The organism is Variovorax sp. YR750 (genome assembly GCF_900109805.1).
GTDB lineage: Bacteria > Pseudomonadota > Gammaproteobacteria > Burkholderiales > Burkholderiaceae_C > Variovorax > Variovorax gossypii.
Window position 1 is genome coordinate 113944 of sequence record NZ_FOBJ01000017.1, and the last position, 109390, is coordinate 223333.

Sequence of the window (109390 nt, forward strand, 5' to 3'; positions counted from 1 at the left end):
TGATGTCCTGGAACTGCTGGGAGTTGATGAACGCCTGGTCGTCGTCGGCGAATTCGATATCGGTGGACATGGGCTCAACCTTCGTGTGAACTCTTCCAGAGGCCGGTGACCTGCGACATGAGCGCAACCCAGCGTGGATCCTTGGCCGGGGGTTGGCCCGTGGCAGACATGTATTCCTGGTGCAGGCTGCGGGCGAGTCCCGTCACGGCCTGCGAATAGGGGTCGCTGCGCGCGGTGCGCACCAGCATTTCTCCGCGGCTGGCGGCGGCGAGCAGTTGCGCGCTGCGCGCCGGCAGCACGTGCCGCAGCGGCAACTCGAGCCGCTCGGCGATGTCCTTGGCCGACAGGCCGACGTGGCTGTCGAACTTGTTCACCACCAGCGACAGGCGCTCGGTCTCGACGCCGCGCGCGCGCAGTTCCTTGAGCATGTTGGCCGTGGAGACGATGCCGCCGATGCTCTGGTCGCACACCACCCACGCCTGCTGGGCCTCGCGCACGGTCTGGGCCATGAAGTCGATGGTCGAGAAACCGCCGAGGTCCGCGATCTGGAAGTCGAAGAAGTCGGCCAGGCGCTTGATGAGCGAGACCGAGTCGGCATGCGAGATTTCGCGCACCTGCGCAAGGCTCGCGGGCAGCGGCAGGATGGCCACGCCGCTGGTGTGATGCGCGAGCGCGGTGTGCAGCAGCGTCTGGTCGAGCCGGCGCAGGTTGCGCACGCCGTCGACGAAGCTGAAGCCGCTTTGCGTGTCGAGATAGAGCAGACCGTCGCGCGCTGGCAGGCCCAGGTCGAGCAACGCAACGCCGTGGCGCGAGCTGCGGCCCGGCGGGCGTTGGGGCGCCTGCGTGAGCTGGTCGTTCAGCGACAGCGAGAGGCTGGTGGCCAGCGTGGTCACGCCGAGGCCGGCGCGCGCGCCCAGCAGCGCCAGCGTGCTGCCGCGCGTGCCGCCCTGCAGTGTGCTGCGCCGCTCGAGCAATGTGCGCAGCGTGACCACCGCGTCGGTGGGCGGCGCGGCCATGTCGATGAAGTCGTCGACGCCAGCGCGCAGGGCCGAGAGCATGGCGACCGGCTCTGCCGACACGCCGGTGGCCAGCACCGGCAGCGTGGGCCAGTCGCGCTTGAGGCGTTGATGGAGCTGGCTCGCGGTGGCGCCCTGGTCGGGCGAGAAGTCGATGAAGACCGCCACCGGCCCCAGCAGGGCGATGCGTTCGTCGATCGACTTCGTGTCCGGCGGCAGGACCACCACGGAGCCGAGGGTGCCGAGCGCATCGGTCAGCCACGTGATGTGGCCGCCGTTGCTCGACGCGAAGAGATAGGTCTCGCTGCCTGTTTCGGGAATGCTGTCGCGTGGTGCGTTCATGGTGCCAGCCTGCGATGCATGGTCCGGGTCATTGGTTGCTGTCGTCAGCGGGAGAAGCCTGGAACCGGCGTGTCGATCGCGCCGCCCAGGAAATAGGAGCGCCACACCGCGCCGTCGCGCTGTTCGGCGGTGCCGGGAAGGTAGGGCGTGAGATCGGTGCCGCGCGCAATGGGCTTGACCAGGTGCGGCGTGACCAGGATCACCAGCTCCTTCTCCTTCATCTGGTAGTTGTTCTTGCTGAAGAAGGTGCCCAGGATCGGCAGGTCGCCCAGCAGCGGCACCTTGTCCGCGTTCGAGGTGGTGGTGCGGCTCACGAGGCCGCCGATGATGAAGCTCTCGCCGTCGCCGAGCTCCACGGTGGTGTCGGCGCGGCGCGTGGAGATCGAGGGCACCGCGACGCCATTGAGGCTCAGCGCGTTGGTGTAGTCGAGGTCGCTTGCTTCGGGCGCCACCTTGAGCACGATGCGTTCGTTCGACAGCACGGTGGGCGTGAGCGTGAGGCCGATGCCGAAGGGCTTGTATTCGATGCTCGTGGTGCCCAGGCCCTGCGGCACGGGAATCGGAAGCTCGCCGCCGGCCAGGAAGCTCGCGCTCTGGCCCGACAGTGCCACCAGCGTGGGCTCGGCGAGCACCCGGGCCATGCCGTTGCCTTCGAGGAAGCCCACGTTCAGGCCGATGCCAGCCTTGCCGAAGTTGAAGAGAAGATCGAAAGCCTGCGATACCGGGTTGCTGTATTCGCCGCTGATGCTTCCATCGCTGGAGAAGGTGGTCTTGCCTAGCGACGAAGGCGTGAAGACGCCGAAGCTGAATCCGCTCGAGTTGGCTCGCGTGCTGAAGATGTTGAGCCCCGCCTGCTTGAGCACGCTGCGGTTGAACTCGACCACCTTCACCTCGACCTGCACGGTGCTGCTGCGCACGTTCACGGTCGAGCGGTCGATGAGGTCGGTCTTCTCGGCTCCGGGCGGCAGGCTGGCCAGTGCCGCGGTCCGCTGGGCCTGGTGCGCTGCCATGTTGTCCATGGTGCCGGTGACGTTGGCGGTGGCGCGCCGCACTTCGATCGCGTAGGTGGTCGCGGCGGTGTTGCCCTTTTCCCAGACCATCAGCGTGGTGTGTCCGACGGCCTTGCCCGTCACGATCAGCCGCGCGGCCGGCGAATTCGGTGTCTGCCGGGTGATGGTGACGGCAGCGATGGCCTCGTCGCCGATGGCCATGCGGTCGATGCCCTTGCCGACCAGCAGTTCCCGCTGCGTGCCGACGGGAAGAGCCATCGGGCGCTGCGGCTGGAACTGCGGCCGTGTTCCCGTTCCCTGCGCGTCGGCGGCGGTCGCGGCCAGCGGCCAGGCGGCCTGCGACATCGCGAGTGCGGCGATCAGCGACGAGCGCAGCAGTCTCGGCGCGGCATCCTTCACGTCTCTTGAACTGCGAGCGGCACGGGTCGACGACTCGCGGGGCATGTGATGCATTTGATTTTCCTGGGTGACCTGTGTCTGGTGGCGGCTGGCCGGCATGGGCTCAGTAGTTCACGGTTTCGCTGCGGTTGCCGCGAATGACTTCGACCTGGAGCCCGCCGCTGCGCGCGGGCTTTGCGGCGCGGGCGGGGCCGGAAACTGCGCGGACCTCCGTGGCCATCGGACGGACGGAGGGGCCCTTGCCGCCGGTGACGAGATCGGCGGTGGTCAGTCCGGCCTGGGCGAGATCCAGTCCTTCCAGCGGGCCGCGGCGCGCCTCGCCGGCCTTGGCCTGGGCGGGCTGCAGGGCCGTCGGCAGTTCGGCGAAGAGCTTGGGATCGGGCTCCGACTTGTCCGCCGGGTTGCGCAGCGCGAGCATCAGGCGGCCGCTGGCGTCGCCGATGGTCAGGCGGTTCACTTCGTCGATGGGCACGGCCAGCACTGCGGTGCGGGCCTGGTCGTTGCGCTGGGCTTGCTGGGCCGCCTTGTCCGGGGCCTTCGACGGAAGGCCGTCGACCGAGGCGTTGCCGAAGGCCAGTACCCGCTTGCGCGAGAGCAGCAGGCGCGCCTGGCTGCGGTCCACGTCCTTGCCGTCGGACTTGAGGGTGATGAACACGTCGACGAAATCGCCGGGCTGGATCTTGTTGCCCACGCCCATCACTTCGTCCGCCTTGATCGCGACGGCGCGCTCGCCTTCGTCGATGCGCGTGGCAAGGCCCGACACCAGCTGGTTTTCCATCACGGGAGTGCCTTCGGCAAGGTCCAGCACCGGCACGCGGCCCACGGCGACGTTCACGTCCTGGAAGGCACCGACCGGGTTGATCGTGAGGCGCTCCACGCGCAGCGCATCGGCAGGAATCGCCTCGCCCGCGGGCAGGGATTTGGCCGCCACCACCACCGGATAGACCAGCACCTCGCGCACCTTGGTTGGCGCGGTGGCCGGGTTCGCGGCCGCCGCGGCCGGAGCGGGGGCCTGCCGGCTCAGCATCCATGCATAGCCTCCCAGCGCGATGGCCAGGAGCACGAGGACTGCGGCGATGATTTTCGTGATGTTGATCATGGGCGGCGGATGAAAGAGTGGGGGCAAGCGATCGTGTGGATTGAGAGATGGATGACCCGCAGTGACAGAGGCAGTGAACTGCTAGCCCTGTCGCCCCCAGACCATCCAGACCGCAGTGGCCATGGCGAGATAAGCCGCGTAGGGAACGATGCGCCTGCGCTTCGGCGCGGCGCCGCCATCGGTTTCGACAGCGGAGAAAGAGGGGGTGCCTGAAGAGGCGCGGCCTTGCAGCATCAGTGCAAGCCGGGGGAGAACGGGCCAGCGTTGCAGCACGAGCCAGAGCGCGCTGTGAAGCCCGGCCAGCAGGCTGGCGCCGACCCAGATCGGCAACAGCGCGGGCAGGCCGACCCAGAGCCCGAGCGCACCTGCGAATTTCACGTCGGCTGCTCCCATCAGGCCGATCGCGTAGATGACCAGCAGGCAGCCGAAGCCGACGGCTGCGCCCGTGAGTGCCGTGGTCCAGTCGAGGCCGAAGGGCTGCATCCCGAGGGCAAGTGCCGCCAGCGCGACTGCGGCGCCGGCAAGCACGAGCCAGTTGGGGACGCGGCGTTGACGGAAGTCATACACGGCAACGAACAGCAACCACAGCAAACACGCCGATCGCATCACTGGTTCGGATGCTCAGGTCGTCGGAACGGTCAGCTTGCCGGCGATGTAGGTGAAGATACCGGAGAGCTTCTTGCCGAGACCGGTGTCGCCCGAGAGCACGCCCACGATGGCGATGGAGATCAGCCCCGCGATGATTCCGTACTCGATGGCGGTGGCGCCTTCTTCGTCGCGAAGGAAACGGGTGATGGAGTTAAGCATGATGCGGCCTTTCAGGGATGAAAACTAAAGACTTGAAAACGGGATTTCGAAAATCAACGGAAAACCGTGGGAACGGAGTCGTCGGCTAGGGGGTGCTGATGGACGCCAACTTGGTCGTGATCGTGGAAAAAACGGTCGAAAGCTTGCCGCCCAAACCAGTATCTCCAGAAAGAACCCCGACGATTGCGATCGAAATAAGGCCCGCAATAATTCCATATTCAATTGCGGTCGCGCCTTCCTCATCGTGCAAAAAACGCTTTATTGAGCTATGCATGATTTCCCCTTTCAGGAAGTGTTAACAAAGGCTTGCGAGGTGGATGTTATACAGCGTAACTCCGTGTATCAACAAGGCAAACCCGCAAGACTTTCGTCAGGGTGTGCTAGCCAAAAGGGGTAAAGCAGGATAGCGGCCAGCCTCTTGCCAGCCGGAACCGGGGAAACCCTGGACAGCTGGTTAACAGTTTGGAAACGAATTTTTCCCTCTGTGGGCCACATGGCGCCTCCCATGAAGGGGGGATGTGACGTTACGCCGCGGGGAACGCGCGGGGCGGGGCTGTTACGGGAACAAACGCGTTACGTGTTACGTAGCACAGCCCCCGGAGGGGCAGATGTAACACTCAAGAAAGGCCAAACTCGTGAGCAAAAAGTCACGAGTTGGAGGGGGTGACCCCGTTGGTGGGAGGGCTTCGACCGGGCCTCAGCCCAGGATTTCTTCGTGGAAGAGCTTCCACTCGGTACCCTGGCGTAACCAGTACTGGCGCCGGGAACGTCCGCTCTTCTCGCCTTCGAACACTTCGCCGAAGGTAACGACCATGGTGTCGTCGCCGTCCCGCCAGTGCAGGTACGACATGTCCTTGAACTGCACGCGCTTGCCTTGCGCGAATTTCACTTCGTCGTCGACAACCGAAATTCCCTCGGTTGTTTTTTTGCTGCTGATGCGCTGGAAATCGGGCAAATAGAATTTCTTCAATTGCGCTTCATTTCCGCTGGCGCGTGCATCTTTCCAACTGGTGATAGCACTTGTAATTGACTGTGCTTCTTTTTCTGCCTGCGGTTGCGAAATCCATTGCAGGCTGCGCGCGGTCACCACCGGGGTGGCGCCGATTTGCACTTTTCGCAAAAGCTGCTTCAGGTCGGGGTTTGCCATGACCACGCAGCCGTCGCTGGCCAGCGGTGCCCGGGCGAACTGCTGCGGCGGGGTGCCGTGCAGCCAGATGCCGCCGCCGGTCTTGCCGCGCCGCACGTCGTACGGGTTGGGGTAATTGATGGGCAGGGCGCCGGCGCCGTAGAAGTCCTTCAGCGACTTCGGGTCGAGACTGCTGGTGATGTAGTAAACGCCCAGCGGCGTGCGCGCATCGCCTTCGGTGACCTTGTCGGTGCCCGACTTGCCCACGGAGATGTAGTAGTCGGCCGTCAGCTTCAGGCCCTTGTCCGAGTTCTCGAACAGGTACAGCCGCGAGCGCGAGGCGTCGACGGCGATCGCGTAGCGGCTGCGGGTGGACAGTGCGAGGAACTGCGACGGCACGGTGTTGGCCGGCGGGCGTTCGCGCAGCGCCTGCAGGCGGCGCTTCGATTCCTCGTGCAGCTCGGCCATGGCCGGGTTGCCGCGCATCTTCGCGATGCTGGCGGTGTCGGGCAGCGAGTTCGACGGCGGCACCTGTGCCGCGAGCAGGTCGCCGTAGACGAGCTGCGCGAGCTGGAAGTTCGGATAGTCGCGCACCAGGTCGCGCGCCTTGGCCAGCGCGGGGCGGGTCTGGCCGCGGCCGAAGAGCTCATACACCGCGATCAGGCGGGCTTCCGCGTTGCTGGCTTCCTGGATGGCGCCTGCCGATGCGGGCTTGCGCGTAGCTCTTGCCGCCGTTGCAGCGGTCGCCGAAGTGGCTGCCGCCGCGGCGACTGCCGTCCGGGCTTCGGCCACGCCCTTCTTGCCTCGGGCACCGCGGGATTCCCTGGCTTCCCTGACGGAAGAAGCGCGGCCGGTCGCGCCGGCTCTTGCCGTGGCGCGTGCGTTGCCTGCGGAGGCTTTCGCCTTGGCCTTTTCCTTGTGGGCGCTGCCGCCCGCCTTGGTGGTGCCCGGCTTGCCGGGGCCGTTCGATGCGAGCGCGGCGCCGGGCGCCGCGAGCATCAGCGCCGACGCGGTCATCAGTGCCGCAATCAGCTGTTGCCCGCCACGCAGACGGAACGGGGGAGTCTGGAGCCGGCCCTGCCGGACGATGTCTGCCACTAGCCGCCGACGCTTTCCTTGCGAATGTGCCATTGATTGCCGGAGCGCTGCATCTCCAGCGTCTTGCGGCTCGAAACGTTGAGGTTGTCCGCGCGGTAGATCTGGCGGAACCGGGCCGTCGCGTTCTGTCCGTCGACCTTGATCGCGAGGTTCTCGATGTTCACGCTGATGCTCGACTTGCCGACGATGCGCGCGCGACGGTCTTCTTCCCAGCTCTTGCGGCTCTGGCCGCCGGCCGGAGCGAAGTCGGAGCCGTAGGCAGCGAGATAGCGGTCCATGTCCTGGCTGGCCCAGGCGGAGGCCCAGGCGCGCACGGCCGATTCGACCTCGGCGTTGGCGGCCGTGCTGGCTGCCGGAGCCGGTGCGGGTGCGGGAGCAGGCACTGCTTCCGGCGTCTTGGGCGCGGCGGCCACGGGAGCCGGTGCGGCCGCGACCTTGGCGGGCGGCGGCGGTGCGGCAGGTGCGGGAGCCGGTGCCGGGGTCGCCTTCGCGGCCGGAGCGGGCGCGGGAGCCGCGGCGGCGATCAGCGCCGTCGGCTTGCCGCCCGGCGGCGTCGGCGTGAAGAGCGTACGGATCACGGCCAGCTTGGGCTGCACCGCCGTGTTGTTCTGGTCGAGCTGCAGCGCCTTGCTGTAGGCCTGGCTCGCGAGCCGCGCGTACACGTCGCCGAGGTTCTCCTGGGCGGTGGCGTAGCTGGGATTGGTGCGGATCGCGCTTTCGAGCGCGGCGCGGGCCTTGTCGAACTGGTTCTGGCTCGCGTAGATCACCGCGAGGTTGTTGTAGGGCTCGGGCAGCTCGGGCGCATCGAGCGTGAGCTGCGTGAAGGCGGCGATGGCTTCGTTGCGCTTGCCGGTGTCGAGCTGGATCACGCCCTTGAGGAAGCGCATCTGCGGATCGCGCGGCTTGTCCTTGAGGAAAGCGTCGGCCTTCGTCATCGCCTCGTCGAGCTTGCCGGCCTGCATGAGCTTGTCGACTTCCTCGTGCTCGATGGCAGCCAGCGCGGGAAGCGCGACGCCACAGGTGGCCGCGGCCAGGAGCAGGGCGCGCACGGTGGGGGAGAAGCTGAAACGGGCGCGTGGCCTGGGGCTCTTGGGCATTGCGGACAAGACCTCGTAGGGGTGGGTGATGCGGCAGGGATTGTAAGTGGGGCGGGTAACCCCCCGATACAGGGATGACGGGCCTTTCGCGCCCTTTAGGCTTGCCCGCAACGCCGCCCGAAGCCCCGCGCCGGGCGGCCCCGCAGTACAGTGCCGCCGTGGACCGCCTCCAAAGTATTGAAACTTTCGTTCGCGTAGCGCAGACCCAGAGCTTCGCCGAGGCCGCGCGGCAGCTGCGCGTGGCCAATTCGGTCGTCACCACGCGGGTCAAGCAGCTCGAGGAGTTCCTCGGCGCGCCGCTCTTCCACCGCAGCACGCGCGTGGTGCGGCTCAGCGACATGGGCCAGGCCTTCCTGCGCGACTGCACTGAGCTGGTGGCGCGCGCCGACAGCATCGTCGACCAGATGCGCGAGGCGCGCGGCACGCCCTCGGGTACCCTGCGCGTGCATGCGCTGACGGGCATGGTGCTGGGCCGTTTCGCCACGCTGCTGCGCGAGTTTCAGACCACCTACCCCGACATCCACCTCGAGCTGATCGTGAGCGACGCGGTGGCCGATCCGGTGAAGGCCGGCGTCGACTGCGCGCTGCAGATCTTCCCCGCGGCCTCGCAGGAGCTGGTGTCGAGGCCGCTCTTTCCGGTGCGGCGCGTGCTCTGCGCCACGCCGGCCTACCTGAAGGCGCACGGCGAACCGGTCACGCCGCGCGAGCTGCACCGGCACAAGCTGGGCCTCTACTCGGGCTACCCCACGCGCGACCGATGGACCTTTCACCATCAGGGCGAGCAGATCACCATCTACCTGGCGGCCGCCCTGCTGACCAACAGCGTGCACCTGCTGCGCGAATACGCGCTGGAGCACGCGGGCGTCGTCTGCCTGCCCACGCTGGTGGCGGGCGACGCCATCGCGCGCGGCGACCTGCGCGTGGTGCTGTCCGACCACCAGCTGTCGTCGTTCTCGCTGAGTGCCGTGTACGCGGGCACCTCGCGCAATGCGCTGAAGCTGCGCCTTTTCATCGAGCACATCGCCACCCGCTTCACGCGCGTGCCGCCGTGGGATGCGACGCTGATCGAGCGGGGCCTGATCCCGGCCGAACTCATCGAGTTCAGCCGCTCGAGCGGGTGAAATGAATACTCCCCCAGGCTTCGCGCACTTCGTGTCGCTTCGCCAACCCCCTCGCCGGGGGCGACGCCTGCGGCCCGGCGGAGCCGGTTCCGCGGCGTCTCGCGAACAAGCTCGATGGCGTGCTCGTGGTGAGCAGGTCGAACAGGGGTAAACCCCAGCGATTATTCGGAAGCTCCGAATAATCCTCTTCCAAACTGGTCCCTACCGGCGTCGGCGCCTGCCTCCTAGAGTTCGCTCATCCAAGGAGACAAGCCATGCCAGCCACCACTTCGGCCACCCCGGCCGCCTACAAGACCCGCTTCGGTTCCCTCAAGCACTTCGAGAAGGGCCACGTCGAGCCCATCGACGACGACGTGCGCCACTACGCGTTCTCCAACTGCTTCGAGATCGCGAGCATCAGCAAGCCCTACGAGAAGGTCGTGTTCGGCCAGAACCAGATCTACGTGCTGGAAACGCTGCGCGCCGAAGGCACCTCGCCCTGGTACACCTGCGCGCACGACGAGTTCGCGCTCGTGATGGACGGCGACGTCGAGGTGCACCTCGTGCAGCTCGACGAGAGCCAGACGGTGGCCGACAAGGACAAGAACGGCGCCGTGCTCGTGAAGGGCGAGCCCAAGGGCAGGAAGATGGGCTGGATGAAGCTCTCGCGCGGCCACCAGGGCCTGCTGCCGAAGAACACCGCCTACCAGTTCCGCAATGCCGGCGAGCCGGGCGTGATCGTGCTGCAGAGCTGCAAGGGCGAGCTCTCGGTAGAGAAGTGGGCCGACATCTGCCAGTCCCGCTGATCGCACCAAACACCCAGGAGCCACACACCATGAACGCACCCGCAGAACTCGCCAAGGTGATCGCGTCGCAGCCCGACGCCACGCTCGGCTATAAGGACTTCTCGCTCGGCAGCTTCAGCTTCCATCGCGACGAATACTTCGTGCATATCGGCTGGAAGACCCGCGACGGCCGCCCCATGAGCCACACCATGGACGCCGGCAGCTACCTGCGCGCACTGATGCGCGACGTGGCCTGGGGCTTCTTCTACGGCTGGGTCAACTTCGACGACGTGTTCGGCACCGTCAACCACTACGAGTCGGTCGACCTGTACGCCGGCAGCTTCAACGGCACCATGAAGGACGCCGGCATCGACCTGCTCGAGAACTTTCCGACCGCCCAGATCCGCGCCACCTTCGAGGCCATGCTCGACGACTGGACCAACGAGAGCTTCGACCCCTTCGCCGCGCCGCAGGAAACCGGCTCGCCCTACGGCCGCAAGAACGGCAACAACACCGCCAAGATCACGAGGGCGCGCGAACTCGCCAAGCGCTGCGTGGGCCTGAAGGGAGATCTCGACCTGCGCAGCGACGAGCGCGGCGCGCCCGTCAACCGCGCTTTTGCCGACGTGCCGCAGGGCCAGCCCGAGCTGCACCCCGAGCCCGGCTTCGAGAACGATGTGCACGCCTTCAATCTCTTCGGCTTCCTGAGCCGCTCGCAGGTCACCTGGAACCCGAGCTTCACCTCGGTGGTGAAGCACAGCTACATGTGCCCGACAACCGAGGAGCACATCCTGCCAATCATCCACGGCAACGACCGCGTCGAGTGGTTCTTCCAGATGACCGACGAGATCCACTGGGACTGCGGCGACAAGAACACCGGCAGGCCGATGGCCCGCGTGATCATGAAGGCCGGCGACATGGCCGCCATGCCCGCCTACTGCCGCCACCAGGGCTTCAGCCCCAAGCGCTCGATGCTGCTGGTGTGGGAGAACGGCTCGCCGAGCCTGGTGTACGAGATCCAGAAGGGCGAGTCGCCGGAGATTCCGGTCCAGTTCTGAATGGCCCCCTCTCCCGCGAGCGGGAGAGGGCTGGGGTGAGGGTGGTGTTCTTGCCGCCGCTGCCCCCTCACCCCAACCCTCTCCCCAAGGGGAGAGGGAGGAATGCAAAGACATGAAGCCCATTGACATTGCCGCCTCGGCAGGCCCGCGCACGCCCATCCGCCACCAGCTCTTCATCGACGGCCGCTTCGTCGACGCCGAATCCGGCGAGACCCTCGCCACGCTGAACCCGCACGACAACACGCCCATCGTCGACGTGGCGCTCGCGGGCAAGGCCGACGTCGACAAGGCCGTGGCCGCGGCGAAGCGCGCCTTTCCCAAGTGGAGCCGCATGGCCGCGGCCGACCGAGGCCGCATCCTGCTGAAGCTCGCCGACCTCATCGAGGCCAATGCGGAAGAACTCGCACGCCTCGAATCGCTCGACACCGGCCACCCGATCCGCGACTCGCGTCGCCTCGACGTGCCGCGCACCGCCGCGTGCTTCCGCTACTTCGGCGGCATGGCCGACAAGTTCCAGGGCGAGACCATTCCGGTGGAAGAGGGCTTTCTCAACTACACGTTGCGCGAGCCCGTCGGCATCGTCGGCCAGGTGGTGCCGTGGAACTTCCCGCTGATGTTCACCAGCTGGAAGATGGCGCCCGCGCTCGCGGCCGGCAACTGCATCGTGATGAAGCCGGCGGAGATCACGCCGCTGAGTTCGCTTCGCATCGCCGAACTGATGGCCGAGGCCGGCCTGCCGCCCGGCGTGGTCAACATGCTGCCGGGCCTGGGCAGCGTTGCGGGACAGTACATCGCGGAGCACCCCGAGATCGCGAAGATCGCCTTCACCGGCAGCACCGCCACCGGGCGGCGCATCGTGCAGGCCAGCGCGGGCAACCTGAAGAAGGTGCAGCTCGAGCTCGGCGGCAAGGGGCCGAACATCGTGTTCGAAGACGCGAACCTGCAGGCCGCCGTCAACGGCAGTGCATGGGCCATCTTCCACAACCAGGGGCAGGCCTGCATCGCGGGTTCGCGATTGATGCTGCACGAGAAGATCGCCGACGAATTCCTCGACCAATTCATTCCGCTCGCCAAGTCGATCCGCCTCGGCAACCCGCTCGACGATGCGACGGAGATGGGCCCGCTCACCAGCGCGCAGCATCGTGAGCGCGTGCTGGGCTACGTCGGTGTGGCGCAGGGCGAGGGCGGCGAACTGCTCGCGGGCGGCAAGTCGCCCGGCGGCGACCTGGCCAGGGGCTGCTATGTCGAGCCAACGGTGATGCGCGCGAAGTCGTACAAGGACCGCGTCGCCCAGGAAGAGGTGTTCGGCCCCTTCACCACCGTGCTCACCTTCAAGTCCGACGAGGAGGCGATGCAGATCGCCAACGGCACCGACTACGGCCTGGGCAGCGGCCTGTGGACCCGCGACCTGCAGCGCGCCCACAAGGTCGCACGCGACCTGCACGCCGGCATGGTGTGGATCAACAGCTACAAGCGCGTGAACCCTGGCTCGCCCTTCGGCGGCGTCGGCCAGAGCGGCTACGGCCGCGAGATGGGGTTCGACGCGATGCGCGAGTACACGCAGGTCAAGAGCGTGTGGGTGAACGTCGACGCGCAGATACCGCCGCACTTCGCGCGCTGACCCTCGATCAGGCGGCATCAAGAACACAAGAGACGGAGACAACCATGACCTTCAATCGCAGACAGTTCACGCAGGCCACGGCCGCGCTGGTGGCATCGGGCGCGGCACCGCTGGTGTTCGCGGCCGACACGCTGAAGATCGGCTACGTGTCGCCGCAGACCGGGCCGCTCGCGCCCTTCGGCGAGGCCGACAAGTGGGTCATCGACCAGATGAAGGCCGCCTTCAAGGATGGCATCAGCGTGGGCGGAAAGAAGTACGCCGTGCAGATCGTGCTGAAGGACAGCCAGTCGAACCCCAACCGTGCGGGCGAGGTGGCGAACGACCTGATCCTGAAGGACAAGGTGGCGCTGGTGCTCACGGCGGGAACGCCCGAGACCGCCAACCCGGTGGGCGACGCCTGCGAACTCAACGAGGTGCCGTGCGTCTCCAGCGTGGTGCCGTGGCAGCCGTGGTTCTTCGGGCGCAAGGGCGATCCGGCCAAGGGCTTCAACTGGACGTACCACATGTTCTGGGGGCTGGAGGACGTCATCGCCAACTTCACCAACGGCTGGAAGACGCTGGCCACCAACAAGAAGGTGGGCGGGCTGTTCCCGAACGACGGCGATGGCAACGCCTGGGGCGACAAGGAGCTGGGCTTTCCGAAGCCGCTTGCGCAGATGGGCTTCACGCTCACCGACCCGGGCCGCTTCCAGAACGGCACGCAGGACTTCAGCGCGCAAATCGCGGCCTTCAAGAAGGAGGGCGTCGAGATCGTCACCGGCGTGGTGATTCCTCCCGATGCCAAGACCTTCCTCACGCAGGCGCGGCAGCAGGGCTTCAAGCCCAAGGTCATCACGCTGGGCAAGGCGCTGCTGTTCCCCGGCGCCATCGAGGCGCTGGGCGACCTGGGCGACGGCCTCTCGACGGAGGTGTGGTGGAGCCCCTCGCATCCCTTCACCTCGAGCCTGACGCAGCAGAGCGCGAAGGCGCTGGCCGAGGCTTACGAGGCCGGCACGAAGAAGCAGTGGACGCAGCCTATCGGTTTCGCGCATGCGCTGTTCGAGGTGGCGGCGAACGCGCTCGGGCGGGCGAAGTCGCTCAAGGCATCGGACGTGCGCGATGCGGTGGCTGCGACCTCGATCAACTCGGTGGTCGGTCCGGTGAAGTGGGGCGGCCAGGGCCCGTTCAAGAACGTCAGCAAGACGCCGCTGGTGCTCGGCCAATGGGGCAAGGGCCAGAAGTACAAGGTGGAGCTGACCATCGTGAACAACGAGGCGGCCACGAACATTCCCACCGGCGGCAAGCTGCGGCTGCTCTGAGTCCGGGAACACCATGACCCTGCTGGCACTGCATGCCGTGAGCAAGTCCTACGGCGCGCTCAAGGTCACCGACGACATCACGCTCGCGGTGACCGAAGGCGAGACGCTGGGCATCCTCGGGCCGAACGGCGCGGGAAAGACCACGCTGTTCAACCTGATCTCCGGCGACGTGCGCGTCGACGCCGGGCGCGTCGAATACGCCGGCCGCGACATGACGCGGCTGAAGCCGCATCAGCGCTGCCACGCCGGCATCGGCCGCAGCTACCAGGTACCGCAGCCCTTCGGCAACATGAGCGTGTTCGAGAACCTGGTGACCGCCGCCTGCTTCGGCGGGCAGCAGACCGAGCGCGAGGCATGGCGCACCGCGCACGAGGTGCTGGAGCAGACGGGCCTGATGGTGCATGCCAACAAGCCGGCGGGCGGGCTGACCCTGCTCGATCGCAAGCGACTGGAGCTGGCGCGCGCGCTCGCGACACGGCCGCAGCTGCTGCTGCTCGACGAGATCGCGGGCGGGCTCACGGAGCCCGAGGCCGCGGTGCTGGTCGGCGAACTCAAGCGCATCAAGGCGCGCGGTGTGACGATGATCTGGATCGAGCACGTCGTGCATGCGCTGCTGTCTTTGGCGGACCGGCTCTTCGTCATCAACTTCGGGCAGAAGCTCGCGGAAGGCCTGCCGCGCGCGGTGATGAACGACCCCGAGGTGCGGCGCGTGTACATGGGGATGGAGGCATGACCGCGCTGCTCGACACCCGCGCGCTGAAGGCTTTCTACGGCGACGCGCAGGCTCTCTTCGGCATCGACTTCTCGCTCGAGCGGGGCGAGTTGGTGGCCATCATCGGCGCCAACGGCGCGGGCAAGTCGACCTTTCTCAAGAGCCTGACGGGGCTGGTGCGCGCGCCGATCGATGCGATCCGCTTCAGGGGCGACCCCATCGGCGGCCTGCCGCCCGGTGACATCGTGCGCCGCGGGCTCGCCATGGTTCCCGAGGGCCGCAGGCTGTTTGCCAGCCTCAGCGTGGAGGAGAACCTGCTCATGGGCGCCACGCCGGCGCGCAAGGGGCCATGGAATCTGCAGCGGCTGTACGCGCTCTTTCCGATCCTCGCCGAGAAGCGCAACCAGCCGGGCACTTCGCTCTCCGGCGGGCAGCAGCAGATGGTCGCGCTCGGCCGTGCGCTGATGAGCAATCCCGAGGTGCTGCTTTGCGACGAACTCTCGCTCGGCCTTGCGCCCATCGTCATCCGCGAGATCTATGCCGCCATGCCGGCGATCACCGCGGAGGGCATGACGGTGGTTATCGTCGAGCAGGACGTGACGATGGCGCGGCAGGTTTCGCGGCGCATCTACTGCTTCCAGGAAGGCCGCGTGTCGCTCGAAGGTCATTCCGCCGACCTCACGCGCGAGCAGATCTCGCAGGCCTACTTCGGTATCGCGGAGGCGGCCCATGCTTGAGATCATTGTCCAGGGCGTGCTGCTCGGCGGGCTCTACACGCTCTTCGCGCTGGGCCAGTCGCTGATGTTCGGCGTGATGCGGCTCACCAACACGGCGCAGGGCGACTTCATCATCCTCGGCGCTTTCGCGGTCATCGCGGGCGTTTCGTTGACGGGCGATGCAGCACCGTGGCTCGTGGCGCTCGCCGTGCTGCCGGTGGCCTTCGGTTTCGGCTACGCGCTGCAGCGCTACGTGCTCAACGGCACGCTCGGGAAAGATCCGCTGCCTTCGCTGGTCGTCACCTTCGGCCTGTCGATCGTCATCCAGAACCTGCTGCTCGAAGTGTTCTCGGCCGACCCGCGAGCGATCGAGACCGGTGGGCTCAGCACGCAGGGCATTGCGCTGGGCGATGCGATGTCGGTGGGTGTGCTGCCGCTCGTGGTGCTGGCGATCGCGATCGCAGCCACGGGCGCTTTGCAGTGGCTCTTCGCGCACACCGCGCTGGGGCGGTCGTTCCGCGCGGTGTCGGACGACCGCGAGATCGCCGAGCTCATGGGGCTGAACGCGAAGAAGGTCTACGCGTTCGCCACGGCCATCGCCTTCGTGCTGATCGCCGTCGCGGGCGCGCTGCAGGGCATGCGCACGACGGTGTCTCCTTCGGACGGGCCGCTGCTGCTGCTCTTCGCCTTCGAGGCCGTGATCATCGGCGGCATGGGCTCCTTCTGGGGCACGCTGGCCGGCGCGATGATCCTCGGCATCACGCAGCAGATCGGCTTCAGGCTCGACCCGGGCTGGGGCATCTGGTTCGGGCACATCGTGTTCCTGGTGGTGCTGGTGTTGCGGCCGCAGGGACTCTTTCCAAAAACACGCGGATAAGCCCGATGACGAACATGCCTCCTTCCATCGTCGCGGTCGAACGCGCGACAGCCGCGAGCCGCGCGGCACTCGTTGCCGGCGTTGCCATCGTGCTCGTTGCCGCCAGCCTTCCGTTCTGGGGCGAGTCGAGCTGGATGCGCGAGTTCGTCGAGATCGCCTGCTACTTCATCTTCGCGATGATGTGGAACCTGCTCGCCGGCTACGGCGGCATGGTGAGCATCGGGCAGCAGGCCTTTTTCGGCTTCGGCGGCTACGTGATGCTGATGCTCGGCAACTTCGCGGGCGTCAATCCGTTCATCGCGATACCGCTGGGGGCGCTGGCGGCGGGGCTTGTAGCGATACCCGTGTCCTTCGTCGCGTTCCGGCTCTCGGGCGGCTACTTCGCGATCGGCACCTGGGTCATCGCGGAAGTGTTCAGGCTGAGCTTCGCCAACGTGTCGGCGGTGGGCGGCGGCTCGGGCACCACGCTCACCGCGCTGCGCGGCATCGACAAGGCGACGCGCGAGAGCACCACCTACTGGATGGCGCTGGCCTGCGTGGTCGCGGCGGTCGCGCTGGTGTACCTGTTCCTGCGCAGCAAGCGCGGTCTCGCGCTGCTGGCGATACGCGACAACGAAGTGGCGGCTGAGTCGCAGGGCATTCCGGTCGCGCGCATGAAGCTCGCGGTGTACGTGGTCGCGGCCTTCGGCGCGGGGCTCGCGGGTGCGCTTTATTTCGTGGGCAACCTGCGCATCAGTCCCGACGCGGCATTCAGCGTCAACTGGACGGCCTTCGCCATCTTCATGGTGGTCATCGGCGGCATCGGGCGCATCGAGGGGCCGCTGGTGGGCGCGCTCATCTTCTGGGCGCTCAACAAGTTCCTGAGCGACTACGGCACCTGGTACCTGCTGGGGCTCGGGTTGCTCGCGATCCTCGTCACGCTGTTCTTCAAGCAGGGGCTGTGGGGCCATGCGCAGCAGCGATGGGGCTGGTCGCTGTTTCCCACGCAGAGAAAACTGCTCGATATATCGCCTTCCGGTAGTACTTTCCTACGCGAGAGACCCTGACGGGAAGCCACTTCGGACTTGCGAAAAGCATCTTCGTCATGTAACGTCTTGTAAACACAATGTAAGCACTTTCCCCAGTTTTTCTCACTCTCCTGGAGTCATCTTGACGATCACCAAACGCCGCCTGCTCGAAGGCGGCGCGGCAGCCATTGCCGCTTCGCTGCTTGCGAAGACTTCGTGGGCCCAGCAACGCAACGGCAGCACCGGCGACGCCACGTGGCCGACCAAGCCGGTCCACATCCTCGTCGGCTTTCCCGCAGGCGCATCGCCCGATCTCGCGGCCCGAGCCATCGCGGAGCCTTTGTCGAAGATCCTGCGCCAGCCGGTGATCGTCGAGAACAAGCCCGGTGCCAGCGGCAACACCGTTGCCGACCAGGTGGCGAAGGCCACCGACGATCACACTGTCGGCGCGCTGATCAACGGCAACCTGACCATCGCCAAGCTGCTCAACCCCGCGCTGCCCTTCGATCCCGAGAAGGACTTCGCGCCTGTCGGCCTCATCGGCACTGCGCCGCTGGTGCTGGCGGTGTCGGGCAGCGCCACGGGCAAGACCTCGGCCGAGCAGCTGCTGTGGGTGCGCAACCTCGGCAGCGGCGGCAAGTACGGCACGCCGGGCGTGGGCACGGTGGGCCACCTGGGCATGGAACTCATCAAGAGCCGCGCCGCCATCACGGCGCAGCACAAGCCCTACACCGGCAACCCGCAGGTCATCGCGGGCCTGCTGGCCAACGAGATCCAGTTGGCGCTGTTGCCGCCGGGCCTCGCGATGCCGCACATCAAGTCGGGAAAGATCAAGGCCATCGGCGTGACCTCGCCGGAGCGCAGTCCGCTGGCGAGCGAGCTGCCCACGATTCGCGACGCGGACGTGCGCGGCGCCGATCTCGAGATCTGGACCGCGCTGGCCGCGCCCGCCGGCATGAAGCCCGCGGCCGTCGCCAGGCTCAACGCGGCGCTGGTCGAAGTCATCAGCTCGCCCGACGTGAGCCAGGCGCTGCTGAAGACCGGCTGGCAGGCCCAGCCCGGTTCGCCCGACACGCTGGCCAAGCGCATGCGCGCCGACACCACGCGCCTGGGCGGCGTGATCATCATGAAGGGCATCCACTCGGAAGGCTGACCGCGGGCGCGGCCAGCCCGCCGCGCGGCAGTCTTCTTCAGCTCTTGCGCTTGAACAGCGGCTGGTCGAAGCGGATGGTGATGACTTCCGTGTCGTCCGGCTTGCCCTGCACCCGGCCGTCTTCGGTCGGGAAGTTGGTGTCGATCGCGACGGCCAGCGTGTTGTCGTCCACCACCTCGACGCTCTCCACCGAATCGAATGGCATGGTGAACTTGCCGGCCGCAACGCCGGCCAGCGGGCCGCCGATGCCCGTCGGGTCGGAGATGTTCAGCAGGTCGACCAGCAGCGTCTTCTTCAGTACGCCGTCGGCATCCTTCACGTCGAGGTCGACCATGTACAGGCGCTTGACCACAGCCTTCGCACCGTAGAGGCTGTCGCGCTCGATCAGCACGAACTTGTTGCCGCCGATGTTGGTCATGTCGCCGATGACGATCTGGTTGTCCTTGACCGGGCCGTCCTTCCTGTAGACCGGGTTCTTGCCGGTGTAGAGCATCGAGGCGGGATCGAATTCGAAGAAGTTCAGATAGCGCTCGTCGTCGGCCACGGGGCGCAGCGCGGCGAGCGAGGGCGCTGCCTCGGGCACTGCGTAGAGGCGGGTCTTGTCGCCGTTGAAGGCCAGGCTCTCGAAGCCGCGGCTCGAAAGCGAGGTCACGGTGGCGCCCTGGGTCATCACGAGCGGGTTGGATGGGCTGCGCAGGAACGGATGCGGCACCGGGTCGCCCATCAGCGTGCCGTTCTTGTCGAAGTGCAGGATGTAGGGGCCGAACTCCTCGCCCACGAAATATGTACCGTCCTTCGCGCGGGCGATCGACTCCACGTCGAGGTCGAAGCCCGTCAGCAGCCGGCCGCTGACGATGCCCGGATCCACGGGCGTGCCGGTGTCGACGAGGTTGTTGCCATCGACCTTCTGGTAGTTGGCGAAGTCGGCGGTGATCTTCAGGTCGACGCCCTTGCCGTCCTTGAGGAAGCCGTTGGCGTCGTTGAAGGCGACATGGCTGTTCACCTTCACGGTGCCGGGCACCGTCGTGCCGTTGGCCACCGTGCGGAAGTCGATGCTGACGTTGTAGAAGCCGACCACGAAGTCGCCGGAGTTGCTCTTGCTGCCGTAGCCGTTGTCGGGCATGGCGGTCCAGGTGCCGTCGTCGTTCTTCAGCAGTGCCGAGAAGCCCGGGAGCGGCTGGCCGCCGACGAAGGGCGGCGTCACGCCGAGCGCGGCGGTGATGAACTGGCCCGTGGTCGGGCCGGGCTGGCGGAACGTGGCGGGCAGCGAGGCCCAGCCGGTCAGCTTGTGGGGCAGTCCCGCAGAGGGGTCCTGCTGCGGTGCAGGAGCGGGCGCGGGCGCCGGGGCAGGCGCGGGAGCCGGCGTGCCCGCCACGGGCGGAAAGACGATGCCGTTTCCGTTGCCACCGCCGCCGCAAGCGGCGAGGACGGCAGATGCAACGGCCGCGATCGCGAGATGGCGCGGCAATGCGGACGAGATGAAGCGACTGGACATGATTGGACCCTCCGGTGTTGTAGTGAGGGGCGCAATCTAGAAAACCGATGTGACCTGTCCATGAATGCCCATTCGGTTGCGAGGCCGCAGGATCGATCAGAGCATTCGCGAGATCCTGTCCGCCGCTTCGCGCAGCGCGGGCAGCATGGTCTCCTGCATCGCCTTCGCGCTGGTGCGGTTCGCCTGTCCGCTGATGTTGAGTGCGGCCACCATGCGCCCCTGGCGGTTGACGATGGGCGCGGCCACCGAGATCAGGCCCTCCTCGAGTTCCTGGTTGACGAGACACCACTGCTGCTTGCGTGCCTGCGCGACCTTGGCCATGAGCGCGTCGATGTCGGTCAGCGTGTGCTTGGTCAGCGCCTCGATGCTGGAGGCCTCCAGCCGCGCGCGCACTTCGTCGTCGTCGAGGTCCGCCAGCAGCAGCCGGCCCAGCGATGTGCAGTAGGCCGGCAGGCGCGAGCCCACGCCGAGGTTGATGTGCATGATCTTCTTCGTCGGCACGCGCAGCACGTAGACGATGTCGGTCGCATCGAGCACGGCGGCCGAGCACGACTCCTGCACCTGCTGCACCAGCGCCTCCATCACCGGCTCGGCGCGGTTCCAGATCGGCATCGACGAGAGGTACGCGAACCCGAGGTCGAGGATGCGCGGCGTGAGCGTGAAGAGCTTGCCGTCGGTCACAACGTAGCCCAGCGTCTGCAGCGTGAGCAGGATGCGGCGCGCGCCCGCGCGTGTCAGCCCGCTGCCGGCCGCCACCTCGCTGAGCGTCTGGTGCGGCGCGCTGGCGCTGAACGAGCGGATCACCTGCAGGCCCCGCGCGAAGGACTGCACGTAGCTGTCGCCGGGCGCGGGTGTTTCGGGTTGTACGGGGTGGGTTGCCATGGTGCTCGATCCTCTCTAGAATTCATTATACGAACAAATGTTCTTTAGACGAACAAATCGGCGGTTCGCAGAATCGGTCGGCGTGTTCAGGATCGGTTCGTTTCTTCGCACTCTTTCCTCACTCCCGGAGACAGGCTTCATGATCAACAAGATCGCGCGCTCGGTCGCCGATGCCCTGGCAGGCATCCAGGACGGCGCCACGGTTCTCATCGGCGGCTTCGGCACCGCCGGCATTCCCAACGAACTCATCGAGGGCCTCGTCGAGCAGGGCGCCAAGGACCTCACTGTCGTCAACAACAACGCGGGCAACGGCGAGACCGGCCTCGCGGCGCTGCTCAAGGCCGGCCGCGTGCGCAAGATCATCTGCAGCTTCCCGCGCCAGGCCGACAGCCAGGTGTTCGACGGGCTCTACCGCAGCGGCAAGATCGAGCTCGAGCTCGTGCCCCAGGGCAACCTCGCCGAGCGCATCCGCGCCGCGGGCGCCGGCATCGGCGCCTTCTTCTGCCCCACGGGCTACGGCACGCAGCTCGCGGGCAACCGCGAGACCCGCGAGATCGACGGCGTGCAGTACGTGCTCGAGTACCCCATCCACGGCGACGTGGCGCTCATCAAAGCCGAGCGCGGCGACCGCTGGGGCAACCTGGTCTACCGCAAGGCGGCTCGCAACTTCGGTCCGGTGATGGCCATGGCCGCGAAGAAGACCATCGCCACCGTGCACGACATCGCCGAGCTCGGCACCCTCGACCCCGAGACCATCGTCACCCCGGGCATCTTCGTGCACCAGGTGGTGCGCATCGAACGCGTGGCCACGCAGGCCGGCGGCTTCAAGAAGGCAGCATGACCATGAGCACCACGTACACACGCCGCACCAAGGACCAACTCGCAGCCCGCGTCGCACAGGACATCTTCGACGGCGCCGTCGTCAACCTCGGCATCGGCCAGCCCACGCTGGTGGCCAACCACCTGCCCAAGGGCCGCGAAGTCATCCTGCAGAGCGAGAACGGCATCCTCGGCATGGGCCCGGCGCCCGAGGCCGGCGAAGAAGACTACGACCTCATCAACGCCGGCAAGCAGCCCGTCACGCTGCTGCCGGGCGGCTCGTTCTTCCATCACTCCGACAGCTTCGCGATGATGCGCGGCGGTCACCTCGACATCTGCGTGCTCGGCGCCTTCCAGGTATCGGCTACCGGCGACCTCGCCAACTGGCACACCGGCGAGAAGGACGCCATTCCCGCCGTCGGCGGCGCGATGGACCTCGCCATCGGCGCCAAGCAGACCTGGGTCATGATGGACCTGCTCACCAAGCAGGGCGTGAGCAAGCTGGTGAAGGAATGCACCTATCCGCTGACCGGCATCGGCTGCGTCAAGCGCGTGTACTCCGACCTCGCCACGCTCGAATGCACGCCGCAGGGCCTGAAGCTCGTCGACCTGGTCGACGGCCTGAGCCGCGAAGAACTCGAGAAGCTCGTCGGACTCCCGATCGCAGCCTGACCCCTTCAAGCAATCCAAGAGAGACAGACATGACCAACCAAGCCTTCATCTGCGACGCCGTTCGCACTCCCTTCGGCCGCTACGGTGGTTCGCTCAGCAGCGTGCGCACCGACGACCTCGGCGCCGTGCCGCTCAAGGCGCTGATGGAACGCAACAAGAACGTCGACTGGCAGGCGGTGAGCGATGTGCTCTACGGCTGCGCCAACCAGGCCGGCGAGGACAACCGCAACGTCGCGCGCATGTCGGCGCTGCTGGCTGGCCTGCCCATCGAACTCGGCGGCGCCACCATCAACCGCCTGTGCGGCTCGGGCCTCGATGCAGTGGGCACGGCGGCACGTGCCATCCGCGCCGGTGAGGCCGGCCTGATGATCGCCGGCGGCGTCGAGAGCATGAGCCGCGCGCCTTTCGTCATGCCCAAGGCCGAGAGCGCCTTCAGCCGCAACAACGCGGTGTACGACACCACCATCGGCTGGCGCTTCGTCAACAAGCTCATGAAGGCGCAGTACGGCGTCGACTCCATGCCCGAGACGGCCGAGAACGTGGCCACCGACTACAAGATCGAGCGCGAGGCGCAGGACCTGATGGCGCTGAACTCGCAGCTGCGCGCCGTGGCCTCGCAGAAGTCGGGCTTCTTCGACGCCGAGATCGTGCCCGTGACCGTGCCGCAGAAGAAGGGCGACGCGATCATCGTCAGCAAGGACGAGCATCCGCGCGAAACCAGCCTCGAATCGCTCGCCAAGCTCAAGGGCGTGGTGCGTCCCGACGGCACCGTCACCGCCGGCAATGCCAGCGGCGTGAACGACGGCGCCTGCGCGCTGCTGCTGGCTGACGAAGCCAGCGCCGCGAAGCACGGCCTCACGCCGCGCGCACGCGTGGTCGGCATGGCCACCGCCGGCGTCGCGCCGCGCGTGATGGGCATCGGCCCCGCGCCCGCCACCCAGAAGGTGCTGGCGCTCACCGGCCTGAAGCTCGACCAGATCGACGTCATCGAACTCAACGAAGCCTTCGCCGCGCAAGGCCTCGCCGTGCTGCGCCTGCTGGGCCTGAAGGACGACGACGCGCGCGTGAACATCAATGGCGGCGCCATCGCGCTGGGCCACCCGCTGGGGGCCAGCGGTGCGCGCCTGGCCACCACTGCAGTCAACCAGCTGCACAAGGGCGGCGGCCGCTATGCGCTGTGCACCATGTGCATCGGCGTGGGTCAGGGCATCGCGGTGATCCTCGAGCGCGTCTGACGACGGCACGCGCCGCGGGCGACGCAAGACGACCGAACCGAAAACAACCAGAGAAGCAAGAAGACAAGGCCATCGGCAGCCGCGGCAACAGCGGCCCGATGGCATTTTTTCAACCCAAGAGGACAGAGAGAAAGAAGGATCAGAGGATGAACCACACGTCGAAGAAGACAACGCGCCGCGGCGCCGGCATTGCCGCGCTCGCACTGGCCGCCGCAGCCCTGTTGCCTGCGGCCGCGCCCGCGCAGCAGGCCTTTCCCACCAAGCCCGTGCGCATCATCACGCCGTTCCCCGTGGGCGGCGGCCCCGACGGCGTGGCCCGCCTGGTGGCCGACAAGCTCTCGCGCGCCTGGGGCCAGCCCGTGGTGGTCGAGAACCGCCCCGGCGGCAACGGCTTCATCGCCATCGACGCCTTCAAGCGCGGCGCGAAGGACGGCCACGACATCATCGTGCTCGACAACGTGCACCTCGCTGCGTACCCGGCGCTCTTCAAGAAGCTGCCCTACGACACGGGCAAGGACTTCGACGCGCTGCTGCCGCTGTTCAAGACCTACTTCTTCTTCACCGTCGCCACCAACAGCAAGTACAAGACCGTCGGCGACCTGATCGCCGACGCCAAGGCCAACCCCGGCAAGCTGGACTACGGCTCATGGTCGGTCGGCAACCCGGTGCACCTCGGCTCCGAGCTCTTCGAGTCGGCCACCGGCACGCAGATGGAGCACGTGATCTACAAGGAAACCACGCAGCTCTACACCTCGGTCGCCACCGGCGAACTGGCCTTCGCGCTGGGCAGCAGCGCCACCGCCGGCCCGCTGCAGCGCGCGAACAAGCTGCGCTTCCTGGCCGCTGCCGCGCCGCAGCGAGTGGCAGCCTTCCCCGACGTGCCGACGGTCGCCGAATCGGGCGGCCCGAAGGGCTTCGAGGTCATCGGCTGGAACGCCATCGCCGTGCCCAAGGGCCTGCCCGCATCGGTCACCGAGAAGATCAAGCGTGACATCGAGAAGGGCCTGGCCGAGCCCGACGTGCTGGAGAAGTTCAAGAGCTTCGGCTACGAGCCCTTCCCGACCACGCGCCCTCAGTTCGACGAGTTCGTGGCGAGCGAGACCAAGCGGTTCACCGACGTGATCCGCAAGGCGAACGTTTCGCTGGACTGACGCGACAGGCGCAAGCGCGTCATCGCGCTGCCGCGCGCAGCGTGTGTACCTTGGCGGTGGGCCGTTGTCCGGAAAGCGGCCCGCCCCAGCCCTTCGGCAGCTCGTGCAGCACGGCCTTCGCATCGAGCGAGCGGATCGCCACCGAGTTGTCGGCCGGAATGCGCCCCTGCGCGAGCAGCGCTTCGTAGCGCAGGGCGCTCACCCGCAGGAACGACGCGAAGTTGCCGACTTCGCCGCGCGCGGCTACCAGCTCGTCGTAGAGCCGCTCGATGAGCTGCACCACGACCATGCCGTCGCGTTGCGCGATTTCCTCCAGCACTTGCCAGAACAGGTTCTCCAGCCGGATGCTGGTAACCACGCCGTGCAGCCGCACCGAGCGCGTGCGCGCGTCGTAGCTCTGCGGATCGGCGCTGATGAAGACTTCGCACATGGTGGGCTGTCTCCTATGCGGGGAGGAAGATGGAGGGCGACGCGCGCACTGTAGCGCCGCCCGCCCGGATTTCAATGCTCGATGCGCGTGCCCAGCACCGCCAGGAACTGCGAGAGCCACGCCGGATGCGCGGGCCACGCGGGCGCGGTGACCAGGTTGCGGTCGGTCACGGCCTGGTCGACCGGAATGCCCATGTACTCGGCACCCGCCAGTTCCACCTCGACCTGGCAAGCGGGGTAGGCCGACACCTTGCGACCCTTCAGCAGGCCGGTGGCCGCGAGCAGCTGCGCGCCGTGGCACACCGCGGCGAGCGGCTTGTCGGCGGCCAGGAAGTGCCGCGCGATCTCGACCACGCGGCTGTTCATGCGCAGGTATTCGGGCGCGCGGCCGCCGGGAATGACCAGCGCGTCGTAGGCCTCGGGGCGCACGTCGGCGAAGTTGGCGTTCAGCGTGAAGCGGTGGCCCGGCTTCTCGCTGTAGGTCTGCGCGCCCTCGAAGTCGTGGATGGCGGTGTGCACCCAGTCGCCGGCCTTCTTGTCGGGCGCCACGGCGTGGACCGTGTGGCCCACGGCCAGCAGTGCCTGGAAGGGCACCATGGTTTCGTAGTCTTCGGCGTAGTCGCCGCAGAGCATCAGGATCTTGCGCGCCATGTCTCTTGTCTCCTTCGAACGAGGTTGGAATGCGGACCGGCCCGTAGGGGCGCGGGCCGTCGCCGCATTATTCGAAGGGGCAGGGCGCAGCGGGTAGCAGCCGGCTGTGACTTCGGCCTTGCACGATGCAGTGGCCTCAGATGATCGTTGCGCTCACGCCGCGCGCCACCGCGGGTGCGATGCCGGCGTAGAAGAAGCCCAGGTCGTCTTCGGGGCCGTTGGTGGCTCGTCCGCGCACCTTGCCCATCACGCACACGCCGACCTGCGAATCGCCCTGGCCGATGACGAGCACGAAGGGGTTGTCCTCGTCGCCGCGCAGGTAGCGCCCGCCGAACTCGCGGCGCGCGACCTCGAAGACGTAGGCCGATGCAAGGAAGTGGAGATCGTCCGGCAGGGGCGCCTGCTGCTTGAAGAAGTCGTCGAGTACGCGGTCGACCAGCGGCAGCGAGGCCGACGTGTAGTCCAGCCGCGAGCCGTCGATGGGCGCGCCGGGTTGCGAGAAGGCTCCGACGAAGTCTTCGGCCTGCGAGGCCATGCCCTCTTCGAGCGTTGCGGGCATGGCGGGTTTCTTCTTCAGGAAGTCGAACAGTCCCATGGTTGCGGTTTTCCCCTCGTTCGTCGGATGTTTCGTTGGGTGCGATCGGGCCGAAGCCGGGCGACTGTCTCAGAACCCGGGTCCTGTGCGCAAGCGCGAAGCGCTTCGGCGGGGCAAGTGACGCCGTTCTGGTTAACAGAAGTTCGCAGAGGTTGCATGGCGCGGCGAAGAGCCGGGCCGCGCCGCGGGGGCGTCATTGACCTGCCTTTTGCCCTGAATAGCCTCGTTCAGGGTTTTCCCGCATCCCCGTGGAAGCCTCATCCGGACCGACAACTCACAGAAAAGACCCGAATCATGAAGACCTCCCGACTCGCCCTTGCCGCGGCACTCGCCGTGCTCTCCCTCGCTTCCGCCCACGCCCAGCAACGCACCCGCGAAGCCGTCGAAGCCGAAGCCATCGCCGCCGCTCACGCCAAGGACCAGAACGTCACGCGCGGTTCGCGCGGCGCCGATCCGTTCACGTCCACGGCCGATTCCGAAGCCATGTACAAGCAGGCCGTCGAGACGGCCCACGCACCCAACCAGAACGTGACGCGCGGCTCGCGTGGCGCCGACCCGTTCACCTCCAGCCGCGACCCGGCGCAGGTCTACCAGGAAGCCATGGCCACCGCCGCGGCGCCCGATCAAAACGTGACCAGCGGCTCGCGCGTCAACAGCAAGGTCATCTCGACCATGCAGAACCCGGTGCTGCAGTCGGCACAGGGCAAGTAAGCCGGCGGATCTTCCTGAGCCTGGCCTAAAAGCGCCGCCGCTACGCGCCCTGCGTGCGGCGTGCTGGCTCGGCCTGGTGCAGGTAGCCGGTGAAGGTGTCGGGCGGCGACGAGCCCGTGAGGCGGGTCATGATCCGTCCGACCTCTCCCCGGTGATAGCCCGCGTGCGCCACCACGTGGCCCAGCATTTCCTCGCGCGACATCCGTCCTGGCGCCCCGTCGGTGAAGGTGAATTCGATGCTTTCCTCGAGCTCTTGCGGGCTCAGCCGCGAGACGTAGTCGAGATACCAGCGATCGGTTTCCCGCACCGCATCGGCCAGCGCTTCCAGCGGCGGCGGCTCGGGTGCGCCGGTGGCTGTGAAGGCGTGCGCCGTGCGCTGCACGTTCGCCACGAAGATGCGGTCGACGATGGCCGCATGGTTGAAGACGCGCAGTGCCGTGCGGTAGTCGTCGGGCGGGGCTTTCCCGGCAAGATCGGCCAGGCCTGCCAGCAATCCTTCGTCGGCCCAGGCCTTGTAGCGGAACAGCGAGGCCAGAAGCGTCTGCGTACTCATCACAATCTCCCCCTTGAACGATGAAACGGGCACTGCGCGTGCGTGCGGTCCGGTCCTATTCTTGAGTGGAGCTCCGATCTTGGGTACTCGCATTCCCCCACAGCGCAGGACCATGCGCAAGGCGCCCAGCCAGCGGCGTTCGCGCGTCACGGTGGACGTGATCATCGAGGCCGCAACTCGCGTTCTGGCGCGTCGGGGATGGGCACGTTTCACCACCAACGAGATCGCGGCGGTCGCCGGCGTCAGCGTCGGTTCGCTCTACCAGTACTTCCCGGACAAGCTCGCCATTGCCGAGGCCATCAGGGAGCGCCATCTCGCCGAGGTGCTCGTGGCGCTGTCCGACCCGGAGGAGGAAGCAGAAGACGGCGACGAAGCTGTCTCGCTCGACCGGCGGGTGGAGCGCTTCGTCGACGGCGTCATCGCCGCCCACTCGGTCGACCAGGCCTTGCACCGCGTGCTGGTCGACGAAGTGCCGCTTGTCGCTCGCTCCAGCTATCCGGAGTTCGAGGCGGAATACCAGCGGCGCTATCGGGCGCTGGTCGCATCGAGCTCGCACGCGGGCCGGGCCGGCCGTGACGGCGACGACAGCAGCAGCGAAGACGAGACGGTTGCTCGCATGCTCTCCTCCGCAGTCGAAGGGGTCGTCCATGCGGCGGCGCGTCGTGGCGACCTGGGCTTGCCCGTGCTCAGGAGCGAGCTCGTCAGGCTGATCGTGGCCTATCTGCGCGATCGCCGGCACGCAGGCTGAGGGCGCTCCGGAGTGGACAGCACGCCCTGTCCCTGACCACAATGCCCGCCGAGTTTCTTCACTCGTCCTGAAAGGTCATCGCAATGAAAAAAATGCTCGTGCCGGTCGGTCTGGCCCTGGCTCAGATGATGGTCGTGTCGGTGGCATCCGCGCAGTCTTCGGGCGAAGCGGACCCGGCTCAAGGAAAGGCGCGGCCCACGGCGCCCACCACCAGGGCGGAGCGCGCGGAGGCGCGCAAGGAGCGCCGCGTGGACGGCGCCGCGGCGGCACGCGGGCCGCAGATGCAGGAAGGTGAAGTCCGCGCGACCACAGCGCCAAAGATGTCGAGGGAAGAACGCCGCGCCGCCGCGGCCAAGCGCCGTGCGGCGAACCGCGAGGCGATGAAGGCGGGCCAGCTGCCGCGCGGCGGCAGCAACGACGCGCCGGAAAAGCAGAAGAAGCCCTGAAGAACGCCCGGCCTGCCGGGTTCTCAGGCGTAGGCCTTGGCCGAGCGAAGCTGCAGCAGGGCCAGCATCCTCGCCTCCTCCGCGTCGCGCAGGCTCTTGGCGGCGCGGCTGGCGGCGTACGTCACGTAGAGCGTGTCGACGGCCTTCTGCCAACACTGGATCGTCTGATACGCGCTGTTGGCATCCCCCGGCCTGGCCGGCACGGTGTATCCGGCCTTGCGCAGGATGTTGGCTTTGTGTTCGGTACTGAGCATGTTGTGACCCCCCGAGTCGATGGTGTCAGGTGCCACGGTACGCTCGTTGCGTCCTGTGCGCTATTAGCTACACGACGTATCCAGATGTAGGAAAACCCTACCCTGGAGGGGTGAAAACTAGGCCATAAGGATTAGCCGATGTCGCTTGACTGCCACACCAGCGTGGCGGCGGTGAGGTCTTCGAGGGCGCTGCCGACGGCCTTGAAAACCGTGCGTCCGGCCTCGTTCGGACGGCCGGGCTGCTCTGAACGGCACAGCGTGGCGAGCGTGCCCCGGACATCCTCGGCGCGCAGCGTGCCGGCCGCCATCGCGTCGAGCAGGTCGCCGGATTTCTGCAATGCCTCTTCGGTGTCGATGCAGACATGCGCGCCCGCGAAGCATTGCACGTCCGCCTCGCGCATTGCGGGCGTGAAGCTGCCGATCAGGTCCAGGTGCGAGCCCGGCGCCAGCCATGCGCCGCGCACCAGTGGCGCGGTGGCCAATGTGGCGCAGCTCACGATGTCGGCTTCTCGCACGGCGGCTTCCAGGTCGGTGGCGGCCCGGGCGTTCCAGCCCTCGGCGCGCCACTGCGCCGCCAAGGCCTCGGCGCCTTCAGGCCGATGGTTCCACACCCACAGCTCGTCGATGGGCCGCACGCTCGCATGCGCGGCCGGCAGCATGCGCGCGATGCGGCCGGTGCCCAGCACCAGCAGCCGGCGCGAATCCTGCCGCGCCAGGAAGGATGCGCCCAGCGCCGATGCCGCGGCCGTGCGGCGCGCGGTGATCTCGTTGCCGTCCATCATCGCCAGCGGCACGCCGGTGCGGGCGTCGTACAGCACGTAGGTCGCATGCAGGCCGGGCAGGCCCTGCGCGCTGTTGCCGGGGAAGATGTTGATGGTCTTGATGCCGAGGAAGCCCGCGTCGCTCCACGCCGGCATGATGAGCACGGTGCCCTTGCTCCCGGCGGCTTCGATGGCGTGCACGTGGCGCGGCGGCACCCGGGCTTCGGCCGCGAAGGCCGCGCGCAATGCGGGCACCAGCCGATCGAAACCGAGCGGTGCGCGGGTGGCGGCTTCGTCGAAATGGTTCATGGCTGTGGTCGTCACTGCTGCATCGGATGCTGTGCCGACTCGAAGAACTCGGTCAGCGCCTTGCGGTAGGCGGCGCCGTAGCGCAGGGCCGTCATCGGCTCGAGGTGGCCGGCGCCCGGCACTTCGATCAACCGCCTGGGCTCGCGCGCCTCGGCCAGTAGGCGCTTCGAATGCGCGAGCGGAATCACCTGGTCGGCCGTGCCGTGGATCAGCAGCAGCGGAATGGGCGCCACGGCAGCCACGTACTTCGACGCCGCGTACTCGTCACTCACCAGCAGGCCGGCGCCCTTGAGCTTGTCGTTCGCGATCGACGAATAGGAATAGAAGGTCGACTCGATGGCCGCCGCCTTCACGCCCGCGCGGTTGCCCGCGCCAACCACCGCGATGGCGTTGGTGCCGCCCAGGCTCTGCCCGAAGACGAACAGCCGCTCGGGGTCGACGTCGCCGCGCGAGCGCACGTAGTTCAGCGCGGCGTTGGAGTCCTCGAACACGCCCTTGGGCTCCGGCTTTCCTTCGGACTGGCCGTAGCCGCGGTAGTCGAACACGAACACGTTGTAGTCGCGCTTCGGAAGCCAGGCCACGAAGCGCCAGTGCGTGCTCATGTTCTGCGCGTTGCCGTGGAAGTGCACCACCGTGCCCTTGGCCTCCTTCGGGTTCTGGCGGTTCTCCGCGGGCAGGAACCAGCCGCTGAGGCGCGTGCCGTCGGCGCTCGCGAACTGCACGCTCTCGTAGCGCATGCCCAGCGCGTCGGGCGTTTCGTAGCGCACGTTGTCGGGGTAATAGAACATCGACTGCACGCAGCCGCCCAGCATGAGCGGCAAGGCGCACATCGCCAGTCTTCCGAACCAACGAGGCACCGCGCCGCCCTTCATGCGGGCTTTCCGCCGGCAGATGCCGCGCGGTTTTCCGCGAGCATGTTGCAAAAGAGCGCGCCCTGTTCGATGGCATCGTCGAGCGCCAGGTGCGTGTGCGGCAGCCCGGCATCGAACCAGCGACGGGGCATGGCGCGCTTGGTGCTGTCGCGGTAGTCGAGCTTCAGCATCGCCATCGCGAACGACTTCACGTCGAGCGCCGAGTGGCTGAACGGGCTCTCGCCCGCGAAGCGCATCAGGTACCAGTAGACGAAGAGAAAGTCGAAGCCCGCCGGGTACGCGACGAACACCGGCCGCGCATTCAGGCCCTTGAGCCAGCTCACGTAGTTCTTCATGGCGTGGGCCGGCTCCTGCAGGTCGGTGCGGCAGGCGGCCCAGGCCTCGGGCTGGGTCTTCCACCATGCGGCGGTCTTGGGGTCGGCCTCCGCGCCGGGCAGCGTGTGCAGGTTGGCGCTGAAGGTGGAGACGAGCTGCTTGTCGGCCGTGTAGGCGGCCGAGCCGAAGCTGAGCATCGAGTTCGGGCCCGGGATGGGGCCGTCGGACTCGACGTCGGTGCTTATGTAGATTTCTGACATGGGTTCAATCGATTTCGAGGATGGACCCGACCGAGCGTTGGAGTTCTTCTATCAGTTCCGGGTCCATGTATTTGTATTCGTCGGGAATGTCGAGCACGTGGACCGGCTTGTGCGCCAGCATCCGCGAGAACTCGGCCATCAGCCTCGACTTGTGCTTCTCTTCCATCACGAGGATCACGTCGGCCCATTCGATGTCGTCAATGGAGACCCTGTGCCGCGCATTCGGGCTGGTGCCGGCCGAGCGCGCGGAGACCAGCGGATGCCGGCGCCAGAGCTGTTCCGCCGTCGGGCTGCGCCATTGGTTGCGACTGCAGATGAAGAGGACATTGCGCATGGGTCGTTCGGGGGCTCGGGGCAGCTGGAAGACATGCATGTCACGCCAGTTGCCCGATGAGTTCTCCATCAGCGTGACTTCCGTGCATGCCGCGCGCACGGCGCCCGATGCGATCAGGCGCGACTGGAGCTCGATGGCAGCCGCATCCGCGTCGGCCGCACTGCCGTGCGCCACCGAAAGATGCGGAACGACGCTGTCGTGCTCACCGCCATACGGCGGAAATTCGGGAAACGCTTCCGCCAGCGCCAGGGTCATCTCGATGAAGGGTGCGGCCGGCTCCGGCGCAAGGTAGGCGGTTTCGGGAAAGCGTCCGACCTCGCGCAGGGCGAAGTCGAACGCCGGCGTCCGGCTCAGTGCCTGCTGCGCGCGTTGCAGCACTTCGGCGCCGATCAGCGCCGGGTCCATGAAGGGAACGAGCACTGTGATGTGAGCCGGCACTCCCTGCACTGCCGTCGCGTCGTAGCGATGGCGCAGGTCTGCGACCAGGTGCTCGGCTGCGGGGACTTTCACTGCGAATGCGGAAATGGCCATCGCGGCGGAGGATAGCTCAGGCGTCCGCTATCCGGCCCCATTCCAGGCCGTGCTTGACGAGGTACTTGCGCAGCCGGTCGGCGTCGTTCACCACGCTGCGCTGCGCGCGCGAAGCCTGGAAGAGCTGGCGGCCGGCGTCGGACAGGCTGCGCGACTGCCGGCAGACGCGCACCACCGCCTCGAGCTGCAGGCGGTCGAACAGGTCGAGGGCCGATGCGCGCTCCTCGCCGAGCAGTGCGTCGAGGTCGACGTCGCTGCTGGTTGCGGGTGCGGTGCCCGCGTGCTTCCACAGCCAGCGCAACCGCGCGATCTCGGCTTCCACAAGCGCCACCGGAATGCGTCCGCCGTCGGCCAGCGTGGCCAGCCGCGTCACGCTGGCCGAGAGGTCGCGGAAGTTGCCGCTCCAGATCGCCTCGCCGCTTTGCGCGAATCGCAGGTAGGCGGCGCGCGCCTCGGCGTTGAAGCGCACCACCCGGTTGTTCTCGGCGGCGTGGATGGCCAGCAGGTGGTCGACGTTGGGCTCGATGTCCTCCGGCCGCTGCGCGAGGCCAGGCAGGTCGTAGGTCCAGAGGTTGATGCGCGCGAACAGGTCTTCGCGGAAGCGGCCTTCGGCCACGTCGCTGCGCAGGTCGCGGTTCGTGCCGGCGATCAGCTGGAAGTCGCTCTCCACTTCCTTGTCGGCGCCCACGGGGAAGAAGCGTTTCTCCTCGATGGCCTTCAGAAGCATCGCCTGCTCGTCGAGACCGAGCTCGCCGATCTCGTCGAGGAAGAGGGCGCCCTGGTGTGCGGTGCGCAGCAGGCCCGCGCGATCGGCCGCGGCGCCGGTGAAAGAGCCCTTCTTGTGGCCGAAGAGCGTCGATGCCGCGCCATCGCCGCGCAGCGTCGCGCAGTTCACTTCGACGAACGGGCCCGTCATCTGGTGGCGCGACTGCTTCAGCTCGAACATGCGCCGCGCCAGGAAGGACTTGCCCGCGCCCGTCGGACCCACCAGCAGGATCGGCGCGCGAGAGCGCACGGCCACGCGCTCGATCTCGTCGATCAGCGCATTGAAGCGTGCGTTGCGCGTGGCGATGCCGCTCTTCAGGAACGCGACCGCGTCGCGCTGCTCCGCGTCGAAGCGCCGCGCGATCACGTCGTAGCGCGAGAGGTCGAGGTCGATCAGCGTGCACTTGCCGGCTTCGCCTTCGCGCTGCTTCTTCGGCGGCGAGGTCTGCGCCAGCACGCCTGGCACCACGCGCGATTCGGACAGCAGGAACATGCAGATCTGCGCGACGTGCGTGCCGGTGGTGATGTGCGTCCAGTACTGCTCGCGCTCGGTGTCGAAGCTGTAGCCGCGCGCCCAGTCGTACAGGCGGGTGTAGACCTCGCCGAAGTCCCACGGGTCCGCGAGGTCCAGCGGCACGAGGTTGACCGTGGTCTCGGGCGAAACGGTGGCGATGTCGGCCTTCACCACCTCGGCCAGCGCCTTGTGCCGCACCGTGTAGAGCAGCTCCATGCGCGAGACGACCATGTCCTCGTGCTGCGCGAGCGAGACGGTGGGGCGCCACTTGTTCCAGCGGCCCGCGCCCTGGCCGGCGTCGAGCTGGGTGCCGAGGAAGCCGATAACGATGATCGATTTTTTCATCTGCTGGATAAATGGCTATCCAAAATTATAAGAAACATATGTGATTTGAAGGCTCGGCGACAACGATCGGAACGCTTGAATTTCTAAAAATCCAATCAAATCAATGGCTTGAGAGATCTGCCGCTCATCGGGCGGAGAACTGGCACACCCGTTGCAATAAGGATCGCAACTCAAGAAAACGACTGAACAAAAAGAACCGAACAAGGAGAAGTCACATGGCCAACCTTCAGCTCTTCCAAACGCTGCGCGGTGCCCTGCAACCTGCAGCAGATGCGCGCAACGAAGCCGGTGGCGCCGCCTACTCGCTGTCGCCCAAGCACCGCCTGGCACAACTCGCAGCCACCGGTTGCCTGAACAACACGTTCTATGCGCAAGCGCAGGATCAACTCGACGCCGTTCTGGCCCTGGCCCGCGAAGTCGACCCGGTGTTCGTGGCCAAGACGGCCGTGTACGCCCGCCGCGCAGGCCACATGAAGGACATGCCGGCGCTGCTGGCCGCCACGCTGGCAGTGCGCGACGTGACGCTGCTCGCCAAGGTGTTCGGCCGCGTGGTCGATAACGGCAAGATGCTGCGCAACTTCGTGCAGATGCTGCGTTCCGGCGCGGTGGGCCGCAAGTCGCTCGGTACGCGTCCGAAGAAGCTCGTGCAGCAATGGCTGCTGGAGGCGACGGAGGCTCAACTGCTGAATGCCGCCGTGGGTAACGCGCCGTCGCTGGCCGACGTGGTGAAGATGGTTCACCCGAAGCCCGCCGAGGCCTGGCGTGCCGCATGGTTCGCATGGCTGATCGATCGTCCGTATGCGCTGGAGGCGCTGCCTCCGGTAACGCAGGCCTTCGAGCGCTTCAAGCGCGACCGTTCGGCCGAGGTGCCCGACGTGCCATTCCAGATGCTGACCGCGCTGGAACTGGATGTGCAGGCATGGGCGCGGATCGCCGAGCGGGGTTCGTGGCAGATGGTGCGTCAGAACCTGAACACCTTTGCTCGCCACGGCGTGTTCGCACTGCCGGGCCTCGCTGAAGCGGTGGCCGCCAAGCTGCGTGACCCGCAGGCGGTGACCAAGGCCCGCGTGCTGCCGTACCAGTTGCTGGCGGCCTACACCGCAACCGGTACCGAGGTGCCGCACGTGGTGAAGGAAGCGCTGCAGGACGCGATGGAGCTCGCGCTGGCCAACGTGCCGGTGTTCGAGGGCCGCGTGGTGGTGTGCCCCGACGTGTCGGGCTCGATGAGCTCGCCTGTGACGGGTCACCGCGGCTCGGCGACCACCGCGGTGCGCTGCATCGACGTGGCTGCGCTGGTGGCTGCCGCCGTGCTGCGCCGCAATGCGGATGCGCGTGTGCTGCCCTTCGAGACGAAGGTGGTTTCGCTCGAGCTGAATCCCCGTGATTCGGTGATGACCAACGCGGCCAAGCTGGCAGCGGTGGGCGGTGGCGGTACCTCGTGCAGCGCGCCGCTGGCGTTGCTGAACCGAGAGAAGGCGCAGGCCGATCTGGTGGTGCTGGTGTCGGACAACGAATCGTGGGCCGACCCCGCACGTGGCCGCGGTACCGCGACCATGCAGGAATGGGCGACGTTCAAGAAGCGCAACCCGAAGGCGCGGATGGTGTGTATCGACATCCAGCCCTATGCGACCACCCAGGCGCAGGAGCGTGACGATGTGCTGAACATCGGTGGCTTCAGCGACGAAGTGTTCAAGCTGCTGGCGGTGTATGCCGCGGGAGGCCTGGGCGCCGACCACTGGGTGGGTGTGATCGAGGAAACCTCGATCTGAAAGAGAGGAGGGTGCCGCGGGCTCGGCTCGTGGCACCACCCGAGAAATTGATTGATTGATGTCGTCGTCCGGCGAATGCAGATGTGAGTACATCCAACCATGTTTCCCTCACATCGATCGTTTGTCGCCGGACGGGGACAGAGAGTTGAAGTGCGAATGCAGGCAGGACTACATCTGGTGTGACCAGGGTTCGAATCCCGGCGCCGGTTCTCCGGCGTGGTCTACGTCTTGCCATCCTTGTCGCACTATTTTTTGCAGCGAATGCTGACGGAACTACAGACTCCTAATCTCGTGGTCGCGGGTTCGAATCCCGCCGGTCGAAAGACCGTAGCTCAGTGGTTAGAGCACGCCGTTTCGTCGATTCTTGTCGCTGTTTTTTGTTTTGAGGTGAATGCAGGCGGGTTTACAGGTAAGAGCGTCATGGTCTTGGCCATGAAGGTCCCGGGTCCGAGTCCCGGTCTGTCTAGGCAGATAGCTCAGTTCACGACCCGTCGCTCCTGGTCACCTCTTTTTTGTTTCGGGCACGCAGGCACAGAAGGGAGCGCCACTGCCAAAAATGTTGATATTGCCGGCAGCCTGGGTAAAACCAGGTACGGCGGGCAAGTCGGTCGACGAGCAAGGTTGAGGATGCAGGTGCTGGCTCCGATGACGGGTCTGTCACTGGCGCGCGTTTCCAATCGTCGACTGGGCCATCGGACTCAAGAACCATGGTCGCCGTATTGATGCGGGTTCGAATCCCGCCGTGTCCACCAGGCTATCGAAGCGTCGGAGAAAAAGAAAATGATCGTGAGCGAAGAACAGTACGGCCAGTTGAACGCCATGTTCAAGAGCTTTGCGCCCCTGTATGCGGAAAGGTGGGGCAAGTTGCTGGCCGGCAAGGCCGCCGGCTGGCAAAAGATCCAGCCTTGGCGTGCATGGCCAGTAGATGTCTTTGACAGCATGCCGGATGGCATCGCCTGGCCGGCGATGGTGGAGATGGCCGCGCGCGATGCGGCCGGTCAAAAGGTGAAGAAAGGTGTGCTTCTGGCGTGTGGCCACAGCTCGTCATGCGTGGAAGACGTGCCGTTGTCGGCACTCATCGAGCGGCTGTGCGGAACGAAGTCCGAAACGCGCCTGCTCGAGGGATTTGTATCGCTGGTTCCCGGCGAACTGGCTCTGGCGACCAATCACGAAGGTGGTTGCTGGCTGATGAAGAAAACGAAGAAAGAAAAATGATGAACATCGAAAAGACTCACTACAACCTGCACGCAGTCGAAAACGGCGTGCCCGTGAAGATGTGGACCCGCGGCGTGCCCGTGGAAGACGAGGCGCAGAAGCAGCTCGAGAACGCGGCGCGCCTGCCCATCGTCTTCAAGCACATCGCGGCCATGCCCGACGTGCACTACGGCATCGGCGCGACGGTGGGCTCGGTGATCCCGACCTTCAAGGCCATCATCCCGGCCGCGGTTGGCGTGGATATCGGTTGCGGAATGATGGCGTGCAAGACCACGCTGCACGCCAACGACCTGCCCGACAACCTGGCGCCGCTGCGCTCCGCGATCGAGAAGGCCGTGCCGCACGGATCCAACCCCAAGCGCATGGGCCGAGACAAGGGCTCGTGGGAGACGCCTCCCAACGAAACCGACGTGGCCTGGGCAGGATTGGTGGACGAGTTCGACGCGATCTGCGAAGACTATCCGCGCCTGAAGAACACCAACAACCACAAGCACCTGGGAACGCTGGGTACGGGCAACCACTTCATCGAGGTGTGCCTGGACGAGGCAGGTTCCGTGTGGTTCATGCTGCACTCGGGTTCGCGCGGCGTGGGCAACGCCATCGGCACGCACTTCATCGAACTCGCGAAGAAGGACGCCGAGCAGCACCAGCGCAACCTGCCCGACCAGGACCTGGCGTACTTCGAAGAGGGCGCCAAGTACTTCGGCGACTACGTGCGCGCGGTGGGCTGGGCCCAGAAGTTCGCGCGAGCGAACCGCGAAGTGATGATGCAGCGCGTGGTCGCGGCCGCGCGCAAGGTCATCACCAAGCCCTTCGAGGCGCACGTGGAAGCGGTGAACTGCCACCACAACTACGTGAGCCGCGAGACGCACTTCGGCGAAGACGTGCTCGTGACCCGCAAGGGCGCGGTGAGCGCGAAGGCCGGCGAGCTGGGGATCATCCCGGGAAGCATGGGCGCCAAGAGCTACATCGTGCGCGGAAAGGGCAACCCCGAGAGCTTCATGAGCTGCAGCCACGGCGCCGGTCGAAAGATGAGCCGTACCAAGGCGAAGAAGCTCTACACCGTGGCCGACCAGATCGCCGCGACGGAAGGCGTGGAATGCCGAAAGGACGCCGACGTGATCGACGAGATCCCGATGGCCTACAAGGACATCGACGCGGTGATGGATGCGCAGAAGGACCTGGTGGAGGTGGTTTACACGCTGAAGCAGGTTGTTTGCGTGAAGGGATAGCCGGCCGTCCATCGAGGCCGGCACAGGAGGGCCAAGATGAGAATCGACCAAAGGTGCATTCGCCAAACTGAAGCTGAACTGAGGCGCCGGGAGCTGGCCTTGCAAGAGGCCTTCACGCAACGCGGACGTTCCGAATCGGCGTGGTCTGCCTGGAAGGTTGCAGCCGACCGCCTTCGCAGCTATGAGAGCCCTGTGTTCGAGTTGTGGAGCGATGAGGCGCGGGAAGGGATTCTTCAAGGCAAGGGAGCATGGCGCGAATCGGCCATTCTCTACGTCGACCTGGGGCCGCGATTCTTCCGGTCCGGCTATCTGCGCGATCGACTGTGCCACCTGCTGAAGCAGAGCGATCTATCCAAGCAGGAACGCAGCGGTGTACTGAAGAGTCTGCTGACGTCGTTGGTACGCAGGCCTTCTACAGGACGGTTTTGTCACGATTGCCGGCTTGCTGGTCGGTGGGCGGACGACGAGTTCACCACTCGCGTCCGCGAGATCTCGACCCACAAGGATCGTTGGACAGGTGGGCGCGCACGACGGATGTTGCACGCCATCGAGCAAGACAAGAGAAAGCGAGGATGAGAGCCATGAAGAGCAACAAGCAACGCCGCGCCGAAATCAAGGCGCGTCGCCTCGAACGCGCTGCCGCATCGGCTGAACGTCTGCGTGAGAAGGATGTCCGCCTGCCGCGGCCCGATCTCGCGTTTGCGCTCGGCCACGAGCCTGCGGATCGGTTCGTCCTCGAGCAATACAACAACAGCTACGGCATGCAGCCGGACTTCTATGTAGATCGCCCCTTCAGCTGCCGTGATTGCGGATCCGAGGAAGTATGGACGGCCAAGCAGCAGAAGTGGTGGCACGAGGTTGTGCACGGCCATATCGATAGCCGCGCCGTGCGATGCCTGGCATGCCGCCGCGCGCGTCGCGAGTTCCTGCGGAACGCGGTTCCGGGCGCGAACCTCCTGCGAGAGCAGACGGATCGTCTTCGTGCGCTGGGTGATGCGAAACCGACCACGCAGGCTGTTGCCGAAGTCGATGCTGCGCTTCAAGGCAAGTGGTGGAGCCTGCGTGTCGTGGCGATCCAGACGATGGCGCGTTGGGGTGGCGAATCGAACCTCGCGAAGCTTCACGAACTGATGGCGGCTCGTCCCGAGGGCGGTCGCCGATACTTTGCCTGGGAGCGCGTTGCTGCAGATGCGGCGAGGAGCGCGCTGATGAACAGGGAGCGATGGCCTTGACGATGATGAAACTGACTTTCCTGGGTACCTCCTCCGGCACCCCCACGCGCTACCGCAACGTCTCCGGCCTTGCCGTGCAGACGGTGCTCGGCGCAGACTGGTTCCTGATCGACTGCGGCGAAGGCACGCAGCACCGTGTGCTGCAGACGCCGCTGTCGCTGAACGACCTGGCCGCCGTCTGCATCACGCACGTGCACGGCGACCACTGCTACGGCCTGCCTGGCCTGCTCGCGAGCGCGGGCATGGGCAAGCGGACGAAGCCGCTGAAGCTGATCGCGCCGCTGCCGGTATGGCAGTGGTTCGAGGCCACGCGTGCGTTGACCGACCTGCATCTGCCTTACGAAGTCGAGCATGTGGATCTCGAAGAGCAGCCGCTGGTGTATGAAGCACCCGGCGTGCGCATCGAACGTCATGCGTTGCTGCATCGTGTGCCCAGCCACGCCTACCGTGTGCAGGTCGAGACGCGTCGCGTGCGGCTGAAGGCGGATGCGCTGCGTGCAGTCGGCCTTCCGCCCGGCCCTGCATGGCGCGCGTTGCAGAGCGGTGAAGACGTGCCCTTCAATGGCGAGGTGCTGCGCAGTGCCGACTTCGCGGAGACGCAGGTCGACACGGCCAGCGTGGTTGTCGGCGGCGACAACGCCGAGCCTGCACTGCTGCGCGATGCCTGCAAGGACGTGCAGCTGCTGGTGCACGAAGCCACCTTCACGCAGGACGCGCTCGACAAGGTGGGGCCAGGTCCGATGCACAGCTCCGCGCGCTTGCTGGCCGAGTTCGCGCAATCCGTCGAAGTGCCGAACCTGATCCTTACGCATTTCAGCGCGCGCCACCAGAACGAGGAAGGCATGACGGCGCTGATGGCAGAGACGCAGGCGCACTACCGCGGCAATGCGTTCCTGGCCAACGACCTGGACGTGTACGAGCTCGACAGTGCCGGCAAGGTGAGCGTCACCCCGGCTCGATGAGAACAAAGAAGAGAAAGAAGAAGAGAGATGAGTATCGAAGAAGAATTCCTGCGCTCCGCCCACCCGATCGAGCCCGCCATGCGCGCGCAGATCATGGAGGCCCTGCGCGACATCGAACAAAAGCACGACGTGACCGTGCTCTTCGCCTGCGAATCCGGCAGCCGAGGCTGGGGCTTCGCCTCGCCCGACAGCGACTACGACGTGCGCTTCATCTACGTCAACCGCCTGCCGTGGTACCTCACGGTGACGCCACGCCGCGACGTGATCGAGGTGCCGATCAGCGGCGACCTCGACATCAACGGCTGGGACCTGCGCAAGGCCCTGGGCCTGATGCGCGAGTCGAACCCGACGCTGCTCGAATGGCTGCGCTCGCCGGTCGTTTACCGCGACGACGCGACCGCGATGCCGCGCTTTCGGGAGCTGTCGGAGGCGGTGTTCTCCAACGCGCGCGGCTGGCATCACTACAGCTCGATGGCGAAGAAGAACTTCCGCGAGCACCTGCAGGCCGACGAGGTGCGCTACAAGAAGTACCTCTACGTACTGCGCCCGCTGCTGGCCGCACGCTGGATCCGCTCGCAGCCCGGTGTGCCGCCGATGCGTTTCGCCGACCTGGCGCAGCGCACGCTCGACCCGGTGCGCGACGCCGCGCTGATCGACGAGATCAACGCTCTGCTCGAAGTGAAGATGCGCGCTGGCGAGGCTGCGACCAGCCCGCGCTGGAACGGCATCCATGCATTCATCGAATCGGAGCTGGCGGCCAACGCCGCGGAGCCGGTGACGCCGCTGCCGCAGTCCGAGCAGGCAGGCCTCGATGCCTTCCTGCACGAGACCGTGCTGCGCTTCGAGAAGCAGAAGAATGACGAGGAGGCCGCGCATGGTTGAACTCGACGGCTCCCAAGGCGAGGGCGGCGGCCAGATCCTGCGCACCAGCCTCGCGCTGTCGATGGTCACGGGCCAGCCCATGGCCATCGAGAAGATCCGCGCGGGCCGAGCCAAGCCGGGCCTGATGCGCCAGCACCTCGCGTGCGTGAACGCGGCCGCTGCCATCAGCGGCGCGGAAGTCGATGGCGCCGAGCTCGGGTCGCAGTCTCTGCGTTTCGTGCCCGGCCCGGTGCGTGCTGGCGAATACCGCTTCGCGATTTCCGGGGCGGGCAGCTGCATGCTGGTGCTGCAGACCGTGCTGCCGCCTCTGCTGCTGGCCGGTGCGCAGAGCCGCGTGCACCTGAGCGGCGGCACGCACAACCCGATGGCACCGCCTTTCCATTTCCTGGAGCGCGCCTTCGCCCCGCTGGTGCGCCGTCTGGGTGCGGACCTGCAGCTGACGCTGCGTCGCTGCGGCTTCTATCCGGCCGGCGGTGGCGAGGTCGAGGCGGTCATCGAGCCGGCAGCCGGCGCGCTGCAGGGCTTCGATCTGATGGCGCGCGGAGCGCACCAGTCGAACTACGCCGAGTGCCTGGCGCCGGGCCTGCCGCGCCACGTGCCGACGCGCGAGCTCGACACGCTGGGCGGCGCGATGGGCTGGTCCGGCGAGCAGCTGCGCTTCGGCTCGGTGCGCCAGAACGAAGGTCCGGGCAACGCGCTGCTGGCGACGCTGGCCTACGAGCACGTCACCGAAGTGTTCACGGTCTTCGGCGAGAAGTCGCTGAGCGCCGAGCAGGTGGCGCATGGGCTGGTGAAGGAACTGCGCGCGTTCCAGAAGAGCGAGGCGGCCGTCGGGCCGCATCTCGCCGACCAGCTGGCGCTGCTGCTGGCGCTCGCGGCGTGGCAGGGTAAGAAGGAATGCGCCTTCACCTGCAGCGAGGTGACCGAGCACACGCGCACCAACTGCGTGGTCATCGAGCGCTTCCTGCCTGTGCGCTTCGCGATCGTCGAAAGCCGCCAGGCTTCGACGGTACGGGTCTCGCCGATCTAATCCAGGTCAGGCCAGCGGCGTCGCGTTCGCGTACAGGCGCAGCAGCATCGCGCGCAGCGTCTTCACCTCCGCGGCGCTGAAATCCGAGGTCGCAACGGCCTCGTAGTGCTGCGCGAGCGGAATCAGCTCCAGCGTCAGGGCGAGCCCGCGCTCGGTGAGCGCGATGCGCACCGCGCGCTTGTCGGTGTCGCATTTCTCGCGCGCCACCAGTTCATGTGAAGCCAGCCGGTCGACGATGCGCGACAGCGCCGAGAGATCGGTGGATGCGTGCGCGGCCAGCTCCGACAGCGTCTGCTGCGGCGTGTGCTGCAGCGACGCGCAGACGCGCCATTCGCTGAGGCTCAGTCCATAGGGTTTCAACGCCTTCGCGAAGGCATTGCCCATGCGTGCGCCGGCGCGCGCCAGGAGGAAGGGGATCGCCTTCTCGAGATCGTGGTCTTGGGGGAGGGTTTTCATCTAGACATGCTTGAACAATCAAGTATATAGTCCGCCGCAATTACTTGAATAATCAAGTAAAAAGGAGACGAGGATGAACCTGAACATTTCCCGGAGAGCTGCCCTTGCATGGGCTCTTGCGTCCTTTCTTCCCTGTGCGGCGACGCTGGCGCAAGCGCAGGGCACGGCGGCCAGGTGGCCGCAGCAGGCGGTGCGCTTCGTGGTGCCGTTTCCGGCGGGGTCTGCGCCCGACGTGCTGATCCGCCACGTAGGCGCCAAGCTCGGCGAGAAGTGGGGACAGGGCGTGATCGTCGACAACAAGCCCGGCGGCAGCGGCGTGATCGGCATGAACGCGATCCTCGCGGCGCCGATCGACGGCTACACCTTCGGCTTCGTGCAGGGCTCCGCGATCTCGGTGGCGCCCAGCACCATCAAGGGCGTGACCTACGACTTCAACCGCGACTTCGTGCCGGTCACGCTCGCGGCCGTCGCGCCCTTCATGCTCGCGGTGCCGGCCAACTCGCCCTACAAGACGCTCGCAGACTTCATCGCCGCCGCGCGCGCCAAGCCGCAGGGCATCGAGGTGGCCGACAACGGACGGGGCACGGCGCCGCACCTGGCGTCGGCATTGCTGGGGCTTCAATCAGGAGCGCAGTTCCTCGAGGTGCACTACCCCGGCGGCGCGCAAGCCATGCAGGCCACGCTGGGCGGCCAGACGCAGATGATGGTCGAGACCTACAACGTGGTCGCCGGCAACGTGCAGGGCGGCCGCATGCGCGTGCTGGCCAGCATGGGCGATCGCGTCGAAGCGGGGCTGGAGCAGTTCCCGCTCGCGAGCAGGACGGTGCCGGGCGCGGTGGCGCACGGCTGGTTCGCCGTGATCGCGAAGAAGGGCGTCGATCCGACGGTGCTCGCGAAGCTCAACAGGGACATGAACGAGGCGCTTCTCTTGCCCGACGTGGTCGCCAAGTCGCGCGAGCTCGGCACCTACCCGCGCCCCGGCACCCCCGAACAACTGGCGAGCTACATCGCCGAAGACCGCAAGACCTGGCAGGCCGTGCTGGACAAGCTCAACATCAAACCGGAGTGATTTCCCCATGAAGAACAAGATTGCGCTCGAAGAGCATTTCGCGATCGACCTGACGATTGCCGATTCGCAGGTGTACGCCCGCCCCGAGATGTGGCAGGGCCTGAAGAACAACCTGCTCGACTTCGAGCAGCAGCGCATCGAGCAGATGGACGAGTGGGGCACCGAGCTGTCGATCCTCTCGCTCAATTCGCCGGCTGTGCAGGGCATTCCCGACGCGAAGCGCGCCGTCGAGGTCGCGCGGCGCGCGAACGACGTGCTGGCCGAGCAAATCAGGCGCCATCCCACGCGCTTCGGCGGATTCGCCGCGTTGCCGATGCAGGACCCCGAGGCGGCCGCGCGCGAACTGGAGCGTTGCGTGACGCAGCTCGGCTTCCACGGTTTCCTCGTCAACGGCTTCTCGCAGGTGGGCGACGAGAACACCGTCGTCTACTACGACGATCCGCGCTTTGCCGACTTCTGGTCGACCGCGGCTGCGTTGAAGAAGCCCTTCTACATGCACCCGCGCGACCCGCTCCTGAACCGCGAGCCGATCTACGAAGGCGCGCACTGGCTCACCGGCCCGACCTGGGCCTTCGCGGTGGAAACGGGCATCCATGCGCTGCGACTGCTGTCGAGCGGCCTGTTCGACCGCCACCCCGAGCTGCAGATGATCCTCGGCCACTTCGGCGAAGGCATTCCGTTCAACATCTGGCGCGTGGATCACATCCTGCGAAAGGGCCGTCGCGGCATGCCCTGCGACAGGGAGATCGGCGACTACCTGCGCAGCAACGTGCACATCACGACCAGCGGCAACTTCCGCACGCCCACGCTGCTGTCGACCATGCTCGAGGTGGGGGCGGACCGCATCATGTACTCGGTCGACTACCCGTTCGAGAAGCACGAGGACGCGGCGCGCTGGTTCGACAGGTGCGAGATCAGCGAGAACGACCGCCGCAAGATCGGCCGCGACAACGCGGTCAAGCTCTTCGGGTTGAAGTGACATGAGCACGCGGCACAAAGACACGCGCCCCGTGCTCGTGGCCGGCGGCGGCATCGGCGGCCTCGCGGCGGCGCTGGCGCTGGTGCGCGAGGGCTACCACGTGAAGGTGATCGAGCAGGCGGCCCACATCGGCGAGATCGGCGCGGGCATCCAGCTCAGCCCGAACGCCTTCGCGGCCTGCGATGCGCTGGGCGTGGGGGAGAACCTGCGCGCCAAGGCGGTCTACACCGAGGAGATGGTGATGTTCGACGCACTCGACGCGAAGCGGGTGGCCTCCATCTCTCTGTCGGACGGGTTCCGCAATCGCTTCGGCAACCCCTATGCGGTGATCCACCGTGCCGACATCCACGGCGCGTTGCTCGAGGGCGTGAAGGCGACGACCGAGGGCATCGAGTTCCTCACCTCGACCAAGGTCGTGCACATCGAGCAGGACGAGGGCGGCGTGACGCTCATCGACGCGCAGGGCAACCGCCACGAAGGCCAGGCCGTGATCGGCTGCGACGGCGTGCGCTCGGCGGTGCGCCAGCAGTACGTGGACGACAGCATTCGCGTATCGGGCCACGTGGTGTTCCGCGCGGTGATCGACACGGCCGATTTCCCCGAGGCGCTGCGCTTCACCGCGCCGTGCATCTGGGTCGGGCCCAACTGCCACCTGGTGCACTACCCGCTGAAGGGCGGCGACAAGTTCAACATCGCCGTCACCTTCCACAGCGACCAGCCCGAGGAGTGGGGCTCGATGGACGGCGATCCGGCCGAGGTACAGCGCTATTTCCGCCCGACCTGCGAGCAGGTGCAGCAGCTGCTGCGCATTCCCAAGGCCTGGAAGCGCTACTCCACGGCCGACCGCAACCCCATCGAGCAATGGACCTTCGGCCGCGCCACGCTGCTGGGCGACGCCGCGCACCCGATGGTGCAGTACCTGGCGCAGGGCGCCTGCATGGCCTGCGAGGACGCGGTGACGCTGGGCCTCGCCCTGCGCCGCGAGGCGGGCGACTGGCCGCGCGCGCTCGCGCTGTACGAGCGCTCCCGTGTGGCGCGCACCGCGCGGGTGGTGCTGTCGGCGCGCGAGATGGGCCGCATCTACCACGCCAAGGGAGTGGAGCGGCTGGTACGCAACAGCATGTGGAAGGGCCGTCCGCAGGAACGCTTCTACGACGCGCTCGAATGGCTGTACGGATGGACGGCCGCCAACTGCCTCGACGACGAGGCTGTCGCGTGAAGCTCCTGCCGAACTCCCCGGACACCGGTGGCGCAGCCGCTGCCACCGCCATCGACATCCCGGCGCTGATCGACAGCCACCCCGTCGGTACCTTCCAGAAATGGATATTGCTGCTGGTGGGCTGCGCAGTCGTCATGGACGGCTTCGACGTGCAGGCCATGGGCTTCGTCGCTCCCGCCATCGTGCAGGCCTGGGGCATAGAGAAGGCTGCGCTGGGCCCCGTGTTCGGCGCGGGCCTGCTCGGCATGCTGGTCGGCTCGCTGGCGCTGAGCGTCTGCGCCGACCGCATCGGGCGCCGCCCGGTGCTGCTCGGCGCCACGGTGTTCTTCGCCCTGTGCATGCTGGCCACCGTCTTCGTCCGCACGCTCGACCAGTTGCTGGCGATGCGCTTCATCACCGGCATCGGGCTGGGCGGCATCATGGCCAACGCCAGCGCGCTGGCCAGCGAGTACAGCCCCCAGCGCCGCCGCGTCACGCTGATGATGTGGGTATCGTGCGGCTTCACGGGCGGCGCGGTGCTGGGCGGGCTGATCTCGGCGGTGCTCATCCCCTGGGGCGGCTGGCGGGCGGTGTTCGTCTTCGGCGGCGTGGTGCCGTTGCTGATCGCGGCGCTCATGTGGCGCTACATGCCCGAGTCGATGCAGTTCCTGGTGCTGCGGGGCCGCAAGCTCGACCGGGTGCAGCAGTGGCTGGGCCGCATCGCGCCCGGCGTGCGCGCCGGCCCCGGAACCCGCTACGTGGTGCACGAGGCGAAGCAGGACGGCGCACCGGTGGTCGAGCTGTTCCGCGCGGGTCGCGCACCGGCCACGCTGCTGCTGTGGGGCATCAACTTCATGAACCTGCTCAACCTGTTCTTCCTGGCGAACTGGCTGCCCACCATCGCGGCCGGAGCGGGCTACAGCGCGGGCACGGCGGTGCTGGTGGGCACGCTGCTGCAGGTGGGCGGCGTGGTCGGCACGGTGGCGATGGGGCCGCTGATCGACCGCGTGGGCTTCTACCGCGTGCTGGTGCCGGTCTTCGGCGTGGCGGCGATTGCCATTGCCGTCATCGGCCAGCCGGCGTTGCCGCTGATGCTGCTGCTCGCGGTGGTCTCGGTCAGCGGCTTCTGCGTGGTCGGTGCGCAGCCCGCGCTCATCGCGCTGGCCTCGGGCGTCTACCCGACGACGGTGCGCGCCACCGGCATGGGCTGGAGCCTGGGCATCGGCCGCGCGGGCTCCATCGTGGGGCCGGTGCTGGCGGGCTGGCTCATCGGGCTGCACTGGACGAACAGCGCGCTTTTCATCGCGGCGGCCGTGCCGGCGCTGCTGTCGTGCGCCATGGTGCTGTGCATGGGGCGACTGAAATTCACGGGCGCCGCCGCGCGCCCGGCAACATCTTCCGGAGAAAACGAATGACGACGACAACCAACGACGACACCGGGCGCGGCCTGGTCCTGGCCGCGCGAGTGCTGATGGCGGCGATCTTCCTGGTGGCGGGCGTGCGCAAGCTCCTGACCTACGGCGCAACGCTCGGCTACTTCGGCAAGCTCGGCATTCCGCTGGCCGACGTGGTGCTGCCGCTGACCATCGCGCTCGAAGTCGGCGGCGGGCTGCTGCTGATCGCCGGCTGGCGCGTGCAATGGGTGGCCGGCGCGCTGGCCCTGTTCACGCTGGCCACGGGCTTCATCGCGCACGCCTTCTGGGCGGCCGACGCGGCGCAGTTCAACGGGCAGCTCAACAACTTCCTGAAGAACGTGGCGATGGTGGGCGGTTTTCTCGTGCTGATCGCCCATGCCTCTGCGGCCGGGCGCAAGGCAGGCCCCGCAGGCTGAGCGGAAAACTCCTTTCCGTTCCTGTCGTTGAACCGGTCCCGGGCCGGCGAGACACTCGCGCCCATCGCAAACCAGCGATGGAGACAAAAGAAGCCCATGACCGACACAGGTTCAATCGCCACGCGCCGCATCGTCGACGTGCAGTGGCTCATCAACGCCCGCCCGCTGTCGCCCTACCAGTGGGGCATCGTGGCGATGTGCTTCCTGATCGTGCTGCTCGACGGCCTCGACACCGCCGCCATGGGCTTCATCGCGCCGGCGCTCGTACGCGACTGGGGCGTGCCCAGTGCCTCGCTGGGCCCGGTGATGAGCGCCGCGCTGGCCGGGATGATCTTCGGTGCGCTGGGCTCGGGGCCGCTGGCCGACCGCTTCGGGCGCAAGGCGGTGCTGTGCATGTCGGTGGCGGTGTTCGGAGGTTTTTCACTGTGGTCGGCCTTCGCGACCGGCATCGACCAGCTCGTGGTGCTGCGCTTCCTGACCGGGATCGGGCTGGGGGCGGGCATGCCGAACGCGACCACGCTGCTGTCGGAGTACACGCCCGAGAAGGTCAAGTCGCTGCTGGTGACGACGATGTTCTGCGGCTTCAACCTGGGCATGGCCGGCGGCGGCTTTCTCTCGGCCGCGATCATTCCGCACTGGGGATGGCACAGCCTGCTGCTGATCGGCGGCATCGTGCCGGTGCTGCTGTTGCCCGTGCTGCTGTTCTGGCTGCCGGAGTCGGCGCGCTTCATGGTGGTTCGGGGGCAGCCCGTCGAGCGCATCCGCAAGGTGCTGCAGCCGGTTGCTCGCGAATCGCTGGCGGGCGTCGAGCAGTTCACCATTCCGGGCCAGCAGGCCCGAGGCAAGGGGCCGCGCGGCCCGGTGCTTGCACGCATGTTCGCCGGTGGCCTGGGCCCGGGCACGCTGCTGCTGTGGGGCACCAATTTCATGGGGCTCATCATCATCTACCTGCTCACGAGCTGGCTGCCGACGCTGATGCGCGAGAGCGGCGCATCGATGACGCAGTCGGCCGTGGTGGGAGCGCTGTTCCAGTTCGGCGGCGTGCTGAGCGCGGTGGGCGTGGGCTGGGCCATGGACCGCGGCAACCCGCACAAGGTGATCGGCATCTGCTACCTGCTGGCTGGGGTGCTCGCCGTGGCGGTGGGCCACAGCATGGGCAGCGGGCTGGTGCTCGTGCTGCTGGTGCTGTTCGCGGGCATGTGCATCAACGGCGCGCAGTCGGCGATGCCATCGCTGGCGGCGCGCTACTACCCGACCCATGTGCGGGCGACGGGCGTATCGTGGATGCTCGGCATCGGGCGCTTCGGCGCGGTGCTGGGCGCCTGGCTCGGGGCGGCGCTGCTGGGCCTTGGCTGGAACTTCGAGCAGGTGCTGACGGTGCTGATCGTGCCCGCGGTGCTGGCGATGACCGGCGTTTTCATCAAGGGCCGTATCAGCCATACAGATGCTGCATGAACATTCGAGAGACAGGAAAGCCATGACCACACCATCGTTCGTCTACAACAGCGTGCCCCAGCGGGTGGTTTTCGGCGCCGGTTCGCTGCAGCACCTGGCACGCGAGATCGATGCGCTCGGCGCGCGCCGGGCACTGGTGCTGTCCACGCCCGAGCAGCGCCCGCAGGCCGAGCGCGTGGCCGACATGCTGGGGGCGCACGCGGCCGGCGTGTTCGACCGGGCCGTGATGCACGTGCCGATCGAGACCGCGCGCGAGGCGAGGGAAGTGGCCACGCGCCTGGGCGCCGACTGCGCCGTGGCCATCGGCGGCGGCTCCACCACCGGGCTGGGCAAGGCCATCGCACTGGATTCGGGCCTGCCGATCCTCGCCATTCCGACCACCTACGCGGGCTCCGAGATGACGCCGATCTACGGCATCACCGAAGCCGGCATGAAGAAGACGGGCAAGGACTTCAAGGTGCTTCCGCGCACCGTGATCTACGACCCCGAGCTCTCGCTGGGCCTGCCCGTGGGCATGAGCGTGACCAGCGGCATCAACGCCATCGCGCATGCGGCCGAGGGGCTCTATGCGGCCGACTCGAACCCGATCATGGACCTGATGGCGCAGGAAGGCATCGCCGCGCTGGGCCGCGCGCTCCCTGCGATCCGCGCCACGCCCAAGGACCCCGATGCGCGCGGCGACGCGCTCTATGGGGCCTGGCTGTGCGGCACTGTGCTGGGCAACGTCGGCATGGCTCTGCACCACAAGCTGTGCCACACGCTGGGCGGCAGCTTCAACCTGCCGCATGCCGAGACGCACACCATCGTGCTGCCGCATGCGCTGGCCTACAACGCCGCGGCGGCGCCGCGGGCCATGGAGCGCATCGTGAAGGCACTGGAGGGAAGCGGCAGCGCCGCGCAGGCGGTGTACGACCTGGCGCGCGACAACGGTGCGCCGGTCGCCTTGCGCGACATCGGCATGAAGGAAACCGACCTGGACCTGGCGTGCGAGCACGCGCTCAAGAACCAGTACCCCAACCCGCGCCCGCTGGAGCGCGCGGCGATCCGCGCATTGCTGCAGAACGCCTGGGAAGGCGTGCGGCCCTGAGCTCGGGCGTCAGGGGCGTGCCGTGCTCGGCAGGCCGGCCTGCTGCGTGAACGAGACGCTGGGCTTCTTGTAGGCGGCAGGCACTTCGTCGCGATAGAAGGCGCGGCGGTCCAGGCTTTGCAGCGGGTTGTTCGCGGCGGCCACGGCTTGCTCGCGAACGGCGTTGCGATCGAGCGTGGACTTGAAGGCCACGGCGCCTTCGGCGGCGGTGTCCGAATACGTGTTGCCTTCGCGCGTGGCAGCCACGGCTTCGGCGTTCACGTCGGCGCGGCTGGCCGACGAGGTGATGGCATGCACGCCGTCATAGGCTTCGGCATGCGCGGCGACGGCGCCCAGCAGGGCGAGGGCCGCGGCGAAAGCGGAAGAGGCGATGCGTTGCTTGGTGTTCATTGCGGGAGTCCCTTTGGTTCACTGCGTGGGCGGCGGTCATTCGTCGTTGCCACGGCATGCAGTGTCGAACCGCGGCGCGATGGGCGCTGTGCGTTTGCGCACCGCTTCGCGCAATCGGGTATCAGGCAACAGGGCAAGCCGCCGTCGATGTACACGCACAAGAAAAAACCGGCCCTGCTTTCGCAAGGGCCGGCTTCGGTGCGTGCGCTCGCCGAAGCGAGGCGGATGGCGGGTGCCGATTACAGCGGCAGCGCGTCGCCACGTGCGGCAGCGCGGGCCGCTGCACGCACAGCGGCGCGGTCGACCGTGCTGGCCACCATCGGGGCCACGCCCGACGAAGCGCCTTCTGCGTAGGGGTTGTCGGCATGCGCGGCGGCAACGGCTTCGGCCCGGACCGTGGCGCGGGTGGTCGACGAGGCGATCACCGCGGCGGGGCCGGCGTCTGCGCCGTCGGCGTAGGGGTTGTCGGCGCGAGCGGCTGCCACCGCTTCGGCCCGCACGTCGGCGCGGCTGGCGGCGGAGGTGATCGGATGCACGCCTTCATAGGTTTCGGCGTGTACCGCGCCCGCTGCGCCCAGCATGGCGAATGCGATGGCGGAGAGAGCGGCGATGCGTTGCTTGGTGTTCATGATGCGAGTCCCTTTGCTGACTGGTGTGGGCGGCGGACATTCGTCGTTGCCACGGGATGCAGTGTGAAACCGCATCGTGGTTCGCGATGTGCGTTTGCGCACCGCTTTCGGCAACTACAGCGGGACGGTGTCGCGCGATGCGTAGAGCACCGCGAGAGGTTCGGAGCGGCCACGCACGACGAGCATCTCGGCCGTGCCCATGGCCTGTGCCACGCCTGCCTGCTCGGCTGCGAACAGCGACACGACGAGGCGCGACGACGCGGTCTTCGAATGGTCCTGCAGCCGGCTCGCAGTGTTGACCACTTCGCCGATGGCGGTGAAGGTGGTGGTCTCGAGATAGCCCACTTCGCCCACCGCCGCGCGGCCCGCGTGCAGGCCCATGCCGAACTCCAGCCGCTGGCCGAACTGCGCCTCGAAGCCTTCGCTCCATGCGTCCATGCGCTGGCCGATCAGCTCGGTCGCGCGCAGCGCCTGCCTGCAGGCGGTGGGCAGGTCGCACTCGAGGCCGAAGATCGCCATCACGCTGTCGCCGATGAACTGGTTGGGCACGCCGCCGCTCTCGCGCACGGCCGCGCCCACGGTGGCGAAGTAGCGGTCGAGCACGTAGGCCAGGTCGAAGGGCCATTGCCGCTCCGACAGGCCCGACCAGCGCCGCAGGTCGACGAACAGGATCGCCACGTCGCGCTCGTGCCCGAATCGGCCGACCGGCGCGGGCCGGCCCTCGTTGGGCAGCGGCGCGAACAGCGGCGTGACTTCGATGTCGCCGCGCGGGCGCAGCTGGCAGGCCAGCCGCACGTCGGCCGGCGCGCGCACCCGTTCGAGCGTGCGCCGCTCGTCGCGGCCCGCCTCGCCGATGTGTTCGGCGGGGCCGGCCACGCGCACGCGGCAGGTGGAGCAGCGCGCCCGGCCGCCGCAGATCGACACATGGTCGATGCCGTGCGAGCGGCTCGCCTCCAGCACGCTCCAGCCGCGCGGCACCTGCACGGTGCGCTCGGGGTAGCTCAGCGCGACCATCGGCTGCCGCGACCAGCGCGCGAAGCTGTTGCGGCCCCAGCGCGCCGCCAGCAGCGCGGCCAGCGACAGCCCGTAGAGCCACTTGATGACGTCTTCCGCCGTGCCGAGCGCCTGGGCCTGCTCGGGCGTCGGCAGCACGACGGGCGGCACGCCGCTCCACTGGAACTCCCGCCCCATCGAGACGAAGCCCATCGCCGCCGCCAGCGGCAGCACCACCGCGACGGCAAGCAGCAGGTGGGAGAAGCGCCGCCACGCCGGCTGCGCCCGCAGCGCGAAGTGCAGGCCCAGGCAGCCATGGGTCCAGGCCGCCAGCATCATCAGCAGCTGCGCGGCCGCGCCCTGCCATTCCCACAGCCCCCAGACCACGCGCACGTAGGAGCCCTCGATGCCGTAGGCCAGGTAGGCGCCGCGCATGGCGGCGAGGTGCTTGATCAGCAGCAGCGGCAGCACGAAGCCCAGCGCCACGCGCAGGCCCTCCAGCGGCGGCATGCGCAGGGTGCGCCGCTCCCACAGGGCCACCACGGCCAGGGCCAGGTGCGTGGCGGCGGCGCCGTACAGCAGCACCGTGCCGGCGAGGCTGTGCCAGAACGCCTGCACGCCGCGCAGCACTGTTTCGGCCGCGGCAAAGGAATAGATGCCGAGGGAGTGGTTGAGCAGGTGCGCCGTGACGTAGGCCATCAGCACCAGGCCGCTCGCCCAGCGGAGATTGCGCCGGGTCGGCGGTCTCAGCGAAAAGGGGGCGGCAGTAGCGGCGGAGGCGGCTTGAGGGGAACGTCTGGCCATGAACGGGTTCGAAGCGGCACCCGAGCATAATCCGCGCGCCTATTCCCGTTGACCACCGACCTCCGGCATGGCCAAACCCGAACCTACCCTCCGCTCCAGCCTCGCACTGCGCCAGATCGCGCTGCTCGAAGGCCTTTCAGACCAGCGCCTCGACCTGCTGGCCCAGCAATGCCTCTGGCACAGCGTGGAAGCCGGCAAGCCCCTGCTGCTGCGCGCCGAGCAGCAGGGCGAGGTGTTCCTGCTGGTCTCGGGCCGGGTGCGGGTGACGACCTATTCGGCCAACGGCCGGCAGGTGACCTTCCGCGATTCCGAGGCCGGCGAGCACTTCGGCGACATCGCCGCCATCGACGGCGGCCCGCGTTCGGCCGATGTCGTCACCCTCGAGCCCAGCGTGGTGGCCAGCCTCGACCGCGCCGCCTTCATGGCCCTGCTGCGCGACGAGCCGCTGGTGGCCGGCCGGGTGATGCTGCGGCTGGCGACGCTGGTGCGGCAGCTGTCGGAGCGGGTGATCGACCTGAGCACCCTGGGCGTGCAGAACCGGCTGCATGCCGAGCTGCTGCGCCTGGCTCGCGCCGCCGGCGTCGAGGGCAACCAGGCCCGGCTGGACCCGGCGCCAAAGCATGCGGCGCTGGCCAGCCAGATCAGCACCAACCGCGAGCAGGTGACCCGCGAGCTCAACGTGCTGGCGCGCAGCGGCGTGCTGCGCAAGGACGACAAGGCTCTTCTGGTCGCCGACGTGGCCCGCCTGGAGGCTATGGTCTCGCAGGTGCGCGGCGACGCCGGCTGAGCCCCGGGTCGATCAGTTCCAGCGGCCCTTGGTGCCGCCGATGGAGAAGCGGCCGGCGCCCAGCAGCACCACGGTCAGCGCGCCGAACAGGTACAGGCCCTGCAGTTCCAGCGCCCAGCCGCCCTGTTTCGTCATCGCGAACAGGTCGGCCATGTGCACCAGGCCGAAGGCCACCAGCATGTTGATGACGACCACGCCCGCGGCAGCGCGGGTGTAGATGCCGGCGATCATCAGCAGCGGGGCGACGATCTCGCCCACGTACACCAGGTAGGCGATGCCGCCCGGCAGCCCGGACTTGGCCAGCATGCCGGCGATGAAGCCCACGCCGGCCGACAGCTTGAAGATGCCGTGCAGCAGCACCAGGAAGCCGATCGTCACGCGGATCAGCAGCTTGCCGGAGTCGTCCAGCGTGGCGGGGGAGAGGGCGGACAGCGGCGACGCGATCGGCGCACGCGGGGTGTTGGCGGCGGTGGCCTGGGTGTTCATGGCAGATCCTTGCTGGAAAACGATGGGTCCGCCGCGGAATGCGACGGTTGCGGTTCCAGTGTGCGGGGCTGCGGAAATGCGGAATGTGCGTTTACGCACATGTTTTGGCGAAAAGGCCCCGGGGCCGGGTCAGTGGGGGCCGAAGTGGGCCGTCCACTTGCGCTCGTAGTCCATCTTGCGGAAATGCGCCGCCATGAAGTCGATGAAGCTGCGCACCTTGGCCGACAGGTGCTTTCGGCTCGGGTAGGCCAGGTTGATGGTCAGGTGCGGCAGGTCCCAGTCGTCCAGCGTGGGCACCAGCCGGCCGGCCACGATGTCGTCGTAGACGATGTAGGTCGGCTGCACCAGGATGCCCATGCCGTCGAGCGCGGCGGCGCGCAGCACCTGCCCGTCGTTCGACTCGAGCAGGCCCGTGACCGACACCGTGTGCGTTTCCTTCCCCCGCCTGAAGCGCAGCTCGTTCGGGTTGTTGGCGTGGGTGTAGATCAGCAGCTTGTGCTGCTTCAGCTCGTCCAGCGTCTTCGGGAAGCCGTGCTGCGCGAAGTAGCGCGGCGAGGCCGCCAGGATGCGCCGCGTTTCGCCGAGGCGGCGGATCGTCACGTTCGAGTCGGGCTCGTACTCGCGCGTGCGGATCGCCACGTCGATGTTGTTGTCGATCAGGTCGAAGTAGCGGTTGGCCGTCTCCACGTGCACCGTCACGCCAGGGTAGCGCTGGGTGTACTCGCGCAGCAGCGGCGCGATGTGGTGGATCGAGAACGACAGCGAGGCCGTGATGCGCAGCGTGCCCGTGGGATTGAACGCGGTGGCGTTCACCGCCGATTCGGCGTCCGACAGGTCGGCCAGGATGGTGCGGGCCCGGCCGCAGAACTCGCGGCCGGTGTCGGTGAGGTACAGGCGGCGCGTGTTGCGCTCGACCAGCCGGGCGCCCAGCCGTTCTTCCAGCGCGCTCAGGTGGCGGCTCGCGGCGGCGTTGGAAAGGCCCAGCGCCTCGGCGGCACGGCTCAGGCTGCCGGCATCGGCGATCTGCACGAGCAGGGCGATTTCGGTCCAGCGGTCCATGGGGTGGTGTCTCCGGGATTGTTTTTCAGGGGCGGATGATTTTGGCGCAGGCCGCGCCCGACCGTTCCGCTGGGCGGAAAAATGATTTGCGCCCCGATGCTTTCGTGCCAACCGCACGCGGCCTACAGTGCGCCCTATTCCCGGAGACCCCGGAGACAACACCACGGAGACAGCCACGATGCGCAACCTCAACCAGGACAACATCACGCAGGCCGTGCTCGCGCGCTTCGCCGACACGCCCGATCCGCGCCTGCGCGAGATCCTGACCAGCCTGGTGCAGCACCTGCACGCCTTCGCGCGCGAGGTGAAGCTCACCGAGGACGAGTGGTTCCAGGGCATCCAGTACCTCACGGCCACCGGCCAGAAGTGCGACGACAAGCGGCAGGAGTTCATCCTGCTGTCGGACGTGCTGGGGCTTTCGATGCTCACCATCGCGATGAACAACGACAAGCCGGCCGGCTGCACCGAGGCCACCGTGTTCGGCCCCTTCTATTTCGATGGCGCGCCAGAGTACGAGCACGGCGACGACGTGGCCAACGGCGCCGAGGGCGAGCCCTGCGACGTGTACGCCACGGTGCGCGGGCTCGACGGAGAGCCGGTGGCCAATGCCGTGGTCGACGTGTGGCAGGCCGACGCGGGCGGGCACTACGACGTGCAGCACGCCGGGCTCGACCACGCGGAGAACCGGGGCACGCTGCGCACCGGGCCTGACGGCTCGCTGCACTTCCGCAGCGTGGTGGCGGTGGCGTATCCGATTCCGGTCGACGGGCCCGTGGGCGACCTGCTGCGCGCGACGAAGCGCCATCCGTGGCGGCCCGCGCACCTGCATTTCAAGATCGAGGCGCCGGGCTACGAGCGGCTCATCACGCATGTGTTCCGTGAAGGCGACGAGTACCTGGATTCGGACGCCGTGTTCGCGGTGCGCCAGTCGCTGGTCGCGCCGTGGAAGAAGCAGGACAACGGCCGCTGGCGCCTCGATTTCGATTTCGTGCTGAACCCGCTGACGCAGCCCGCCTGATCCAGCAAGACCAACCAAGGAAACAACGCAAATGAACGAAACCCTGCAGCAGGAACTGCTGATCCGCCGGATGATCGAGCGCTGGGCCGTGTGGCGCGATGCCGGCGACTGGGAGCGCTTCGCCACCGTGTGGCATCCCGAGGGCGTGATGATGGCCACCTGGTTCCAGGGGCCGTACACCGAGTTCATCCGTGTCACGAAGGAAGGCTGGGCCAAAGGCGTGAGCATCCTGCACTTCCTCGGCGGCTCGGCCATCGAGGTGGCCGGCGAGCGCGCCATCGCGCAGACCAAGATGACCATTTCGCAGCGCGGCATGGTCGAGGGCGTACTGTGCGACGTGGTGTGCACCGGCCGCTTCTACGACTTCGTGGAAAAGCACGAAGGCGAATGGAAGCTGCTGCACCGCCAGCCGATCTACGAAAAGGACCGCATCGACCCGGTGGACCCGGCCGCCACGGTGAAGCTGGACGCGGACGTGCTGGCCGGCCTGCCCGAAGGCTATCGCCACCTGACCTACATCCAGCAGCGCATCGGCTACACGGTGAAGCTCGACATGCCGATGCTCAAGGGGCCGGCAGTGGAGGAGCTGTACCGGCGCGGTGCCCGCTGGCTCGCCGGCGGCGCTCTCGAGCGCTGACGAGGCGGCCACGGGAAGCTCGCCAGCAGGGAACGCCCCATCCTGCTACGCTCGCCGAGCCTGCCTCCACGGCAGGCTTTTTTCTGCGCTCTTCCCTCCCATGGCTTTTCCCCTGATCACCGACCCGCATTTCTACGCGGTCGCCATTCCCGCCGTGCTGCTGCTCGGCATCAGCAAGAGCGGTTTCGGCGCGGGCTTCGGCTCGCTCGCCGTGCCGATGATGGCGCTGGCCGTCACCGTGCCGCAGGCGGCCGCCATCCTCATGCCGCTGCTGTTGCTGATGGACGTGCTTGGCCTCGCGGCGTTCCGGCGCGACTTCGATCGCTCGCTGCTGAAGTTCCTGATTCCGTTCGGGCTGCTGGGCACGGTGATCGGCACGCTGCTGTTTCGCATGCTCTCGGCGCACACGGTGGCGGGCATCGTCGGCGTGTTCACGCTGCTCTTCCTCGCGCAGCGGCTGCTGTTTCCGCCCAAGCCAAATGATCCGCTGCCCTCGCGCGGCATCGGCGCGGTGCTGACGACGGTGTCGGGCTTCACCAGCTTCATCGCGCACGCGGGCGGGCCGCCCATCAACGCCTACGTCATTCCGCTGCGGCTGTCGCCGGTGATCTTCACGGCGACGATGGCCTACTTCTTCTTCGTGGTGAATCTCAGCAAGTGGATTCCCTACGCGTGGCTCGGCCTGCTCGACTTCCGCACCCTGGCCACCTCGCTGGTGCTGATGCCGCTTGCACCACTGGGCGTGTGGGTCGGCATCCGCATCGCCAGGCGCATCGATGCGACGTGGTTCTATCGCTTCGTTTATCTGGGCATGTTCCTGACCGGGCTCAAGCTCGTCTATGACGGCTTCCTGGCCTGAGGCCGGCGAAGCGAGGCCTTTTCGCGGAACACCGCGGAACCGGCTTTGCCGGGCCGCAGGTGTTGCCCCCGGTAGGGGGGCGAAGCGACACGAAGTGCGCGAAGCCTGGGGGCGAGCTTAAAACTCGACGATGCTCTTGAAGCCGCCGAAGATCATCCGCTTCGCATCGAAGGGCATGGTCTTCGGGTCCATCGCGGTGATGCGCGGGTCGGCCATCACCTTCGCGTTGACCGTGTCGCGGTGCTTGCGCGACTTGTAGACGATCCACGAGAAGGCCACGGTCTCGTCGGACTTCAGCTTCACGCTCTGGGGAAAGGACGTGAGCTTGCCGGGCTTCACGTCGTCGGCGATGCACTCCACGTATTCGATCGCGCCGTATTCCATCCAGACCTTGCCGGCCTTGCGCGCCAGCTTGCGGTAGGCCTCGACGTTGGCGGTGGGAATGGCGACGATGAAGCCGTCTACATAACGAGCCATGGTTGTTCTCCTGAATAGTCTGTGGAACCGTTGAAGAAAGAAGACCGGTGGTTGCATGGCGTGGTGTCGCTCATTGCGATGCCGCCGTTCCGTGGGGTGCCGCTGCTTCCTCGTTGTTCTGCATCTGCCCCGGCATGGCGGAGCGAAGCAGCAAGGCACCGAGCAGACCCGCCGCCGCCGCGAACACGGCGCCGACGAGAAACGCGAGGTTGTAGCCGCCGGTGAGCGCCAGCGGCATCTGCGCGCCGGCCGCTTCCATCGACGCACTGCGCGCGGCCGCCGCGCTGGCCAGCACGGCCAGGCCCAGCGCTCCGCCCATCATGAAAGAGGTGTTGACCACGCCCGAGGCCAGGCCCGAATCGGACGGGCTCACCTCGCTCATCGCGGCGAGCAGCACCGGGTTGAACGCCATGCCCGCGCCCAGGCCGAGCAGCATCATTCCGGGCAGCACGTCGACCACGAAGCTGCCGTTGACCGGCGCGCGCGCGAACAGCGCAAGCCCGATGGCCGCGAGCCAGAGCCCGGCCGCCAGCGGCTTGCGGATGCCGAAGCGCATCACGATCTTCGCGGACAGGCCCAGCGAGAACACGGCCATGATGATGTTGGCGGGCAGGAAGGCCAGCCCGATCTGCATCGGCGTGTAGTTCAGCACCAGCTGCATGTAGAGCGCCGAGATGAAGAACCACGCGAACATGGCCGCGGCCCACAGCACGCCGACCACGTTGGCGACCGACACGCTGCGCAGCTTGAAGAGGCCCAGCGGCATCAGCGGATGCTGCACGCGCGACTCGATGGCGATGAAGATCGCGAGCAGCACCACGGCAGCGCCGAGCAGGCCGAGCGTCTGCGTGGAGCCCCAGCCGGCCTCGTTGCCGTTGACCACGCCGTACACGGCGAGCATCAGCGACAGCGTGACGGTGATGGCGCCGGCCACGTCGAGCTTCTCTCCGTGCGCATGTCCGCGCGCGCTGGGCAGCAGCGCCACGCACAGCGCATACACCGCGATGCCGATCGGCAGGTTCACCAGGAAGATCCAGTGCCAGCTCAGCGTGCTCGTGAGCAGGCCGCCCAGCAATACGCCGATGCTGCCGCCGCCGGCGCACACGAAGCCGTACACGCCCATCGCCTTGGCGCGGTCGGCCGGTTCGGTGAAGAGGTTCATGATGAGCGAGAGCGACACGGCGGAAACCACCGCGCCGCCCAGGCCCTGCACCGCGCGCGCGGCCACCAGCAGGCCCTGCGAGGTCGAGACCCCGCAGGCCAGTGATGCCAGCGTGAACAGCACCAGGCCCGCGAGGAACACGCGGCGGTGGCCGTACAGGTCGCCGAGCCGGCCTCCGAGCAGCAGGAAGCCGCCGAAGGTCAGCATGTAGGCGTTCACCACCCAGACCAGCGAGGTCTCGGTGAAGCCAAGGTCGGTACGGATCGAGGGCAGCGCCACGTTCACGATGGTGGTGTCGAGCACGATCATCAGGACGCCGAGGCACAGCACCATCAATGCGAGCCAGCGCTTGCGGCTGTCGAGTTGGTTGGTCATGGGAAGCGAAATTCCTTTGGAACGATGAAGGTCGGCTCAGACCAGCGGCTTGCCGCCGTTGATGAGCCACGGAGTGCCGAAGCGGTCGGTGACCATGCCGAAGCCTTCGACCCAGAAGGTCTTCTCGAAGGGCATTCCGACATGGCCGCCTTCGGTGAAGGCGTCGAAGATGCGCCGGGCCTCGGCCACGGTCTCGAGGGTCAGCGCGACGCCGAAGCCCTTCATGCCTTCGTACGGCTGGCCGGGCATGGAGTCGGAGGCCATCAGCATGCCGCCACCGTAGGCGAGCGAGGCATGCATGATGCGCTTCTTCGCCTCGGGCGGGAACTGCTCGGTGTCGGGCGCTTCGCCGACAGTCATCATCATCTGCATGGTGCCGCCGAGCGTCTTCTCGTAGAAGCGCATGGCCTCTGCCGCGTTGCCGTCGAAGGTGAGATAGGCGTGGATCTGAGACATGTGTATTCCTTGGATGACTGGTTGTGTTCGCTGACTACTTTTCGGTAGCCGCCTTGAGATTGGCCAGGCCTGTTTCGAAGTCCTTGCCGATCATCTGGTCCATGTTGAAGAAGATGCCCATGAGCTTTGCCACGTAGGGGCTCGGGCCGTACATGGCCCAGGTGACCTGCGTTGCGCCGCCCTGGGGCTGCAGCGTGAATTCGGCCGTGTTGTGGCCCTCGAAGGGCTTGATGAAGTCGAGCTTGATCGCGACCTTCGACGAAGGCGCCGACTCCACGATCTCCATGCGGCCCGCGCCCGCCTTGTCGTTGCCCTCCCAGGCATAGGTCGCGCCCTTGCCGCTCGCGCTGCCGCCGAAGCTGCGCTTCATGGCGGGATCGAGCTTCTCGTAGGGCGACCAGGTGCCCCAGCGGTGGAAGTCGTCGATCAGCGGAAAGATCTTCTCGGCCGGGGCCTCGATGCGTGCGGTGCGTTCGACGCGGAAGGTGTCGGGCCGGGTGGCGGCGTAGATCAGCAGCGCGGCGATCGCGAGCACGACGACGAGGGCGATTTTCTTGAGCATGGCGGGAGCTTTCTCTGGAGATCGGGGTGCGGGGGAAAGGGCGACGGTCAGGTCGGCTGCGCGACTACCAGCAGCCAGCCCACGCCGAAGCGGTCGGTCAGCATGCCGAAGTTGGAGGTGAAGAAGGTCGGGATCAGCGGCTGCATGACCTGGCCGCCTTCGGCCAGCGCGTTGAACCACTTGACGACCTCGGTGTCGGTATTGGCGGTGAGCGCGAGCATCACGCCCTTGAACTCGGCCTTGCCCGAGCAGCCGCCGTCGGAGGCCATCAACTCGGTTTCGCCGATGCGGAACACGGCGTGCATCACCTTGTCCGGCTGCGGCATGCCGCCTGCGCAACCGGCCTCGGCGTTTTCCGACGGGGCGCCCGCGGGCGCTTCCTCGTAGCGCATGAGCTGGGTGACTTCGGCGCCGAGCGCCTTCTTGTAGAAGCCGAGCGCTTCGTCGCAGCGGCCTTCGAACGAGAGGTAAGACTGGACTTTCATGACGATTCCTTTGGACTGAAGAGGTGACTCGGAGGCCCCCGGTGCAACGGGCCGCAAACAATCGGATTACTTTGTGTACACCGTCCACAAAGAATAGCAGAGATAATGGACAGTGTCCACATGGAGATGCAATGAAGCTCAACAACGTCCCCGACAGCCTGCCGCCCGCCCGCAGCACTTATCGCCATGGCGATTTGCGCCGCGCGCTGCTGGAAGCAGGCATAGAACTGGCCCGCGACGGCGGCCCCGGCGCGGTGGTGTTGCGAGAAGCGACCCGGCGCGCCGGCGTGGTGCCCAACGCGGCGTACCGGCATTTCGGCAGCCGCCACGAGCTGCTGCTGGCGGTGCGCGAGGCGGCGCTGGCCGCCGCGGCGGTCGCGATGGAAAAGGAACTGGCGGCGCAGCCCTGCGACCAGCCTCCCGCCGACTTCGCGCGCGGGCAGGTGCGCGCCATCGGCACGGCCTACCTGCGCTTCGCCCAGGCGGAGCCCGGCCTGTTCCGCACGGCTTTCGTGATCTCCGACGAGGGCAGCGGCGAACTGGGCCCCGGCAAGGCGGGCGCGAGCGGGCTGGACTCGTTCCAGCTCCTGGGCAAGGCCATCGACCGGCTGGTGGACGCCGGCGTGCTCGACCCGGCGCGGCGCCCGAACGCCGAGTACTGCGCGTGGAGCGCGGTGCACGGCCTGGCGCTGCTCATCATCGACGGGCCGCTGCGCGAGATGCCGGCCGAGGCAACCTACAAGCTGGGCCAGCAGCTCATCGACATGGTCGAGCGGGGCCTCTGAGGCCCGCGGCCTGCGCTACAGATAGATCTTCTGCAGCAGCCGTATCAGCGTCTCGCGCTCCCGCGCGGTGAGCTTGGCGCTGGCGTCGGCTTCCAGTTGCACCACCGTCTGCTCGGCTTCGCGGATGAGCGACTCGCCCGCCGGCGTGAGGTGCAGCCCCACGGCGCGGCCGTCATGCGGATGCGGGCGACGTTCGATCAACCCCCGGCTGTCCAGCGTGGCCACCAGGCTCACGAGATTCGGCGGAAGTATTTCCAGCGCATTGCACAGCTGCCGCGAGGTGGCGCCGGGGTTGTGCGCCAGCAGCGACAGCACCGAGAAATCGATCTGCTTGAGCCCGTAGGGCGCCATGCGCTCCGCGAAGAAGGCGCTGACGATCAGCCACGCCCGGCGGGCGTTGTAGCCGACCAGGGCTTCGAGCATGCGCGCGTCGAGCCGGTCGGGCCTGCCTTGCGGCACGGCGGCCTGCTCGGCTTTCGCGGGGGCGGATTTCGGGGTGGAGGCCATGGCCCGAGCGTAACCGCGGGCGCACTGCAACGAGAGGTTTCAGTGGCTAGTTGGAGACAGCGCCGCCGGGCGCGGCCGCATGCGTCAGGGCGACCGTCTCGCAGGCCTTCTTGACGATGCTCATCCGCATCTCGAATTCGGGCAGCACCCAGCGCCTGAAGGCGGCCGCCACGCGCGCCTTCCCCGCGTCACCGGGCGAGGCCGCCTCGATGCGGGCCCAGGCCCACGCCATCATCGCGAGCATGGTCGCGCGCAGGTAGTCGTCGGCCACCTCGTACGGCAGCACCGGATTGGCATGCGCCGCCATCGCGACGGTGGTGCCCAGGTAGCGCAGTTGCGCCAGCCGGCGCTGCACGTCGGCGTCGGCCTCGCGCGAGGCGTCCAGCGTGTCGCGCAGCTCCAGCAGCACCGCCGACATGCCGGCGCCGCCGTCGGGCAGCACCTTGCGTACCAGCAGGTCGATGGCCTGGATCTCGTTGGTGCCCTCGTAGATCATCGTCACGCGCGAGTCGCGCACGATCTGCTCGATGCCCCATTCGCGCACGTAGCCGTGGCCGCCGAACACCTGCAGGCATTCGCTCGCGCCATGGAAGGCCTGGTGCGTGCACGCGGCCTTGAGCACCGGTGTGACGAACGAACACCAGCGCTGCGCGCGCTCGCGCGCCTTCGGGTCGGCGTCGTGCGCGGCCACGTCGAGCATCAGCGCGCTGCGGTAGGCGATGGTGCGCGCGCCGTCGATCCAGGCGCGCTGCGTGTCGAGGATGCGGCGCACGGCCGGATGCTCGGCGATCAGGTCGGCGCTCTCGCCGCCGCGGCTGGCGGGCACGGGGCCGGGCGCGCGCATCTGGCGGCGCTCGGCGGCATAGGCGTCGGCCTTCTGCCAGGCGGCGTCGAGCAGGCCGATGCCCTGCAGCGCCACGTGCAGGCGCGCCGAATTCATCATCACGAACATCGCAGCCAGCCCGCGGCCGGGCTCGCCGACCAGCCAGCCGGTGGCCTCGTCGAAGCGCATCGTGCAGGTGGGGCTGCCGTGCAGGCCCATCTTTTCCTCGATGCGCTCGCAGTGCACCGCGTTGCGCGCGCCGTCGGGCAGCAGCTTGGGCACCAGCGCCAGCGACAGGCCCTTGGGCCCGGCTGGCGCATCGGGAAGGCGGCACAACACGAGGTGGACGATGTTGGGCGTCAGGTCGTGCTCGCCGCCCGAGATGAAGATCTTGCCGCCGCTTACCCGCAGGCTGCCGTCGGCCTGCGGCACCGCGCGTGTGCGCACCTGGCCCAGGTCGCTGCCTGCGTGCGCTTCGGTGAGGCACATGGTCGCGAGCCATTCGCCGGTCGCGATCTTCGACAGATAGCGCTGCTTCAGCTCCTCGCTGCCGTGATGCTTGAGGCAGGCGTACGCGCCGTGCAGCAGGCCGGGCGCCATCGTCAGGCCATGGTTGGCGGCGGCCAGCCATTCGTAGAGAACGGCTTCCAGCACGGCGGGCAGGCCCTGGCCGCCGTCTTCCGGCGCGGCGGAGAGAGCAGGCCAGCCTCCGTCGACGAAGGCCTGGTAGGCCTCGCGAAAACCCGGCGGCGAGGCGACCTGGCCATCGGCGAAGCGGCAGCCGGTCTCGTCGCCGCCGCGGTTGATGGGCGCGACCACCTCGCCGACGAAGCGCCCGGCTTCCTCGAGCACCTGCGCATGCAGCGCCTCGTCGACCTCCGCGAAGGGGGCGAGCGCGGCCAGGCGCGCGGGCGCGTCGAGCACTTCGTTCAGGATGAACCGGACGTCTTCGGGGCGGGGCTTGTAATCCATCGGGGCAGGGAAGCAGGAGAACGAATCGGCGAATCAGGATTCGGCCGTGAAGCCGATCTTCTTGACCAGCGGTCCCCAGCGTTCGTATTCGGACTGCAGCGACTTGCGCATGTCCTCCGGCGAGGAGCCATGGGCGAGAAGGCCCACCGACAGCAGGCCGTCGGCCACGCTCTTGTCCTTCAGCGCGGTCTGGATCGCCGCGCTCGCGGCCGTGATGACGGCCGTGGGCGTCTTCGCCGGCGCGAAGAAGCCGAACCACTCGTCGGCCACGATCTCGGGGAAGCCCTGCTCGGTGAAGGTCGGCACGTCGGGCAGGTAGGCCGCGCGCTGCGAGCCCGACATGGCGAGCACGCGCAGCTTGCCGGCCTTGGCAAAGGGAATGGCGTCGCCGGCGGGCGTCATGCTCGATGCGATCTGGCCGCCCACCACGTCGTTGATCGCCGGCAGCGAGCCGCGATAGGGCACGTGGCGCAGGTCGGCGCCGCTGTTCAGGCCCAGCAGCGCGCCCAGGAAGTGCGGCGTGGAGCCAGCGCCCGGCGAGCCGTAGCTGGCCTGCCCGGGGTTGGCCTTGGCCCATGCGACGAAGTCCTTCAGCGTCTTCACGCTCGCGGGCACGGCGGGCCCGACGGTCAGTGCGTGCGTCATCACGGCGCCGATGGAGATCGGCGCGAAGTCGGCCATGCCGTAGCCCAGCTTGGTGTAGATGTGCGGATAGATCGACAGCGCCGAAGCCTGTGCGAGGCACAGCACCGAACCGTCGGCCACCGAGCTCTTGAGCGTGTCGAGCGCGATGCGCCCGCCGGCGCCCGGCTTGTTCTCGACCACCGGATTGACCTTCGTGAAGGGCGTGTCGCCCAGCTTCTCGGCCACGCGGCGCGCCACGCTGTCTCCGGCGCTGCCGGCCGGGAATCCGTAGTAGATCTTCACTACCTGCTGCACCGCCTGGGCGAGCGCGGCGAAGGGATGCAGGGCGGCGATGGCGGCGGTGCCGCCGAGCGCCGTCACGAACTGGCGTCTGTTGGTCATGGTCTTGTCTCCTGGTTTGCGGTGGCTGACTGAAAGCGGAATCAGCGCGGCGCCATGCGCAGGGCGCCGTCGATGCGGATCACCTCGCCGTTGAGGTGGCCGTTGGTGACGATGTGGCAGGCCAGCTCGGCGAATTCCGAGGGCTTGCCCAGGCGCGGCGGGAACGGAATCGACGCAGCCAGCGACTGCTGCACCGGCTCGGGCAGCTCCAGCAGCAGCGGCGTGGCGAAGATGCCCGGAGCCACGGTGCACACGCGGATGGCGTGCTGCGCGAGGTCGCGTGCCATCGGCAGCGTCATGCCGACCAGTCCGCCCTTGGAGGCGCTGTAGGCCTGCTGGCCCACCTGGCCGTCGAAGGCGGCGACCGAGGCGGTGAAGAGCATCACGCCCTTCTCGCCGTTGTCGAGCGCGTCGAGCTTCGCGCAGCGCGCGGCGAACAGGCGCGCCATGTTGTAGCCGCCGATCAGGTTGATGTTGACCACGCGCACGAAGTCTTCGAGCGGCGCGGGGCTGCCGTCCTTGCCGACGATGCGCTTGGCGCTGCCGATGCCGGCCACGTTCATCAGGATGCGCGCAGGGCCGTGCACGGCCTCGGCCTTGTCGAGCGCGGCGACCACGCTGTCGGTGTCGGTGATGTCGCAAGCGCAGGCTATGCCGCCGATGTCCGCCGCCACTTTCGCGGCGAGTTCGGCGTTTCGGTCGAGCACGGCGACCTTCGCGCCCAGCCGCGCGAGTTCGCGCGCGGTGGCTTCGCCGAGGCCCGATGCGCCGCCGGTGACCAGTGCGGCTTGTCCTTCGATCTTCATGGTGTGTCGTCTCCCGGAATGTCTAGCGGGGCTTGAGGGTGAAGGGCAGGCTGCCGTCGTGCATCGCATCGGCCAGCGCGGCGCGGTGCTTGAGCACGGCGCGCTGGTTGATGGAGCCCTTGTCGGTGACCTCGCCCTTGTCGATGGATGGCGGCTCGGCCATCAGGTGCAGCCGCGCGATGCGGTTGGCGCTGCCGGTGGCGCCGGCGGCCAGCGTGTCGACGACCTGCTGGAAGTGCGCCTGCACGGGGGCGCTCTCGAGCACCTCGCGCATGGATGCGTCGGCGCCCAGGCCGGCGAGCTGCCGCACCTTCTGCGTCGGGAAGATCAGCGCGCCGACTTCCTTCAGGTTGATGCCGGTCAGCACCGCGTCCTGCACGTAGGGCGCGCCGGCCGCGATGATCTTCGCGCGCATCGGGCCCACGCTCACGAAGGTGCCGGTGGCGAGCTTGAAGTCTTCGGCGATGCGGCCGTCGAAGCGCAGGCCGCGATGGATGTTGTCTTCGGCTATCCACTTCACGGCATCGCCGGTGGAGAAGAAGCCTTCCTCGTCGAAGGACTCGGCAGTGGCCTCGGGCGCGCGCCAGTAGCCGGGCGTGATGTTGGGGCCGCGGTAGCGCACCTCGGTCTTGCCGTCGACCTCGATCAGCTTGAGCTCGATGCCCGGCGCGGGCAGGCCCACGTCGCCCGACTTCACGTCGGGGCCGGTCACGTAGAGCGCGAAGGGGCCCGATTCGGTCATGCCCAGGCCCGTGCCCATCACGATGCGCTCGCCGACTTCCGACTCCTGCGTGCGGTGCAGGCTGTCCCACACCGGCTGCGACAGCGCCGCGCCCGAGTAGAAGAACATCTTCACGCGCGACAGCAGGTTGCGGCGCAGCACCGAGTCGGTTTCCATCGCCTGCGCGATGGCCTCGAAGCCAGTGGGTACGTTGAAGTAGATGGTGGGCGCGATCTCGCGCAGGTTGCGCAGCGTCTCGGCCATGCCGGCAGGCGTGGGCTTGCCGTCGTCGATGTAGAGCGTGCCGCCGTTGTCCAGCACGATGCCCACGTTGTGGTTGCCGCCGAAGGTGTGGTTCCAGGGCAGCCAGTCGACCAGCACCGGCGGCTCGTCGCCCAGTGCGGGAATCGACTGGCGCAGCTGCTGCTGGTTGGCGCACCACATGCGGTGCGTGTTGATCACCGCCTTGGGCATCTTGGTCGAGCCCGAGGTGAAGAGGAACTTGGTGATGGTGTCGGGGCCGGTCGCGCGCATCGCCGCGTCGATGGCGGGCGTGGCGGGCGTCGAGGCCAGTGCGTCGAACGCGGTGGTGGGGCGGCCTTCGAGCGTGCCCTGCGCCAGCACGACTTCGGTGCCGGCCGGCACGACTGCGGCGATGGCCTTGGCGAAGCGCGCGGCGTCGCTCGCGAAAACGAGGCCCGGCGTGAGCGTGTCGAAGACGTGGCGCAGCTTCTCGAAGTCCTGGCTCACCAGCGAGTAGGGCGGCGATACGGGGCAGTAGGGCACGCCGGCGTAGAGGCAGCCCAGCGCCATCAGCGCGTGCTCGATGCCGTTCTCGCTGAGGATCGCGACCGGGCGGTCGGCGCTCAGGCCGCGGTCCAGCAGGGCTTGTCCGATACCGCGTGCTTCCTCCAGCGCCTGCGCGTAGTTCACGCTCAGCCAGTCGCCGGTGCTGCCGTCGGCCAGCCGTTCGCGACGGGCGATGAAGGTGCGCTCGGGCGTGCGCTCTGCCCAGTAGGCGAGGCGGTCGGTCATGCGCTCGCGGTAGGGCTCGAGCTGCGTTTCGGCGCTCAGGTACTGCGTGCCTGGCGCGCCATCACGCAAGACGGCGCGGGTGACGCCGAAGACCAGCGGGCGGTATCGGACGGCGCTCATCCCTTGCTCACTTTCGCGGCACGCCCTTCGAGGAAGTCGCGCACGCGCTGCTTGGCTTCGGGCGCGGCCTGCGTGATGCCCGAGATCAGCGCCTCGGTGAAGAAGCCGTGGTCGGCCGACTGCTCTGCGATGCGCGGCAGGGCGTGCATCAGCGCGTAGTTGGTGAGCGGCGCGTTGGTGGCCACGCGCTTCGCGAGCTCGAAGGCCTTGTCGAAGGCCTGGCCCTCGTCGACGAGGTACTGGGCGAAGTTGGCGCGCTCGCCTTCCTCGGCGTTGTAGACGCGGCCGGTCATCATCATGTCGGTCATGCGGGCCACGCCGATCAGCTTCGGAATGCGCACCGAGCCGCCGCCGCCCACGAAGATGCCGCGCGAGCCCTCGGGCAGCGCGTAGAAGGTGGAGCGGTCGGCCACGCGGATGTGGCAGGCGCTGGCCAACTCGAGCCCGCCGCCCACCACTGCGCCATGCAGCGCGGCGATCACCGGCACCGGGCCGTGCTGGATCAGGTCGAGCGCGCCGTGCCACAGGCGCGAGTGCTGCATGCCTTGGCCGGCGTCGCGCTCCTTCAGCTCGCTCAGGTCGAGGCCGGCGCAGAAGTGCGGGCCCTCGCCGTCGATCACCGCCGCGCGCACGCTGGAGGGGAGCTTCTCGAAGGTGTCGCGCAGGGCGAGGATCAGTCCGTCGGACAGCGCGTTGCGCTTGGAACCGCGCGTCAGGCGGACGATGGCGACTTCGTCGCGGATGTCGAGTTGAAGGTCTGGATTGGTCATGATGAGTCCGGGGTTGCGTCGAATTATGATTATGGGAAATAATCAATTCAAGGAATTTGGAGCCCCCAGAGCCTAGGGACTTACCCGTACCGGAGACAAGACATGGACCACCAGAACCTGATCGCGATCGACATCCACACCCACGCAGAAGTCAGCTGCTGGAACCCGTTCGACAACTACGGCGAGGAGTACGACCGCGCGGCCGACAAGTACTTCGGCTCCAGCGGCCGGCCGACCATTGCCGAGAGCGTGGCGTACTACCGTGAAAGAAAGATCGGGCTGGTGATGTTCATGGTCGACGCGGAGTCGAACATGGGCCGTCGCCGCATCCCGAACGAGGAGATCGCCGAGGCCGCGAAGAACAACAGCGACGTCATGATCGCCTTCGGCAGCGTCGATCCGCACAAGGGAAAGATGGGGGCGCGCGAGGCGCGCCGGCTCATCGAGGAGCACGGCGTGAAGGGCTTCAAGTTCCACCCCACGGTGCAGGGCTACCACCCCTACGACCGCATGGCCTGGCCCATCTACGAGGTGATCGCCGAGTACGGCCTGCCGGCCATCTTCCACACCGGCCACAGCGGCATCGGCTCGGGCATGCGCTGCGGCGGCGGGCTGCGGCTGGAGTACAGCAATCCGATGCACCTGGACGACGTGGCCATCGACTTCCCCGACATGCAGATCGTCATGGCGCACCCCAGCTTCCCCTGGCAGGACGAGGCGCTGAGCGTGGCCACGCACAAGCCCAACGTGTGGATCGACCTGTCGGGCTGGAGCCCCAAGTACTTTCCGAAGCAGCTCGTGCAGTACGCCAACACGCTGCTGAAGGATCGCGTGCTCTTCGGCAGCGACTACCCGCTGATCACGCCCGACCGCTGGATGCGCGACTTCGAGAACGCCGGCTTCAAGCCCGAGGTGATGCCCGGCATCCTCAAGGGCAACGCGATGCGGCTGCTGAAGCTGGACGCGGCCTCAGGCGGCTGACGACGGCTTCCTGCGCGAACGCCCGGCCTGCGCGGCCGAGTCGTTCCAGTGCTGCTCCCACAGGGCGTCGCCGCGTTCGAGCGCGGCGCCCAGTTCCTTCCTGCGGCGCTGCACGACGGCGGTGACCAGCGCGTTGCACAGCGAGAACGCCGCCGTGTACGAATCGAATGGCGACGCGCTCGAGGTGCGCGCCAGCATCACATGGTCGGCCGATGCCGCCGCAGCCACCGAGGGGCCGTCGGTGATGACGATGACCTTCGCGCCCTTCTCCTTGAAGTACTTGGCCGCGCGCGCGGTGGCGAGCGCGTGGCGCCTGAAGGTGAGGGCCAGCAGCACGTCGTTCTCGCCGATCCACAGCAGCTGGTCTTCCATGAGCAGCGGGCCGCCGCCGCTCATGGGGCGCACGTCGGGCAGGCACATGTTCAGGTGCAGCGAAAGGTGGCCGGCCAGCGCGGCGGCGTGCCGCTGGCCGGTCACGTGCACCCGCGCCTTGCGCTGCGTGAGCAGCCGCACGGCGCCCTCGAAGGCGGCGACGTCGAGCGCCGCGAAGGTCGAGGCCAGGTTGTGCTGGTCGTGCAGCAGCGCATTGGCCAGGCAGCTGCGCACCGAGGCGTCGTCGGCGATGACGGCGTCCGCGCGCGTGGCCGGCGACGACAGCCGCGCGGTCACCTCCGACCGGGCCTCGATCTGCGCCTCGGCATAGCTGGGGTAGCCGAGCTTGGCCAGCAGCCGCACCACGGTGGAGGCGCTGGTGCCCACCTTCTTTGCAAGGCTCGTTGCAGATTCGAGCAGGCCCTGGGGGTAGCGCGTCTGCAACTCGTCGATCAGGCGCTGCTCGCTCTTGGTGAGCTTCCTGCCGTAGCCCGAGATGCGTTGGTTCAGGTTCATGGTCGCGCGCATTCTGCACGTGGAGTCGTGTTGGGCCTGATTTTGCAATGGTCATTGCAAAATTGAAATCATCTTGCAACAATGCGCGCACTTTTGACTGCACGACAGGACGCCCCATGGAACCCATCTTCACCGCCGCGGCACTGCGCCGCCGCGAGATCCTCGCCGCCGGCCTCGGCTCGATGCTGCCGCTGGCCGCCAAGGCGCAGGCCTGGCCCTCGCGGCCGGTCACGCTGGTGGTGCCGTTCCCCGCGGGCGGCTCCGTGGACCTGATCGCGCGGCTTTACGCCGACCCGCTCGCCAAGGCGCTGGGCACGCCGGTGGTCATCGACAACCGCGCCGGCGCCGGCGGCTCCATTGCCAGCGCACAGGTGGCGCGCGCCAAGCCCGACGGCTACACGCTGGTCGCCTCGTCGCAGAGCTCGCACCTGGCCAACCCGCTCACCCAGCCCAACCCGGGCTACGACCCGATCAAGGACTTCGCGTCGATCAGCCAGCTCGCGCGCTCGATCAACGTGCTGCTGGTCAACCCGGCGGTGCCCGCGAAGAACTTCAAGGAGTTCGTCGCGCTGGTGAAGTCGCGCCCCGGCGAGCTCAACTTCTGCAGCGCGGGGCCGGGCAGCATGGGGCAGCTCAACGTGGAGCTGATGAAGTCGCAGCTGCAGCTCAACGCCACGCACGTGCCGTACCGCGGCGGCGGCCCGTTGGTCACCGCGCTGATCTCGAACGAAGTGCAGTTCGGGCTGGACAACCTGGCACCCTTCCTGCCGCTGATCCAGTCCGGCAAGCTGCGCGCGCTGGCAGTGGCCGCGCCCACCCGCGTGGCGGCGCTGCCCGACATTCCGACCTTCGCGGAACTGGGCTATCCGGTGCTGAACACCACCTCGTGGATCGGCCTGGCCGCGCCCGCGAAGACACCGCCGGAGATCGTCGAGGCGCTGCACAAGGCCGTGCGTTCAGTGGCCGATCAGCCCTCGATGGTCGAGGCGCTGCAGTCGCGCGGCTCGCTGCCGCCGGAGGCGCAGTCGCCCGCGCAGTTCACCGCCATGATGTCGGAGCGGCTCGCGGTCTACGGCGACCTGGTCAAGCGCGCCGGCATCCGCGGCGAGTGAGCGGCCAATGAGCACCGGCATGACCGAGTCATCGTTCGCGCCCGACACCGCGCCGCTGGAGGTGCTGCCGCGCGACATCTCCGCCTACCGGCAGGGCAACACCGGCGTCGACTACGTGCACCGCTTCGAGTCGGGCCGGCCGGGGCCGCACGTGCTGGTCAACGCGCTGACCCACGGCAACGAGATCTGCGGCATGGTCGCCGCCACGCACCTGCTGGACACCGGCGTGCGCCCGAAGACCGGCACGCTCACCGTGAGCTTTGCGAACGTGGAGGCCTATAACGCCTTCGACGTCGAGCGGCCCTACGAGAACCGCCAGTTGGTGCACAACCTCAACCGCATCTGGTCGAAGGCCATGCTCGACGGCGGCGAGCAAAGCCCCGAACTGCGCCGCGCGCGCGAACTGCGGCCGGTGCTGGACGCGGCCGACTACGTGCTCGACATCCATTCCACGCGCGCGCCGGTGCAGCCCTTCTGGGTGTACCCGGAATTCGAGCGCAATGCCGGGCTGGCGCTGGCCGTCGGCAATCCGCTGGTGCACCTGGTGATGCCCGTGGGCGGCGCGCCCGGCACGGGCGTGACGGCGTACGGCCGCCACGGCGAGGAGGGCGTCGACGGCGCAGCGGTGGTTGTGGAATGCGGACAGCATTTCAGCCGGTCGGCCGCGGACCTGGCCACCGACGTCACGCTGCGCTTCCTCGCGCACCTGGGGCTGGTCGACCCGCCGCCGACCGCCGCGGCGAAGGCGCCCGCGCGACGCTTCCGCCTGCTCGAAGTGCACATGGTGAAGACGGAGAGCTTCGCCTTCGCGCGGCCTGTGCTGGGCTTCGAGGTCTTCCAGAAGGGCGAGCTGATCGCCGTGGACGACGGCCACGAGATCCGCTCCCCTTGCGACGACTGCACGATCTTCATGCCGACCCGCGCGCCGCTGGTGGGGCGCGAGGGCGTGTACCTGACTGTCGCGATCTAGTCGGCGCTACAGGCGCTGCAGATGCTTCAGGGCGTCTGCTCCGCCTGTTCCTCTTCCTCCAGCCGTTCCCAGTCGCGCCCCGAGCGGCGCTGCCGCTCCTCGCGCTCGCGCGCCATCTGTTCCTCGAACTGCTGGCGGCCCGCCTTGTTGGCGGCGATCAGCTTGGCGCGGTCCTTGTAGTGCGGATAGATCTCGTCGCTGAGCTTGATGTTGCGGCGCCGGAAACGCATTGCCGATTCGCGTGCCTCGTGCGCCGGCCAGCCCAGCGCCTCGAGCGTGGCGCGCGCGCTGCGCAGCGACGACTCGAACACCTCGCGCTCGACTTCCGTCACGCCGCGGTCGCGCAGCTGGAACAGGTGCGTCACGTTGCGTGCCCTGGCGATGATGCGGGCCTGCCCGAAGTTCTCCTGCACGAGGTCGACGATTTCCAGCGACTGCTCGATGTCGTCCACCGCCACCACGATCACCTTGGCCGTGCCCGCACCCGCGGTGCGCAGCAGGTCGAGCCGTGTCGCGTCGCCGTAGAACACGCGGAAGCCGAACTGCCGCAGGCCTTCGACGGTGTCGGCGTCGTGGTCGAGCACCGTCACGCGCAGGCCCTGCGACATCAGCATGCGACCGACGATCTGGCCGTAGCGGCCGAAGCCGCAGATCAGCACCTTGGCGTCCTGCTGCTCCGAAATTTCCTCCAGTCGGGTGCCGGTGCCTTGGCTGTAGCGCGGCAGCACGAACTTGTCGAGGAGCACCAGCAGCAGCGGCGACAGCAGCATCGAAAGCGCCACCGCGCCGATCAGCAGCGAGGTGACCTGCGGCGGCAGCACGTCGGGGCCCGCCGCCTGGAACACCACGAAGGCGAATTCGCCGCCCTGCGCGAGCAGCAGCGTGAACACCGGCCGCTCCTGGTAGGCGATGCCCATCGCCTTGGCGAGCGCGTAGATCACCACCAGCTTGATGGCCACGAAGCCGACCACCAGCATCGCCATGATCCAGGGGCTCGCGACCAGCACGCCGAAGTTGATCGACATGCCCACCGCGATGAAGAAGAGGCCCAGCAGCAGGCCCTTGAAGGGCTCGATGTCGGTCTCGAGCTCGCGCCGGTATTCGCTCTCCGCCAGCAGCACGCCGGCGAGGAAGGCGCCCAGCGCCATCGACAGGCCCACCAACTGCATCAGCGCCGCGATGGCCACCACCAGCAGCAAGGCGGCGGCGGTGAAGATCTCGGGCGTGTCGCTGCGCGCGATCCAGCGCAGGATGGGGCGCAGCAGCAGCCGGCCGCCGAGGATGATGCCGCCGATCACGCCGATGATCTTGGCGGCCTCCAGCGCGCGCTCCAGCCCTGTGATCGATTGTTCGGCCGCTGTGGCGCCGGCCAGCAGCGGCAGCAGTGCGAGGATCGGAATGGCAGCCACGTCCTGGAACAGCAGGATCGAGAAGCCGGCCTGGCCGCTGGGCGTCTTCAGCAGGTTGCGCTCGCCGAACACCTGCAGCGCGATGGCGGTGGACGACAGCGCCAGGCCCAGCGCAGCCACCAGTGCCACGCGCCATTCGGCGCCGACCGCGCAGCCCACCGCGAACAGCACCGCGGCGCAGCTAAGCACCTGCGCCGTGCCCCAGCCGAAGATGGGGCGGCGCAGGTTCCACAGGCGCCTGGGTTCGAGTTCAAGGCCCACGAGGAAGAGCATCAGCACCACGCCGAACTCGGCGAAATGCAGCACGTCCTCGACGCTGGAAACGAGTCCCAGGCCCCAGGGACCGATGGCGATGCCGGCCACGAGGTAGCCGATGATCGAGCCGAGGCCCAGGGCCTTCGAAAGCGGCACCACCAGCACGGCGGCGCTCAGGTAGATCAGGCTGTTGGTCAGCCAGGCGGGTGCGTGTTCCATTCAGGGCGCCTTCCTGCCGTTGTCGTCCGCGGAGGCGATGGCCGTCGCGGTAGCCAGGCCGTGGGACATCGCCGCCTGGAAGGCATTGGAGACCACCTTGGCGACGTCGTCGTTGTCGGCCGGCCGGTCGCTTTCGGGTACGGGGCAGGACACGCAGACGTCGATCTCCTCGATCTCGGGCCAGTCGGGGTAGCTGCCCAGGCGCTGGGCGAAGGTCTCGACGTGGGACTTCACATCGACCTCGCTGGCGCTGCGCGCGCCGTAGAAGATCAGCGGCGGCAAAAAGCGCATGCCGCACAGCGCGGCGGTCTGCTCGTAGGGCGGCAGGAAGGCGTCGAAGAAGTAGCGGTGGTAGTTCTGCGGGTGGTAGCTCGCCTCGGGGCTGCCCGTGGTGGCGACCAGCCAGAGGTCCTTGCCCTGCAGCGCCGTGCCGCCGGGGCCGTAGGCCCAGCCGTAGGAGAGCACGTCGTCGAGCCAGAGCTTCTGCAGCGCGGGCATCGAGTACCAGTGGATCGGGTGCAGCAGCACCACCAGGCTGGCCCGGGCGAGCCGGGCCTGCTCTGCCTCGACGTCGATGGCGAAGTCGGGATAGCTGCCGTAAAGATCGTTGACGTCGACGCCGGGCACGGCGCGAGCGGCGGCGAGCATGCGCCGGTTGACGCGCGAGTCGCGCCAGTGGGGGTGGGCGGCCAGCACGTAGATGCCGCCGGAACCGCCGTCCGGGCGGTCGGCGGGGGTTCCCGTGGATGTTGTTGTCGTCATCCCGCGAACATATCTCAAGAGCACGCTGGCAGGCGTTTCGCCGGGCAAAAACGCGCCAGCGACTAACATCCCCGCTATTGCCGTTCTGGAGGAGTGCATCTATGCCGGTGGTTCTGGTCGCCAATCCCAAGGGAGGCGTGGGCAAGTCGACGATCGCGACGAACGTCGCGGGCTATTTCGCGAGCCACGGCCATGCCGTGATGCTGGGCGACGTGGACCGCCAGCAATCCTCCCGGCTCTGGCTGGGCCTGCGCCCGCCGATGGCCCGGACCATCTCCACCTGGGAAGCCACCGGCGAAAGCACCGTGGTCCGCCCGCCGCGCGGCACCACGCACGCGGTGCTCGACACGCCCGCCGGCCTGCACGGCTGGCGCTTCAAGGAAGTGCTGGCGCTGGCCGACCGGGTGATCGTGCCGCTGCAGCCGAGCATCTTCGACATCTACGCGACGCGCGACTTCCTCGACCGGCTGCAGGAGAACCGCCGCGCCGAGAAGACGAAGATCGGCCTCGTCGGCATGCGCGTGAATGCCCGCACGCTGGCTGCAGACCGGCTCCACGAGTTCATCGCGGGACTCGGCGTGCCGGTGATCGGCGAGCTGCGCGACACGCAGAACTACGTGCAGCTCGCCGCGCGCGGGCTCACGCTGTTCGACATCTCGCCCGGCCGCGTGCAGCGCGACCTGGAGCAGTGGCAGCCGATCTGCGAGTGGCTCGACGCCTGAGCCGATCCCGGTTTTCCCTGAGCCCGGTTGTCGCAAGGCCGACAGCCGCGCGGCAGCCCCAGACGCCAGAATGCCCCGCATGACCAAAAAGACATTCCAGACCCTTCAGGATCTCGCCGCCTGCGTCGGCCAGGAGGTCGCCGTGAGCGACTGGATCGCCATCACGCAGGAGCAGGTCAACCAGTTCGCCGAGGCGACGGGCGACCACCAGTGGATCCATGTCGACATCGAGCGGGCCAAGGCCGGCCCCTTCGGCGGGCCGATCGCGCACGGCTTTCTCACGCTGTCGCTGCTGCCGCGCTTCTACGAGACGGCGCTCGACGTGGTCGAGTCGCGCATGGGCGTGAACTACGGCCTGAACAAGGTGCGCTTCATGTCGCCGGTGCCGGTGGGCAAGCGCCTGCGGGCCCGCATGAAGCTGCTGACGGCCGAGCCCATTGCCGACGACGGTTTCCAGATGACCTGGGAAACCACCATCGAGCTCGAAGGCGCCGCCAAGCCGGCCTGCGTGGCGGAGTCGGTGGTGCGCCGCTACCGCTGAAGCGGCGGCAGCCCTCTTTCTTTCCCTTTTTTCTTACATCCTGCGGTCGGTCACTTCGCCGTAGGTGGCCGCGCCCTGGCGGGTGATGCTCCGCGCGCTGGCGCGCACCGCGTCGCGGTCGATGTTTCCGCTCCTGGCCTGCTGCACGCCGGTGCCGCCATTGCTTATCTGCAGCGGCTGGCGCGCATCGGCCTGCACCTGCGCGCGCGACAGCGTCGACTGGAAGGGGGCGGGCGGCAGCGGGTTCTGTTCTCCCTGGAAGGCTTGGGCGCCGCCGGCGAAGGCGAGCGTGGCGAAGACGGCGAGGGTGATCGGCTTGGCGTTCATGGCGAGACTCCTTCGAGCAAGGTGGTGAATGGATCGATGCCGGCCTGCTTCCATTTGACGGCCGGCATGTCTTCCATACGGCGCGTCCGGCCGATCGGATGCGCCCCTGTTGCCCGAAGGGGCTGCGGCTTCAGCCGAAGCCGTTCTGCCGCCAGGCCTCGAACACCGTCACGGCCACCGCGTTCGAGAGATTCAGGCTGCGCTGGCCTTCGCGCATCGGCAGCCGCAGGCGCTGCGGTTCGGCGAAGCCATCGCGCAGGGCGGGCGGCAGGCCGCTGGTTTCCGAACCGAACACCAGCCAGTCGCCGGGCTGGAAGCGCACGTCGTGCACGGGGCGCGAGCCGCGCGTGGTGAGGGCGAACATGCGGTCGGCGGCGGGCTGCTCTGATGCGAGCAGGGCCTGCCAATCGGCATGGCGCTTCACTTCGGCGTACTCGTGATAGTCGAGGCCGGCGCGGCGCAGCAGGCGGTCGTCCATCGAGAAACCCAGCGGCTCGACGAGGTGCAGCTTGCAGCCGGTGTTGGCGGCGAGCCGGATCACGTTGCCGGTGTTCGGCGGGATTTCGGGGTGGACGAGAACGATATTGAACATGCGCCGATTGTCGGCGGGCCGGCGCGACCGGCTCAGCGCGGCGGATCGGTCCGGGCGAGGACGATGGCGGTGATGTGGGCGGCGCCGGCCTGCCGCAGCACCTGGGCGGCAGCGAAGATCGATGCGCCGCTGGTCATCACGTCGTCGACCAGCACGAGGCGCCGGCCGCGCAGTTCGTCGACGCGCAGCGGCTCCACCGCGAAGGCGCCGCGCAGGTTGCGCAGCCGTTCGGCGCGCGAAAGTCCGCTCTGGGCCGGCGTCTCGCGGGTGCGAAGGAGCAGGGTGGCGTCAGTCTTGATCGGAGCGAGGCGCCGTGCCAGCTCATGCGCCTGGTTGAAGCCGCGCTCGCGCAGACGGCCGGACGCCAACGGCATCGGCAGCACGATGTCGCAGGCCTCCAGCGCAGGCTCCACCCAGGGCGCGCTGCGCAGCAGCGTGGCGAAAGGCCCGGCCCGGCCGGCTTCGCCACGGAACTTGAACGCCGCGATGGCGTCCGGCCAGGGCCATGCGTAGGTGCAGGCCGCGAGGCAGGCGTCCAGCGGCGGAGGATGTTTCACGCACTCGCCGCAGCGGCTCACGCCTTCGGGCACGGGCAGGGCGCAGCGGCCGCATCGCGCGGTGGGCGGGGCGAAGCGGGCCACGCAGGCATCGCACACCGGGCGCGAAGGCCAGGTGCGGCAGACCGCACACTGGCTGGGCAGCCGCGCGAGCAGCGACGTGAAGAGGCCGGCAGGCCGCGAAGGCGGGAAAGGCCACATGGCCCGGTGGCTGAGCATCGCCTCAATATACTCACGGCCCCATGGCCACCGACCCCTCAAGACGACCGCCGACCATCGATGCCACGGCGGCCGCCCGCTGGCGCCGGCTTGCGCCTGCAGAAGGCGCCTCTCCCTGGCTGCACGAGGAGATCGGTCGCCGCATGGAAGACCGGCTGCAGTGGATCAAGGCCCAGCCCCGCAGCTGGGCCGACTGGGCGCCGCTGCGCAGCGGGCTCGAGGCGCATGAACTCGTCGCGCGCCGCTACAAGGACGCCGCCTCCTTCGTGATCGAACCCGAGCCCGCGCTCGCCGCGGCCACCAGCCAGGCGCTGGCAGCGCCGTGGTGGAGCGCGCGCCGCTGGCAGGCCGGCAAGGCACGCTTCGAGGCAGCACCCGAGGACGGCGTCGACCTGCTCTGGGCCAACATGTCGCTGCACATGGCGGCCGACCCCGAGGCACTGATCGCGCACTGGCACAAGCTGGTGGCGACCGACGGCTTCCTCATGTTCTCCTGCCTCGGTCCCGACACCGTGCGCGAGCTGCGCGCGCTGCATGCCCGCCTGGGCTGGCCGGCCGCGGGCCACGAGTACACCGACATGCACGACTGGGGCGACATGCTGGTGCATGCCGGTTTTGCCGAACCGGTGATGGACATGGAGCGCATCGTGCTGACCTGGGCCACGCCCGAGGCCGCGCTCGCAGAACTGCGCACGCTGGGCCGCAACCTGCATCCGGCGCGCTTTCCCGCATTGCGCGGCAAGGGCTGGCTGCAGGAGCTGAAGAAGGCGCTGCCCGAACTCGCGCCGGCCGAAGGCGGCGACGGCCGCATCGCGCTGACCTTCGAAGTGGTCTACGGCCACGCGTTCAAGCCGGTGCCGCGCGTGTCGCTGTCGGCCGAAAGCGCGGTGTCGCTGCGCGAGATGCGATCGATGCTGCAACGGGGTCGCCCGGGCGCCTGATCGCTTGCCGGCGAGTCGGCGAAAACGCCTGTCGCACAGGCCGTTTCTTGCCTACTAGTAGTGACCCGTAGGCGTCCCACAGGGCACTCGGGCACTGATATCTACCCGCTACAATCCGCCGTTGCGTGAAACTCGCGGGTATTGTCCCGCGATCGAGGGGTGTCGAATCCTGTTTGTACGAGGGGTTTGGCGACCGTCGACGCACCGATTTGCTGAACTCGCCCGTGTCGAATTCCGTGTTTCGATTTGCCACCGTTTCAGGCCAGAGCATCCAATGGTTCCTGAAGCGCAACTGCTCGGTGACGCCGGGCCAGCTGGGCTGGCTCTACGCTTCGCTGTGCGTGGTATCGCTCGGCATCGGCACCCTGTTCTGGCTGCACGGTGCGCCCATGGTGCTGCCTTTTGCCTGGCTCGAACTGGCCGCTGTCGGGTTTGCGTTCATGGTCTACGCACGACATGCGACCGACGGCGAGAAGATCGCGCTGCAGGAGGGACGGCTCGTCGTGGAGCTCGAGAACGGCGGGCATTACGAGCGCACGGAATTTCTTCCGCACCAGGTGCGGATCGAACCCCAGACCGGCGATCGCTCGCTGATCGAGGTCTCGGGGCAGGGTCGATCGGTCAGGGTGGGGCGCTATGTACGCCCGGAGTTGCGTGCGGCCTTGGCCCGCGAGATTCGAATGGCGTTACGCGGCGCCTGAGGGGGCTCGCGCAGTGCTGCACGGTTGGTTGTCGAAAAATTGAAGAAACGTGAACACGATGAAGAGCATTTGGCGCAATAAGTACAGGCCGGCGAATCTGTTGCTGGCGGCCGGCGCGGCTTTCAGCAGCGCGGCGCACGCAGTCAACGATCTGCCCGGCGGCCCCTCGGTGCGCCAGTTGAATCTTCCGGTCGGCGTGACCAAGATCGCTCAGGAGCAGCATCTGCTCCACACGATCATGATGATCCTGTGCACGGTCATCTTCGTCGGCGTGTTCGCGGTGATGTTCTATTCGATCTGGAAGCACCGCAAGTCGGTGGGCCACAAGGCCGCCAACTTCCATGAATCGGTGGTGGTCGAGGTCATCTGGACCATCGTGCCCTTCCTCATCGTCATCGTCATGGCGCTGCCCGCCACCAAGGTGCTGGTGGCCCAGAAGGACACCACCAACGCCGACCTCACGATCAAGACCACGGGCTACCAGTGGAAGTGGGGCTACGACTACCTGAACGGCGAAGGCGAGGGCCTGGCCTTCATCTCCACGCTCGACAGCTCGCAGCGCGCCATGTCCGACGCAGGTGCCAAGGGCCAGATGCCCGACGACTACCTGCTCAAGGTCGACAACCCGCTGGTCGTGCCGGTGCAGAAGAAGATCCGCATCATCACCACCGCGAACGACGTGATCCACGCCTTCGCCGTGCCGCAGCTGGGCCTGAAGCAGGACGCCATTCCCGGCTTCGTGCGCGACACCTGGTTCCGCGCCGAGACCGTCGGCGACTACTACGGCCAGTGCCAGGAGCTGTGCGGCAAGGAGCACGCCTACATGCCGATCCACGTGAAGGTGCTCTCGGCCGCCGACTACACGGCCTGGGTGTCCGCCAAGCGCAAGGAAGCCGCCGCCAAGCTCGACGACCCGACCAAGGTCTGGACCCTGCCCGACATGCTCACGCGCGGCGAGAAGGTCTACGCCGCCAACTGCGCGGCCTGCCACCAGGCCAACGGCAAGGGCGCCGGGCCGATCAAGCCGCTCGACGGCTCCGCCAAGGTGACCGACGCCGACCACAAGATCCAGCTGGCTGTGCTGCTCAACGGTCAGAACAACGGCGCGATGCCCTCCTGGAAGCAACTGAGCGATACCGACCTCGCGGCCGTGGCCACGTACACCAAGAACAGCTGGTCGAACAAGACGGGCCAGCTGGTGCAGCCGGCCGAAGTGCTGGCCCTGCGCGGCAAGTGATGCGCGAGCGTCCCGCGACGAAGAAATTGCAAGGAACAACGAAATGAGCGCAGTTCTCGACCCCCACGGTCACGCAGCCCACGGCGATCACGCACACGACGAGCATCACGATCACCATGCGCCCACCGGCTGGCGCCGCTGGGTGTTCGCCACCAACCACAAGGACATCGGCACGCTCTACCTGCTGTTCAGCTTCACGATGCTGATGGTGGGCGGCGTGCTCGCGCTGCTGATCCGCGCCGAGCTGTTCCAGCCCGGCCTGCAACTGGTGAACCCGGAACTCTTCAACCAGTTCACCACCATGCACGGCCTGATCATGGTGTTCGGCGCCATCATGCCGGCCTTCGTGGGCTTCGCGAACTGGATGATCCCGCTGCAGGTGGGCGCCTCCGACATGGCGTTCGCGCGCATGAACAACTTCAGCTTCTGGCTGCTGATCCCGGCGGCGCTGATGCTGGTGGGCTCGTTCTTCATGCCAGGCGGCGCACCCGCCGCAGGCTGGACGCTGTACGCGCCGCTCACGCTGCAGATGGGCCCCTCGATGGACGCCGGCATCTTCGCGATGCACATCATGGGCGCCTCGTCGATCATGGGCTCGATCAACATCATCGTGACCATCCTCAACATGCGCGCCCCCGGCATGACGCTGATGAAGATGCCGATGTTCTGCTGGACCTGGCTCATCACCGCCTACCTGCTGATCGCCGTGATGCCCGTGCTCGCAGGCGCCATCACGATGACGCTGACCGACCGCCACTTCGGCACCAGCTTCTTCAATCCCGCCGGCGGCGGCGACCCGGTGATGTACCAGCACATCTTCTGGTTCTTCGGCCACCCCGAGGTCTACATCATGATCCTGCCGGCGTTCGGCATCATCAGCCAGGTGGTGCCGGCCTTCGCCCGCAAGAAGCTCTTCGGCTACGCCTCGATGGTGTACGCCACCTCGTCGATCGCCATCCTGTCGTTCATCGTGTGGGCGCACCACATGTTCACGACCGGCATGCCGCTGACCGGCCAGCTGTTCTTCATGTACGCGACCATGCTGATCGCCGTGCCCACGGCCGTGAAGATCTTCAACTGGATCGCCACCATGTGGCAGGGCTCGATGACCTTCGAGACACCGATGCTGTTCGCGGTCGGCTTCATCTTCGTGTTCACGATGGGCGGCTTCACCGGCCTGATCCTGGCCGTCGCGCCCATCGACACGCAGCTACAGGACACCTACTATGTGGTGGCCCACTTCCACTACGTGCTGGTGGCCGGCTCGCTGTTCGCCATGTTCTCGGGCTTCTACTACTGGGCGCCCAAGTGGACCGGCGTGATGTACAACGAGACGCGCGGCAAGGTGCACTTCTGGTGGTCGCTGATCTCGTTCAACGTGACCTTCTTCCCGATGCACTTCCTGGGCCTGGCCGGCATGCCGCGACGCTATGCCGACTACCCGATGCAGTTCGCCGACTTCAACGCCATCGCGTCGGTCGGTGCGTTCTTCTTCGGCTTCGCCCAGCTCTACTTCTTCCTGTTCATCGTGTGGCCCTCGATGCGCGGCAAGGGCGAGAAGGCTGCACAGAAGCCGTGGGAAGGCGCCGAAGGCCTCGAGTGGGAAGTGCCGTCGCCGGCACCGTTCCACACCTTCGAGAACCCGCCCAAGCTCGACGCGACCGCCACCCGGGTGATCGGTTGAACGATCTGCACGGCACACGATGACACCCGAGCAGAAAAGGAACAACCGTCGCATGGGGCTCACGCTGGCCTCCATCGCCGTGGTGTTCTTCATCGGCTTCATCGTCCGCATGGTCTGGTTCAGCGGTCGCTGAACCAGGCATTCGAGCAGGCAACGAACGGGAGCACACGCGCATGAGCCTCGGTCCTCGCATCCGCCGCGCCAACGTCCGCATGGTCGGCAAGCTGGCCGTCGTGGCCTGCGGCATGTTCGCGTTCGGCTACGCGCTGGTGCCGATGTATCGCGCGATCTGCGAGATGACCGGCATCAACATCCTCGCGCTCTCCGAGCTCGAGGTGCCCGGCGGAGCGAGCGGCGGCAAGAACGTGCGCGTGCCCGACAACACGCAGGTCGACACCAGCCGCACCATCACGGTCGAGTTCGATTCCAACGTGCGCGGCGGCCTCTGGGACTTCAAGCCCGCGGAGCGGACCATGCAGGTGCATCCGGGCCAGCTCAACACGGTGATGTACGAGTTCCAGAACGTGCAGAACCGCCGCATGGCGGCGCAGGCCATCCCGAGCTACGCGCCGCAGCAGGCCGCGCCGTACTTCAACAAGCTTGAGTGCTTCTGCTTCAACCAGTACACGCTCGATCCGGGCGAGAAGAAGCAGTGGCCGGTCGCGTTCGTGATCGACCCGAAGATTTCCAAGGACGTGAAGACCATCACGCTGTCGTACACCTTCTTCGAGGTGGGCGGCAAGACGCCCGCGGCTCCGGTCGCGGCAGTTTCCGGCACCGCCGATGAGCCACGCTCGTGACCGATCCCTCGAACCGGCCGAAGGCTTCGCTGTGGGACACGGTGAAGGCGGTGGGCTGGTCGTTCTTCGGCGTGCGAAAGAACAGCGCCTACCAGGAAGACCTGCGCAAGCTGAATCCGCTGCACATCATCGCGGTGGCGTTCGTTGCGGTCGTCGTCTTCGTGGTCGCGCTTGTGCTGCTGGTGCGCCATGTGGTCGCCACGGCCTCGGCCTGACGGAAAAGACGCGTTCCACGACAAGCAGAATCCATTGAATCGAGAGAAGAAAGAAAGCCAGGAGCTGAAGAAATGAGTTCAACCACCCACGGAACCACGCCCTACTACTTCGTGCCCGGACCTTCGTCCTATCCGGTCTCGGCCGCGATCGGCCTGTTCTTCGTGATCCTGGGTGCCGCGCAATGGATCAACGGGCATGCGTGGGGCGCCTGGTCGCTGCTGGCCGGCATGGTGATCTGGCTCGCCACGCTGTTCGTATGGTTCCGCGCCGCCATCGGCGAGAGCGAAAGCGGGCAGTACGGCCACAAGGTGGACCTCTCGTTCCGCTGGAGCATGAGCTGGTTCATCTTCTCCGAAGTGATGTTCTTCGGCGCGTTCTTCACCGCCCTGTGGTGGGCCCGCACCCACGCGCTGCCTGCGCTGGGCAGCCTCGACAACGCGCTGCTGTGGCCCGACTTCAAGGCCGTGTGGCCCAGCGTCGCTCCCGGCGCCACCGCTTCGCCGGCCGGCATCGTCGAGCCCTTCCAGACCGTCGGCCCGTTCTGGCTGCCCACGATCAACACCGCGCTGCTGCTGAGCTCGGGCGTGACGCTGACCATCGCCCACCACGCGCTGCGCGCCGGCCATCGCGCGCAGACCATCCGCTTCATGTGGCTCACCGTGCTGCTCGGCCTGATCTTCCTGGGCGTGCAGGGCTACGAGTACCACCACCTGTACACCGAACTGAACCTCAAGCTCAGCTCGGGCACCTACGGCTCAACCTTCTTCATGCTGACGGGCTTCCACGGCCTGCACGTGTTCATCGGCATGCTGATGCTGCTGTTCATCACGCTGCGCCTGCGCAAGGGCCACTTCACGCCCGAGCGCCACTTCGGCTTCGAGGGCGCGGCCTGGTACTGGCACTTCGTGGACGTGGTCTGGCTCGGTCTCTACCTGCTGGTCTATTGGCTTTGAGCGAAGGACCTCTCGGCATTCCAGAAAAAAGGCGCCGGAAGGCGCCTTTTTCTTGGTTCTCCTGGAACGAGCACCACCTACTTGCCGAGCGGCAGTCCGGTGGGCTGGATGTATCCGAACTTCCAGGCGAGCAGCATGCAGAGGAACAAAAACACCGACAGGCCGATCCGAACGGTGAGCGCGCGCGCCATGCCGCCGCTCTTGGCACGCCCGTTGCGCCCGTCCTTCAGCATGAAGTAGAGGGCAAACGCGAGGCTTGCGAAGATGCCCACGAACACCAGGGCAACGAAGTATTTCATGACCCGCATTATCGGCCGCACGCCCCGCTCCCTCCAGTGACTCCCGAACCCCTGTATCCCGAGAAGCGCCTCCGGCGAGGCCGCTTCTGGGTGTTGACCATCGCCGCCGCGCTGACCGTGTCGGCCACCATCTCGCTTGGCCGCTGGCAGCTTTCTCGCGCCGCGCAGAAAGAAGCACTGCAGGCCAGCATCGACGCCGAGAAGCTGAAGCCGCCGCTGACCCAGGCGGAGTTCCTTGCGCTCGGCAAGGCTTCCGAGGCCATGCACCGCTCGGTGCGCCTGCGCGGCCTGTGGCTCACGCCGCAGACCGTGTACCTCGACAACCGCCAGATGCACGGCGTGCCGGGCTTCTATGTGCTGACGCCCTTCGCCCTCGAAGGCACCGAGCAGACGGTGATGGTGCAGCGCGGCTGGATCCAGCGCAATTTCGTCGATCGCACGAAGCTGGGAGCGGTCGAGACGCCGGCCGGCATCGTCGAGGTCACGGGCCTGATCGAGCCGCCGCCGAGCCATCTGCTGGAGCTGGGTTCCGCCGCCGGGCCGGCGCCCGCGCCCGCGCCAGCGCCAGCGGCCTCCGCGCCTGCTGAAGCCGCTTCCGCTCCCGCAGCCCCGGCTGCTGCGGCACCGGTCGCCGAAGGGTATTCGCCTATCCGGCAGAATCTCGACCTCGAGGCCTTCCGCGCCGAGACCAAGCTGCCATTGCGCACCGACGTGTCGCTGCAGCAGGGCGGACCGGCTTCCGAGGGCCTGCAGCGCGACTGGCCGGCGCCGGCGCTGGGCCTCGAGAGGCACTACGGTTACGCATTCCAGTGGTTCGGCCTGTCGGCCCTCGTCGTCATCCTCTATGTCTGGTTCCAATTCATCACGCCCCTCCGCCGCGCAAGGCGCCGCGCACGCGATGGCCGCTTCTGACGAGCCGCTGGGCCTGACGGTGCACTCGATGCCGTCGCCCAACCAGGCGCTCGACGGCGCGGAGGGCCGGCGCACGGTCATCGGGCGCTGGAAGATGATCGCGGTGATGCTGATGTGCGCCTCGCCGGTCATCGCCTCGTACTTCACCTATTACGTGATCCGGCCCGAAGGCCGCAGCGTCTACGGCGAGCTGATCGATCCGCAGCGCGAGCTGCCGAAGCTCGTTGCCGCCGATCGCAGCGGCGCGCCGGTCGACTTCTCCACGCTCAAGGGCCAGTGGCTGCTGGTGACGGTGGCCGATGCCGCATGCGACGCGCTGTGCGAGCAGCAGCTCTACCTGGCGCGGCAGCTGCGCGAAAGCCTCGGCCGCGAAAAGGATCGCATGGACCGCGTCTGGCTCGTGAGCGACGCCGCTCCCGTGCCCGAACGCCTGAACAACGGCCTGCACGGCGCGACCGTGCTGCGCGTGCCCGCCGAGCAGCTGGCGAAGTGGCTCGCGCCCGCGTCGGGCCACTCGCTGGCCGAGCACCTGTACGTGGTCGATCCGATGGGCAACTGGATGATGCGCTTCCCCGCCCGCATGGACGCCGCCGGCGCCAGCCGCGCCAAGCGCGACCTCGACCGCCTGCTGCGCGCCTCGGCGTCGTGGGACGAACCGGGCCGCTGACCGCACGGCAGACGCAGCATGGACACGACGAGCTCTCTCTACGATCTGACGCCCATCGCCTGGCTCATGGCGGTCGGCGTGCTGATCGCGCTCGGCCCGCTGGTGTGGGTCTGGCGCCGCAATGCGGGCAGCGGCCCCGCACGGCGGCTGCATGCGCTGACGGTGCTCACGCTGTTCCTCACCTTCGACCTCACGCTGTTCGGCGCCTTCACGCGGCTCACCGATTCGGGCCTCGGTTGCCCCGACTGGCCCGGCTGCTACGGCAACGCCAGCCCGCACGGCGCGCGCCACGAGATCGCGATGGCGCAGTCCGCGCAGCCGACTGGTCCCGTCACGCACAGCAAGGCGTGGGTCGAGATGGTTCACCGCTATCTGGCCACCGGCGTTGGCGTGCTGATCCTCACGCTCGCGGGCGCGACCTGGATCGTGCGCCGTCGCCAGCGCCGCGCGCCGCCAGCGGAAGGTGAGCACCACGCCACGCTCAGCGCGTGGTGGCCAGCCTTCACCTTGTTCTGGGTCTGCCTGCAGGGCGCTTTCGGCATGCTCACGGTGACCTGGAAGCTGTTCCCCGCGATCGTCACGCTGCACTTGCTCGGCGCCGTGGTGCTGCTGGCGCTGCTCTGCATCCAGGCCGTGCACTACAGGCAGGCGGCTGCGCAGCGGCTGCCCACGCCCGTGTCGCCCGCGCTGCGCAATGGCCTCATCGCGACGACTGCACTGCTCGTGCTGCAGATCGCACTCGGCGGCTGGGTCAGCACCAACTATGCGGTGCTGGCCTGCACGCAGTTCCCGACCTGCCAGGACAGCTGGTGGCCGCCCATGAACTTCGCGCAGGGCTTCGAGATCTGGCGCCACTTGGGCGTGACCGGCGAAGGCCAGCCGCTCGATTTTTCCGCGCTCACTGCGATTCACTATGCGCACCGGCTGATGGCCTACGCGGTGTTCGTCGCGCTGGGCGTGCTGGCGTGGCGCATGCGCCGCATCGAGGCGCTGCGCCCGCAGGCGCGATGGCTCGCGGGCCTGGCGCTGCTCCAGCTGGCCACCGGCCTGGGCAACGTGCTGCTCGGCTGGCCTCTGGCCGCGGCCGTGCTTCACACCGGCGGCGCCGCGGCGCTCGCCGTGGTGCTCACCTGGGCGCTGTGCGAGAGCCGGCGCGTCCCGGCGGCGCAGATCGCGCGCGCCAGTGACAATGCGGCTGGTCAGAACAACAACAGTCAAAGAAATCAAAGAAAGGCCGCTGCGTGAGCACCCCGATCCCCGTTCAGCAAACAGGCAACGCCAACGTGCTGCGCCAGTTCTACGCGCTGACCAAGCCGCGCGTGGTGCAGCTGATCGTGTTCTGCGCTCTGATCGGCATGGTGCTGGCCGTTCCGGGCCTGCCTTCGTGGGCCGAAGTGAAGCTCGCGGCGGTGGCCTGCGTCGGCATCTGGCTGGTGGCCGGCGCGGCCGCGGCGTTCAACTGCCTCGTCGAGAAGGGCATCGACGCGAAGATGAAGCGCACCGCCTGGCGCCCCACGGCGCGCGGCGAGCTCAGCGACAGGCAGACCCTGGTTTTCTCCGCGCTGCTGTGCGCGGCCGGCTCGGCGCTGCTGTGGTTCATGGTCAACCCGCTCACCATGTGGCTGACCTTCGCCACCTTCGTCGGCTATGCGGTGATCTACACCGTGATCCTCAAGCCGCTCACGCCGCAGAACATCGTGATCGGCGGCGCCTCGGGCGCGATGCCGCCGGTGCTGGGCTGGGCCGCGATGACGGGCGAGGTGGGGCCGGAGGCGCTGATTCTCTTCCTCATCATCTTCCTGTGGACGCCGCCGCACTTCTGGGCGCTGGCGCTCTACCGCGTCGAGGACTACCGCAAGGCGGGGCTGCCGATGCTGCCCGTCACGCACGGCAACGAGTTCACGCGGCTGCAGGTGCTGCTCTACACCTTCATCCTTTTCGCGGCCTGCCTGATGCCCTTCATCTACGGCATGAGCGGCTGGCTGTACCTCGCGGTGGCCGTGGCGGTGAGCGTCGGCTTCACGGGCTATGCCTTCGCGCTGTGGCGCAGCTACTCCGACACGCTGGCGCGCAAGACCTTCCGCTTCTCGCTGATCCACCTGAGCGTGCTGTTCCTCGCGCTTCTGGTCGATCACTACATTCACTGACCTCGTTTCCATGAACAAGCGCAACGCTCTTCGACTGATGGCTGCCGGCGCCGGCTGGGTGGGCGTTGGCGCCACCCTCGGCCTGGGCCTCTCGGCCTGCAGCGAGACCAGGCAGAGCTTCAATGCCGTCGACATCACCGGTGCCGACTACGCCAAGGATTTCTCGCTGAAGGATGCGGACGGCAAGGTCCGCACCATGGCCGATTTCAAGGGCAAGCTGGTCGTGCTGTTCTTCGGCTACGCGCAGTGCCCGGACGTCTGCCCGACCACCATGACCGAGATGGCGCAGGTCAAGCAGCAGCTCGGCAAGGACGCCGACAAACTGCAGGTGCTGTTCGTCACGGTCGACCCCGCGCGGGACACGGCCGAGGTGCTCAAGGCCTACATGGGCGCGTTCGATCCGAGCTTCGTCGCGCTGATCCCCACGGCCGACGAGCTGGTCGCGGTCGCGAAGGACTACAAGGTCTATTACAAGAAGGTCGACGGCAAGACGCCGACCAGCTATTCGATGGACCACTCGGCCGCCAGCTACGTCTACGACACGCAGGGCAAGCTGCGGCTCTACGCGCGCTACGGCGCTGGCGTGGCGCCGATGGTGTCCGACCTGAAGACGCTGCTGGCTTCCTGAGAAGGGTCGCCACCAGATGGCTGTCGCAGACCAGCTCGGGCACCTGAAGGGGCGCAAGGGCGCCTTCCGCATCGCGCTGATCCCGCCCGAGGTGCTTGATGCCCTCAACGACGGGCTGCTCGAAACCGTCAATCTCAACGAATTCCTGGCGCTCGAGCTGCCCCGGCTGGCGCGCAGCGTGGCCGGGCACATCGGGCTCGACGCCGAAAGCGAGCGGCTGGCCGACACCATCGCGATGCTCGGCGCCTTCAAGCCGATGCAGCGGCACGGGCACATCGCGCGCGCCCTCTACGACCTGACGGCGCTGCACGGCGAACGCGATGCCGTCGCCCACCGGCTGGCCACGCACGCCAGCGACGTGGCGCGCTGCTGGGCGGCGCAATGGGTCACGCTCTCGGGCCTGCCGCTGGCGGCGCAGCTGGAGGCGGTGCGGCGCTTTGCCGCCGACCCGCATTTCGGCGTGCGCGAGATTGCGTGGATGGCGGTGCGCGATGCGGTGATCGGGTCGCTCGACGAGTCGATCGTGCTGCTGCAGCCATGGGTGCTCGATGCCGATCCCAACATCCGCCGCTTCGCCAGCGAACTCACGCGCCCGCGCGGCGTGTGGTGTGCGCAGATCGAGGCGCTCAAGACCGAGCCCTGGCGCGCGCTGCCGCTGATCGAGCCGCTGCGCGCGGATACCAGCCGCTACGTGCAGAACTCGGTCGCGAACTGGCTCAACGACGCAAGCAAGAGCCAGCCCGAATGGGTCGACAAGGTCTGCGCGCGGTGGGTGGCGGAGTCGGATGCGGCCGAAACCCGCTACATCGCGAAGCGGGCGCTGCGGACGCTCTCCAAATGAAAAAGCCCGGCAGTGCCGGGCTTTGTTCCTGATGGGCGACGGACGGGCTTTATGCGTAGTCCGCGAGCGCTTTCTTCATCTTCTTCATGGCGGCCACTTCGATCTGGCGGATGCGTTCGGCGCTCACGCCGTAAACCGCGGCCAGGTCGTGCAGCGTCATTCCGCCCGAGCCGTCGTCGTTGACCTTGAGCCAGCGCTCTTCCACGATGCGGCGGCTGCGGTCGTCCAGCGCCTCGAGCGCGGTCGCGATGCCGTCGCTCGACAGGCGGTCGCGCTGCTGCGATTCGAGCAGGGCGGTGGGTTCCTGCGAGGCGTCGGCCAGGTACGCGATCGGGCCGAAGGCTTCGTCGCCGTCGTCCGTCGGGCCCGGGTCGAGCATGATGTCGCCGCCGGACAGGCGGGTTTCCATCTCGAGCACTTCCTCGGGCTTGACGTTGAGGCGGGTCGCCATCTGCGACACCTCGTCGGGGCTCAGCGTATCGCGGTGCGTGCCGGTATCGGCAGCGGCCGAGTCGGCCTTGAAGCCCTGCTTCATCGAGCGCAGGTTGAAGAACAGCTTGCGCTGGGCCTTGGTCGTCGCGACCTTGACCATGCGCCAGTTCTTCAGGATGTACTCGTGAATCTCGGCCTTGATCCAGTGCATGGCGTAGCTCACGAGCCGCACGCCCTGGTCGGGGTCGAAGCGCTTCACGGCCTTCATGAGACCGACGTTGCCTTCCTGGATCAGGTCGCCGTGCGGCAGCCCGTAGCCCAGGTACTGGCGGGAAATGGAAACCACGAGGCGCAGGTGCGACAGCACGAGGGCGCCGGCGGCTTCGAGATCGTTGTGGTCGCGCAGCTTGCGTGCGTAGCCCTGCTCTTCTTCGAGCGTGAGCATCGGCAGGCGGTTGGCGGCCGAAATGTAGGCGTCCAGGTTGCCCAGCGGGGGAACCATCGACCACGGGTTGGCGACGGCCAGCTGGTTGGCAGAGACTCCAGACAGCGTTGTCATCAGGGGGAACTCCTTTGTGTTGGCCATATTAGCACTCGGTTAGAGGGAGTGCTAATCCAAGGGTTCCCTTGAATTTCTATCGCTGGAATAGCCAGGGGCTACCAGCGGATGCCCAATCTTAGGAAGAGCTTGGACAAGACGAACAGGGGACCGACCCAGAGATATTGAATGTCTTCGAAGAACGACGGCTTCTTGCCCTCGATCTTGTGGCCCACGAACTGGAAGATCCAGGCCACTACAAAGATAGCGGCGGAAACCGGCAATACAAGTCCTCCCATCGCGTGCACCAGCACCAGGGCCAGCCCGGTCAGCACGAGCATGGCCACCAGGAAGGCCGGGGCGCGCAGCAGCACGTAGTAGACGAGGCTGGCGGCCACGAAGACATAAGCCACCCAGGGATGGATCGCGAACAGCAGCCCGACGATGCTCAGCATGATGGCCGGGATGGCCACGAAGTGGATCAGCTCGTTGGTCGGATTGCGGTGGCTTTCCTCGTAGTGGGCGAGCAGGCGGTCGACCTTGCGGTCGCTCGATTCCAGAAGGGCGGCGGCGGTGTGCGTCATGGCAAGTCTCCGTGGGCGCCGTGCGATGCGGCGAGACTTTCGATGGTGCCGACAGAGAAGCCCGATGGCAAGCGCGGATGCCATGTGAAATTGCTATCAAATAAGTAGCATAAAGCACTACAACCACGGAGGCTGGCGTGACTTTCTACACTGTCACCGGAAGGTTACATCGCTAAGATCGGCGAGTGCCTCCCTTCGACTCCTCACCCGCACCCCTGTCCCCGGCCGCGGAGACCGGCACGGCCGCCCGCACGCCCCGGGCGATCCTCGTCGTGGACGACCACGACCTGCTGCGCCTGGGCGTCTGCGCGCTGGTCCAGGCCCAGGCGAGCCCGTCCGGTGCGAGCATCGAGGTCTTCGAGGCCAGCAACGTCGCCGACGCGCTGAGGCTGTACGAGGCCCACCAGGCGTCCATCGGCTTGGTGCTGCTCGACCTGGCGCTGCCAGACACGCACGGCCTGAGCGGCCTGGCCGAGTTCCGGATGCGCTTTCCCGATGCGCGGATCGTCGTGCTCTCCGGCACCGGCAACAGCACGCTGGCGCAGGGCGTGCTCGCGCTCGGCGCAGCCGCCTTCCTGCCGAAGTCGGCCGACCTGAAGGAAGTCGTGAGCTTCATCCGCGCCTGCGGCCTGCTCGACGGCGGCGCCGACGCGTCGTCGCAGCAGCAACAGGCCGCGCCAGCCCAGCCAGTGCCCAGGGCGCTCACCGGGTATGCCGAATTCGCCCACGCCAGCGCCTGGCAGGAACTCACGCCGCGGCAGATGCAGGTGCTCCAGTGGGTGCTCGAGGGCAAGGCCAACAAGGAAATCGCCCAGCTCGCGAACCTGAGCGAAGGCACGGTGAAGAACCATGTCTCGACCATCCTGCTGCTGTTCGGCATGCGTTCGCGCGCCCAGTTGATCAGCACCCTGCATTGAGCGTGCAGTCCGCCGCGCCGAGCACCCCCGTCGCCGACCACGAACTCGGCCAGCGGGTGCTGCGCGAGCACGTCGCCTCGGTCTACAGCACCTATGGAGTCTCGACGCTGACGCACATGGCCTTCGTGGTCGTGTTCGGCAGCATCATCTATTCGCAGCTGAAGGATCCGAGCCTGCTGTTCTGGCTGGCCGGCCTGCTGATGGCCGACATCTACGTGTTCTTCACGCCGCGCTGGAATCCGTCGAGGCCCGTGCGGGAGAGCGCCTACTGGGCGCGCAAGATCTCGCGCATGGTCACGCTGGTGAGCATGGTCACGGCGGTGGTGCCCTGGCTCATCGTGCCGCACAACAACCTGCCGATGACCTCGCTGCTGATGGCGGTGATCGTCGGCAGCTGCGCGCGGGCGGCGCAGTCGCTCTGGCCGCTGAAGCCGGCGCTCTTCGGCTACACCATGCCGATGTCGCTGGGCATGATCACCGCGCTGGCGTGGCAGGGCGACGGCCTGCACCTGTTCCTGGCGGCGGCCGGCGCGGCCTACCTCCTGCTGACGCTGTACGCGGGCATCGGGCAGCACAAGCTGCTGACCGAATCGCTGATGCTGCGCTTCGAGAACGAGGCGCTCGCCGCGCGCCTCGGCGAGCAGATCGCCGCCACCGAGCGAGCGAGCGAGGAAAAGACCCGCTTCCTCGGCACCGCCAGTCACGACCTGCGCCAGCCGCTGCATGCCATCGCGCTCTTCGGCGCCGCGCTCGAGAACGAACTGCGCGACCGTCCCGAGGGCCGCAACGCCGAGCGCCTGATGCGCGCGGTGAACGCGCTGGGCGCCTCGCTCGACACCATGCTCGACGTCTCGCGCCTGGACGCCGGCGTGATCACGCCGGAGCCCCGCGCGGTGCAGCTCGATGCGCTGTTCCTGCCGCTGAACCACACCTTCGCGGCGCGCGCCGAGCACAAGCAACTGCAGCTGCGCGTGCGCGCCAGCGGCCTGTGGGTGCACAGCGACCCGCAACTGCTGCACCGCATGCTGTCGAACCTGATGGACAACGCGCTGAAGTACACGATGCGCGGCGGTGTGACGGTCACGGCGCGCGAGCGCGGCGAAACGGTGTGGATCGAGGTGCGCGACACCGGCATCGGCATCGCGGCCGAGCAGTCGGGGCGAATCTTCGAGGAGTTCTATCAGATCAACAATCCGGGCCGTGATCGCTCGCGGGGCCTGGGCATCGGGCTGTCGATCGTGCAGCGGCTGTCCCGGCTGCTGGGGCACCCGGTGCAGATGCACTCACGGCCAGGGCGGGGCACGCATTTCCGCGTGGTGGTGCCCGTGGCGAGTGCTCCGGCCCTGGCGCCGGCCGGAGCGCTCGCGACGGCCTCCCTGATCGAAGAGCGCGGCGCCTCCGCGCTGGCGTTGCCCGGGCGTGTGCTGCTGCTCGATGACGAGCTGGAAATCCGCGAGGCCATGACCGGCCTGCTGCGCTCCCATGCCATCGACGCCCATGCCGTGGCGGACGAGGCCGGCGCCGCGGCCGCGCTGCGCCTGGCGGCCCGCGAGGGGCGGCCCTTCGACCTGCTGCTGTGCGACTACCGGCTCGCCGACGGCGCCGACGGGCTCGATGCCGGCCTGCGGCTCAGCCAGGCCGAGGGGGCGACGACGCCGCTGCTGCTCATCACCGGCGAGACCTCGCCCGACCGGCTGCAGCGCGTGCGCGAATCACGGGTGCCGGTGCTGTTCAAGCCGGTCGTGGCCGACCTGCTGCTGCAGGCGATGGCCGAGGTCGCGGTTGCCAGATGAAGGCAAAGGCGGCCGCAGGCATCGAGCCTGCTTTTGAATTCATTTGTATTCGTTTTGTCGCCAGATGCGGCGAATAGACGCCACAGTCATCGAAACCCCATGACTTTCGACACTGGCAGCCGCCGGCCCTGTGCCCTATCTTCAAGGCATCGCGTTTCTCGCGAACGGAGTAGGTAGGGGAGAGAGAAAGTGAGCGGCCCCGGCGCAAGCCGGGGCCGTTTTTTTCTTTCTTATCCGAGCAGCGCCTGCGCGAATTCGCGGGCGTTGAAGGTTTCCAGATCTTCCAGCTTTTCGCCCACGCCGATGAAATAGACCGGAATCGGCCTTTCCCGCGCGATGGCGCACAACACGCCGCCCTTGGCCGTGCCGTCGAGCTTGGTCACGACCAGGCCCGTGAGGCCCAGCGTCTCGTCGAAGGCCTTGACCTGCGCCAGGGCGTTCTGGCCGGTGTTGCCGTCGATCACCAGCAGCACCTCTTGCGGCGCCGTGCCGTCGGCCTTGGTGACGACGCGCTTGATCTTCTTCAGCTCGTCCATCAGGTGCAGCTGCGTCGGCAGGCGGCCGGCCGTGTCGACCAGCACCACGTCCTTGCCGCGCGCCTTGCCGGCGTTCACCGCGTCGAAGCTCACGGCCGACGGGTCGCCGCCTTCCTGGCTCACGATCTCCACGGTGTTGCGGTCGGCCCAGACCAGCAGCTGCTCGCGCGCCGCCGCGCGGAAGGTGTCGGCCGCAGCCAGCAGCACCGAGGCGCCCTCGTCGGCCAGGTGCTTGGTGAGCTTGCCGATGGAGGTGGTCTTGCCCGCGCCGTTGACGCCGGCCACCATGATCACGGTGGGCGTGAACTGGCCGATGACCAGCGGCTTCTCGAGCGGACGCAGCAGGTCGGCCACCGTCTCGGCCAGCAGGGCCTTGACCTGCGAGGCGTCGGTGGCCATCTGGCGCTTCACGCGGCTGCGCAGGTCGTCGAGCAGGTACTCGGTCGCCTTCACGCCGGTGTCGGCCATCAGCAGGGCGGATTCGAGCTCTTCGTACAGCGCCTCGTCGATCTTCGCGTTGACGAACACGGCCTGGATGCCGGTGCCGGTCTTGCGCAGGCCGGTCTTGAGCTTGTCGAACCAGCCCTTGCGCTCGGTGGCGATGACGGGTTCGGCAATCGGAGTGACGACTGGCGCTGGCGCCGGAACGGGGGCGGCAACCGGGGGAACGGAAACAGGGGCTGGAGCGGGCGATGCAACCGGTGGGGAGGCCGGCGCAGGAGCTGGCGAGGGCACTGGTGCCGGTGCTGCAACGGGTGCGAGAGCGGGGGCGGGTGGCGGGGCAGGCGTTTCTTCCACCGTCGGCTTCGAGCCGAACCAGCTCGAAGGCGAGAACACAGAGCGCGCCGGCGCGGGCTCCGGGGCAGGCGCCGCCGGGGCCGGCGGGGTGGACGCCGGCGCATCGGGGGTTTCGGCAGGCGGTTTTTTCTTGAAGAAACTGAACATCGGGAGCTTTTTACAATCCGAGCCATTCTATGAAACACCTCCCGCCACGCCGTGCTGCGTCTGGTGCGGTGCTGGCGATGGCGCTTCTGGCGCCGTGGGCCATGCCTGTCCAGGCCCAGTCCACACCGGCCTCCAGCCCGTCTTCCGCCGCCGCAGCCGCGGCGCCCGGCCCCCAGCAATTCACGCTCGCCAACGGCATGACGCTGATCGTGCAGCCCGACCGGCGCTCGCCCACGGCGGTTCAGATGGTCTGGGTGCGCGTCGGTTCCATCGACGAGGTCGACGGCACCTCCGGCGTGGCGCATGCGCTCGAACACATGATGTTCAAGGGCACCAAGGACATCAAGCCCGGTGAGTTCTCGCGCCGCGTGGCCGCCCTCGGCGGCCAGGAAAACGCCTTCACCACCCGCGATTACACCGGCTACTACCAGCAGATCCCGGTCGGCAGCCTCGAGCAGGTGATGAAGCTCGAATCGGACCGCTTCGCCAACAACCAGTGGCCCGACGACGAGTTCAAGCGCGAGATCGAGGTGGTCAAGGAAGAGCGCCGCCTGCGCACCGAAGACCAGCCGCGCGCCCTGCTCGGCGAGCAGCAGAACGCCGCCGTCTTCACCGCCTCTCCCTATCACCGCCCCGTGGTCGGCTGGATGAGCGACCTCGACGCCATGACGCCCGAGGACGCACGCGCCTTCTTCAAGCGCTGGTACGTGCCCGCCAACGCCGTGCTGGTGGTGGCAGGCGACGTCGACGTGGCCCAGGTGCGCGCCATGGCCGAGAAGTACTACGGCCGCATCCCCTCGCGCGCGGTGCCCGAGCGCAAGCCGCGCACCGAGCCGGCCCAGCGCGGCATCCGACGCCTCGAGCTGAAGGCGCCCGCCGAGCAGGCCTATGTGTCGCTGGCCTATCGCGTGCCGCAGCTCGCCAATATCGACGACGTGAACAGCGACGCCTGGGCGCTGGTGGTGCTTTCCGCAGTGCTCGACGGCTACGCCGGTGCCCGGCTCGATCGCGCGCTGACCCAGGGGCCCGACCGCGTCGCCGATTCGGCCGGGGCCTACTCGGGCTTCGTCGGCCGCGGCCCGCAGCTCTTCGTGCTCGACGGCGTTCCGGCCGCGGGCAAGAGCGCCGAGGTGGTGGAAGCCGCCCTGCGTGCGCAAGTGGCGCGCATCGCCAAGGACGGCGTGGGCGAAGCCGAACTGGCACGCGTCAAGACCCAGTGGGTGGCGAGCGAAACCTACAAGCGCGACTCGGTGATGGCGCAGGCGCGCGAACTCGGCAGCAACTGGATCCAGGGCCTGCCGCTCGACGCCAGCGAGCGCATCGTCGCGCGGCTGCAATCCGTCACGGCCGCGCAGGTGCAGGCCGTGGCCGCCAAGTACTTCGGCGACGACCAGCTCACCGTCGCCACGCTGCGTCCGCTGCCGCCCGAAGCCAAGCCCCGTGGCCGCGGCTTTGCCGCGCCCGCCGGCGAAATGCGCTGAAAGGGCCCGATTCCATGACGAAGACTCTCATCAAGAAGATCGCGCGCCGCGCCCTGTTCGCGGGCGCGGCCGCCATCGCGGGCATCACCGGCGCGCAGGCCGCGCTGCCCATCCAGCACTGGACGCTGGCCAGCGGCGCAAAGATCTACCTGGTGTCGACCAACGCGCTGCCGATCGTCGACGTGCAGATCGATTTCGACGCCGGCAGCCGACGCGACCCCGCCGCGCAGGCCGGCCTGGCCAGCACCACCGCCACCATGGTCGAGAAGGGCGTGCGGGCCGGCAGGAACGGCGAGCCCGCGCTCGACCAGAATGCGCTGGGCGAAGCCTGGGCCGACCTGGGCGCCAGCTTCGACGCGAGCGCCGGCACCGACCGCACCAGCTATTCGCTGCGCTCGCTGTCCGATCCGGCGCTGCTCAACAAGGCGGTGGCGCTGGCGGCGCGCGAGATCGGCGAGCCGTCCTTCCCCGACGACGTGTGGCAGCGCGAGCGCGAGCGCATCAACGCGGCCATCAAGGAAGCCAACACCAAGCCCGCCACCATTGTCGGCCGCACGTTCGCGGCCGACGTCTACGGCGTGCATCCCTACGGCCAGGAAGTGACTGAAGAAACGCTCGCGCGCATCGATACCGCCGCCATGCGCCAGCGCTACCAGCAGCTCATCGTGCCGTGCCGCGCCAAGCTCAGCATCGTCGGTGCCGTCACGCGCGCCGAGGCCGAGACCATCGCCACCACGCTGCTGTCGCGCCTGCCCGGCCCCGAGGCCTGCACGCCGCTGCCGCCCATCGCGCCGGTGGCCGCGCTGACCGCGCCGAAGGACGAGCGCATCGCCTTCGACTCGGCGCAGGCCCACGTCCTCATCGGCCAGCCCGGCTATCCGCGCAAGGACCCGGACCACTTCGCGCTCACGCTGGGCAACTACGTGCTGGGCGGCGGCGGTTTCGTCTCGCGCCTGATGAACGAGGTGCGCGAGAAGCGCAGCCTGACCTACAGCATCTACAGCGGCTTCGCGCCGGGGCTCGAGGCGGGCGCGTTCCGCGTCGGCTTCCAGACCCGGCCCGACCAGGCCGAGGAGGCCGTCAAGGTGTCGCGCGAGGTGCTCGCGAAGTTCGTGGCCGAAGGCCCCACCGCCAGCGAGCTGAAGGCCGCCAAGGACAACCTGATCGGCGGCTTCCCGCTGCTGCTGGACAGCAACCGCAAGCTGATCGGCAACGTCGCCAACATCGCCTGGCACGACCTGCCGCTGGACTACCTCGACACCTGGACCGCGCGCATGAACGCGGTCACGGCCGCCGACATCAAGGCTGCTTTCCAGCGCAAGCTGCAGCCCGAGCGGATGGTGACGGTGGTGGTGGGCGCCAAGGACGCGAAAACCGCCAAGGCGCAGCAGTAGCCTGCCCCTCTCCCGGCACCTGCGGCAGGCTCCTTCGTGGGCACCGCGGAACCGGCTCCGCCGGGCCGCAGGTGTCGTCCCACGCGAGGGGGGCGCAGCGACACGAAGCGCGCGAAGCCTGGGGGGAGTGCCTAGCCCAAGGCGTGCGGGCCGCTGCCGGCGGCTGCGCGCACGGCGGCTCCCAACCGCTCCAGCAGCTTCGGCGCCGCGCGCGCGTGCTGCCAGTAGAGCGGCACCGGCAGCGTCGAGCCCGGCACCAGCTCGACCAGCCTTCCTTCCCTGAGTGCGTCGGCCACCATGCTGACGGGGTGCATGCCCCAGCCCATGCCCGAGCACGCCGCCTCGACGAAGGCGCTGGGCGACGGGATCCAGTGCCTGGGCGTCTCGACGTTGCGGTGGCAGATGCGCCGTACCCAGCGCGCCTGCAGCCGGTCCTTGCGGTCGAACACCAGGCTCGGCGCCTCCGCCAGCGTGCGGGCGCCCACGCCTTTTGCGAAATGCTCGCGTACGAACTCCGGGCTGGCCGCCGCCACGTAGTGCATGGTGCCCAGCGCCTCGCTGTTGCAGCCGGCCACCGGCTGGGCCAGCGCCGTCACCGCCGCGAGCACCGCACCGCTGCGCAGCCGTTCGGCCGTGTGGTCCTGGTCGTCCACCGAGAGGTCGAGCAGCGCACCTGGCTCCTGCGCGGCGAAGGCCGAGGCGGCGGCGATGAACCAGGTCGCGAGGGTGTCGGCGTTGACGGCCACCCGTATCGTGACGCGCTCGTCGCCCGCCTCGCCGCCGCCCATGCCCAGGGCGGGCAGGGTCTCGCGCAGCTCGTGCTCCAGCATGCCCACGCGTTCGACGTGCCGGCACAGCTGCTGCCCGGCCTCGGTGGCCACGCAGGGCTGGCCGCGTACCAGCAGGGCGCCGCCGGTGCGTTCCTCCAGTTGCCTGATGCGCTGCGACACCGCCGAGGGCGTGACATGCAGCGCGCGGGCGGCGCGTTCGAAACTGCCTTCGCGCACGACGGCGGCCAGGGCGTTCAGGGCGGCGTAGTCCAGCATGGTTTGAATGAAGAAAAACTGAATCGGATTAAGAAAGTTTAGTTTGAATTAATCCGGTGCGGACGGCATCCTCGAAGCATGCAAGCCGTACACGTCACCACCGCCTTCGCCAACGGGCTCTTCATGAGCCTGGTCCTCATCGTCGCCATCGGCGCGCAGAACGCCTATGTGCTGCGCCAGGGCTTGCGTCGCGAGCATGTGGGCGCGGTCGTGCTGTTCTGCGCCGCCAGCGACGCGGTGCTGATCGGCGCCGGCGTGGCCGGCATGGCACAGGTGCTCCAGGGGCGGCCGATGCTGGCCACCGTGCTCGCGGGGCTCGGCGCCGCCTTCCTGTGCGCCTACGGGCTCAGGGCGCTGTGGCGTTCGCGCCAGCCCGCGGCGCTGCAGGCCACGGCGCAGGGGGCTTCGTCGCTGTCGCGCGCTGCCGTGGTGGCGCAGGCGGCCGGCTTCACGCTGCTGAACCCGCATGTCTACCTCGACACGGTGCTGCTCGTGGGCAGCGCGGGCGCGCAGTACGCGGGCATGCTCAAGGTCTGGTTCGTGGCAGGGGCCAGCGCGGCTAGCGTGCTGTGGTTCACCTCGCTGGGCTTCGGTGCGCGGCTGCTCGCGCCGGTGTTCGCCCGGCCGCGCGCCTGGCAGATGCTCGACGCGCTGGTCGGCGGCACCATGCTCGTGCTGGCGGCCATGTTGGCGCGGCGCGCGCTGACGGGGGCGTGAGAGCCAGCGCATGCGGCGGCGTTAAGCTCGCCGCATGCCCCAGAAGAAAGCCGCCCCAGCCTCCCGTTCCGCGCCAGCAGGCAAGTCCAAGCCTGCGGTGAAGCGCCCGTCGAAGCCCAGCGAGGTGCGCATCATCGGCGGCGAATGGAAGCGCACCCGCCTCGCCGTGGCCGACAAGCCCGGCCTGCGCCCCACGCCCGACCGCGTGCGCGAGACCCTCTTCAACTGGCTCGCGAGCCTGGCCGGTGCCGGTGGCGGCGAGCTGCCGGGCTGGCAGTGCGTGGATGCCTTCGCGGGCACCGGCGCCCTCGGCTTCGAGGCCGCCTCGCGCGGCGCGGCCAGCGTGCTGCTGTGCGAGCAGGACGCTTCGCTCGTCGCCCAGCTGCAGGCCGTGAAGACCAAGCTCGAGGCCGAGGCCGTGCGCATCGAGCGCGGCAACGGCGTCACGGCGCTCGAACGCGCGCCGGCCGGCAGCCTCGACGCCGTGTTTCTCGATCCGCCCTTCGACAACGTCGCGCTCTACGAACCCGCGCTTCGCGCCGCCGCGCGCGCGCTGCGCGCCGAGGGCTCGGTGTACCTCGAGGCGCCGCGTCGATGGAGCGGCGAAGAGCTCGCGGCGCTTGGCCTCGCGGAGTTCCGCTACCTCAAGGCCGGCGCGGTTCACGCGCATCTGCTGAGGCCGGCGGCGCAGGGGACTGCATAATCCGCCGGACAAGCCGCACCGGCAGCATGAGGAAGAAGCAACCATGGCCAGCAACGTCATCGCGGTTTATCCCGGCACATTCGACCCCATCACCCTCGGTCACGAGGACGTGGTGCGCCGTGCCACCCAGCTCTTTTCCAAGGTGATCGTCGCGGTGGCGGCGGGCCACCACAAGAAGGCGCTGTTCACGCTGTCCGAACGCATCGACATGGCCCGCGAGGCCGTCAAGCCCTACAGCGACCAGGTCTCCGTCGAGAGCTTCTCCGGGCTGCTTCGCGACTTCGTCGTCGCGCGCGGCGGCAAGGCCATGGTGCGCGGCCTGCGCGCCGTGACCGACTTCGACTACGAGTTCCAGCTCGCCGGCATGAACCGCTCGCTGATGCCCGACGTCGAGACCGTGTTCCTGACCCCGAGCGACAAGTACCAGTTCATCTCCAGCACCTTCGTGCGCGAGATCGCCATGCTCGGCGGCGAGGTCCACAAGTTCGTTTCCCCGAACGTGGAGCAGCAGCTCGCCGCCAAGGTCCGCAGCCTCGGCCGTGAATAAGCCGCAATGAGCGGCACCCCTCCGCCCCGCCTGCATCTGCTGGGCGATGCAGCACTGCTGTGCGAGTTGCCCGCGCCGGCCACTCTGGCGCAGCAGCAGCGCATCTGGGCGCTGGCCGAGCATGCGCGGGAGTGGCCCGGCGTCGGCGAGACGCTGCCGGGCATGAACAACCTCACGCTCACTTTCGATCCCGTCGTCATCGACCTGGACACGCTTACCGCGCGGGTGCTCGAAGCTTGGCCCAGGCTGGCCGTCGGCGCGGTCAGCGGGAGGCTGGTCGAGATCCCGGTCGCCTACGGCGGCGAACACGGGCCCGACCTGGCCGACGTTGCGGCGCACACCGGCTTCACGCCGGCCGAGGTGGTGCGGCGCCACACCGGCGCCGAGTACGTCGTCTACCTGCTGGGCTTCCTGCCCGGCTTCAGTTTCATGGGCGGGCTGCCGCCCGAGCTCGCCACGCCGCGCCGCGCCGAGCCGCGCCTTGCCGTGCCCGCGCGATCGGTCGGTATCGGCGGCGAGCAGACCGGCATCTATCCGCTGGTGTCGCCGGGCGGCTGGCAGCTGATCGGCCGCACGCCGCTCGAGCTGTTCGACCCCGCGGCCGAGCCGCCCACGCTGCTGCGCCCCGGCGATCGCGTGCGCTTCGTGGCGGAGAGCGTGCAGACATGATCGTCATCCGCAAGCCCGGCGTGCTCGCGTCGGTGCAGGACCTGGGCCGCCACGGCCATCGCCAGCTCGGCATCTGCCCGGGCGGCGCGCTCGACGTGCTCGCGCTCACGCTGGCCAACCGGCTCGTGGGCAATGCGGACGGTGCCGCGGGGCTCGAACTCACGATGGGCGGCTGCGAGCTGCAGTTCGAGACCGACACGCGTATCGCGCTCGCCGGCGACGACTTCCAGGCCACCCTCGACGGCGTGCCGCTGTGGCCCTGCTGGAGCGTGTCGGTCGCGGCCGGCCAGACGCTCAGGCTCGCGGGCGCCAACGCGCCCGGCGTGAAGAAGGCCGGCGTACGCAGCTGGCTGGCGGTGGCGGGCGGCATCGAGGTGCCGGCGGTTCTCGGCTCGCGCAGCACCGACCTCAAGGCCGGCTTCGGCGGACACGAGGGGCGCGCGCTGCGCAAGGGCGACCGGCTGCCGACGGGCGCTTCGAGGCTCGACGCCGCGCAGCGGCAGCACCGCGCCTTCGGCGTCCGGGGCCCCGACTGGGGGGCCGGCGAGGACGACGGCGCCATCTCCCTGCGCGTGCTGCCCGGCCCCGAGTTCGAACTGTTCACGCTGGCCGCGCGCGAGCAGCTCTGGGGCGAGCGCTGGCGCATCACGCCGCAGAGCAACCGCATGGGCAGCCGGCTCGAAGGCGCCGAGCTCAGGCGCAAGCGCAGCGGCGACATGCTCTCCTCGGGCGTGATCCCGGGCACGATCCAGGTGCCGCCCTCGGGCCAGCCGATCATCCTGATGGGCGACTCCCAGACCACGGGCGGCTATCCGCGCATCGGCGTGGTCATCCGCGCCGATCTCTGGAAGCTCGCGCAGGCGCCGCTCAACGGCAGGCTGCGCCTCGTGCAGGTCGACCAGCCGCAGGCGCTGGATGCGTGGGCCGGCCAGCAGCGCTACCTGTCGCAGGTGGCGCAAGGGCTTGCTGCTGCGGGTTGGTCGCGCGCGGCATAGACTTTGCAGAAAACCGCGAGATAGTCGCGAGAGAACCGCGACAGCAAAAGGAAGCCCCGCCATGCAAATCGACCTCAACGCAGACCTCGGCGAAGGCGCCGGCAACGACGAAGCCCTGCTCGCGCTGGTGAGCTCCGCCAACATCGCCTGCGGCTGGCACGCGGGCGACGCGAAGACCATGCAGCAGTGCGTGCGCTGGGCGTTGCGCAACGGCGTGGCCATCGGCGCGCATCCCAGCTTTCCCGACCGCGAGAACTTCGGCCGCAGCACCATGCACCTGCCGCCAGAGGAGATCGTGGCCAACGTGCTCTACCAGGTGGGCGCGCTGGCGGCCATCGTGAAGGCCGAGGGCGGCAAGCTCTCGCACGTGAAGGCGCACGGCCAGCTCTACAACCAGGCTGTGAAGGAGCCCGAACTCGCCGATGCGCTGTGCGAGGCGGTGCGCCGCTTCGATCCCTCGCTCAGGTTCTTCGGGCTCGCGGGCAGCAACATGATCGACGCGGCCCGCCGCGCGGGCCTGGAGCCCGTGGAGGAAGTGTTCGCCGACCGCGGCTACATGCCCGACGGCAGCCTCGTGCCGCGCAGCCAGCCGGGCGCGCTGATCGAGAGCGAGGAGCAGTCGATCGCACAGACCCTCTCGCTGGTGCGCGACCGCCGCGTGACCGCCATCGACGGCAGCGTCGTGCCCGTCAACGCGCAGACAGTGTGCCTGCACGGCGATGGCGCCCATGCGCTGGCCTTCGCGCGCCGCATCCGCGAGCGGCTGCAGGCCGAGGGCATCGCCGTGCAGGCGATGGCCTGACGGCTCGAACGCCTGAACGAACAAGGCAGGCCGTGGCAGCCAAGCCCGTCAAGGTCCTGCTCACCGGCTTCGAGCCCTTCGAGCAGGAGACGCTCAACCCCTCCTGGGACGCCGTGCGCGAGCTCGACGGCTGGAAGGTCGGCCGCGCGACGGTGCATGCGCGCCTGGTGCCTTGCGTCTTCGGCGACGCCATCGATGCGCTGATGCGCGCGATGGACGAGCTCCGGCCGCAGCTGGTGCTTTGCATCGGCCAGGCCGGCGGACGCGCCGAGTTCACGCCGGAGCGCATCGCCATCAACATCGACGATGCCCGCACCGCCGACAACAAGGGCCGGGAGCCCATCGACGTGCCGGTGGTGCCGGGCGCTCCCGCCGCGTACTTCTCGACGCTGCCGATCAAGGCCATGGTGCGCGAGCTGCGCGCGGCAGGCATTCCGGCCTCGGTCTCGAACAGCGCGGGCACCTTCGTGTGCAACCACATCTTCTACGGCCTCATGCACCGTATCGCGACGCATCCGGTGCCGGGGCTGCGCGGGGGCTTCATCCACATTCCCTACCTGCCGCAGCAGGCGGCGCGCTTTCCGGGCGCGCCGAGCATGTCGCTCGAAACGCTGGTCAAGGCATTGCGCGTCGCCGTGGCCACCGCGCTGGCGGTTGAGCACGACATCGCGGAAACCGGCGGCCGGCTGCACTGAGCCGGCCGGGCGGCTTCAGGGCTCAGGCGGCCGGGAAGTGCTTCGCCAGCCAGCCGTTGAGCGCGGCGTTGACGAGCGCGGGCTTCTCCATCGTCAGCATGTGGCCGCAATCGGGCACCCAGACGACCTGCGCCTGCGGCAGAAGCGCCGCCATCTCGGTCGTGCACTCGGGGGGCGCGAGCCGGTCCTCGTTGCCGCACACCAGCAGCACGGGCGCGCGTACCGATGCGAGGTGCAGGCGGGCGTCGGGCCGGCGCATCACCGCGCGGTTCTGGCTGATGAGTTGCCGGGCGCCCGCGCCGAGCACGATGTCGAGGTAGCGCTGCACCAGCACTTCGTCGGCTGCCTGCGCGGGGTGGAAGGCGAAGTAGACGTTCGGCTCGATCACCTCGCGCAGCTCGCCGCGCTCGAAGTACTCGATGGCGCCTTCGCGCAGCGTGAACATGTCGGGCGTCTCGGGCCGCGCGCTGGTGCCGAGCAGCGCGAGCCCGGCGATGCGTTCGGGGGCCTGGCGGGCCGCTTCCATGGCGACCATGCCGCCCATCGAGGCGCCGCAGAGCACCAGCGGCCCCTCGTTGTCGCGCAGCACGGCTGCGGCCATGCCTTCGATGGTGTCGTTGTGCCGCTGGACGTCGCTCACGCGCGCGCCGAAGGCGGGGGGAAGGGCGGGCAGCTGGGCTTCCCAGATGCGCTCGTCGCAGGCGAGGCCGGGCAGCAGGATCAGATTGGGCATGGTCACGGATTCTGCGCGATTGCCGCAGCGAGCGCAGCGGCATAGGTCGCGGCATAGGCCTCATGGCCAGCAGCCATCGGAGGCCGGCCTCGACATACTCCAAGTCACATGTCCGGGAACCCCGCAATGAATCTGGTCGAACGCGTCCAAGCCATCCTGCTCAAGCCCAAGGCCACCTGGCCCGAGATCGACTCGGAGCCGGCCGACGCCGCATCGCTCTACAAGAACTACGTGATGATCCTCGCGCTGATCCCGGCGGTGGCCAGCTTCATCGGCCTGTCGCTCATCGGCATCGGCGCCTTCGGCGTGAGCTTCCGCGTGCCGCTGGCCTCGGGGCTCGCGAACATGATCGTGGGCTACGTGCTGTCGCTGGTGATGGTGTTCGTGCTCGCGCTCATCATCGACGCGATGGCGCCCACCTTCGAAGGCACCAAGAGCCAGATCGGTGCGCTCAAGCTCTCGGCCTATGCGAGCACGGCGGCCTTCGTGGGCGGCGTCTTCAGCCTGCTGCCCTCGCTGTCGGTCCTGGGCGCGCTGGCGGCGCTCTACGGCGTCTACCTGCTCTACACCGGCCTGCCGGTACTCATGAAGTGCCCGCCCGACAAGGCCGTCGCGTACACCGCCGTTGTGGTGGTCTGCGCCATCGTCGGCGGCGTGGTGATCGCCTGGGTGCTGGCGCTGCTCACGCCGTCGCCGATGCGACTGGGCGCGGTGTCCGCGGCCGAAGCGGTGGTGGCGGTCGTGCAACAGGGTGCGAGCCTGAAAACCTGAGCGTCACTCGCAGGGTGGAAAATGGGCGGCAATGCCAACGCCCAAGCCCGAAACCACCACCGACCTGATCCTCATCCGCCACGGCGAGACCGCCTGGAACCGCGAGCTCCGCTTCCAGGGGCATGCCGACGTTCCGCTCAACGACATCGGCCACGAGCAGGCCCGCCGCCTCGGCCTGAGGCTGGCCAGCGAGACGGCGGTGCAACACGTCATCAGCAGCGACCTCATGCGCGCGCAGCAGACGGCTGCGCCCGGGGCGCAGCAGCTGTCGCTGCAGGTGGTCACCTCGGCGGCGCTGCGCGAGCAGTTCTTCGGCGTGGTCGAGGGCATGCGCTCCGAGGAGATCCAGAGCCTGCATCCGCGTGCCTGGGAGGAATGGCTGGAGTTCCGCGAGGACCACGCCATGCCAGAGGGCGAGACGGCGCGCGAGTTCCACACGCGCATCGTCGCGGCGCTGGGCGGCATCGCGGCCGCGCACAAGGGGCAGCACCTGATCGTCGTCACCCACGGCGGCGTGCTCGACATGGTGTGGCGCACCGCCAGGGGGCTCAGCCTGAGCGGGCCGCGCCGCAGCGAGATTCCCAACGCGGGCTTCAACCGCATCCGCATCGCCGATCCGCAGCGGCCCGACGACATCGAGATCGTCGAGTGGGCCGACACCCGGCACCTGGCCGACCTGCCGCCGCAGCCGACCTACGACCAGACGCGGCACCTGAAGAACAAGGGCTGAGGCTGCCTCAGCCGGCCGAGCCGCAGCTCCCCGGCTTCGGCGTGCGCAGCAGCGGCTGGCCGGCGCCCACGCCCGTGGGCTTGCCGCCGTCCACCGCGAGCTGTCCGTTCACCAGCACCGTGGTCACGCCTTCCGACAGCAACGTCGGCTGCGTGTAGGTGGCCTTCGCCGCATAGCGCGCCGGATCGAACACCACCACGTCCGCGTAGTAACCCGGACGCAGGTGGCCGCGCTGCTTCAGCCCCAGCGTGTCGGCCGTGAGCGACGAACTGCCGCGGATGAACTGCGCCAGCGAGATCGTGTGCTCCTTCACCACGTACTGGTCGTACTTGCGCGCGAAGGTGCCGTAGGCGCGCGGATGGCCCAGCGAGGAGTCGGACGAGGTCATGACCCACGGCCGCTTCATGAAGGCGCGCACGTCGTCGTCGCTCTGGTTGAAGGAGGCGATCATCAGGTCGCCGTCGCGCAGCACGGCGATGGCTGCGTCCACCGGATCGGCGTTCGACGCCTTGGCCACGTCGGCCAGCGTCTTGCCCACGTACTTCGTGCTGCCGGCCGAGAACAGAATGGTTTCGGGGCCGCCGCGCAGCCGCAGGTTCTCGCGCATGTCCTTGCGCAGGCGCTCCTGTTGCGAGGCGTCGTCGAAGCGCTGCAGCGTCGCCGCGCGGCCGCCTTCGTTGGCCCAGGGCGGCAGCAGCGCGGCCGAGAAGCGGGTGCTCGACGCGGTCCACGGATAGTGGTCGGCCGTGATGTCCAGGCCGCCCGCGCGTTCCTTCTCGATGCGCTTGATGATGTCGCCGCTCTGGCCCTGCACGTCGACGCCCAGCGCCTTGATGTGCGCCACGTGCACCGGCAGCTTCGCCTCGTGGCCGATGCGGATCACCTCGTCGATGGAGCCCTTGAGGCCGATGTTGTACATGGACTCGTCGCGGATGTGGCTGTCGTAGAGGCCGCCATGCCGCGCCGCCACCTTCGCGAGCTCGATGACCTCCTCGGTCTTCGAGAAGTTCTGCGGCGTGTAGAAGAGGCCCGTCGACAGGCCCAGCGCGCCCTCGCACATGCCCTGGCTCACGCGCTTCTTCATCGCCTCGAGCTGCTCGGGCGTCGGTGCCCGGTTGGCCTCGCCCAGCTCGCTCATGCGCACCGGGCCGAAGCCCACGTACATGGCTACGTTGGTGCCCACCGGCGCGGCGCGCAGCTTCTGCGCCTGCGCCGCGATGTCGAATCCGCCGAAGCCGTCGTTGCCGATCACCGCGGTGGTCACACCCTGCGTGATGAACGGAATGTTCAGGCGCTTCTTCGGGTCGCTGGAGTGCAGGTCGGCATCCGCATGCGTGTGTGCGTCGATGAAGCCCGGCGCCACCACCATGCCCGTGGCGTCGATCACGCGCTTCGCGGTGAACTGCGATGGCGCCGCCTTGCCGGCGAACACGATGCGATCGCCTGCGATGCCAACGTCGCCTACCACCGGCGTGTCGGAGTCGCCGGTGTAGACGGTGCCGCCGCGCAGCAGCAGGTCGAGCGCGACAGGAGCTTCGTTGGCGGCATGCAGGTTGACGGAGAAGGGCGCGAGGGTCGAGAGAACCGCCAGCGTGACGAGGGACTTGCGCATGGGATGGTTGGCCCGCGAAGGCTTCTTGTTGAAGGAGTGCGGTCAGTTTAGGAGCCGCCTC

At 67.9% G+C, this 109390-nt stretch carries 120 protein-coding genes and 1 pseudogene (1 of these 121 cut by a window edge); 69 read left to right on the forward strand and 52 right to left on the reverse strand.

What is annotated here, in order from left to right:
- The 9 genes from BMY35_RS29690 to BMY35_RS29730 all read right to left on the reverse strand — a co-directional run.
- A protein-coding gene (locus BMY35_RS29690; RefSeq protein ID WP_093206588.1) for a TadA family conjugal transfer-associated ATPase crosses the window boundary here: on the reverse strand, positions 1-70 show its 5' end (the start). Its footprint begins 1253 nt before the window's first position; the window shows 70 of its 1323 coding nt (coding positions 1-70); it begins with the start codon at positions 68-70; the stop codon falls past the left edge of the window.
- Positions 71-74: 4 nt separating this feature from the next.
- On the reverse strand, positions 75-1358 hold the full coding sequence (locus BMY35_RS29695) for a CpaE/TadZ family protein (RefSeq protein ID WP_093206589.1): 1284 nt from the start codon (positions 1356-1358) through the stop codon (positions 75-77).
- 44 nt (positions 1359-1402) lie between these two features.
- Complete coding sequence (locus tag BMY35_RS29700; protein WP_093206590.1) at positions 1403-2821, reverse strand: type II and III secretion system protein family protein; 1419 nt, start codon at positions 2819-2821, stop codon at positions 1403-1405.
- A 49-nt stretch (positions 2822-2870) separates the two neighbouring features.
- Positions 2871-3866 carry a Flp pilus assembly protein CpaB gene (gene cpaB / locus BMY35_RS29705; RefSeq protein ID WP_093206591.1) on the reverse strand — a complete coding sequence of 332 codons (996 nt, stop codon included), beginning with the start codon at positions 3864-3866 and terminating at the stop codon, positions 2871-2873.
- Between the two features lie 81 nt (positions 3867-3947).
- Entirely contained in the window at positions 3948-4457 is a 510-nt protein-coding gene (locus tag BMY35_RS29710; RefSeq protein WP_338067630.1) for an A24 family peptidase, read from the reverse strand.
- Positions 4458-4487: 30 nt separating this feature from the next.
- Positions 4488-4673 carry a Flp family type IVb pilin gene (locus BMY35_RS29715; RefSeq protein WP_093206593.1) on the reverse strand — a complete coding sequence of 62 codons (186 nt, stop codon included), beginning with the start codon at positions 4671-4673 and terminating at the stop codon, positions 4488-4490.
- 85 nt (positions 4674-4758) lie between these two features.
- A complete protein-coding gene (locus BMY35_RS29720; protein ID WP_093206594.1) occupies positions 4759-4947 on the reverse strand; it encodes a Flp family type IVb pilin in 189 nt (62 codons plus the stop codon).
- A 423-nt stretch (positions 4948-5370) separates the two neighbouring features.
- Positions 5371-6930 carry a L,D-transpeptidase family protein gene (locus BMY35_RS29725; protein ID WP_093206595.1) on the reverse strand — a complete coding sequence of 520 codons (1560 nt, stop codon included), beginning with the start codon at positions 6928-6930 and terminating at the stop codon, positions 5371-5373.
- Positions 6897-7994 (reverse strand): nuclear transport factor 2 family protein, encoded by a 1098-nt coding sequence (locus tag BMY35_RS29730; protein ID WP_093206596.1) that lies wholly within the window; start codon positions 7992-7994, stop codon positions 6897-6899. Before BMY35_RS29730 ends, BMY35_RS29725 begins: the two co-directional genes overlap by 34 nt.
- 158 nt (positions 7995-8152) lie before the next feature.
- Here BMY35_RS29730 and BMY35_RS29735 point away from each other — a divergent pair, with 158 nt between their 5' ends.
- From BMY35_RS29735 to BMY35_RS29785, 10 genes are all read left to right on the forward strand, one after another.
- Positions 8153-9115 (forward strand): LysR family transcriptional regulator, encoded by a 963-nt coding sequence (locus BMY35_RS29735; protein WP_093206597.1) that lies wholly within the window; start codon positions 8153-8155, stop codon positions 9113-9115.
- Positions 9116-9369: 254 nt separating this feature from the next.
- Entirely contained in the window at positions 9370-9900 is a 531-nt protein-coding gene (locus BMY35_RS29745; protein WP_093206598.1) for a cupin domain-containing protein, read from the forward strand.
- A gap of 29 nt (positions 9901-9929) precedes the next feature.
- On the forward strand, positions 9930-10937 hold the full coding sequence (locus tag BMY35_RS29750) for a hydroxyquinol 1,2-dioxygenase (RefSeq protein WP_093206599.1): 1008 nt from the start codon (positions 9930-9932) through the stop codon (positions 10935-10937).
- Positions 10938-11094: 157 nt separating this feature from the next.
- Entirely contained in the window at positions 11095-12558 is a 1464-nt protein-coding gene (locus tag BMY35_RS29755) for an aldehyde dehydrogenase family protein (protein WP_093206714.1), read from the forward strand.
- 44 nt (positions 12559-12602) lie between these two features.
- Complete coding sequence (locus BMY35_RS29760) at positions 12603-13856, forward strand: ABC transporter substrate-binding protein (RefSeq protein ID WP_093206600.1); 1254 nt, start codon at positions 12603-12605, stop codon at positions 13854-13856.
- 13 nt (positions 13857-13869) lie between these two features.
- A complete protein-coding gene (locus BMY35_RS29765) occupies positions 13870-14589 on the forward strand; it encodes an ABC transporter ATP-binding protein (protein WP_093206601.1) in 720 nt (239 codons plus the stop codon).
- Positions 14586-15305 carry an ABC transporter ATP-binding protein gene (locus tag BMY35_RS29770; protein ID WP_093206602.1) on the forward strand — a complete coding sequence of 240 codons (720 nt, stop codon included), beginning with the start codon at positions 14586-14588 and terminating at the stop codon, positions 15303-15305. Before BMY35_RS29765 ends, BMY35_RS29770 begins: the two co-directional genes overlap by 4 nt.
- On the forward strand, positions 15298-16161 hold the full coding sequence (locus BMY35_RS29775; protein ID WP_093206603.1) for a branched-chain amino acid ABC transporter permease: 864 nt from the start codon (positions 15298-15300) through the stop codon (positions 16159-16161). The genes BMY35_RS29770 and BMY35_RS29775 overlap by 8 nt, the downstream gene beginning before the upstream one ends.
- A 5-nt stretch (positions 16162-16166) precedes the next feature.
- Positions 16167-17207: a branched-chain amino acid ABC transporter permease gene (locus BMY35_RS29780; protein ID WP_093206604.1), complete on the forward strand. Its 1041-nt coding sequence runs from the start codon at positions 16167-16169 to the stop codon at positions 17205-17207.
- 103 nt (positions 17208-17310) lie between these two features.
- Positions 17311-18321, forward strand: coding sequence for a Bug family tripartite tricarboxylate transporter substrate binding protein (locus BMY35_RS29785; protein ID WP_093206605.1), 1011 nt, complete (start codon positions 17311-17313; stop codon positions 18319-18321).
- 37 nt (positions 18322-18358) lie between these two features.
- Here the strand turns inward: BMY35_RS29785 and BMY35_RS29790 are convergent, their stop codons facing one another.
- Positions 18359-19816, reverse strand: coding sequence for an esterase-like activity of phytase family protein (locus tag BMY35_RS29790; protein ID WP_093206606.1), 1458 nt, complete (start codon positions 19814-19816; stop codon positions 18359-18361).
- A gap of 96 nt (positions 19817-19912) precedes the next feature.
- Entirely contained in the window at positions 19913-20698 is a 786-nt protein-coding gene (locus BMY35_RS29795; RefSeq protein WP_093206607.1) for an IclR family transcriptional regulator domain-containing protein, read from the reverse strand.
- Between the two features lie 139 nt (positions 20699-20837).
- On the opposite strand from BMY35_RS29795, the gene BMY35_RS29800 reads away from it, so the two are divergent.
- The 4 genes from BMY35_RS29800 (at position 20838) to BMY35_RS29815 (ending at position 24575) form a co-directional block, all read left to right on the forward strand.
- Complete coding sequence (locus BMY35_RS29800) at positions 20838-21539, forward strand: 3-oxoacid CoA-transferase subunit A (protein WP_093206608.1); 702 nt, start codon at positions 20838-20840, stop codon at positions 21537-21539.
- Positions 21536-22189, forward strand: coding sequence for a 3-oxoacid CoA-transferase subunit B (locus BMY35_RS29805; RefSeq protein WP_093206609.1), 654 nt, complete (start codon positions 21536-21538; stop codon positions 22187-22189). The genes BMY35_RS29800 and BMY35_RS29805 overlap by 4 nt, the downstream gene beginning before the upstream one ends.
- Positions 22190-22218: 29 nt before the next feature.
- Complete coding sequence (gene pcaF / locus BMY35_RS29810) at positions 22219-23424, forward strand: 3-oxoadipyl-CoA thiolase (protein ID WP_093206610.1); 1206 nt, start codon at positions 22219-22221, stop codon at positions 23422-23424.
- Between the two features lie 146 nt (positions 23425-23570).
- A complete protein-coding gene (locus BMY35_RS29815) occupies positions 23571-24575 on the forward strand; it encodes a Bug family tripartite tricarboxylate transporter substrate binding protein (RefSeq protein ID WP_093206611.1) in 1005 nt (334 codons plus the stop codon).
- Positions 24576-24594: 19 nt separating this feature from the next.
- On the opposite strand, the gene BMY35_RS29820 is transcribed toward BMY35_RS29815, so the two are convergent.
- From BMY35_RS29820 to BMY35_RS29830, 3 genes are all read right to left on the reverse strand, one after another.
- On the reverse strand, positions 24595-25005 hold the full coding sequence (locus tag BMY35_RS29820) for a ribbon-helix-helix domain-containing protein (protein ID WP_093206612.1): 411 nt from the start codon (positions 25003-25005) through the stop codon (positions 24595-24597).
- Positions 25006-25076: 71 nt separating this feature from the next.
- Complete coding sequence (locus tag BMY35_RS29825) at positions 25077-25655, reverse strand: DJ-1/PfpI family protein (RefSeq protein WP_093206613.1); 579 nt, start codon at positions 25653-25655, stop codon at positions 25077-25079.
- Positions 25656-25791: 136 nt separating this feature from the next.
- Positions 25792-26250 carry a hypothetical protein gene (locus BMY35_RS29830; RefSeq protein ID WP_093206614.1) on the reverse strand — a complete coding sequence of 153 codons (459 nt, stop codon included), beginning with the start codon at positions 26248-26250 and terminating at the stop codon, positions 25792-25794.
- A 294-nt stretch (positions 26251-26544) separates the two neighbouring features.
- Between BMY35_RS29830 and BMY35_RS29835 the strand changes: the two genes are divergently transcribed.
- Entirely contained in the window at positions 26545-26961 is a 417-nt protein-coding gene (locus BMY35_RS29835) for a hypothetical protein (protein ID WP_093206615.1), read from the forward strand.
- A 40-nt stretch (positions 26962-27001) separates the two neighbouring features.
- Here BMY35_RS29835 and BMY35_RS29840 read toward each other — a convergent pair whose 3' ends face one another.
- Positions 27002-27514, reverse strand: coding sequence for a DinB family protein (locus BMY35_RS29840; protein ID WP_093206616.1), 513 nt, complete (start codon positions 27512-27514; stop codon positions 27002-27004).
- A 112-nt stretch (positions 27515-27626) separates the two neighbouring features.
- Here BMY35_RS29840 and BMY35_RS29845 point away from each other — a divergent pair, with 112 nt between their 5' ends.
- Both BMY35_RS29845 and BMY35_RS29850 read left to right on the forward strand, forming a co-directional pair.
- Positions 27627-28262, forward strand: coding sequence for a TetR/AcrR family transcriptional regulator (locus tag BMY35_RS29845; RefSeq protein WP_093206617.1), 636 nt, complete (start codon positions 27627-27629; stop codon positions 28260-28262).
- Between the two features lie 83 nt (positions 28263-28345).
- Positions 28346-28708 carry a hypothetical protein gene (locus tag BMY35_RS29850; protein WP_093206618.1) on the forward strand — a complete coding sequence of 121 codons (363 nt, stop codon included), beginning with the start codon at positions 28346-28348 and terminating at the stop codon, positions 28706-28708.
- A gap of 23 nt (positions 28709-28731) precedes the next feature.
- On the opposite strand, the gene BMY35_RS29855 is transcribed toward BMY35_RS29850, so the two are convergent.
- The 7 genes and pseudogenes from BMY35_RS29855 to rtcR form a co-directional block, all read right to left on the reverse strand.
- Positions 28732-28998 (reverse strand): hypothetical protein, encoded by a 267-nt coding sequence (locus tag BMY35_RS29855; RefSeq protein ID WP_256230017.1) that lies wholly within the window; start codon positions 28996-28998, stop codon positions 28732-28734.
- 95 nt (positions 28999-29093) lie between these two features.
- Entirely contained in the window at positions 29094-30032 is a 939-nt protein-coding gene (locus tag BMY35_RS29860) for a bifunctional Delta(1)-pyrroline-2-carboxylate/Delta(1)-piperideine-2-carboxylate reductase (protein WP_093206619.1), read from the reverse strand.
- 11 nt (positions 30033-30043) lie between these two features.
- Positions 30044-30862, reverse strand: coding sequence for an alpha/beta hydrolase (locus BMY35_RS29865; RefSeq protein WP_240652171.1), 819 nt, complete (start codon positions 30860-30862; stop codon positions 30044-30046).
- Positions 30863-30900: 38 nt separating this feature from the next.
- The gene (locus tag BMY35_RS29870; RefSeq protein WP_093206621.1) at positions 30901-31479 is read right to left on the reverse strand and encodes a 3'-5' exonuclease family protein; all 579 of its coding nucleotides are present in this window, start codon (positions 31477-31479) and stop codon (positions 30901-30903) included.
- Between the two features lie 4 nt (positions 31480-31483).
- Entirely contained in the window at positions 31484-31813 is a 330-nt protein-coding gene (locus tag BMY35_RS38405) for a low molecular weight protein tyrosine phosphatase family protein (protein WP_177213745.1), read from the reverse strand.
- A gap of 66 nt (positions 31814-31879) precedes the next feature.
- Positions 31880-32344, reverse strand: a pseudogene (locus tag BMY35_RS38410) (2'-5' RNA ligase family protein); the annotation flags it as partial.
- A gap of 16 nt (positions 32345-32360) precedes the next feature.
- Complete coding sequence (gene rtcR, locus BMY35_RS29880; RefSeq protein WP_093206623.1) at positions 32361-33968, reverse strand: RNA repair transcriptional activator RtcR; 1608 nt, start codon at positions 33966-33968, stop codon at positions 32361-32363.
- Between the two features lie 215 nt (positions 33969-34183).
- Here rtcR and BMY35_RS29885 point away from each other — a divergent pair, with 215 nt between their 5' ends.
- From BMY35_RS29885 to rtcA, 8 genes are all read left to right on the forward strand, one after another.
- Positions 34184-35737, forward strand: coding sequence for a TROVE domain-containing protein (locus BMY35_RS29885; RefSeq protein ID WP_093206624.1), 1554 nt, complete (start codon positions 34184-34186; stop codon positions 35735-35737).
- Between the two features lie 786 nt (positions 35738-36523).
- The gene (locus BMY35_RS29890) at positions 36524-36952 is read left to right on the forward strand and encodes a hypothetical protein (RefSeq protein ID WP_143080775.1); all 429 of its coding nucleotides are present in this window, start codon (positions 36524-36526) and stop codon (positions 36950-36952) included.
- Complete coding sequence (locus BMY35_RS29895) at positions 36949-38184, forward strand: RtcB family protein (protein ID WP_093206626.1); 1236 nt, start codon at positions 36949-36951, stop codon at positions 38182-38184. Before BMY35_RS29890 ends, BMY35_RS29895 begins: the two co-directional genes overlap by 4 nt.
- A 36-nt stretch (positions 38185-38220) precedes the next feature.
- Positions 38221-38760, forward strand: coding sequence for a hypothetical protein (locus tag BMY35_RS29900; RefSeq protein ID WP_093206627.1), 540 nt, complete (start codon positions 38221-38223; stop codon positions 38758-38760).
- Between the two features lie 5 nt (positions 38761-38765).
- On the forward strand, positions 38766-39416 hold the full coding sequence (locus BMY35_RS29905) for a zinc-ribbon domain containing protein (RefSeq protein WP_093206716.1): 651 nt from the start codon (positions 38766-38768) through the stop codon (positions 39414-39416).
- A 2-nt stretch (positions 39417-39418) separates the two neighbouring features.
- Positions 39419-40378, forward strand: coding sequence for a ribonuclease Z (locus BMY35_RS29910; RefSeq protein WP_177213746.1), 960 nt, complete (start codon positions 39419-39421; stop codon positions 40376-40378).
- 27 nt (positions 40379-40405) lie between these two features.
- Entirely contained in the window at positions 40406-41260 is an 855-nt protein-coding gene (locus BMY35_RS29915) for a nucleotidyltransferase domain-containing protein (protein WP_177213742.1), read from the forward strand.
- Positions 41253-42290 carry an RNA 3'-terminal phosphate cyclase gene (gene rtcA / locus BMY35_RS29920; protein ID WP_093206629.1) on the forward strand — a complete coding sequence of 346 codons (1038 nt, stop codon included), beginning with the start codon at positions 41253-41255 and terminating at the stop codon, positions 42288-42290. Before BMY35_RS29915 ends, rtcA begins: the two co-directional genes overlap by 8 nt.
- Positions 42291-42296: 6 nt before the next feature.
- On the opposite strand, the gene BMY35_RS29925 is transcribed toward rtcA, so the two are convergent.
- The gene (locus BMY35_RS29925; RefSeq protein WP_093206630.1) at positions 42297-42746 is read right to left on the reverse strand and encodes a MarR family winged helix-turn-helix transcriptional regulator; all 450 of its coding nucleotides are present in this window, start codon (positions 42744-42746) and stop codon (positions 42297-42299) included.
- Between the two features lie 73 nt (positions 42747-42819).
- Between BMY35_RS29925 and BMY35_RS29930 the strand changes: the two genes are divergently transcribed.
- From BMY35_RS29930 to BMY35_RS29960, 7 genes are all read left to right on the forward strand, one after another.
- Positions 42820-43815, forward strand: coding sequence for a Bug family tripartite tricarboxylate transporter substrate binding protein (locus BMY35_RS29930; RefSeq protein ID WP_093206631.1), 996 nt, complete (start codon positions 42820-42822; stop codon positions 43813-43815).
- A 7-nt stretch (positions 43816-43822) separates the two neighbouring features.
- On the forward strand, positions 43823-44794 hold the full coding sequence (locus BMY35_RS29935) for an amidohydrolase family protein (RefSeq protein ID WP_093206632.1): 972 nt from the start codon (positions 43823-43825) through the stop codon (positions 44792-44794).
- 1 nt (position 44795) lies between these two features.
- Complete coding sequence (locus BMY35_RS29940) at positions 44796-46013, forward strand: 3-hydroxybenzoate 6-monooxygenase (protein WP_093206633.1); 1218 nt, start codon at positions 44796-44798, stop codon at positions 46011-46013.
- On the forward strand, positions 46010-47407 hold the full coding sequence (locus BMY35_RS29945) for an MFS transporter (protein ID WP_256230020.1): 1398 nt from the start codon (positions 46010-46012) through the stop codon (positions 47405-47407). Before BMY35_RS29940 ends, BMY35_RS29945 begins: the two co-directional genes overlap by 4 nt.
- Positions 47404-47823 carry a DoxX family protein gene (locus BMY35_RS29950; protein WP_093206635.1) on the forward strand — a complete coding sequence of 140 codons (420 nt, stop codon included), beginning with the start codon at positions 47404-47406 and terminating at the stop codon, positions 47821-47823. The genes BMY35_RS29945 and BMY35_RS29950 overlap by 4 nt, the downstream gene beginning before the upstream one ends.
- 96 nt (positions 47824-47919) lie before the next feature.
- Positions 47920-49278: an MFS transporter gene (locus BMY35_RS29955; RefSeq protein WP_093206636.1), complete on the forward strand. Its 1359-nt coding sequence runs from the start codon at positions 47920-47922 to the stop codon at positions 49276-49278.
- 22 nt (positions 49279-49300) lie between these two features.
- Positions 49301-50365, forward strand: coding sequence for a maleylacetate reductase (locus BMY35_RS29960; protein ID WP_093206637.1), 1065 nt, complete (start codon positions 49301-49303; stop codon positions 50363-50365).
- A gap of 9 nt (positions 50366-50374) precedes the next feature.
- On the opposite strand, the gene BMY35_RS29965 is transcribed toward BMY35_RS29960, so the two are convergent.
- From BMY35_RS29965 to BMY35_RS29975, 3 genes are all read right to left on the reverse strand, one after another.
- Positions 50375-50755 carry an alpha/beta hydrolase gene (locus BMY35_RS29965; protein ID WP_093206638.1) on the reverse strand — a complete coding sequence of 127 codons (381 nt, stop codon included), beginning with the start codon at positions 50753-50755 and terminating at the stop codon, positions 50375-50377.
- 239 nt (positions 50756-50994) lie between these two features.
- Positions 50995-51384: a helicase SNF2 gene (locus BMY35_RS29970; protein ID WP_093206639.1), complete on the reverse strand. Its 390-nt coding sequence runs from the start codon at positions 51382-51384 to the stop codon at positions 50995-50997.
- A gap of 114 nt (positions 51385-51498) precedes the next feature.
- Complete coding sequence (locus BMY35_RS29975) at positions 51499-53181, reverse strand: adenylate/guanylate cyclase domain-containing protein (RefSeq protein ID WP_093206640.1); 1683 nt, start codon at positions 53179-53181, stop codon at positions 51499-51501.
- A 67-nt stretch (positions 53182-53248) separates the two neighbouring features.
- On the opposite strand from BMY35_RS29975, the gene BMY35_RS29980 reads away from it, so the two are divergent.
- Complete coding sequence (locus BMY35_RS29980) at positions 53249-53968, forward strand: Crp/Fnr family transcriptional regulator (RefSeq protein WP_093206641.1); 720 nt, start codon at positions 53249-53251, stop codon at positions 53966-53968.
- A gap of 12 nt (positions 53969-53980) precedes the next feature.
- Here the strand turns inward: BMY35_RS29980 and BMY35_RS29985 are convergent, their stop codons facing one another.
- Both BMY35_RS29985 and BMY35_RS29990 read right to left on the reverse strand, forming a co-directional pair.
- On the reverse strand, positions 53981-54454 hold the full coding sequence (locus tag BMY35_RS29985) for a DoxX family protein (RefSeq protein WP_093206642.1): 474 nt from the start codon (positions 54452-54454) through the stop codon (positions 53981-53983).
- Between the two features lie 129 nt (positions 54455-54583).
- Positions 54584-55513 carry a LysR family transcriptional regulator gene (locus BMY35_RS29990; protein ID WP_093206643.1) on the reverse strand — a complete coding sequence of 310 codons (930 nt, stop codon included), beginning with the start codon at positions 55511-55513 and terminating at the stop codon, positions 54584-54586.
- A gap of 178 nt (positions 55514-55691) precedes the next feature.
- Here BMY35_RS29990 and BMY35_RS29995 point away from each other — a divergent pair, with 178 nt between their 5' ends.
- The 3 genes from BMY35_RS29995 to BMY35_RS30005 all read left to right on the forward strand — a co-directional run bounded on the left by BMY35_RS29995 (position 55692) and on the right by BMY35_RS30005 (position 58027).
- Entirely contained in the window at positions 55692-56531 is an 840-nt protein-coding gene (locus BMY35_RS29995) for an intradiol ring-cleavage dioxygenase (RefSeq protein WP_093206644.1), read from the forward strand.
- Positions 56532-56562: 31 nt separating this feature from the next.
- Entirely contained in the window at positions 56563-57168 is a 606-nt protein-coding gene (locus BMY35_RS30000) for a nuclear transport factor 2 family protein (protein WP_093206645.1), read from the forward strand.
- Between the two features lie 100 nt (positions 57169-57268).
- Positions 57269-58027, forward strand: a complete 759-nt coding sequence (locus BMY35_RS30005) for a sulfite exporter TauE/SafE family protein (RefSeq protein ID WP_093206646.1) — start codon at positions 57269-57271, stop codon at positions 58025-58027.
- Between the two features lie 117 nt (positions 58028-58144).
- On the opposite strand, the gene BMY35_RS30010 is transcribed toward BMY35_RS30005, so the two are convergent.
- The 5 genes from BMY35_RS30010 to BMY35_RS30030 all read right to left on the reverse strand — a co-directional run bounded on the left by BMY35_RS30010 (position 58145) and on the right by BMY35_RS30030 (position 61544).
- Entirely contained in the window at positions 58145-58504 is a 360-nt protein-coding gene (locus BMY35_RS30010) for a DUF1428 domain-containing protein (RefSeq protein WP_093206647.1), read from the reverse strand.
- A 70-nt stretch (positions 58505-58574) separates the two neighbouring features.
- Entirely contained in the window at positions 58575-60041 is a 1467-nt protein-coding gene (locus tag BMY35_RS30015) for a DHA2 family efflux MFS transporter permease subunit (protein ID WP_093206648.1), read from the reverse strand.
- Between the two features lie 36 nt (positions 60042-60077).
- On the reverse strand, positions 60078-60497 hold the full coding sequence (locus BMY35_RS30020) for a VOC family protein (RefSeq protein ID WP_093206649.1): 420 nt from the start codon (positions 60495-60497) through the stop codon (positions 60078-60080).
- 34 nt (positions 60498-60531) lie between these two features.
- On the reverse strand, positions 60532-61059 hold the full coding sequence (locus BMY35_RS30025) for an SRPBCC family protein (RefSeq protein WP_093206650.1): 528 nt from the start codon (positions 61057-61059) through the stop codon (positions 60532-60534).
- Between the two features lie 47 nt (positions 61060-61106).
- A complete protein-coding gene (locus tag BMY35_RS30030) occupies positions 61107-61544 on the reverse strand; it encodes a VOC family protein (RefSeq protein WP_093206651.1) in 438 nt (145 codons plus the stop codon).
- 131 nt (positions 61545-61675) lie between these two features.
- Between BMY35_RS30030 and BMY35_RS30035 the strand changes: the two genes are divergently transcribed.
- A complete protein-coding gene (locus BMY35_RS30035; RefSeq protein WP_093206652.1) occupies positions 61676-62329 on the forward strand; it encodes a TetR/AcrR family transcriptional regulator in 654 nt (217 codons plus the stop codon).
- A gap of 15 nt (positions 62330-62344) precedes the next feature.
- Here BMY35_RS30035 and BMY35_RS30040 read toward each other — a convergent pair whose 3' ends face one another.
- Genes BMY35_RS30040 through BMY35_RS30065 form a run of 6 tightly spaced genes read right to left on the reverse strand, consistent with a single transcriptional unit; the run spans position 62345 to position 69109 of the window.
- Entirely contained in the window at positions 62345-62836 is a 492-nt protein-coding gene (locus tag BMY35_RS30040; protein ID WP_093206653.1) for a MarR family winged helix-turn-helix transcriptional regulator, read from the reverse strand.
- 46 nt (positions 62837-62882) lie between these two features.
- Positions 62883-64631, reverse strand: coding sequence for an acyl-CoA dehydrogenase family protein (locus tag BMY35_RS30045; protein ID WP_093206654.1), 1749 nt, complete (start codon positions 64629-64631; stop codon positions 62883-62885).
- A 33-nt stretch (positions 64632-64664) separates the two neighbouring features.
- A complete protein-coding gene (locus tag BMY35_RS30050) occupies positions 64665-65657 on the reverse strand; it encodes a Bug family tripartite tricarboxylate transporter substrate binding protein (RefSeq protein WP_093206655.1) in 993 nt (330 codons plus the stop codon).
- A gap of 41 nt (positions 65658-65698) precedes the next feature.
- Complete coding sequence (locus tag BMY35_RS30055) at positions 65699-66463, reverse strand: SDR family NAD(P)-dependent oxidoreductase (protein WP_093206656.1); 765 nt, start codon at positions 66461-66463, stop codon at positions 65699-65701.
- Positions 66464-66485: 22 nt separating this feature from the next.
- Positions 66486-68339, reverse strand: coding sequence for a feruloyl-CoA synthase (locus BMY35_RS30060; RefSeq protein ID WP_093206657.1), 1854 nt, complete (start codon positions 68337-68339; stop codon positions 66486-66488).
- Entirely contained in the window at positions 68336-69109 is a 774-nt protein-coding gene (locus BMY35_RS30065) for a crotonase/enoyl-CoA hydratase family protein (RefSeq protein WP_093206658.1), read from the reverse strand. Before BMY35_RS30065 ends, BMY35_RS30060 begins: the two co-directional genes overlap by 4 nt.
- A 102-nt stretch (positions 69110-69211) precedes the next feature.
- Here BMY35_RS30065 and BMY35_RS30070 point away from each other — a divergent pair, with 102 nt between their 5' ends.
- Positions 69212-70090, forward strand: a complete 879-nt coding sequence (locus tag BMY35_RS30070) for an amidohydrolase family protein (RefSeq protein WP_093206659.1) — start codon at positions 69212-69214, stop codon at positions 70088-70090.
- On the opposite strand, the gene BMY35_RS30075 is transcribed toward BMY35_RS30070, so the two are convergent.
- Positions 70079-70978 carry a MurR/RpiR family transcriptional regulator gene (locus BMY35_RS30075; protein ID WP_093206718.1) on the reverse strand — a complete coding sequence of 300 codons (900 nt, stop codon included), beginning with the start codon at positions 70976-70978 and terminating at the stop codon, positions 70079-70081. The genes BMY35_RS30070 and BMY35_RS30075 overlap by 12 nt on opposite strands.
- A gap of 116 nt (positions 70979-71094) precedes the next feature.
- Between BMY35_RS30075 and BMY35_RS30080 the strand changes: the two genes are divergently transcribed.
- On the forward strand, positions 71095-72090 hold the full coding sequence (locus tag BMY35_RS30080; RefSeq protein ID WP_093206660.1) for a Bug family tripartite tricarboxylate transporter substrate binding protein: 996 nt from the start codon (positions 71095-71097) through the stop codon (positions 72088-72090).
- 19 nt (positions 72091-72109) lie between these two features.
- Positions 72110-73060 (forward strand): M14 family metallopeptidase, encoded by a 951-nt coding sequence (locus BMY35_RS30085; RefSeq protein ID WP_093206661.1) that lies wholly within the window; start codon positions 72110-72112, stop codon positions 73058-73060.
- Positions 73061-73086: 26 nt separating this feature from the next.
- Here the strand turns inward: BMY35_RS30085 and kefC are convergent, their stop codons facing one another.
- Together kefC and BMY35_RS30095 are read right to left on the reverse strand one after the other, a co-directional pair.
- A complete protein-coding gene (kefC, locus tag BMY35_RS30090; RefSeq protein ID WP_093206662.1) occupies positions 73087-74943 on the reverse strand; it encodes a glutathione-regulated potassium-efflux system protein KefC in 1857 nt (618 codons plus the stop codon).
- Positions 74944-75705 carry a glutathione-regulated potassium-efflux system oxidoreductase KefF gene (locus BMY35_RS30095; RefSeq protein WP_093206663.1) on the reverse strand — a complete coding sequence of 254 codons (762 nt, stop codon included), beginning with the start codon at positions 75703-75705 and terminating at the stop codon, positions 74944-74946.
- A 101-nt stretch (positions 75706-75806) separates the two neighbouring features.
- On the opposite strand from BMY35_RS30095, the gene BMY35_RS30100 reads away from it, so the two are divergent.
- Both BMY35_RS30100 and BMY35_RS30105 read left to right on the forward strand, forming a co-directional pair.
- On the forward strand, positions 75807-76427 hold the full coding sequence (locus BMY35_RS30100; protein WP_093206664.1) for a ParA family protein: 621 nt from the start codon (positions 75807-75809) through the stop codon (positions 76425-76427).
- Between the two features lie 70 nt (positions 76428-76497).
- Positions 76498-76968 carry a MaoC family dehydratase gene (locus tag BMY35_RS30105; protein WP_093206665.1) on the forward strand — a complete coding sequence of 157 codons (471 nt, stop codon included), beginning with the start codon at positions 76498-76500 and terminating at the stop codon, positions 76966-76968.
- Between the two features lie 33 nt (positions 76969-77001).
- Here the strand turns inward: BMY35_RS30105 and BMY35_RS30110 are convergent, their stop codons facing one another.
- From BMY35_RS30110 to BMY35_RS30120, 3 genes are all read right to left on the reverse strand, one after another.
- Positions 77002-77295, reverse strand: a complete 294-nt coding sequence (locus BMY35_RS30110) for a DUF4148 domain-containing protein (protein WP_093206666.1) — start codon at positions 77293-77295, stop codon at positions 77002-77004.
- Between the two features lie 130 nt (positions 77296-77425).
- Positions 77426-77887 carry a tRNA (uridine(34)/cytosine(34)/5-carboxymethylaminomethyluridine(34)-2'-O)-methyltransferase TrmL gene (gene trmL, locus BMY35_RS30115; protein WP_093206667.1) on the reverse strand — a complete coding sequence of 154 codons (462 nt, stop codon included), beginning with the start codon at positions 77885-77887 and terminating at the stop codon, positions 77426-77428.
- A gap of 32 nt (positions 77888-77919) precedes the next feature.
- On the reverse strand, positions 77920-78645 hold the full coding sequence (locus tag BMY35_RS30120) for a ComF family protein (RefSeq protein WP_093206719.1): 726 nt from the start codon (positions 78643-78645) through the stop codon (positions 77920-77922).
- 41 nt (positions 78646-78686) lie between these two features.
- On the opposite strand from BMY35_RS30120, the gene BMY35_RS30125 reads away from it, so the two are divergent.
- From BMY35_RS30125 to BMY35_RS30155, 8 genes are all read left to right on the forward strand, one after another.
- Positions 78687-79604 (forward strand): class I SAM-dependent methyltransferase, encoded by a 918-nt coding sequence (locus tag BMY35_RS30125; RefSeq protein ID WP_093206668.1) that lies wholly within the window; start codon positions 78687-78689, stop codon positions 79602-79604.
- 224 nt (positions 79605-79828) lie between these two features.
- Positions 79829-80305 carry a DUF2244 domain-containing protein gene (locus BMY35_RS30130; protein WP_093206720.1) on the forward strand — a complete coding sequence of 159 codons (477 nt, stop codon included), beginning with the start codon at positions 79829-79831 and terminating at the stop codon, positions 80303-80305.
- 58 nt (positions 80306-80363) lie between these two features.
- Positions 80364-81542 carry a cytochrome c oxidase subunit II gene (coxB, locus tag BMY35_RS30135; RefSeq protein WP_093206669.1) on the forward strand — a complete coding sequence of 393 codons (1179 nt, stop codon included), beginning with the start codon at positions 80364-80366 and terminating at the stop codon, positions 81540-81542.
- A gap of 43 nt (positions 81543-81585) precedes the next feature.
- Positions 81586-83226, forward strand: coding sequence for a cytochrome c oxidase subunit I (gene ctaD, locus BMY35_RS30140; protein WP_093206670.1), 1641 nt, complete (start codon positions 81586-81588; stop codon positions 83224-83226).
- A 19-nt stretch (positions 83227-83245) separates the two neighbouring features.
- Entirely contained in the window at positions 83246-83359 is a 114-nt protein-coding gene (locus BMY35_RS38575) for a cytochrome oxidase small assembly protein (protein ID WP_019656111.1), read from the forward strand.
- A 40-nt stretch (positions 83360-83399) separates the two neighbouring features.
- On the forward strand, positions 83400-84026 hold the full coding sequence (locus BMY35_RS30145) for a cytochrome c oxidase assembly protein (RefSeq protein ID WP_093206671.1): 627 nt from the start codon (positions 83400-83402) through the stop codon (positions 84024-84026).
- A complete protein-coding gene (locus BMY35_RS30150; RefSeq protein WP_093206672.1) occupies positions 84023-84241 on the forward strand; it encodes a DUF2970 domain-containing protein in 219 nt (72 codons plus the stop codon). The genes BMY35_RS30145 and BMY35_RS30150 overlap by 4 nt, the downstream gene beginning before the upstream one ends.
- A gap of 72 nt (positions 84242-84313) precedes the next feature.
- Positions 84314-85195, forward strand: coding sequence for a cytochrome c oxidase subunit 3 (locus BMY35_RS30155; protein WP_093206673.1), 882 nt, complete (start codon positions 84314-84316; stop codon positions 85193-85195).
- Positions 85196-85272: 77 nt separating this feature from the next.
- Here the strand turns inward: BMY35_RS30155 and BMY35_RS30160 are convergent, their stop codons facing one another.
- A complete protein-coding gene (locus BMY35_RS30160) occupies positions 85273-85503 on the reverse strand; it encodes a twin transmembrane helix small protein (protein WP_093206674.1) in 231 nt (76 codons plus the stop codon).
- A 27-nt stretch (positions 85504-85530) separates the two neighbouring features.
- Here BMY35_RS30160 and BMY35_RS30165 point away from each other — a divergent pair, with 27 nt between their 5' ends.
- Genes BMY35_RS30165 through BMY35_RS30190 form a run of 6 tightly spaced genes read left to right on the forward strand, consistent with a single transcriptional unit; the run spans position 85531 to position 90689 of the window.
- Positions 85531-86406 carry an SURF1 family protein gene (locus BMY35_RS30165; protein ID WP_093206675.1) on the forward strand — a complete coding sequence of 292 codons (876 nt, stop codon included), beginning with the start codon at positions 85531-85533 and terminating at the stop codon, positions 86404-86406.
- A complete protein-coding gene (locus BMY35_RS30170; protein WP_093206676.1) occupies positions 86393-87073 on the forward strand; it encodes an SCO family protein in 681 nt (226 codons plus the stop codon). The genes BMY35_RS30165 and BMY35_RS30170 overlap by 14 nt, the downstream gene beginning before the upstream one ends.
- 18 nt (positions 87074-87091) lie before the next feature.
- Positions 87092-88318 (forward strand): COX15/CtaA family protein, encoded by a 1227-nt coding sequence (locus BMY35_RS30175; protein ID WP_093206677.1) that lies wholly within the window; start codon positions 87092-87094, stop codon positions 88316-88318.
- Positions 88315-89220 carry a heme o synthase gene (gene cyoE, locus BMY35_RS30180; RefSeq protein WP_093206678.1) on the forward strand — a complete coding sequence of 302 codons (906 nt, stop codon included), beginning with the start codon at positions 88315-88317 and terminating at the stop codon, positions 89218-89220. The genes BMY35_RS30175 and cyoE overlap by 4 nt, the downstream gene beginning before the upstream one ends.
- Positions 89221-89230: 10 nt before the next feature.
- Positions 89231-89848, forward strand: a complete 618-nt coding sequence (locus BMY35_RS30185; RefSeq protein WP_093206679.1) for an SCO family protein — start codon at positions 89231-89233, stop codon at positions 89846-89848.
- Positions 89849-89864: 16 nt separating this feature from the next.
- The gene (locus BMY35_RS30190; RefSeq protein ID WP_093206680.1) at positions 89865-90689 is read left to right on the forward strand and encodes a DNA alkylation repair protein; all 825 of its coding nucleotides are present in this window, start codon (positions 89865-89867) and stop codon (positions 90687-90689) included.
- Between the two features lie 49 nt (positions 90690-90738).
- Here BMY35_RS30190 and rpoH read toward each other — a convergent pair whose 3' ends face one another.
- The gene (rpoH, locus tag BMY35_RS30195) at positions 90739-91680 is read right to left on the reverse strand and encodes an RNA polymerase sigma factor RpoH (protein ID WP_093206681.1); all 942 of its coding nucleotides are present in this window, start codon (positions 91678-91680) and stop codon (positions 90739-90741) included.
- A gap of 98 nt (positions 91681-91778) precedes the next feature.
- Entirely contained in the window at positions 91779-92243 is a 465-nt protein-coding gene (locus BMY35_RS30200) for an Mpo1 family 2-hydroxy fatty acid dioxygenase (RefSeq protein WP_093206682.1), read from the reverse strand.
- Positions 92244-92428: 185 nt separating this feature from the next.
- Between BMY35_RS30200 and BMY35_RS30205 the strand changes: the two genes are divergently transcribed.
- On the forward strand, positions 92429-93160 hold the full coding sequence (locus tag BMY35_RS30205) for a response regulator transcription factor (RefSeq protein ID WP_093206683.1): 732 nt from the start codon (positions 92429-92431) through the stop codon (positions 93158-93160).
- Positions 93157-94953 (forward strand): ATP-binding response regulator, encoded by a 1797-nt coding sequence (locus tag BMY35_RS30210; RefSeq protein ID WP_093206684.1) that lies wholly within the window; start codon positions 93157-93159, stop codon positions 94951-94953. Before BMY35_RS30205 ends, BMY35_RS30210 begins: the two co-directional genes overlap by 4 nt.
- A gap of 230 nt (positions 94954-95183) precedes the next feature.
- Here BMY35_RS30210 and ftsY read toward each other — a convergent pair whose 3' ends face one another.
- On the reverse strand, positions 95184-96434 hold the full coding sequence (gene ftsY, locus BMY35_RS30215) for a signal recognition particle-docking protein FtsY (RefSeq protein ID WP_177213743.1): 1251 nt from the start codon (positions 96432-96434) through the stop codon (positions 95184-95186).
- Positions 96435-96463: 29 nt separating this feature from the next.
- Between ftsY and BMY35_RS30220 the strand changes: the two genes are divergently transcribed.
- Entirely contained in the window at positions 96464-97915 is a 1452-nt protein-coding gene (locus tag BMY35_RS30220; protein WP_371287212.1) for a M16 family metallopeptidase, read from the forward strand.
- Between the two features lie 14 nt (positions 97916-97929).
- Complete coding sequence (locus BMY35_RS30225; RefSeq protein ID WP_093206685.1) at positions 97930-99309, forward strand: M16 family metallopeptidase; 1380 nt, start codon at positions 97930-97932, stop codon at positions 99307-99309.
- 131 nt (positions 99310-99440) lie between these two features.
- Here the strand turns inward: BMY35_RS30225 and BMY35_RS30230 are convergent, their stop codons facing one another.
- A complete protein-coding gene (locus BMY35_RS30230; protein ID WP_093206686.1) occupies positions 99441-100355 on the reverse strand; it encodes a LysR family transcriptional regulator ArgP in 915 nt (304 codons plus the stop codon).
- Between the two features lie 78 nt (positions 100356-100433).
- Between BMY35_RS30230 and BMY35_RS30235 the strand changes: the two genes are divergently transcribed.
- From BMY35_RS30235 to pcp, 7 genes are all read left to right on the forward strand, one after another.
- Positions 100434-101072, forward strand: a complete 639-nt coding sequence (locus BMY35_RS30235; RefSeq protein ID WP_093206687.1) for a LysE/ArgO family amino acid transporter — start codon at positions 100434-100436, stop codon at positions 101070-101072.
- A gap of 34 nt (positions 101073-101106) precedes the next feature.
- Positions 101107-101775, forward strand: coding sequence for an RsmD family RNA methyltransferase (locus BMY35_RS30240; RefSeq protein ID WP_093206688.1), 669 nt, complete (start codon positions 101107-101109; stop codon positions 101773-101775).
- A gap of 43 nt (positions 101776-101818) precedes the next feature.
- Complete coding sequence (gene coaD, locus BMY35_RS30245; RefSeq protein WP_019658578.1) at positions 101819-102322, forward strand: pantetheine-phosphate adenylyltransferase; 504 nt, start codon at positions 101819-101821, stop codon at positions 102320-102322.
- 6 nt (positions 102323-102328) lie between these two features.
- Positions 102329-102991, forward strand: coding sequence for a 5-oxoprolinase subunit PxpB (gene pxpB / locus BMY35_RS30250; protein WP_093206689.1), 663 nt, complete (start codon positions 102329-102331; stop codon positions 102989-102991).
- A complete protein-coding gene (locus BMY35_RS30255) occupies positions 102988-103986 on the forward strand; it encodes a 5-oxoprolinase subunit C family protein (protein ID WP_093206690.1) in 999 nt (332 codons plus the stop codon). Before pxpB ends, BMY35_RS30255 begins: the two co-directional genes overlap by 4 nt.
- 61 nt (positions 103987-104047) lie before the next feature.
- Positions 104048-104788, forward strand: a complete 741-nt coding sequence (gene pxpA, locus BMY35_RS30260; RefSeq protein ID WP_093206691.1) for a 5-oxoprolinase subunit PxpA — start codon at positions 104048-104050, stop codon at positions 104786-104788.
- 32 nt (positions 104789-104820) lie between these two features.
- On the forward strand, positions 104821-105483 hold the full coding sequence (pcp, locus tag BMY35_RS30265) for a pyroglutamyl-peptidase I (RefSeq protein ID WP_093206692.1): 663 nt from the start codon (positions 104821-104823) through the stop codon (positions 105481-105483).
- 22 nt (positions 105484-105505) lie between these two features.
- Here the strand turns inward: pcp and BMY35_RS30270 are convergent, their stop codons facing one another.
- Positions 105506-106216 carry an alpha/beta fold hydrolase gene (locus BMY35_RS30270; RefSeq protein WP_093206693.1) on the reverse strand — a complete coding sequence of 237 codons (711 nt, stop codon included), beginning with the start codon at positions 106214-106216 and terminating at the stop codon, positions 105506-105508.
- A 126-nt stretch (positions 106217-106342) separates the two neighbouring features.
- Between BMY35_RS30270 and BMY35_RS30275 the strand changes: the two genes are divergently transcribed.
- Both BMY35_RS30275 and BMY35_RS30280 read left to right on the forward strand, forming a co-directional pair.
- Positions 106343-106987 (forward strand): Yip1 family protein, encoded by a 645-nt coding sequence (locus BMY35_RS30275; RefSeq protein WP_093206694.1) that lies wholly within the window; start codon positions 106343-106345, stop codon positions 106985-106987.
- Positions 106988-107018: 31 nt separating this feature from the next.
- On the forward strand, positions 107019-107717 hold the full coding sequence (locus tag BMY35_RS30280) for a histidine phosphatase family protein (RefSeq protein WP_093206695.1): 699 nt from the start codon (positions 107019-107021) through the stop codon (positions 107715-107717).
- Positions 107718-107724: 7 nt separating this feature from the next.
- Here the strand turns inward: BMY35_RS30280 and BMY35_RS30285 are convergent, their stop codons facing one another.
- A complete protein-coding gene (locus BMY35_RS30285) occupies positions 107725-109329 on the reverse strand; it encodes an N-acyl-D-amino-acid deacylase family protein (RefSeq protein ID WP_093206696.1) in 1605 nt (534 codons plus the stop codon).
- Between the last annotated feature and the right edge of the window lie 61 nt (positions 109330-109390).

Bases quoted from the DNA above. Each gene is read 5' to 3' on its own strand.
- BMY35_RS29695 (WP_093206589.1), bottom strand. From the start codon at position 1,358: ATGAACGCACCACGCGACAGCATTCCCGAAACAGGCAGCGAGACCTAT.
- BMY35_RS29700 (WP_093206590.1), bottom strand. From the start codon at position 2,821: ATGCATCACATGCCCCGCGAGTCGTCGACCCGTGCCGCTCGCAGTTCA.
- cpaB (WP_093206591.1), bottom strand. From the start codon at position 3,866: ATGATCAACATCACGAAAATCATCGCCGCAGTCCTCGTGCTCCTGGCC.
- BMY35_RS29715 (WP_093206593.1), bottom strand. From the start codon at position 4,673: ATGCTTAACTCCATCACCCGTTTCCTTCGCGACGAAGAAGGCGCCACC.
- BMY35_RS29720 (WP_093206594.1), bottom strand. From the start codon at position 4,947: ATGCATAGCTCAATAAAGCGTTTTTTGCACGATGAGGAAGGCGCGACC.
- BMY35_RS29725 (WP_093206595.1), bottom strand. From the start codon at position 6,930: ATGGCACATTCGCAAGGAAAGCGTCGGCGGCTAGTGGCAGACATCGTC.
- BMY35_RS29730 (WP_093206596.1), bottom strand. From the start codon at position 7,994: ATGCCCAAGAGCCCCAGGCCACGCGCCCGTTTCAGCTTCTCCCCCACC.
- BMY35_RS29745 (WP_093206598.1), top strand. From the start codon at position 9,370: ATGCCAGCCACCACTTCGGCCACCCCGGCCGCCTACAAGACCCGCTTC.
- BMY35_RS29750 (WP_093206599.1), top strand. From the start codon at position 9,930: ATGAACGCACCCGCAGAACTCGCCAAGGTGATCGCGTCGCAGCCCGAC.
- BMY35_RS29760 (WP_093206600.1), top strand. From the start codon at position 12,603: ATGACCTTCAATCGCAGACAGTTCACGCAGGCCACGGCCGCGCTGGTG.
- BMY35_RS29765 (WP_093206601.1), top strand. From the start codon at position 13,870: ATGACCCTGCTGGCACTGCATGCCGTGAGCAAGTCCTACGGCGCGCTC.
- BMY35_RS29770 (WP_093206602.1), top strand. From the start codon at position 14,586: ATGACCGCGCTGCTCGACACCCGCGCGCTGAAGGCTTTCTACGGCGAC.
- BMY35_RS29775 (WP_093206603.1), top strand. From the start codon at position 15,298: ATGCTTGAGATCATTGTCCAGGGCGTGCTGCTCGGCGGGCTCTACACG.
- BMY35_RS29780 (WP_093206604.1), top strand. From the start codon at position 16,167: ATGACGAACATGCCTCCTTCCATCGTCGCGGTCGAACGCGCGACAGCC.
- BMY35_RS29790 (WP_093206606.1), bottom strand. From the start codon at position 19,816: ATGTCCAGTCGCTTCATCTCGTCCGCATTGCCGCGCCATCTCGCGATC.
- BMY35_RS29795 (WP_093206607.1), bottom strand. From the start codon at position 20,698: ATGGCAACCCACCCCGTACAACCCGAAACACCCGCGCCCGGCGACAGC.
- BMY35_RS29800 (WP_093206608.1), top strand. From the start codon at position 20,838: ATGATCAACAAGATCGCGCGCTCGGTCGCCGATGCCCTGGCAGGCATC.
- BMY35_RS29805 (WP_093206609.1), top strand. From the start codon at position 21,536: ATGACCATGAGCACCACGTACACACGCCGCACCAAGGACCAACTCGCA.
- pcaF (WP_093206610.1), top strand. From the start codon at position 22,219: ATGACCAACCAAGCCTTCATCTGCGACGCCGTTCGCACTCCCTTCGGC.
- BMY35_RS29815 (WP_093206611.1), top strand. From the start codon at position 23,571: ATGAACCACACGTCGAAGAAGACAACGCGCCGCGGCGCCGGCATTGCC.
- BMY35_RS29820 (WP_093206612.1), bottom strand. From the start codon at position 25,005: ATGTGCGAAGTCTTCATCAGCGCCGATCCGCAGAGCTACGACGCGCGC.
- BMY35_RS29825 (WP_093206613.1), bottom strand. From the start codon at position 25,655: ATGGCGCGCAAGATCCTGATGCTCTGCGGCGACTACGCCGAAGACTAC.
- BMY35_RS29830 (WP_093206614.1), bottom strand. From the start codon at position 26,250: ATGGGACTGTTCGACTTCCTGAAGAAGAAACCCGCCATGCCCGCAACG.
- BMY35_RS29835 (WP_093206615.1), top strand. From the start codon at position 26,545: ATGAAGACCTCCCGACTCGCCCTTGCCGCGGCACTCGCCGTGCTCTCC.
- BMY35_RS29840 (WP_093206616.1), bottom strand. From the start codon at position 27,514: ATGAGTACGCAGACGCTTCTGGCCTCGCTGTTCCGCTACAAGGCCTGG.
- BMY35_RS29845 (WP_093206617.1), top strand. From the start codon at position 27,627: ATGCGCAAGGCGCCCAGCCAGCGGCGTTCGCGCGTCACGGTGGACGTG.
- BMY35_RS29850 (WP_093206618.1), top strand. From the start codon at position 28,346: ATGAAAAAAATGCTCGTGCCGGTCGGTCTGGCCCTGGCTCAGATGATG.
- BMY35_RS29860 (WP_093206619.1), bottom strand. From the start codon at position 30,032: ATGAACCATTTCGACGAAGCCGCCACCCGCGCACCGCTCGGTTTCGAT.
- BMY35_RS29865 (WP_240652171.1), bottom strand. From the start codon at position 30,862: ATGTGCGCCTTGCCGCTCATGCTGGGCGGCTGCGTGCAGTCGATGTTC.
- BMY35_RS29870 (WP_093206621.1), bottom strand. From the start codon at position 31,479: ATGTCAGAAATCTACATAAGCACCGACGTCGAGTCCGACGGCCCCATC.
- BMY35_RS38405 (WP_177213745.1), bottom strand. From the start codon at position 31,813: ATGCGCAATGTCCTCTTCATCTGCAGTCGCAACCAATGGCGCAGCCCG.
- rtcR (WP_093206623.1), bottom strand. From the start codon at position 33,968: ATGAAAAAATCGATCATCGTTATCGGCTTCCTCGGCACCCAGCTCGAC.
- BMY35_RS29885 (WP_093206624.1), top strand. From the start codon at position 34,184: ATGGCCAACCTTCAGCTCTTCCAAACGCTGCGCGGTGCCCTGCAACCT.
- BMY35_RS29895 (WP_093206626.1), top strand. From the start codon at position 36,949: ATGATGAACATCGAAAAGACTCACTACAACCTGCACGCAGTCGAAAAC.
- BMY35_RS29900 (WP_093206627.1), top strand. From the start codon at position 38,221: ATGAGAATCGACCAAAGGTGCATTCGCCAAACTGAAGCTGAACTGAGG.
- BMY35_RS29905 (WP_093206716.1), top strand. From the start codon at position 38,766: ATGAAGAGCAACAAGCAACGCCGCGCCGAAATCAAGGCGCGTCGCCTC.
- BMY35_RS29910 (WP_177213746.1), top strand. From the start codon at position 39,419: ATGATGAAACTGACTTTCCTGGGTACCTCCTCCGGCACCCCCACGCGC.
- BMY35_RS29915 (WP_177213742.1), top strand. From the start codon at position 40,406: ATGAGTATCGAAGAAGAATTCCTGCGCTCCGCCCACCCGATCGAGCCC.
- rtcA (WP_093206629.1), top strand. From the start codon at position 41,253: ATGGTTGAACTCGACGGCTCCCAAGGCGAGGGCGGCGGCCAGATCCTG.
- BMY35_RS29925 (WP_093206630.1), bottom strand. From the start codon at position 42,746: ATGAAAACCCTCCCCCAAGACCACGATCTCGAGAAGGCGATCCCCTTC.
- BMY35_RS29930 (WP_093206631.1), top strand. From the start codon at position 42,820: ATGAACCTGAACATTTCCCGGAGAGCTGCCCTTGCATGGGCTCTTGCG.
- BMY35_RS29935 (WP_093206632.1), top strand. From the start codon at position 43,823: ATGAAGAACAAGATTGCGCTCGAAGAGCATTTCGCGATCGACCTGACG.
- BMY35_RS29940 (WP_093206633.1), top strand. From the start codon at position 44,796: ATGAGCACGCGGCACAAAGACACGCGCCCCGTGCTCGTGGCCGGCGGC.
- BMY35_RS29950 (WP_093206635.1), top strand. From the start codon at position 47,404: ATGACGACGACAACCAACGACGACACCGGGCGCGGCCTGGTCCTGGCC.
- BMY35_RS29955 (WP_093206636.1), top strand. From the start codon at position 47,920: ATGACCGACACAGGTTCAATCGCCACGCGCCGCATCGTCGACGTGCAG.
- BMY35_RS29960 (WP_093206637.1), top strand. From the start codon at position 49,301: ATGACCACACCATCGTTCGTCTACAACAGCGTGCCCCAGCGGGTGGTT.
- BMY35_RS29965 (WP_093206638.1), bottom strand. From the start codon at position 50,755: ATGAACACCAAGCAACGCATCGCCTCTTCCGCTTTCGCCGCGGCCCTC.
- BMY35_RS29970 (WP_093206639.1), bottom strand. From the start codon at position 51,384: ATGAACACCAAGCAACGCATCGCCGCTCTCTCCGCCATCGCATTCGCC.
- BMY35_RS29975 (WP_093206640.1), bottom strand. From the start codon at position 53,181: ATGGCCAGACGTTCCCCTCAAGCCGCCTCCGCCGCTACTGCCGCCCCC.
- BMY35_RS29980 (WP_093206641.1), top strand. From the start codon at position 53,249: ATGGCCAAACCCGAACCTACCCTCCGCTCCAGCCTCGCACTGCGCCAG.
- BMY35_RS29985 (WP_093206642.1), bottom strand. From the start codon at position 54,454: ATGAACACCCAGGCCACCGCCGCCAACACCCCGCGTGCGCCGATCGCG.
- BMY35_RS29990 (WP_093206643.1), bottom strand. From the start codon at position 55,513: ATGGACCGCTGGACCGAAATCGCCCTGCTCGTGCAGATCGCCGATGCC.
- BMY35_RS29995 (WP_093206644.1), top strand. From the start codon at position 55,692: ATGCGCAACCTCAACCAGGACAACATCACGCAGGCCGTGCTCGCGCGC.
- BMY35_RS30000 (WP_093206645.1), top strand. From the start codon at position 56,563: ATGAACGAAACCCTGCAGCAGGAACTGCTGATCCGCCGGATGATCGAG.
- BMY35_RS30005 (WP_093206646.1), top strand. From the start codon at position 57,269: ATGGCTTTTCCCCTGATCACCGACCCGCATTTCTACGCGGTCGCCATT.
- BMY35_RS30010 (WP_093206647.1), bottom strand. From the start codon at position 58,504: ATGGCTCGTTATGTAGACGGCTTCATCGTCGCCATTCCCACCGCCAAC.
- BMY35_RS30015 (WP_093206648.1), bottom strand. From the start codon at position 60,041: ATGACCAACCAACTCGACAGCCGCAAGCGCTGGCTCGCATTGATGGTG.
- BMY35_RS30020 (WP_093206649.1), bottom strand. From the start codon at position 60,497: ATGTCTCAGATCCACGCCTATCTCACCTTCGACGGCAACGCGGCAGAG.
- BMY35_RS30025 (WP_093206650.1), bottom strand. From the start codon at position 61,059: ATGCTCAAGAAAATCGCCCTCGTCGTCGTGCTCGCGATCGCCGCGCTG.
- BMY35_RS30030 (WP_093206651.1), bottom strand. From the start codon at position 61,544: ATGAAAGTCCAGTCTTACCTCTCGTTCGAAGGCCGCTGCGACGAAGCG.
- BMY35_RS30035 (WP_093206652.1), top strand. From the start codon at position 61,676: ATGAAGCTCAACAACGTCCCCGACAGCCTGCCGCCCGCCCGCAGCACT.
- BMY35_RS30040 (WP_093206653.1), bottom strand. From the start codon at position 62,836: ATGGCCTCCACCCCGAAATCCGCCCCCGCGAAAGCCGAGCAGGCCGCC.
- BMY35_RS30045 (WP_093206654.1), bottom strand. From the start codon at position 64,631: ATGGATTACAAGCCCCGCCCCGAAGACGTCCGGTTCATCCTGAACGAA.
- BMY35_RS30050 (WP_093206655.1), bottom strand. From the start codon at position 65,657: ATGACCAACAGACGCCAGTTCGTGACGGCGCTCGGCGGCACCGCCGCC.
- BMY35_RS30055 (WP_093206656.1), bottom strand. From the start codon at position 66,463: ATGAAGATCGAAGGACAAGCCGCACTGGTCACCGGCGGCGCATCGGGC.
- BMY35_RS30060 (WP_093206657.1), bottom strand. From the start codon at position 68,339: ATGAGCGCCGTCCGATACCGCCCGCTGGTCTTCGGCGTCACCCGCGCC.
- BMY35_RS30065 (WP_093206658.1), bottom strand. From the start codon at position 69,109: ATGACCAATCCAGACCTTCAACTCGACATCCGCGACGAAGTCGCCATC.
- BMY35_RS30070 (WP_093206659.1), top strand. From the start codon at position 69,212: ATGGACCACCAGAACCTGATCGCGATCGACATCCACACCCACGCAGAA.
- BMY35_RS30075 (WP_093206718.1), bottom strand. From the start codon at position 70,978: ATGAACCTGAACCAACGCATCTCGGGCTACGGCAGGAAGCTCACCAAG.
- BMY35_RS30080 (WP_093206660.1), top strand. From the start codon at position 71,095: ATGGAACCCATCTTCACCGCCGCGGCACTGCGCCGCCGCGAGATCCTC.
- BMY35_RS30085 (WP_093206661.1), top strand. From the start codon at position 72,110: ATGACCGAGTCATCGTTCGCGCCCGACACCGCGCCGCTGGAGGTGCTG.
- kefC (WP_093206662.1), bottom strand. From the start codon at position 74,943: ATGGAACACGCACCCGCCTGGCTGACCAACAGCCTGATCTACCTGAGC.
- BMY35_RS30095 (WP_093206663.1), bottom strand. From the start codon at position 75,705: ATGACGACAACAACATCCACGGGAACCCCCGCCGACCGCCCGGACGGC.
- BMY35_RS30100 (WP_093206664.1), top strand. From the start codon at position 75,807: ATGCCGGTGGTTCTGGTCGCCAATCCCAAGGGAGGCGTGGGCAAGTCG.
- BMY35_RS30105 (WP_093206665.1), top strand. From the start codon at position 76,498: ATGCCCCGCATGACCAAAAAGACATTCCAGACCCTTCAGGATCTCGCC.
- BMY35_RS30110 (WP_093206666.1), bottom strand. From the start codon at position 77,295: ATGAACGCCAAGCCGATCACCCTCGCCGTCTTCGCCACGCTCGCCTTC.
- trmL (WP_093206667.1), bottom strand. From the start codon at position 77,887: ATGTTCAATATCGTTCTCGTCCACCCCGAAATCCCGCCGAACACCGGC.
- BMY35_RS30120 (WP_093206719.1), bottom strand. From the start codon at position 78,645: ATGTGGCCTTTCCCGCCTTCGCGGCCTGCCGGCCTCTTCACGTCGCTG.
- BMY35_RS30125 (WP_093206668.1), top strand. From the start codon at position 78,687: ATGGCCACCGACCCCTCAAGACGACCGCCGACCATCGATGCCACGGCG.
- coxB (WP_093206669.1), top strand. From the start codon at position 80,364: ATGAAGAGCATTTGGCGCAATAAGTACAGGCCGGCGAATCTGTTGCTG.
- ctaD (WP_093206670.1), top strand. From the start codon at position 81,586: ATGAGCGCAGTTCTCGACCCCCACGGTCACGCAGCCCACGGCGATCAC.
- BMY35_RS38575 (WP_019656111.1), top strand. From the start codon at position 83,246: ATGACACCCGAGCAGAAAAGGAACAACCGTCGCATGGGGCTCACGCTG.
- BMY35_RS30145 (WP_093206671.1), top strand. From the start codon at position 83,400: ATGAGCCTCGGTCCTCGCATCCGCCGCGCCAACGTCCGCATGGTCGGC.
- BMY35_RS30155 (WP_093206673.1), top strand. From the start codon at position 84,314: ATGAGTTCAACCACCCACGGAACCACGCCCTACTACTTCGTGCCCGGA.
- BMY35_RS30160 (WP_093206674.1), bottom strand. From the start codon at position 85,503: ATGCGGGTCATGAAATACTTCGTTGCCCTGGTGTTCGTGGGCATCTTC.
- BMY35_RS30170 (WP_093206676.1), top strand. From the start codon at position 86,393: ATGGCCGCTTCTGACGAGCCGCTGGGCCTGACGGTGCACTCGATGCCG.
- BMY35_RS30175 (WP_093206677.1), top strand. From the start codon at position 87,092: ATGGACACGACGAGCTCTCTCTACGATCTGACGCCCATCGCCTGGCTC.
- BMY35_RS30185 (WP_093206679.1), top strand. From the start codon at position 89,231: ATGAACAAGCGCAACGCTCTTCGACTGATGGCTGCCGGCGCCGGCTGG.
- BMY35_RS30190 (WP_093206680.1), top strand. From the start codon at position 89,865: ATGGCTGTCGCAGACCAGCTCGGGCACCTGAAGGGGCGCAAGGGCGCC.
- rpoH (WP_093206681.1), bottom strand. From the start codon at position 91,680: ATGACAACGCTGTCTGGAGTCTCTGCCAACCAGCTGGCCGTCGCCAAC.
- BMY35_RS30200 (WP_093206682.1), bottom strand. From the start codon at position 92,243: ATGACGCACACCGCCGCCGCCCTTCTGGAATCGAGCGACCGCAAGGTC.
- ftsY (WP_177213743.1), bottom strand. From the start codon at position 96,434: ATGTTCAGTTTCTTCAAGAAAAAACCGCCTGCCGAAACCCCCGATGCG.
- BMY35_RS30220 (WP_371287212.1), top strand. From the start codon at position 96,464: ATGAAACACCTCCCGCCACGCCGTGCTGCGTCTGGTGCGGTGCTGGCG.
- BMY35_RS30225 (WP_093206685.1), top strand. From the start codon at position 97,930: ATGACGAAGACTCTCATCAAGAAGATCGCGCGCCGCGCCCTGTTCGCG.
- BMY35_RS30230 (WP_093206686.1), bottom strand. From the start codon at position 100,355: ATGCTGGACTACGCCGCCCTGAACGCCCTGGCCGCCGTCGTGCGCGAA.
- BMY35_RS30235 (WP_093206687.1), top strand. From the start codon at position 100,434: ATGCAAGCCGTACACGTCACCACCGCCTTCGCCAACGGGCTCTTCATG.
- BMY35_RS30240 (WP_093206688.1), top strand. From the start codon at position 101,107: ATGCCCCAGAAGAAAGCCGCCCCAGCCTCCCGTTCCGCGCCAGCAGGC.
- coaD (WP_019658578.1), top strand. From the start codon at position 101,819: ATGGCCAGCAACGTCATCGCGGTTTATCCCGGCACATTCGACCCCATC.
- pxpB (WP_093206689.1), top strand. From the start codon at position 102,329: ATGAGCGGCACCCCTCCGCCCCGCCTGCATCTGCTGGGCGATGCAGCA.
- BMY35_RS30255 (WP_093206690.1), top strand. From the start codon at position 102,988: ATGATCGTCATCCGCAAGCCCGGCGTGCTCGCGTCGGTGCAGGACCTG.
- pxpA (WP_093206691.1), top strand. From the start codon at position 104,048: ATGCAAATCGACCTCAACGCAGACCTCGGCGAAGGCGCCGGCAACGAC.
- BMY35_RS30270 (WP_093206693.1), bottom strand. From the start codon at position 106,216: ATGCCCAATCTGATCCTGCTGCCCGGCCTCGCCTGCGACGAGCGCATC.
- BMY35_RS30275 (WP_093206694.1), top strand. From the start codon at position 106,343: ATGAATCTGGTCGAACGCGTCCAAGCCATCCTGCTCAAGCCCAAGGCC.
- BMY35_RS30280 (WP_093206695.1), top strand. From the start codon at position 107,019: ATGCCAACGCCCAAGCCCGAAACCACCACCGACCTGATCCTCATCCGC.
- BMY35_RS30285 (WP_093206696.1), bottom strand. From the start codon at position 109,329: ATGCGCAAGTCCCTCGTCACGCTGGCGGTTCTCTCGACCCTCGCGCCC.